104 protein-coding genes, 1 pseudogene and 1 riboswitch (1 of these 106 cut by a window edge) are annotated in these 102,285 nt (G+C 71.6%); of the genes and pseudogenes, 51 read left to right on the top strand and 54 right to left on the bottom strand.

The window, feature by feature from the left end; translation table 11 throughout:
• Positions 1-29 precede the first annotated feature (29 nt).
• Positions 30-974, bottom strand: a complete 945-nt coding sequence (locus O2L01_RS18550) for an aminoglycoside phosphotransferase family protein (RefSeq protein WP_270123498.1) — start codon at positions 972-974, stop codon at positions 30-32.
• Positions 975-1,395: 421 nt separating this feature from the next.
• Here O2L01_RS18550 and urtA point away from each other — a divergent pair, with 421 nt between their 5' ends.
• From urtA to O2L01_RS18495, 11 genes are all read left to right on the top strand, one after another.
• Complete coding sequence (gene urtA, locus O2L01_RS18545; RefSeq protein WP_270123497.1) at positions 1,396-2,667, top strand: urea ABC transporter substrate-binding protein; 1,272 nt, start codon at positions 1,396-1,398, stop codon at positions 2,665-2,667.
• A 28-nt stretch (positions 2,668-2,695) separates the two neighbouring features.
• The gene (gene urtB, locus O2L01_RS18540) at positions 2,696-3,580 is read left to right on the top strand and encodes an urea ABC transporter permease subunit UrtB (RefSeq protein WP_270123496.1); all 885 of its coding nucleotides are present in this window, start codon (positions 2,696-2,698) and stop codon (positions 3,578-3,580) included.
• On the top strand, positions 3,577-4,653 hold the full coding sequence (gene urtC / locus O2L01_RS18535) for an urea ABC transporter permease subunit UrtC (RefSeq protein WP_270123495.1): 1,077 nt from the start codon (positions 3,577-3,579) through the stop codon (positions 4,651-4,653). Before urtB ends, urtC begins: the two co-directional genes overlap by 4 nt.
• On the top strand, positions 4,650-5,438 hold the full coding sequence (urtD, locus tag O2L01_RS18530; RefSeq protein ID WP_270123494.1) for an urea ABC transporter ATP-binding protein UrtD: 789 nt from the start codon (positions 4,650-4,652) through the stop codon (positions 5,436-5,438). Before urtC ends, urtD begins: the two co-directional genes overlap by 4 nt.
• Complete coding sequence (locus O2L01_RS18525; RefSeq protein WP_270123493.1) at positions 5,422-6,129, top strand: ATP-binding cassette domain-containing protein; 708 nt, start codon at positions 5,422-5,424, stop codon at positions 6,127-6,129. Before urtD ends, O2L01_RS18525 begins: the two co-directional genes overlap by 17 nt.
• The gene (locus O2L01_RS18520; protein WP_270123492.1) at positions 6,126-6,866 is read left to right on the top strand and encodes a GntR family transcriptional regulator; all 741 of its coding nucleotides are present in this window, start codon (positions 6,126-6,128) and stop codon (positions 6,864-6,866) included. Before O2L01_RS18525 ends, O2L01_RS18520 begins: the two co-directional genes overlap by 4 nt.
• A 7-nt stretch (positions 6,867-6,873) precedes the next feature.
• Complete coding sequence (uca, locus tag O2L01_RS18515) at positions 6,874-10,449, top strand: urea carboxylase (RefSeq protein ID WP_270123491.1); 3,576 nt, start codon at positions 6,874-6,876, stop codon at positions 10,447-10,449.
• A gap of 17 nt (positions 10,450-10,466) precedes the next feature.
• Positions 10,467-12,164 carry an allophanate hydrolase gene (gene atzF / locus O2L01_RS18510; RefSeq protein WP_270123490.1) on the top strand — a complete coding sequence of 566 codons (1,698 nt, stop codon included), beginning with the start codon at positions 10,467-10,469 and terminating at the stop codon, positions 12,162-12,164.
• Positions 12,165-12,173: 9 nt separating this feature from the next.
• On the top strand, positions 12,174-12,452 hold the full coding sequence (locus tag O2L01_RS18505) for a ribosomal protein L7/L12 (protein ID WP_270123489.1): 279 nt from the start codon (positions 12,174-12,176) through the stop codon (positions 12,450-12,452).
• A 68-nt stretch (positions 12,453-12,520) separates the two neighbouring features.
• On the top strand, positions 12,521-13,273 hold the full coding sequence (locus tag O2L01_RS18500) for a maleylpyruvate isomerase family mycothiol-dependent enzyme (protein WP_270123488.1): 753 nt from the start codon (positions 12,521-12,523) through the stop codon (positions 13,271-13,273).
• 75 nt (positions 13,274-13,348) lie between these two features.
• Positions 13,349-13,792: a hypothetical protein gene (locus O2L01_RS18495; RefSeq protein ID WP_270123487.1), complete on the top strand. Its 444-nt coding sequence runs from the start codon at positions 13,349-13,351 to the stop codon at positions 13,790-13,792.
• A gap of 13 nt (positions 13,793-13,805) precedes the next feature.
• Here O2L01_RS18495 and O2L01_RS18490 read toward each other — a convergent pair whose 3' ends face one another.
• From O2L01_RS18490 to O2L01_RS18475, 4 genes are read right to left on the bottom strand one after another with little or no spacing between them, the layout of a single operon-like run.
• Entirely contained in the window at positions 13,806-14,303 is a 498-nt protein-coding gene (locus tag O2L01_RS18490; RefSeq protein WP_270123486.1) for a methylated-DNA--[protein]-cysteine S-methyltransferase, read from the bottom strand.
• The gene (locus O2L01_RS18485; protein WP_270123485.1) at positions 14,300-15,814 is read right to left on the bottom strand and encodes an AlkA N-terminal domain-containing protein; all 1,515 of its coding nucleotides are present in this window, start codon (positions 15,812-15,814) and stop codon (positions 14,300-14,302) included. Before O2L01_RS18485 ends, O2L01_RS18490 begins: the two co-directional genes overlap by 4 nt.
• Before the next feature lie 50 nt (positions 15,815-15,864).
• Complete coding sequence (locus tag O2L01_RS18480; RefSeq protein ID WP_270123484.1) at positions 15,865-16,839, bottom strand: tyrosine-type recombinase/integrase; 975 nt, start codon at positions 16,837-16,839, stop codon at positions 15,865-15,867.
• Positions 16,840-16,867: 28 nt separating this feature from the next.
• Complete coding sequence (locus O2L01_RS18475) at positions 16,868-17,404, bottom strand: DUF1697 domain-containing protein (protein ID WP_270123482.1); 537 nt, start codon at positions 17,402-17,404, stop codon at positions 16,868-16,870.
• Between the two features lie 75 nt (positions 17,405-17,479).
• On the opposite strand from O2L01_RS18475, the gene O2L01_RS18470 reads away from it, so the two are divergent.
• Positions 17,480-17,899 carry a secondary thiamine-phosphate synthase enzyme YjbQ gene (locus O2L01_RS18470; RefSeq protein ID WP_270123480.1) on the top strand — a complete coding sequence of 140 codons (420 nt, stop codon included), beginning with the start codon at positions 17,480-17,482 and terminating at the stop codon, positions 17,897-17,899.
• Here the strand turns inward: O2L01_RS18470 and O2L01_RS18465 are convergent.
• Positions 17,896-18,861, bottom strand: a complete 966-nt coding sequence (locus O2L01_RS18465) for an aldo/keto reductase (RefSeq protein ID WP_270123479.1) — start codon at positions 18,859-18,861, stop codon at positions 17,896-17,898. The two genes, O2L01_RS18470 and O2L01_RS18465, sit on opposite strands and share 4 nt — an antisense overlap.
• Before the next feature lie 102 nt (positions 18,862-18,963).
• On the opposite strand from O2L01_RS18465, the gene O2L01_RS18460 reads away from it, so the two are divergent.
• The 4 genes from O2L01_RS18460 to O2L01_RS18445 are packed head-to-tail and all read left to right on the top strand — an operon-like array spanning position 18,964 to position 21,570.
• Positions 18,964-19,338, top strand: coding sequence for a MerR family transcriptional regulator (locus tag O2L01_RS18460; protein WP_270123478.1), 375 nt, complete (start codon positions 18,964-18,966; stop codon positions 19,336-19,338).
• Positions 19,339-19,395: 57 nt separating this feature from the next.
• The gene (locus O2L01_RS18455; RefSeq protein ID WP_270123476.1) at positions 19,396-20,148 is read left to right on the top strand and encodes a nucleotidyltransferase domain-containing protein; all 753 of its coding nucleotides are present in this window, start codon (positions 19,396-19,398) and stop codon (positions 20,146-20,148) included.
• An 11-nt stretch (positions 20,149-20,159) separates the two neighbouring features.
• Entirely contained in the window at positions 20,160-20,705 is a 546-nt protein-coding gene (locus O2L01_RS18450) for an AAA family ATPase (protein WP_270123474.1), read from the top strand.
• Positions 20,698-21,570, top strand: coding sequence for an aminoglycoside phosphotransferase family protein (locus O2L01_RS18445; RefSeq protein ID WP_270123473.1), 873 nt, complete (start codon positions 20,698-20,700; stop codon positions 21,568-21,570). Before O2L01_RS18450 ends, O2L01_RS18445 begins: the two co-directional genes overlap by 8 nt.
• A 59-nt stretch (positions 21,571-21,629) precedes the next feature.
• On the opposite strand, the gene O2L01_RS18440 is transcribed toward O2L01_RS18445, so the two are convergent.
• Positions 21,630-22,127, bottom strand: coding sequence for a tetratricopeptide repeat protein (locus O2L01_RS18440; RefSeq protein ID WP_270123472.1), 498 nt, complete (start codon positions 22,125-22,127; stop codon positions 21,630-21,632).
• 35 nt (positions 22,128-22,162) lie between these two features.
• Entirely contained in the window at positions 22,163-22,888 is a 726-nt protein-coding gene (locus O2L01_RS18435; RefSeq protein ID WP_270123471.1) for a hypothetical protein, read from the bottom strand.
• 38 nt (positions 22,889-22,926) lie between these two features.
• Here O2L01_RS18435 and O2L01_RS18430 point away from each other — a divergent pair, with 38 nt between their 5' ends.
• Positions 22,927-23,601 (top strand): maleylpyruvate isomerase N-terminal domain-containing protein, encoded by a 675-nt coding sequence (locus O2L01_RS18430; protein WP_270123470.1) that lies wholly within the window; start codon positions 22,927-22,929, stop codon positions 23,599-23,601.
• On the opposite strand, the gene O2L01_RS18425 is transcribed toward O2L01_RS18430, so the two are convergent.
• Complete coding sequence (locus O2L01_RS18425; protein ID WP_270123469.1) at positions 23,598-24,302, bottom strand: HNH endonuclease family protein; 705 nt, start codon at positions 24,300-24,302, stop codon at positions 23,598-23,600. The two genes, O2L01_RS18430 and O2L01_RS18425, sit on opposite strands and share 4 nt — an antisense overlap.
• Positions 24,303-24,418: 116 nt before the next feature.
• On the opposite strand from O2L01_RS18425, the gene O2L01_RS18420 reads away from it, so the two are divergent.
• From O2L01_RS18420 to O2L01_RS18410, 3 genes are all read left to right on the top strand, one after another.
• Positions 24,419-24,937 carry a P-loop nucleotide/nucleoside kinase family protein gene (locus tag O2L01_RS18420; RefSeq protein WP_270123468.1) on the top strand — a complete coding sequence of 173 codons (519 nt, stop codon included), beginning with the start codon at positions 24,419-24,421 and terminating at the stop codon, positions 24,935-24,937.
• A gap of 81 nt (positions 24,938-25,018) precedes the next feature.
• Positions 25,019-26,158 carry a WD40/YVTN/BNR-like repeat-containing protein gene (locus O2L01_RS18415; protein ID WP_270123467.1) on the top strand — a complete coding sequence of 380 codons (1,140 nt, stop codon included), beginning with the start codon at positions 25,019-25,021 and terminating at the stop codon, positions 26,156-26,158.
• Positions 26,155-26,436, top strand: coding sequence for a MoaD/ThiS family protein (locus O2L01_RS18410; RefSeq protein WP_270123466.1), 282 nt, complete (start codon positions 26,155-26,157; stop codon positions 26,434-26,436). Before O2L01_RS18415 ends, O2L01_RS18410 begins: the two co-directional genes overlap by 4 nt.
• A 60-nt stretch (positions 26,437-26,496) precedes the next feature.
• Here the strand turns inward: O2L01_RS18410 and O2L01_RS18405 are convergent, their stop codons facing one another.
• Positions 26,497-27,048 (bottom strand): FKBP-type peptidyl-prolyl cis-trans isomerase, encoded by a 552-nt coding sequence (locus O2L01_RS18405; protein ID WP_270123465.1) that lies wholly within the window; start codon positions 27,046-27,048, stop codon positions 26,497-26,499.
• A gap of 184 nt (positions 27,049-27,232) precedes the next feature.
• Here O2L01_RS18405 and O2L01_RS18400 point away from each other — a divergent pair, with 184 nt between their 5' ends.
• From O2L01_RS18400 to O2L01_RS18380, 5 genes are all read left to right on the top strand, one after another.
• Positions 27,233-27,829 carry a rhomboid family intramembrane serine protease gene (locus O2L01_RS18400; protein WP_270123464.1) on the top strand — a complete coding sequence of 199 codons (597 nt, stop codon included), beginning with the start codon at positions 27,233-27,235 and terminating at the stop codon, positions 27,827-27,829.
• A complete protein-coding gene (locus tag O2L01_RS18395; RefSeq protein ID WP_270123463.1) occupies positions 27,826-28,050 on the top strand; it encodes a hypothetical protein in 225 nt (74 codons plus the stop codon). The genes O2L01_RS18400 and O2L01_RS18395 overlap by 4 nt, the downstream gene beginning before the upstream one ends.
• 91 nt (positions 28,051-28,141) lie before the next feature.
• Positions 28,142-28,531, top strand: a complete 390-nt coding sequence (locus tag O2L01_RS18390) for a GntR family transcriptional regulator (RefSeq protein ID WP_270123462.1) — start codon at positions 28,142-28,144, stop codon at positions 28,529-28,531.
• Positions 28,528-29,421 carry an ABC transporter ATP-binding protein gene (locus O2L01_RS18385; protein WP_270123461.1) on the top strand — a complete coding sequence of 298 codons (894 nt, stop codon included), beginning with the start codon at positions 28,528-28,530 and terminating at the stop codon, positions 29,419-29,421. Before O2L01_RS18390 ends, O2L01_RS18385 begins: the two co-directional genes overlap by 4 nt.
• Positions 29,418-30,407 carry an ABC transporter permease gene (locus O2L01_RS18380; protein WP_270123459.1) on the top strand — a complete coding sequence of 330 codons (990 nt, stop codon included), beginning with the start codon at positions 29,418-29,420 and terminating at the stop codon, positions 30,405-30,407. Before O2L01_RS18385 ends, O2L01_RS18380 begins: the two co-directional genes overlap by 4 nt.
• Positions 30,408-30,489: 82 nt before the next feature.
• Here the strand turns inward: O2L01_RS18380 and O2L01_RS18375 are convergent, their stop codons facing one another.
• Both O2L01_RS18375 and O2L01_RS18370 read right to left on the bottom strand, forming a co-directional pair.
• Positions 30,490-30,897, bottom strand: coding sequence for a VOC family protein (locus tag O2L01_RS18375; protein ID WP_270123458.1), 408 nt, complete (start codon positions 30,895-30,897; stop codon positions 30,490-30,492).
• Positions 30,898-30,978: 81 nt separating this feature from the next.
• Positions 30,979-31,512 (bottom strand): GNAT family N-acetyltransferase, encoded by a 534-nt coding sequence (locus tag O2L01_RS18370; RefSeq protein ID WP_270123457.1) that lies wholly within the window; start codon positions 31,510-31,512, stop codon positions 30,979-30,981.
• Positions 31,513-31,787: 275 nt separating this feature from the next.
• On the opposite strand from O2L01_RS18370, the gene O2L01_RS18365 reads away from it, so the two are divergent.
• A complete protein-coding gene (locus O2L01_RS18365; RefSeq protein WP_270123456.1) occupies positions 31,788-32,894 on the top strand; it encodes a coiled-coil domain-containing protein in 1,107 nt (368 codons plus the stop codon).
• An 86-nt stretch (positions 32,895-32,980) separates the two neighbouring features.
• Here the strand turns inward: O2L01_RS18365 and O2L01_RS18360 are convergent, their stop codons facing one another.
• Both O2L01_RS18360 and O2L01_RS18355 read right to left on the bottom strand, forming a co-directional pair.
• Positions 32,981-33,565 (bottom strand): DinB family protein, encoded by a 585-nt coding sequence (locus O2L01_RS18360; protein WP_270123455.1) that lies wholly within the window; start codon positions 33,563-33,565, stop codon positions 32,981-32,983.
• Between the two features lie 29 nt (positions 33,566-33,594).
• Entirely contained in the window at positions 33,595-33,894 is a 300-nt protein-coding gene (locus O2L01_RS18355) for a putative quinol monooxygenase (protein WP_270123454.1), read from the bottom strand.
• Positions 33,895-33,972: 78 nt separating this feature from the next.
• On the opposite strand from O2L01_RS18355, the gene O2L01_RS18350 reads away from it, so the two are divergent.
• From O2L01_RS18350 to O2L01_RS18330, 3 genes and pseudogenes are all read left to right on the top strand, one after another.
• Positions 33,973-34,719: an SAM-dependent methyltransferase gene (locus O2L01_RS18350; RefSeq protein ID WP_270123453.1), complete on the top strand. Its 747-nt coding sequence runs from the start codon at positions 33,973-33,975 to the stop codon at positions 34,717-34,719.
• Positions 34,720-34,820: 101 nt separating this feature from the next.
• Positions 34,821-37,796, top strand: a pseudogene (locus O2L01_RS18345) (Tn3 family transposase); the annotation flags it as partial.
• A 317-nt stretch (positions 37,797-38,113) separates the two neighbouring features.
• Positions 38,114-38,266, top strand: coding sequence for a hypothetical protein (locus O2L01_RS18330; protein ID WP_270123451.1), 153 nt, complete (start codon positions 38,114-38,116; stop codon positions 38,264-38,266).
• 78 nt (positions 38,267-38,344) lie between these two features.
• On the opposite strand, the gene O2L01_RS18325 is transcribed toward O2L01_RS18330, so the two are convergent.
• A complete protein-coding gene (locus O2L01_RS18325; protein WP_270123450.1) occupies positions 38,345-38,839 on the bottom strand; it encodes a hypothetical protein in 495 nt (164 codons plus the stop codon).
• Positions 38,840-39,045: 206 nt separating this feature from the next.
• Here O2L01_RS18325 and O2L01_RS18320 point away from each other — a divergent pair, with 206 nt between their 5' ends.
• Both O2L01_RS18320 and O2L01_RS18315 read left to right on the top strand, forming a co-directional pair.
• Positions 39,046-39,723, top strand: a complete 678-nt coding sequence (locus O2L01_RS18320) for a recombinase family protein (RefSeq protein ID WP_270123449.1) — start codon at positions 39,046-39,048, stop codon at positions 39,721-39,723.
• A complete protein-coding gene (locus tag O2L01_RS18315; RefSeq protein WP_270123448.1) occupies positions 39,723-40,364 on the top strand; it encodes an HNH endonuclease in 642 nt (213 codons plus the stop codon). The genes O2L01_RS18320 and O2L01_RS18315 overlap by 1 nt, the downstream gene beginning before the upstream one ends.
• A gap of 237 nt (positions 40,365-40,601) precedes the next feature.
• On the opposite strand, the gene O2L01_RS18310 is transcribed toward O2L01_RS18315, so the two are convergent.
• A complete protein-coding gene (locus O2L01_RS18310) occupies positions 40,602-41,204 on the bottom strand; it encodes a hypothetical protein (RefSeq protein ID WP_270123447.1) in 603 nt (200 codons plus the stop codon).
• Between the two features lie 456 nt (positions 41,205-41,660).
• Between O2L01_RS18310 and O2L01_RS18305 the strand changes: the two genes are divergently transcribed.
• Entirely contained in the window at positions 41,661-42,269 is a 609-nt protein-coding gene (locus O2L01_RS18305; protein ID WP_270123446.1) for a hypothetical protein, read from the top strand.
• A 97-nt stretch (positions 42,270-42,366) separates the two neighbouring features.
• On the opposite strand, the gene O2L01_RS18300 is transcribed toward O2L01_RS18305, so the two are convergent.
• Complete coding sequence (locus tag O2L01_RS18300; protein WP_270123445.1) at positions 42,367-43,203, bottom strand: class I SAM-dependent methyltransferase; 837 nt, start codon at positions 43,201-43,203, stop codon at positions 42,367-42,369.
• Between the two features lie 330 nt (positions 43,204-43,533).
• Between O2L01_RS18300 and O2L01_RS18295 the strand changes: the two genes are divergently transcribed.
• Together O2L01_RS18295 and O2L01_RS18290 are read left to right on the top strand one after the other, a co-directional pair.
• Positions 43,534-43,926, top strand: coding sequence for a recombinase family protein (locus tag O2L01_RS18295; protein ID WP_270123502.1), 393 nt, complete (start codon positions 43,534-43,536; stop codon positions 43,924-43,926).
• Positions 43,926-44,165, top strand: a complete 240-nt coding sequence (locus O2L01_RS18290; RefSeq protein WP_270123444.1) for a hypothetical protein — start codon at positions 43,926-43,928, stop codon at positions 44,163-44,165. Before O2L01_RS18295 ends, O2L01_RS18290 begins: the two co-directional genes overlap by 1 nt.
• A 131-nt stretch (positions 44,166-44,296) precedes the next feature.
• On the opposite strand, the gene O2L01_RS18285 is transcribed toward O2L01_RS18290, so the two are convergent.
• From O2L01_RS18285 to trhA, 3 genes are all read right to left on the bottom strand, one after another.
• Positions 44,297-44,734, bottom strand: a complete 438-nt coding sequence (locus O2L01_RS18285) for a DoxX family protein (protein WP_270123442.1) — start codon at positions 44,732-44,734, stop codon at positions 44,297-44,299.
• Between the two features lie 117 nt (positions 44,735-44,851).
• Entirely contained in the window at positions 44,852-45,238 is a 387-nt protein-coding gene (locus O2L01_RS18280; protein ID WP_270123440.1) for a DnaJ family domain-containing protein, read from the bottom strand.
• A 34-nt stretch (positions 45,239-45,272) separates the two neighbouring features.
• A complete protein-coding gene (trhA, locus tag O2L01_RS18275) occupies positions 45,273-45,926 on the bottom strand; it encodes a PAQR family membrane homeostasis protein TrhA (RefSeq protein WP_270123439.1) in 654 nt (217 codons plus the stop codon).
• Positions 45,927-46,051: 125 nt separating this feature from the next.
• On the opposite strand from trhA, the gene O2L01_RS18270 reads away from it, so the two are divergent.
• Together O2L01_RS18270 and O2L01_RS18265 are read left to right on the top strand one after the other, a co-directional pair.
• Entirely contained in the window at positions 46,052-47,245 is a 1,194-nt protein-coding gene (locus tag O2L01_RS18270) for a cation:proton antiporter (protein WP_270123501.1), read from the top strand.
• Between the two features lie 81 nt (positions 47,246-47,326).
• Positions 47,327-47,842 carry a hypothetical protein gene (locus O2L01_RS18265; protein ID WP_270123438.1) on the top strand — a complete coding sequence of 172 codons (516 nt, stop codon included), beginning with the start codon at positions 47,327-47,329 and terminating at the stop codon, positions 47,840-47,842.
• Here the strand turns inward: O2L01_RS18265 and O2L01_RS18260 are convergent.
• Positions 47,772-48,911: a glycosyltransferase family 4 protein gene (locus tag O2L01_RS18260; protein WP_270123437.1), complete on the bottom strand. Its 1,140-nt coding sequence runs from the start codon at positions 48,909-48,911 to the stop codon at positions 47,772-47,774. The genes O2L01_RS18265 and O2L01_RS18260 overlap by 71 nt on opposite strands.
• 325 nt (positions 48,912-49,236) lie before the next feature.
• Between O2L01_RS18260 and O2L01_RS18255 the strand changes: the two genes are divergently transcribed.
• Entirely contained in the window at positions 49,237-49,932 is a 696-nt protein-coding gene (locus O2L01_RS18255) for a hypothetical protein (RefSeq protein WP_270123436.1), read from the top strand.
• Positions 49,933-49,997: 65 nt separating this feature from the next.
• On the opposite strand, the gene O2L01_RS18250 is transcribed toward O2L01_RS18255, so the two are convergent.
• From O2L01_RS18250 to O2L01_RS18240, 3 genes are all read right to left on the bottom strand, one after another.
• Complete coding sequence (locus O2L01_RS18250; RefSeq protein ID WP_270123434.1) at positions 49,998-50,591, bottom strand: hypothetical protein; 594 nt, start codon at positions 50,589-50,591, stop codon at positions 49,998-50,000.
• An 88-nt stretch (positions 50,592-50,679) separates the two neighbouring features.
• Positions 50,680-51,192, bottom strand: a complete 513-nt coding sequence (locus O2L01_RS18245) for a LuxR family transcriptional regulator (protein WP_270123433.1) — start codon at positions 51,190-51,192, stop codon at positions 50,680-50,682.
• Positions 51,192-53,627 carry a LuxR C-terminal-related transcriptional regulator gene (locus O2L01_RS18240; RefSeq protein ID WP_270123432.1) on the bottom strand — a complete coding sequence of 812 codons (2,436 nt, stop codon included), beginning with the start codon at positions 53,625-53,627 and terminating at the stop codon, positions 51,192-51,194. Before O2L01_RS18240 ends, O2L01_RS18245 begins: the two co-directional genes overlap by 1 nt.
• Positions 53,628-53,807: 180 nt before the next feature.
• Between O2L01_RS18240 and O2L01_RS18235 the strand changes: the two genes are divergently transcribed.
• The 9 genes from O2L01_RS18235 to O2L01_RS18195 all read left to right on the top strand — a co-directional run bounded on the left by O2L01_RS18235 (position 53,808) and on the right by O2L01_RS18195 (position 66,388).
• Positions 53,808-55,298 (top strand): dynamin family protein, encoded by a 1,491-nt coding sequence (locus O2L01_RS18235; RefSeq protein WP_270123431.1) that lies wholly within the window; start codon positions 53,808-53,810, stop codon positions 55,296-55,298.
• Between the two features lie 53 nt (positions 55,299-55,351).
• Entirely contained in the window at positions 55,352-55,915 is a 564-nt protein-coding gene (locus O2L01_RS18230) for a nucleotide exchange factor GrpE (protein ID WP_270123430.1), read from the top strand.
• Positions 55,912-57,831, top strand: a complete 1,920-nt coding sequence (locus tag O2L01_RS18225; protein WP_270123429.1) for a dynamin family protein — start codon at positions 55,912-55,914, stop codon at positions 57,829-57,831. The genes O2L01_RS18230 and O2L01_RS18225 overlap by 4 nt, the downstream gene beginning before the upstream one ends.
• The gene (locus tag O2L01_RS18220; RefSeq protein WP_270123428.1) at positions 57,831-58,334 is read left to right on the top strand and encodes a hypothetical protein; all 504 of its coding nucleotides are present in this window, start codon (positions 57,831-57,833) and stop codon (positions 58,332-58,334) included. The genes O2L01_RS18225 and O2L01_RS18220 overlap by 1 nt, the downstream gene beginning before the upstream one ends.
• 452 nt (positions 58,335-58,786) lie before the next feature.
• A complete protein-coding gene (locus O2L01_RS18215) occupies positions 58,787-60,049 on the top strand; it encodes a J domain-containing protein (protein WP_270123427.1) in 1,263 nt (420 codons plus the stop codon).
• Between the two features lie 98 nt (positions 60,050-60,147).
• A complete protein-coding gene (locus O2L01_RS18210) occupies positions 60,148-61,542 on the top strand; it encodes an IucA/IucC family protein (protein WP_270123426.1) in 1,395 nt (464 codons plus the stop codon).
• Positions 61,539-64,187: an IucA/IucC family protein gene (locus tag O2L01_RS18205; RefSeq protein WP_270123425.1), complete on the top strand. Its 2,649-nt coding sequence runs from the start codon at positions 61,539-61,541 to the stop codon at positions 64,185-64,187. The genes O2L01_RS18210 and O2L01_RS18205 overlap by 4 nt, the downstream gene beginning before the upstream one ends.
• A gap of 112 nt (positions 64,188-64,299) precedes the next feature.
• Positions 64,300-65,505: a hypothetical protein gene (locus O2L01_RS18200; protein WP_270123424.1), complete on the top strand. Its 1,206-nt coding sequence runs from the start codon at positions 64,300-64,302 to the stop codon at positions 65,503-65,505.
• 34 nt (positions 65,506-65,539) lie between these two features.
• Positions 65,540-66,388: a PhzF family phenazine biosynthesis protein gene (locus O2L01_RS18195; protein ID WP_270123423.1), complete on the top strand. Its 849-nt coding sequence runs from the start codon at positions 65,540-65,542 to the stop codon at positions 66,386-66,388.
• On the opposite strand, the gene O2L01_RS18190 is transcribed toward O2L01_RS18195, so the two are convergent.
• On the bottom strand, positions 66,372-66,845 hold the full coding sequence (locus tag O2L01_RS18190; RefSeq protein WP_270123422.1) for a MarR family winged helix-turn-helix transcriptional regulator: 474 nt from the start codon (positions 66,843-66,845) through the stop codon (positions 66,372-66,374). The genes O2L01_RS18195 and O2L01_RS18190 overlap by 17 nt on opposite strands.
• 58 nt (positions 66,846-66,903) lie before the next feature.
• Here O2L01_RS18190 and O2L01_RS18185 point away from each other — a divergent pair, with 58 nt between their 5' ends.
• Entirely contained in the window at positions 66,904-67,281 is a 378-nt protein-coding gene (locus O2L01_RS18185; protein WP_270123421.1) for a cupin domain-containing protein, read from the top strand.
• A gap of 33 nt (positions 67,282-67,314) precedes the next feature.
• Here the strand turns inward: O2L01_RS18185 and uppS are convergent, their stop codons facing one another.
• The 7 genes from uppS to O2L01_RS18150 form a co-directional block, all read right to left on the bottom strand.
• Positions 67,315-68,121 (bottom strand): polyprenyl diphosphate synthase, encoded by an 807-nt coding sequence (gene uppS, locus O2L01_RS18180; protein ID WP_270123420.1) that lies wholly within the window; start codon positions 68,119-68,121, stop codon positions 67,315-67,317.
• A gap of 65 nt (positions 68,122-68,186) precedes the next feature.
• Positions 68,187-68,495 (bottom strand): hypothetical protein, encoded by a 309-nt coding sequence (locus tag O2L01_RS18175; protein ID WP_270123419.1) that lies wholly within the window; start codon positions 68,493-68,495, stop codon positions 68,187-68,189.
• Positions 68,492-68,713, bottom strand: a complete 222-nt coding sequence (locus tag O2L01_RS18170) for a hypothetical protein (protein ID WP_270123418.1) — start codon at positions 68,711-68,713, stop codon at positions 68,492-68,494. Before O2L01_RS18170 ends, O2L01_RS18175 begins: the two co-directional genes overlap by 4 nt.
• 90 nt (positions 68,714-68,803) lie before the next feature.
• Positions 68,804-69,562 (bottom strand): MerR family transcriptional regulator, encoded by a 759-nt coding sequence (locus O2L01_RS18165; RefSeq protein WP_270123417.1) that lies wholly within the window; start codon positions 69,560-69,562, stop codon positions 68,804-68,806.
• Between the two features lie 253 nt (positions 69,563-69,815).
• A complete protein-coding gene (locus O2L01_RS18160) occupies positions 69,816-70,562 on the bottom strand; it encodes a succinate dehydrogenase/fumarate reductase iron-sulfur subunit (RefSeq protein ID WP_270123416.1) in 747 nt (248 codons plus the stop codon).
• Positions 70,559-72,496, bottom strand: a complete 1,938-nt coding sequence (locus tag O2L01_RS18155) for a fumarate reductase/succinate dehydrogenase flavoprotein subunit (RefSeq protein WP_270123415.1) — start codon at positions 72,494-72,496, stop codon at positions 70,559-70,561. Before O2L01_RS18155 ends, O2L01_RS18160 begins: the two co-directional genes overlap by 4 nt.
• Before the next feature lies 1 nt (position 72,497).
• Positions 72,498-73,235, bottom strand: a complete 738-nt coding sequence (locus O2L01_RS18150; protein ID WP_270123414.1) for a succinate dehydrogenase cytochrome b subunit — start codon at positions 73,233-73,235, stop codon at positions 72,498-72,500.
• A 71-nt stretch (positions 73,236-73,306) separates the two neighbouring features.
• Here O2L01_RS18150 and O2L01_RS18145 point away from each other — a divergent pair, with 71 nt between their 5' ends.
• A complete protein-coding gene (locus tag O2L01_RS18145) occupies positions 73,307-74,239 on the top strand; it encodes a LysR family transcriptional regulator (RefSeq protein WP_333490291.1) in 933 nt (310 codons plus the stop codon).
• 1 nt (position 74,240) lies between these two features.
• Here O2L01_RS18145 and O2L01_RS18140 read toward each other — a convergent pair whose 3' ends face one another.
• Complete coding sequence (locus tag O2L01_RS18140) at positions 74,241-74,609, bottom strand: ankyrin repeat domain-containing protein (RefSeq protein WP_270123412.1); 369 nt, start codon at positions 74,607-74,609, stop codon at positions 74,241-74,243.
• Between the two features lie 223 nt (positions 74,610-74,832).
• On the opposite strand from O2L01_RS18140, the gene O2L01_RS18135 reads away from it, so the two are divergent.
• Complete coding sequence (locus O2L01_RS18135; RefSeq protein ID WP_270123411.1) at positions 74,833-75,084, top strand: hypothetical protein; 252 nt, start codon at positions 74,833-74,835, stop codon at positions 75,082-75,084.
• Between the two features lie 2 nt (positions 75,085-75,086).
• On the opposite strand, the gene O2L01_RS18130 is transcribed toward O2L01_RS18135, so the two are convergent.
• From O2L01_RS18130 to O2L01_RS18055, 16 genes are all read right to left on the bottom strand, one after another.
• Entirely contained in the window at positions 75,087-76,232 is a 1,146-nt protein-coding gene (locus O2L01_RS18130; protein ID WP_270123410.1) for a chorismate-binding protein, read from the bottom strand.
• Between the two features lie 59 nt (positions 76,233-76,291).
• A complete protein-coding gene (locus tag O2L01_RS18125) occupies positions 76,292-77,965 on the bottom strand; it encodes a vWA domain-containing protein (protein ID WP_270123409.1) in 1,674 nt (557 codons plus the stop codon).
• Between the two features lie 88 nt (positions 77,966-78,053).
• Positions 78,054-80,876 carry an aminomethyl-transferring glycine dehydrogenase gene (gcvP, locus tag O2L01_RS18120; RefSeq protein ID WP_270123408.1) on the bottom strand — a complete coding sequence of 941 codons (2,823 nt, stop codon included), beginning with the start codon at positions 80,874-80,876 and terminating at the stop codon, positions 78,054-78,056.
• 91 nt (positions 80,877-80,967) lie between these two features.
• Positions 80,968-81,068, bottom strand: a riboswitch (glycine riboswitch).
• A 21-nt stretch (positions 81,069-81,089) separates the two neighbouring features.
• Positions 81,090-81,647: a MerR family transcriptional regulator gene (locus tag O2L01_RS18115; RefSeq protein ID WP_310286583.1), complete on the bottom strand. Its 558-nt coding sequence runs from the start codon at positions 81,645-81,647 to the stop codon at positions 81,090-81,092.
• Between the two features lie 92 nt (positions 81,648-81,739).
• On the bottom strand, positions 81,740-82,210 hold the full coding sequence (locus O2L01_RS18110; RefSeq protein WP_310286585.1) for a bifunctional nuclease family protein: 471 nt from the start codon (positions 82,208-82,210) through the stop codon (positions 81,740-81,742).
• Between the two features lie 132 nt (positions 82,211-82,342).
• Positions 82,343-82,780, bottom strand: coding sequence for an FHA domain-containing protein (locus tag O2L01_RS18105; RefSeq protein ID WP_270123406.1), 438 nt, complete (start codon positions 82,778-82,780; stop codon positions 82,343-82,345).
• Positions 82,781-82,814: 34 nt separating this feature from the next.
• Positions 82,815-83,192 carry a glycine cleavage system protein GcvH gene (gene gcvH / locus O2L01_RS18100; protein ID WP_270123405.1) on the bottom strand — a complete coding sequence of 126 codons (378 nt, stop codon included), beginning with the start codon at positions 83,190-83,192 and terminating at the stop codon, positions 82,815-82,817.
• Between the two features lie 116 nt (positions 83,193-83,308).
• A complete protein-coding gene (locus O2L01_RS18095; RefSeq protein ID WP_270123404.1) occupies positions 83,309-83,917 on the bottom strand; it encodes a CDP-alcohol phosphatidyltransferase family protein in 609 nt (202 codons plus the stop codon).
• A gap of 397 nt (positions 83,918-84,314) precedes the next feature.
• Positions 84,315-84,917, bottom strand: coding sequence for a DUF624 domain-containing protein (locus O2L01_RS18090; RefSeq protein ID WP_270123403.1), 603 nt, complete (start codon positions 84,915-84,917; stop codon positions 84,315-84,317).
• A 10-nt stretch (positions 84,918-84,927) separates the two neighbouring features.
• Positions 84,928-85,851 (bottom strand): carbohydrate ABC transporter permease, encoded by a 924-nt coding sequence (locus O2L01_RS18085; protein ID WP_270123402.1) that lies wholly within the window; start codon positions 85,849-85,851, stop codon positions 84,928-84,930.
• Positions 85,848-86,846, bottom strand: coding sequence for a carbohydrate ABC transporter permease (locus O2L01_RS18080; protein ID WP_374727654.1), 999 nt, complete (start codon positions 86,844-86,846; stop codon positions 85,848-85,850). Before O2L01_RS18080 ends, O2L01_RS18085 begins: the two co-directional genes overlap by 4 nt.
• A gap of 11 nt (positions 86,847-86,857) precedes the next feature.
• The gene (locus O2L01_RS18075; protein ID WP_270123400.1) at positions 86,858-88,153 is read right to left on the bottom strand and encodes an ABC transporter substrate-binding protein; all 1,296 of its coding nucleotides are present in this window, start codon (positions 88,151-88,153) and stop codon (positions 86,858-86,860) included.
• A 79-nt stretch (positions 88,154-88,232) separates the two neighbouring features.
• Positions 88,233-89,678 carry a rhamnulokinase gene (locus O2L01_RS18070; RefSeq protein WP_270123399.1) on the bottom strand — a complete coding sequence of 482 codons (1,446 nt, stop codon included), beginning with the start codon at positions 89,676-89,678 and terminating at the stop codon, positions 88,233-88,235.
• Positions 89,675-91,699, bottom strand: coding sequence for a bifunctional aldolase/short-chain dehydrogenase (locus O2L01_RS18065; protein WP_344468905.1), 2,025 nt, complete (start codon positions 91,697-91,699; stop codon positions 89,675-89,677). The genes O2L01_RS18070 and O2L01_RS18065 overlap by 4 nt, the downstream gene beginning before the upstream one ends.
• 3 nt (positions 91,700-91,702) lie before the next feature.
• Positions 91,703-92,872: an L-rhamnose isomerase gene (rhaI, locus tag O2L01_RS18060; protein ID WP_270123397.1), complete on the bottom strand. Its 1,170-nt coding sequence runs from the start codon at positions 92,870-92,872 to the stop codon at positions 91,703-91,705.
• Entirely contained in the window at positions 92,869-93,237 is a 369-nt protein-coding gene (locus O2L01_RS18055; protein ID WP_374727655.1) for an L-rhamnose mutarotase, read from the bottom strand. The genes rhaI and O2L01_RS18055 overlap by 4 nt, the downstream gene beginning before the upstream one ends.
• 321 nt (positions 93,238-93,558) lie before the next feature.
• On the opposite strand from O2L01_RS18055, the gene O2L01_RS18050 reads away from it, so the two are divergent.
• Both O2L01_RS18050 and arfA read left to right on the top strand, forming a co-directional pair.
• The gene (locus tag O2L01_RS18050; protein ID WP_270123500.1) at positions 93,559-94,566 is read left to right on the top strand and encodes a LacI family DNA-binding transcriptional regulator; all 1,008 of its coding nucleotides are present in this window, start codon (positions 93,559-93,561) and stop codon (positions 94,564-94,566) included.
• A gap of 129 nt (positions 94,567-94,695) precedes the next feature.
• Positions 94,696-96,201, top strand: coding sequence for an arabinosylfuranosidase ArfA (gene arfA / locus O2L01_RS18045; protein ID WP_270123395.1), 1,506 nt, complete (start codon positions 94,696-94,698; stop codon positions 96,199-96,201).
• A gap of 86 nt (positions 96,202-96,287) precedes the next feature.
• On the opposite strand, the gene O2L01_RS18040 is transcribed toward arfA, so the two are convergent.
• The 5 genes from O2L01_RS18040 to O2L01_RS18020 form a co-directional block, all read right to left on the bottom strand.
• Positions 96,288-97,361, bottom strand: a complete 1,074-nt coding sequence (locus O2L01_RS18040) for a 3-deoxy-7-phosphoheptulonate synthase (protein ID WP_270123394.1) — start codon at positions 97,359-97,361, stop codon at positions 96,288-96,290.
• A gap of 256 nt (positions 97,362-97,617) precedes the next feature.
• The gene (locus O2L01_RS18035; protein ID WP_270123393.1) at positions 97,618-98,256 is read right to left on the bottom strand and encodes a maleylpyruvate isomerase N-terminal domain-containing protein; all 639 of its coding nucleotides are present in this window, start codon (positions 98,254-98,256) and stop codon (positions 97,618-97,620) included.
• A gap of 7 nt (positions 98,257-98,263) precedes the next feature.
• A complete protein-coding gene (locus O2L01_RS18030) occupies positions 98,264-99,229 on the bottom strand; it encodes a hypothetical protein (RefSeq protein WP_270123392.1) in 966 nt (321 codons plus the stop codon).
• Positions 99,230-99,289: 60 nt separating this feature from the next.
• Complete coding sequence (locus O2L01_RS18025) at positions 99,290-100,069, bottom strand: exodeoxyribonuclease III (protein WP_270123391.1); 780 nt, start codon at positions 100,067-100,069, stop codon at positions 99,290-99,292.
• A gap of 55 nt (positions 100,070-100,124) precedes the next feature.
• On the bottom strand, positions 100,125-102,285 hold the 3' portion of the coding sequence (locus O2L01_RS18020; RefSeq protein ID WP_270123390.1) for a hypothetical protein. It continues 116 nt past the right edge of the window; the window shows 2,161 of its 2,277 coding nt (coding positions 117-2,277); its start codon lies off the right edge, out of view; the stop codon is at positions 100,125-100,127.

Genomic DNA, 102,285 nt, shown 5'->3' with positions numbered 1-102,285 from the left:
ACTCGCCCGCGTCCACCCGCGCCGAGCCGTCAGCGGCCGCCGATGAGGCGTTCGGCGACGGCGAGCTTGTCGCGGCCCCACTCCTGGCCGAACTCGAGGACCCACAGGCCCGTCGCGACGCGCTCGATGAAGCCCCACTCCCAGATCGCCTGCCAGTCCACGCCGGTCGCATCGGCGAGTAGCGTGCACAGCCGCCGGGTGAAGGCGAGCGGGTCGCGCGAGGCGGCGATCTCGTCGTCCCAGTCCCGGAGGATCACGCCGAGGTCGTAGGCCGGCTCGATGGCCCCGCCGTCAGGGTCGATGAACACGAACCCGGCCTCGGCGCCAGGCCTGGGCTCCTGCACCTGGAGTGCGTTGCCCGCGTGCGGGTCGCCGTGGGCGTTGACGCACCGGTCGGGATCGTGTGCGGCGGAGCGGCGGTCCGCGTAGCGAAGCGCCAGGTCGACCACCTTGGCGGAGCAGGGCTTGCCGTACGCACCCCAATGGTGCTCGATCATCGCGGCCAGGTCGCCCGCCTTGCGCTCGCCGAACCACAGTGTCGCCTCGTCGACCGGGATCGACCAGGCCTGGGCGAGAACGGCACCGAGGACGCCGAACAGCCGCGCGGGTGCGGGCTTGAGGCTGGCGAGTGACGGCCCCAAAGCTTCGAGCAGGATCGCCTGCCGCTCGCGGTCGGCGGCGTGGACCCGGGCGTAGCCGTGGCCTCGCGCCCGTTCGAGCACGTCGATCTGGTTGCGCCGGTGATCGAGCGGAAGATTCAGCTTCAGGACGGCGGGGGTCCCGTCCTCGCGCACCGCACGGGCCACATAGCCCTCATTCGCGTCGGGCAGCGGTTCGCCGACGGTGATCGACCAGCGCGTCTCGAACTCGGCGACGAGGTCCGGGAGTTCGGCGAGCCATCGGCGGCAGGCGTCGCCGCTGTGCTCGGCGCGGCTGCGGAGGGTGGGGGAGGGCTGGACGGTGTGCGTCGGCATTCCTGGATCCTGGCCGGTTCCGGATGGAGGGTCAATCCGTTAAGGGCGGTGGTGGCGGCACTCGCTCGGGAAGACCTGGGACAGGCGGGCTTCGAGGATCGTTTCGGCGGCTTCGTGCAGGGCCGGTCTGCCAGGGCGCGTTCGGGTTCGGTTGCGGACCCGCCCGTTGGATTGATGTTCGTCGATGTTTTCTCACCCGTGCCGCCGCGAGGCGGTGCGGGCTTTTTTACGCGCCCGCAACGGGAGTTCATCCACGCGTGCTTGACGTGAACGGCGGTGAAACATCGCGCCCATAGCTTGTACCCATAGCGGATACGACGCTGTATACGCACCTGTACACCGCCGCTGCCTGCGACGGTACCCCTTGCAGGCCCCGGTCCCCATCGAGCCGGGACTCACCGCGCGAAAGGTCGAACACCGCATGCCACAGCGTTTCACGTTCACTGCCCGAGATCTCACCCGAACCTTCGCCGCCGCCGCGGCCGTCGCCGCGCTCGTCGCGACCTCCGCGTGCGGTTCCCGCGCCGGCGAGGAGACCGCCGCCGCCGAGTCCTGTGTCGACACTTCCGGCGACACGATCAAGGTCGGCGCGCTCAACTCCCTCTCCGGAACCATGGCCATCTCCGAGACCACCGTCCGCGACGCCATCTACCTCGCCGTCGACGAGATCAACGCCGCCGGCGGCGTCCTCGACAAGAAGATCGAGATCGTCGCCGAGGACGGCGCGTCCGAGCCGACCGTGTTCGCCGAGAAGGCCGAGAAGCTCATCCGCGAGGACTGCGTCGCCTCGGTGTTCGGCGGCTGGACCTCGGCCTCCCGCAAGGCGATGCTCCCGGTCTTCGAGGACAACGACTCGCTGCTGTACTACCCGGTCCAGTACGAGGGCCTGGAGGCGAGCGAGAACATCTTCTACACCGGCGCCACCACCAACCAGCAGATCATCCCCGCGCTCGACTACCTCGCCGAGACCGGCGTCAAGTCGCTGTACCTGGTCGGCTCCGACTACGTGTTCCCCCGCACCGCGAACGCGATCATCAACGCCTACGCCGAAGCCCACGGCATCGAGATCCTCGGCGAGGACTACGTGACCCTCGGGTCCACCGAGTTCTCCACCATCGTCAACCAGGTCAAGTCCGCCGGGGCCGACGCGGTGTTCAACACCCTCAACGGCGACTCGAACGTCGCGTTCTTCCGCGAGTACGCCAACGTCGGCCTCACCGCCGAGGAGATGCCGGTCATGAGCGTCTCGATCGCCGAAGAGGAGGTCGGCGGCATCGGCGTGGAGAACATCGAGGGGCAGCTGGCGGCCTGGAACTACTACCAGACCGTCGACTCGCCGGCGAACACCACGTTCGTCGAGGCGTTCAAGGCCGAGTACGGGGCCGACCGCGTCACCTCCGACCCCATGGAAGCCGCCTACAACTCCGTGTACCTGTGGGCCGCAACGGTGGAGAAGGCCGGTTCGTTCGCGGTCGCCGACGTCCAGGCCGCCGCCGACGGCGTCTCCTTCGACAGTCCTGAAGGCACGGTCGTCATCGACGGCGAGAACCACCACGTCACCAAGACCGCGCGTATCGGCGAGATCCATGCCGACGGCCTGCTGTACACCGTGTGGGAGTCCGAGGGCCCGATCGACCCCGACCCGTTCCTCGACGGCTACGACTGGGCCGCCGACCTCCAGGTGAGCAACTAATCATGCGGGCGATCAGGAAGGAGACACCGTGGACCTCCTCGTAGGGCAAGTGTTCACCGGGCTGAGCACCGGTTCGATCCTGCTGCTGGCGGCGCTGGGCCTCTCGCTCACGTTCGGCCAGATGGGCGTGATCAACATGGCGCACGGCGAGTTCATCATGGCCGGCTGCTACACCGCGTACGTGACGCAGCAGCTCGTCGGGGACGCCGGGGCGTCCCTCCTGATCGCCCTCCCCGTCGGGTTCCTCGTCGGCGGGGCGATGGGCCTGATCCTCGAGGCCGTGCTCATCCGCCACCTCTACCACCGGCCGCTCGACACGCTCCTGGTCACCTTCGGCGTCGGCCTGGTCCTGCAGCAGGTCGCGCGGGACGTGTTCGGGGCCCCGGCGGTGAACGTCACCGTCCCCGAGGCCCTGCGCGGCGGCGTCGACCTGCTCGGCACCACCGTCCCGAAGACGCGGCTGTTCATCCTCGCGCTGGCGGTCGTCGCCGTCACCGCGGTGACCCTGGTCCTGCGGTTCACGCCGGCCGGGCGGCGCATCCGCGCCGTCGTCGGGAACCGCGACCTCGCCGAGACGGCCGGGATCTCCTCCCGGGCGGTCGACGCGGGCACGTTCTTCATCGGCTCGGGCCTGGCCGGGGTCGCCGGGGTCGCACTGACCCTCATCGGGTCGACGAGCCCCACCACCGGCCAGTCCTATCTGGTCGACGCGTTCCTCGTCGTCGTCGCCGGGGGCATGGGCCGGATCAAGGGCGCGGTGGTCGCCGCGGTCGCGCTCGGCACGTTCCAGGCGGTGTTCGAGACGTACTCGACCGCGTCGCTGGCGAAAGTCGGCGTGTTCATCGTCATCGTCGTCTTCCTCCAACTGCGCCCCCAGGGCCTGTTCACGCTGCGGACGAGGAGCCTCGCATGACCCGTTTCCTCGCGACGCGCGCCGGCATCTGGACCGGGTTCGCCGCCGCCGCCCTCGTCCTCTTCGGCGCGGCCCCGCTCCTCCTGTCGGGGTTCCGGCTCGGCCTGTTCGCGCAGTTCCTGTGCTACGCGATCGTCGCCGTCGGCATCGGCCTCGCCTGGGGGCGAGGCGGGATGCTCACCCTCGGCCAAGGCGTGTTCTTCGGCATGGGCGCCTACCTCATGGCCATGCACATGAAGATGGCCGACGCCGAATTCCGCAATGGCCCCGGGTCGGTGCCGGACTTCATGGAACTCGCCGGGATCCGCGAACTCCCCGCCTACTGGGCGCCGTTCAGCTCCCCGGCGTTCACCATCGCGGCGATCCTCATCGTCCCGACCGCGTTCGCGGTGCTGCTCGGGTTCGCCGTGTTCAAACGCCGCGTCAAAGGCGCCTACTTCGCGATCCTCTCCCAGGCCCTCGCCGGCGCCTTCGCGATCCTCCTCATCGGACAACAGTCCATGGGCGGGTTCAACGGCCTCTCCCGGTTCCGGTACTTCTTCGGGTACAACCTCGACGACCCGGTCAACCAGCAGATGCTGTACTTCATCGCCGCCGGGGTCCTCCTCGTCGTCGTCGCGGTCGCCCTCCAGCTGCGCCGCTCCCGCTACGGGGAGCTCCTCGTCGCCGTCCGCGACGCCGAAGAGCGCGTCCGGTTCCTCGGCTACGACGCCGCCAACATCAAAGTCGTCGCCTACGCGACCGCCGCGCTGTTCGCCTCGGTCGCCGGAGCGATCTTCGTGCCCGTCGTCGGCATCATCTCCCCGGCCAGCATCGGCATCGTCCCCTCCATCATGTTCATCCTCGGCGTCGCCATCGGCGGCCGCGCCAGTCTCGTCGGACCCGTCGTCGGCGCCCTCGCCGTCGCCGCCGCCCAGACCGCCCTCTCCGAGCAGTTCCCCTCCGCGTGGACCTACGCCCAAGGGCTGCTGTTCATCGTCGTCATCGCCCTGCTCCCCGGCGGCATCGCCTCGATCGCCGCCGCCACCAAGCGGTTCCGCAAGGAACCGGCCACCGCGGAGGCCACAGCATGAGCACGACCGCACTCACCTGCAAGAACATCGAAGTCGACTTCGACGGGTTCAAAGCCGTCAACGGCGTCGACCTCACCCTCGACCGAGGCGAAGTCCACTTCCTCATCGGCCCCAACGGCGCCGGCAAGACCACCCTCGTCGACGCCATCACCGGCCTCGCCCGCTACACCGGCTCCGTCACTAAAGACACTGCTGGAAAAGGCGCGGTCGAGCTGCGCGGCAAGAAGGTCCACCACATCGCCCGCGCCGGCATCGGCCGCACCTTCCAGACCGCCACCGTCTTCGAGAACCTCACCGTCGCCCAGAACCTCGACATCGCCGCCGGCGCCGGACGCTCCCCCTGGACCCTCCTGCGCCGCCGCGCACACCTGCCGGCGAACGTCACCGCCGTCATCGAACAGATCGGCCTCCACGAGCACGCCGACACCCCCGCGGGGATCCTCGCGCACGGCCAGAAGCAATGGCTCGAGATCGGCATGCTCCTCGTCGGCGACGCCGACGTCCTCCTCCTCGACGAACCCATCGCCGGCATGGGCGCCGACGAACGCGAGACCACCGGACGGCTCCTCCACGACATCGCCGCCACCCGCGCCGTCGCCGTCGTCGAGCACGACATGGACTTCATGCGCGCCTTCGCCTCCCGCGTCACCGTCCTCCACGCCGGCACCGTCCTCGCCGCCGGCACCGTCGACGACGTCTCGAACGACCCGCGCGTCCAAGAGGTCTACCTCGGCACCACCCACACCGAGTCCGACATGGAGCCCGCCGATGCTGCGACTGCGTAACCTCACCTGCGGCTACGGCCGCACCCCCGTCGTCCACGACGTCTCCCTCGACATCGGCGCCGACGAAGTCGTCGCCGTCATGGGCCACAACGGCGCCGGCAAGACCACCCTTCTGCGCGCCGTCGTCGGCCTCATCCCCGTCATGTCCGGCACCATCGAACTCGCCCGCCCCGACGGCACCTACGAGACCATCAACCGCCGCCCCGCCAACAGACGCGTCAAAGCCGGCATGGCCTACGTCCCCCAAGGCCAGCAATGTTTCGCGCACTTGACGGCAGGCGAGAACCTCCGCCTCGTCGCCGACGGCCGCAGACACGGCAAGACCCTCATCGACACCCAGCTCGACCGCTTCCCCGCCCTCCGGGGCCTCCTCAACCGGCAGGCCGGACTCCTCTCCGGCGGCCAGCGCCAGCAGCTCGCGATCGCCCGCGCGCTCATCACCGAACCGCGCCTGCTCATCCTCGACGAACCCACTGAGGGCATCCAGCCGAACGTGGTCGCCGAGATCGAGTCGACCATCGTCGACCTCGCCCGTGATGGCGGCCTCTCGGTGCTGCTCGTGGAGCAGCACCTCGGGTTCGCGTTGCAGGCCGCGGCCCGGTTCTCGGTGCTGCGGTCGGGGCGGGTGGCGTCCACGGGGGCGACCGGGGACGGTGCGGTCGAGCGGGTGCGGGAGGCGATGGCGATATGAGCGGCTACACGGCTTTGCCGGACATGGAGGGGCCGCTCGCGGCGCGCGTGTACGTGGCGTTGCGGGCGGATCTGATGGCGGGGCGGTACGAGCCGGGCAAGCGGCTCGGTGAGGAGCGGTTGGCCGGGAACTACGGGGTGTCGCGTACGCCGGTGCGGGAGGCGTTGAGCCGTTTGTCGGCCGACGGTCTCGTGTCGCGGGAGGTCGACGGGTTGTATCCGTATCGGCCGCGGATCGACCAGTTGAACGACTTGTACGAGGTGCGGTTGACGCTTGAGCTGCGGGGGTTGGCGCGGGCGGCTTCGGATCCGGAGGTCCGGCACGACGCGGACCTGCTGGGTCCGGAGTTGGAGCGGTGGTACCGGTTGCGCGAGGCTCCGCCGGGGCCGGACGCGGGGTTCGTCGAGTCGGATGAGCGCTATCACCTGACGCTGCTGGCTGCGTCGGGGAACGTGCAGTTGGCGGAGTCGCTGAAGGTGGTGAACAACCGGATCCGGCCGGCGCGGATGTTCGACTACTTCACCGCGGAGCGGATGGCCGACACGATCGAGGAGCATATCGCGATCGCCGAGGGCGCGCTCGAGGGCCGGTACGAGGAGGCGACGTCGATTCTGACTCGCCACATCGAAACTTCCAGGTCTATTGTGGTCGGTCGCGCTGAGGCGGCCTTGACGTGGGCGCATCTGGCGAACGCCGTCCGCCCCTTAACCGTTCCACCCCATCGTTTTCGAGAGTGAGAGTGTCGTGTTCGACCGCATCCTGATCGCCAACCGGGGCGAGATCTCCCGGCGCATCACCCGCACCGCCCACCGGCTCGGCGTCAGCACGGTCGCCGTCTACTCCGAGGCCGACGCGGCCTCGTTGCATGTGCGCGAGGCGGACGCGGCGGTGTGCGTGGGCCCGGCCGCGCCGGCCGAGTCGTATCTGAATGTGGATGCGATCCTGTCTGCCGCGAAGGACACGGGCGCGCAGGCCGTGCATCCGGGGTACGGGTTCCTGGCTGAGAACGCCGAGTTCGCGCGGCGTGTCGCCGAAGCCGGCTTGGTGTTCATCGGTCCCACCCCGGGGCAGCTCGAGCTGTTCGGCGACAAGGTGACCGCGCGCGAGGCCGCCACCGCCGCGGGGGTGCCGCTCGCGGCGGGCACGGCCGCGCTCCCCACCGTCGAGGCCGCCGTCGCAGCGGCCGCGGCGGTGGGGTTCCCGGTGATCGTGAAGGCCTCGGCCGGTGGCGGCGGCATCGGCATGCGCGTCGCCGAGGATGCCGGCGCGCTCGCCGAGGTGTTCGCGACGGTGCAGCGGCTCGCGGCCGACAACTTCGGGGACGATGCGGTCTACCTCGAGCGGTATGTGCGGCGGGCTCGGCATGTCGAGGTGCAGGTGTTCGGTGACGGGGCCGGGCGTGTCGTCTCCCTTGCCGACCGCGACTGCACCCTGCAGCGCCGTCACCAGAAGGTCATCGAAGAGGCGCCCGCCCCGAACCTTCCTGCGCGCGTGCGGGATGGGATGCATGACGCGGCGCGGGCCCTGGCGGCGTCGGCGCGGTACCGGTCGGCGGGCACTGTCGAGTTCATCTACGACGCCGAGCGTGAAGAGGCGTCGTTCCTGGAGTTCAATACGCGTCTGCAGGTCGAGCACCCGGTGACCGAGCAGATCCTCGGCATCGACCTGGTCGAGTGGATGATCCGCGCCGCCGCCGGGGACACCGGGTTCCTCGACGGCCTGCCCGACACCGGCCCCGAGATCGCCGGCGCGGCGGTGGAGGCGCGCGTCTACGCCGAAGACCCCGCCCGCGACCACCTGCCCTCGGCGGGGCTTCTCACCTGCGTCGACCTCCCCGCGACGGCCAGGGTGGACACGTGGATCGAACGGGGCCTGGACGTCCCGGCGACCTACGATCCGATGCTCGCCAAGATCATCACCACCGGCGCCACCCGCGCCGATGCCTGGACCAAGCTGGCTGCGGCTTTGGGCGAGACCAGGATCGAAGGCGTGCACACCAACCTCGGGCAGCTCCGTGCCGCCGCCGCCGACGAGCGCGTCGCCGCGGTCACGCACGACACCTCCACGGTGGCGACGATCGAGGACGCGTCGCCGCGCATCGACGTGGTCGCCGCCGGGGTCCTCACCACCGTGCAGGACTGGCCCGGCCGCATCGGCCACTGGCAGGTCGGCGTCCCCCCGTCGGGGCCCATGGACGACTACTCGTTCCGGCTGGGCAACCGCGCCCTCGGCAACCCCGAGGGCGCCCCGGGCCTGGAATGCACCATCACCGGCCCCGCCCTGCGCTTCAGCGCACCCGCCACGGTGTGCGTGACGGGCGCGCCCGCGCCCGTCACCCTCGACGGCGACCCCGTGGCGCAGTGGGAGCCGATCCGGGTGCCCGCCGGGGGCGAACTCGCCGTCGGTGCCATCGCCGGCGCCGGCGCCCGCACGTACGTGCTGTTCCAAGGCGGCCTCGACGTCCCGACCTTCCTCGGTTCGGCGTCGACGTTCCCGCCCGGGCGGATCGGCGGCTACACCGGCGACCAGCTGCGCGTCGGCGACCGGCTCCTGCCCGCCGCCACCGGCCATCGCGACGCCGCCTCCGTCCCGGCCGCCGACCGTCCCGCGTTCGGGCACGAGTGGACGCTCGCCGTCACCCCCGGCCCCCAGCCCGCCCCGCACTACTTCACGACCGCGGACATGGAGCGGATCTACGCTGCCGACTGGTCCGTGCAGGTCCACGCCGGACGCTCCGGCGTCCGCCTCGACGGGCCCCGCCCGCAGTGGGCGCGCACCGACGGCGGCGAGGCCGGCCTCCACCCCTCCAACCTCCACGACAACCCGTACTCCGTGGGCACGGTCAACTTCACCGGCGACACCCCGGCGCTTCTGGGCCCGGACGGGCCCAGTCTCGGCGGGTTCGCGTGCCCGTTCACCGTCACCACCTCCGACCGGTGGAAGCTCGGGCAGCTGCGCCCCGGCGACATCGTCCGCTTCCTGCCCGTCGCCGAGACCGAGGCCGACCGGCTCCGCGCGAACCCCGTCGCGCGGCCGGTCCCGCTCGTCAACGCCCAAAAGGACACGGCGACGCTCGCCGCGATCGACCCCGACGGCGACCGGCCCGCCGTCGCCTACCGCCGCGCCGGCGACGACGCGGTCCTCCTCGAATACGGGCCCATGCACCTCGACCTGGGTCTGCGCATGAGGGTCGGCGCCCTCATGGACGCCCTGGCCGCCGCGAATCCGAAGGGCCTCATCGACACCACCCCCGGCGTCCGCTCCCTCCACCTCCACGTCGACCCGGACGTCCTGCCCATCCGCGCCCTCACCGGGCTCCTCGTCGAACTCGAGCAGGACCTGCCCGACATCGACGACATGACCGTCCCCTCCAGGGAAGTGCGGCTCCCGATCTCCTGGAACGACTCGGTCGTCGACGAGGCCATCGCCCGCTACTCGACGAACGTCCGCGACGACGCCCTGTTCAACCCCTCCAACATCGAGTTCATCCGCCGCATCAACGGCCTCGACGCCATCGAGGACGTCGCGGCGATCGCCACCAGTGCCGAATGGCTTGTCCTCGGCCTCGGCGACGTCTACCTCGGCGCCCCCGCCGCCGTCCCCGTCGACCCGAGGCACCGGCTCGTCACCACCAAGTACAACCCCGCCCGCACCTGGACCGCCGAAGGCACCGTCGGCATCGGCGGCTCCTACATGTGCATCTACGGTATGGACTCGCCCGGCGGCTACCAGCTCGTCGGCCGCACCGCCCCCATCTGGGCTGGCCTGCGCGACCTCGCGTCCTTCCACGACGGCCTCCCGTGGCTCCTCAGGTTCTTCGACCGCGTCGTGTTCGAACGCGTCAGCGAAGACGAACTCGCCGAGACCCGCCGCGAACTCGCCGCCGGCCGCACCGAGATCGACATTCGCCCCGGACAGTTCGCCTACGCCGACTATCGGCGCCTCCTCGCCGACAACGCCCACAGCATCGAGGCGTTCCAGAGCCGCCAGGCCGCCGCGTTCGAAGCCGAACGGCAGCGCTGGGCCGACGCCGGCGAATTCGACCGCGACCACACCGAACCGGCCCCCCACACCGGCCACGCCGTTGACCTCGCCCCCGGCGAGACCCTCATCGAAGCGCCCATGGCCGCCAGCGTCTGGCGCGTCAACGTCACCGCAGGCGACCAGGTCACCGCCGGCGACACGGTCGTCGTCCTCGAAGCGATGAAACTCGAGATGCCCGTGACCGCCAGCGCGAGCGGCACGGTCACCCGCGTGCTCGCCCGGCCCGGCGAACAGGCCGCGCCCGGCACACCGCTGCTCGTGATCGCCGCACCATAGGCGACAGTGGACCACCAGTGGACAACCAGACAGGGGACTACGTGAACACCAGCGCGACCCGACGCGTCGAGACCGCCCTCGCCCGCCTCGCCGAAGCCGACCGGCCCGAGGCGTGGATCGCCGTCCGCGACCCGGGCGACGTGCTCGCCGAGGCGGCGCGGGTCGACGCGGCCGTCGCCGCCGGCGGCGACCTGCCGCTCGCGGGGACCGTGTTCGCCGCGAAGGACAACATCGACGTCGCCGGGCTCCCCACCACCGCCGCCGCCCCGTCCTTCGCGTACCGGCCGGTGCGGGACGCGACGGCCGTGGCGCGGCTGCGCGCGGCGGGGGCGATCTGCCTGGGCAAGACCAACCTCGACCAGTTCGCGACCGGCCTGGTCGGTACCCGCAGCCCCTTCGGGGCGGTGCGGGCCGCCGCGGACGCGGCCCTGATCTCCGGCGGGTCCTCGTCGGGGTCGGCCGTGGCCGTCGCGCTCGGGATCGCGGACTTCGCGCTCGGCACGGACACCGCCGGGTCCGGGCGCGTCCCTGCGGCGTTGAACGGGCTCATCGGGATCAAGGCGACGCTCGGGCTCGTCCCGGTCGACGGCGTCGTCCCGGCCTGCGCCTCCTACGACTGCCTCACCGTGTTCGCCCCCGACCTCGCGCTCGCCACGACCGCGATGCGCACCATGACCGGACCCAGCACGCTGGACCCGGCGTCACGGGTGTGGCCCGCGGACGCGCCGCTCGCCGCGCCGCCGGTGCCGCGGGTCGCGGTCCCGCGCGCGGCGGCGCTGGCGCCGCTCGACCCGGACTTCCAGCCCCTGTGGGAGGCCGCGGTCAAGGAGTGCCGTGCGGCGGGTGCCGAGATCGCCCCGATCGATGTCCAGCCGCTGCTGGACGCGGCGCTGCTGCTGTATGAAGGCGCACTCGTGGCCGAACGGTTCGCGGCGTTCGGCGCGCACCTCGACAGCGACGACGCCGACCCGACGGTGGCGGCGATCGTCCGGTCCGCGGCCGCGTTCTCCGGCGCCGACCTCGTCGCGGACCAGCAGCGGCTGCGCGCCGTCCGCCGCGAAGCCGCGACGCTCCTCGAAGGGTTCGACGCGCTCCTGCTGCCGACCGCGCCCCTGCACCCGACCCTCGATGCGGTCGCGGCCGACCCGATCGGCGTCAACGCACGGATGGGCACCTACACGAACTTCGTGAACCTGCTCGACATGGCCGCGGTGGCCGTCCCCGCCGGGACCGCCGGCACGAAGGGGTTCGGCGTCAGCCTCATCGTCCCGGCCTTCCACGATCAGGTCGCCCTCGACCTCGCCGCCCGCCTCCAGCGCACCGACCCGCCCCTCTACGTCACCGAGGGCGCGGATCTGGTCGTGTTCGGCGCGCACCTCACGGGCATGCCCCTCAACCACCAGCTCACCGGTCTCGGCGCCCGCTACACCGGCGACATCCTCACCGCACCCGCCTACCGGATGTACGCGCTCGACACGGTCCCGCCGAAACCCCTCGTCGTCCGCACCGGGACGGGCGGGGCGAGCCTGCCGGGGGAGCGGTGGCGGCTCAGCCCCGCCGCCCTCGGGGCGTTCCTCGCCGCGCTCCCGGCGCCGATGAGCCTCGGCAAGGTCGAACTCGCCGACGGCACCTGGGCCACCGGGTTCACCGCCGCCGAGGCCTCCGGCACCGACATCACCGCGGCCGGCGGCTGGCGGGAGCACCTGCGGCCGTAGGGCTCTAGCATGGGCGGCACCGACATCACCGCCGAGATCCGAGGAGCACCCGTGCGATACGACCCGACCCTGCAGGCCCTCGCCCGGATCGAGCGCAAACTCGACCTGGTCATGCAGCACCTCGACATCCGCGACTACGCCCCGACCGAACCCGACCCGTTCGGGGAGGTCCGCGACCTGATCATGCGCGGCAAGAAGATCCAGGCGATCAAGGTCTACCGCGAGATCACCGGCACCAGCCTCAAAGACGCCAAGGACGCCGTCGAGCGGATGGAAGCCGGGCACTGACCCCGCACCCCCGGGCCCGGCACCGGTGTGCCGGGCCCGGTGTCGTACCCGGGTGCGACGATCGAGGGATGGATTTCACCGCCCTCCGCGCCCACCTGACCGCCGAAGCCGCCCGCCTCCAGGCCGCCGCGGCGGCGGCCGCGCCCGACGCGCCCGTCCCGACCTGCCCCGACTGGACCGCCGCCGACCTCCTCGACCACGTCACCGAGACCTACGACCACAAGATCCAGTCGATGCGGCGGCTCAAAGACCCCGGCGAGGACTTCCGGATCGCGCGGCCCGGGACGCCCGCCGCGCAGTACGCGGCCGCGCTGGCCGACCTCGAGGCCGAGTTCGACGCCCGCGGACCCGAGAGTCTCGCGTTCACCTGGTACGGGCCGGACCAGACCGTCGGGTTCTGGATCCGCCGCATGGCCCACGAGACGGTGATCCACCGCGTCGACGCCGAACTGGCCGCCGGGGGCCCGGCCGGGCCGGTCGACGCGGACCTGGCGCTCGACGGGGTCGACGAGATGGCGCAGGTGATGCTCACCTGGGGGTCGCGGGCCTACCGCGAATGGGTCGCGCCGGTCCTGGCGGGCAACGACGGGCTCGCGGTCGCGCTCGAGACCGGCGGCCGGGCCTGGACGGTCCGGGTCGCCGACGGCGCGGTCACCGCCGAGGACGGGACCGCAGCCGACGCGCAGGCCGTCGTCACCGGCACGGCAGGGGAGGTCCTGCTGTGGCTGTGGCGGCGCGTCCCGGCCGACGCCGTGACGATCGACGGCGACGCCGATCGCGCTGCGGCCCTGTACGACATGATCGGCGCGTTCGCCCAATAACCGCGAACCGCCGCGGCGCCGGGCCCCCGGGGTGGACGTGACGGTCACTCGCGGGATTCGGGTAGGGTCGCGGCCATGAAACCCCCGCCGCAGCCGACGGTCCGCCGCGCGATGATCGCCGCCGTGTGGCTCGTGTGCGTCTTCGGGGGGCTGCTCGCCGCGGTGTGGGGCGTCGCGTGGGCCCTCGAAGGCGGGCCCGAGCCGAGCATCGCCACCGTCGCCCAGGCCACCCACCTGTCCTACCCCGAGAGCACCGAGGTCGCCGAGGCGGACCTGACGCAGATGGACTCGCCGACCCCGGGCGACCGGGCCGAGGTCACCGTCGAGATCCCCTCGGAGGACTTCGACGACTTCCTCGCCGACAACGCCATGGACGCGCCGCTGGTGGCCGGGGTGAGCCCCGGCGGCACCGCCACCGGGACCCTCCCCGCCGGGTGCACCGCCGAGATCTGCTACGCCGCGAACATCGTCGTCGAATCCGAGACGGTCACCGTCGAACTCACCGTCACCCTCATCTGAGCGTCCTTGCGGCTCAGGCGAAGAGCGCCGGTTCGCCGCGTTCGAGCGACAGCAGCCGCTCCTTGCGCCACAAGCCGCCCGCGTAGCCGGTGAGCTTCCCGTTCGCGCCGATCACCCGGTGGCAGGGGACGACGATCGCGATCGGGTTGCGCCCGTTCGCGAGCCCGACCGCGCGCACCGCCTTGCGGTCCCCGATCCGCTCCGCGATGTCCATATAAGACACGGTTTCGCCGTAGGGGATGCGGCACAGCTCGGCCCACACCTTGTGCTGGAACGCGGTGCCCTGCGCGGCCAGCGGCAGGTCGAACTCCTTGAGCTCGCCCGCGAAGTACGCCTCGAGCTGGTCGACCGCGGCCTCCAGGACCGGGGTGGCCTCCTCGGGCCCCCACGCGTCCTTCATCTCCTCCACGCCCATGTGGACGTAGGTGACGCCTTCGTCGACCGCCGAGACGGCCATGAGCCCCAGCGGGGACTCCATCGTCAAGTGCCTGGCACTGCTCACTGCGGTCATGTCGCGGTCTCCCTGTCGTCGGTCGGCAGATGGTTCGTCGGGTGCTCACTGGAGGCCCACAGGTACTGGACGGCGTAGGCCCGCCACGGCCGCCACGCCTGCGAGCGCGCCTCCAAGGCGCGGCCGGCCCCCAGGTCGAGGTGCCGGGCGCCTTTGATGACGCCGAGGTCCTTGACCGGGAACGCGTCCGGGTCGCCCAGGGCCCGCATCGCGATCATCTCGATCGTCCACGGCCCCACCCCCGGCACCTCGGCCAGGGCGGCGCGCGTGCGGCCCCAGTCCGCGCCCGGCCCCACGTCGACCCGGCCCGCCGCGAGGGCGTCCGCCAGCGCGAGCACCGTCGCCTTCCGCTTCCCGGGCATGGGCAGGTGGGCGGGGTCGGCGGCGGCGATCGCCTCGGGCGACGGGAACAGGCGAGTGAGGCCGCCGTCGGGGTCGTCGACGGGTTCACCGTAGCGTTCGGCGAGGCCGGCGGCGATGGTGGCGGCCGAGGCGGTGGCGATCTGCTGGCCGATGACGGCGCGGATCGCGTACTCGGGGCCGTCGGCTTTGCGCGGGACCCGCCGACCGGGGGTCTTCGCGACCAGGGGCGCGAGCACGGGGTCGGCGGCGAGGGCTTCCATGGGGGCCTGTGGGTCGGCGTCGAGGTCGAGGGCGCGGCGGCAGCGGGCGACCGCGGCGGTGACGTCCCGCAAGTCGCTGACGCGCAGGCGGCATTCGATGTACCCGGGGCCGGGCCGGAGGGCGGCGGTGCCGGGGCCGTGGGGCAGGCGCAGGGTGCGGCGGTAGGCGCCGTCGTGCCATTCCTCGACGCCGGGGGCCGCGGCGGCGGCGAGGTGCCCGAACAGGTTCGACGGTTCGAACGGCTCGCGGTAGGCCAGGCGGAGCGTGATCGCGCCCCCGCCGGTCGCGGTGCCGCCTCGGGCTTTGGTGCTCTGGGTCTTGATGCGGAGCTCGGTGGGGGAGCAGGCGAAGACGTCGGCGACGACGCGGTTGAACGCCCGGATGGACGCGAACCCGGCGGCGAACGCGACCTGTCCCATCGGCAGGTCGGTGTTCTCGATCAAGGTGCGGGCGACCTGGGCGCGCTGGGCGCGGGCGAGTGCGGCCGGTCCGGCGCCGACTTCGGCGATGAGGAGGCGTTCGAGCTGCCGCAGGGAGTAGCCGAGGCGCTGGGCGAGGCCGGCGGCGCCGTCGCGGTCGACGACGCCTTCGCCGATGAGGCGCATGGCGCGGGCGCACACGTCGCTGCGCCAGTCCCACGCGGGGGAGCCGGGGGAGGCGTCGGGGCGGCAGCGTTTGCACGCCCGGTACCCGGCTTCCTGGGCGGCCGCGGCGGAGGCGTAGAACCGCTGGTGCTCGCGTTTGGGTTTCACGGCAGGGCAGGAGGGGCGGCAGTAGATGCGGGTGGAGGTGACGGCGAGGAACACCCAGCCGTCGAAGCGGGCGTCGCGACCGGCGACGGCGGCCTGCATCCGCTCCTCGTCGCCGATGATCGCGTGGAAGTCCATGCCCTCAAGACTGCCCGCCGGGTCCGACAACGGCTAGCCAGAATGCGACATCACGCTTCGGGGAGGTGGAGGCGGTCGACGGCCTCGCGGGAGCGGCGGGCCGGGCGCCGGTCGTACCGGGCGGTCGTGGCCGGTGAGGCGTGGCCGACGAGGGACTGGGTGATGGCCAGGTCGACGCCGGCGTCGAGGAGCTCGCCGATGAAGGTGCGGCGGAAGTCGTGGGGGGTGTGGCGGCGCTGGCCGGCTTCGACGAGGCGTTTCATGAGGAGGTCGGCGATGGCCTGGCCGGTCATGCCGGAGAGCTGGCTGCCGGTGCGGCGCAGGCGCCCGGCCTTGTTGATGGGGCAGAACAGGGCCCCGGGGTCGTTGCCGCGCACGGCGGTCCACCGGTCGATGCGGGCCTGGGCGGCCTCGGTGACGTAGACGGCGCGTTCCTTGTTGCCTTTGCCGACGATGCGGATGGAGCGCTCGGCCGGGTCGTAGTCGGCCAGGCGCATGGAGGCGATCTCGGAGCGGCGGCAGCCGGTGGAGTAGAGGGTGGCGAGGACGGCGGCGTCGCGGGCGCCGGCGGGGCCGGGGTCGGCGTCGCACGCGTACAGGGCGGCGCCGAGGGCTTCGGCGTCGACCTGCTGGCCGACGGGGAGCCGCTGGGCTTTGACCGGTTGCAGGTCGCAGGCCCGCTGGTAGTCCTCGGCGGCCATCAGATCGAGCCGCCAGGCTTCTTTGAGGACGCGGCGCAGCGCGGCGAGGTGCTTGTTGACGTAGGCGCCGGACCAGCCGGCGTCGATCATGGCCGCGCGCAGCCGGGAGGTGTGCTCGTAGCGCAGCAGGTGCCAGGGCTGGCCGGCGCCGGTGGTCTCGGGGTCGCCGGAGAGGAGCTGCGCGATGCGGTCGAGGCAGCCGCGCATGGTCCGGCGCGACTCGGCCGACCCGAGCGTGTCCAGGTAGGCCCGGTACGGGTCGGCCCCCGGTCCCGCGACGGCAGGCGTGGCGTTCCAGTCGATCCCGGCGATCTCAGCGGACATGCGTTTCACGATAGTCCAAGCCCCGCAGTCATTCCGGCGTCTGGTCGGCGGCCATGTCCCGCAGTCTGCGGACCGTCCGCAGGTTCCGGGTCGTCGCGTCGAGGGCCCCGAGGGGCTTCCAGAACCCGGTCCGGTCCAGCGTGGAGCGGCCCATCCCCTCGGGGTAGTACACCCACACCTCGCTGCCGTCCACGCGGGCCTCCTCGGGCCGGCCTGCGGGGACGGCCAGGTCGGGGGCGGTTCCGGACAGGAACGTCACGGTCACCTTCGACTCGTCCAGGCCCCGGCCCGCGAACGGGTCCGCCGCGACGACCCGGTCCAGGTCCGTCCCGGAGCGGACCATGACCGGCACGGTGTGCCCGAACGCCTCGGCGACGACGGCCGCGACCCGTTCGCCGACCGCTGTCGCGTCCCGGTCGGCGTCGAGGACGACGTTCCCGGACTGGATGTAGGTGCGCACCCGGTCGAACCCGGCCGCCTCGAGGGCCGCGCGCAGCTCGGCCATCGGGACCTTCCGGTGCCCGCCCACGTTCACGCCCCGCAGGAATGCCACATAGGTCGCCACGAATCTCCTCCCGCCGCAGTGGACACAACGTACCCCGACGGTACGACACCGGTCGGCGTGGCAAGATCGGCGGTTATGAGCTCGGCGTTCCACACCACCACCATCGCCGTCCACACGGGACGACGCGAACACGTCAAGGACCTCACCGGCGACTGCGAGGCGTTCCTGACCGCCGTGGGCGCCCGCGACGGCCTGCTCAACGTGTTCGTCCCGCACGCCACCGCCGGCATCGCCGTCATCGAGACCGGGGCGGGGTCGGACGAGGACCTCCTCGACGCCCTCGCCGACCTCCTCCCGCGCACCGACCGGTGGCGCCACCAGCACGGCTCGACCGGGCACGGGCGCGACCACGTCCTGCCCGCCCTGGTCGCCCCGCACGCCACGCTCCCGGTCGTCGCCGGCCGCATCGCCCTGGGCACCTGGCAGTCGGTGCTGCTGGTCGACACCAACCGCGACAACCCCGACCGGACCGTGCGCCTGAGCTTCCTCGGCTAAGCCGCCGCGGTCAACCGGGCCCACTGATCGGCGTCGAGCTTCACGTCGAACCCGGCCGCGACCTCGTCCAGCTGCGCCACCGACGACACCCCCACCAGGGGGATCACCGGCGCCGCATGCCCGGCCAGCCACGCCAGCACCACCTGGTTGCGCGTCGCGCCCGTCTCACCCGCCACCTCATCGAGGACCTTGAGGCGGGCATCGGTGCCGGGGTGCCGGTAGTGCTCGCCCAGCGGCTTGCCCGGGTTCACGTACGCCCCCGACAGGAGCGAGGAGTACGCCAGCAGCGCCGCCCCCGGCGTCTCGGCCACGAAGTCCAGGTCCGACGGCTCCGCGTGCACATGCCCGCCCTCCGGCAGGACCGTGCCCGGCCGCGGCTTCAGGTACGAGTACCGGTTCTGCATCGCCGTATACGCCGCCGCACCGCTCGCGGCGGCGACCCCGCGGGCCCGCTCGACCCGCCACGCGGTGTGGTTCGACGCCCCGACCATGCGGGCCTTCCCCGCCCGCACCACCGCGTCGAACCCAGCGACCGTGGCCTCCAGCGGCGTCTCCCGGTCGTCGCGGTGCGACCAGAACAAATCCACCCGGTCCGTCCCCAGCCGGCCCAGCGACTCCTCCAGGCCCGCGCCGATCCGCTCGGCCGTCAACGGCTCCGAATGCTCCAAGCCGCCGCCCGGGAACGACGGCCGCCGCCCCACCTTCGTCGCGATCACCAGGTCGTCCCGGTTCCCGCGCGCGGCCAGCCACCGCCCCAGCAGCAGCTCCGACTCGTCCCCGGTGCCCCCGTCGATCCAGAACATGTAGCAGTTGGCGGTGTCGATGAAATTCCCGCCCAACTCGACGAACCGGTCCAGGATCGCGAAACTCGCCGCCTCGTCCTGCACCCCGCCGAGGGCCATGGCCCCCAGGCACAGCCGCGACACTTCGATCCGGTCCGGCCCCAATGCGATCCGCTCCACAGCGGTCTCCTTCCACTCGCGTCGTATGCCCCCGACGCTAGGACTTGGAGTGGACTCCAACGCAAACCCGCAGGCAGTGGACGTGGGGTATCCTCGTTGCTCGTGGCACACAATGCAACCGCGGCGACCTACACGATCGGCGAATGCGCCCGCCGCTCCGGCTTCACCATGGACACCCTCCGCTACTACGAACGCATCGGCCTCATCGACGCCGTCGAACGCACCGCGACCGGCCAGCGCCGCTTCACCGACGCCGACCTCGAATGGCTCGGCACCTTGAAATGCCTGCGCGACACCGGCATGCCCGTCGAGCAGATGGCCCGCTTCGCCGACCTCGTCCGCGACGGGGACGACACCATCCCCGAACGCATCCGCCTCCTCGAAGCGCACCGCGTCGCCGTCGACGACCGCATGGCCGACCTCGCCGCCAAACGCGACTACATCTCCGGCAAGATCGCCTACTACCGGACCGTCTGACGGATCCTCCGAAAAACCCCGTCGACACCCGCCCCGTCCGGTCGCGATACTCGACGCGTGCACCACCACGACCACGCGCTGGCGATCGCCGAGCGCCTCGCCGCCGAACACGCCCCCGCGGCACTCGGCATCGGCCTGTTCGGATCGGTCGCGGCCGGCACCGACCACCCGCACTCCGACATCGACCTCATCCTCGCCGCCGACAGCGACACTGACAACGACACCGGCACGGGCACCGCGGTCGTGCAGTCCGAGGGGCGCATGGCCACCCTCACCCGCAAGACCCCGGATGACCTCGAGGCCGCGTTCACCCGCCCCTGGGAAGCGGTCACCGCCGTCGCCGCCTGGCGCGGCGCGCGCCTCCTCCACGACCCCGACGGCACCATGGCCCGCCTCCAGGCCCGCGCCCACGCCTGGACGTGGGACCAGATCCCCGACGCCGACCATTGGGCCGCAAGCGAACTGGTCGGCCTCGCCGAAGAAGTCCACAAGGTCCACGGCATGCTCGCCACCGGCAGGGACCGCGCGGCCGCCGCGAACCGGGCGATCCTCGCCCTCCAACTCGCCACGCCCCTCGCCGCTGCGCACCGGCTCACCTGCGGCTCCGAGAACGACCTGTGGGACGCCGTCGCCGCCGCCGAGGGCCCCGCCTGGGCCCGCGCGTGGGACACCGCCACCGGTGTCGCCCCCGCCGACCACGCCACCGGCTGCCGGGCCGCCCTCGACCTCTACCGGATCGCCGCCGACCGGCTCGCCGGCCACCTCGACGCCGCCGACCGCGTCATCGTCACCACCGCCCGCGACCTCTAGAAGGAATCCGTTTGCGCCGCTTCATCCTCACCGGAGCCCCCGGCGCCGGCAAGACCACCGTCGCCCGGATCCTCGCCGAGGCCGGGCACACCGTCATCCCCGAAGCCGCCACCGACCTCATCGAAGCCGCCCAAGCCGCCGGCGAGGACGCCCCCTGGGAGCGCCCCGACTTCTGCGAGGCGATCGCCGCGCTGCAACGGGAACGCCAACGCGCCGCGGACGCGCTGCCGGGCCCGGCGCAGTTCTTCGACCGGTCCCCGGTGTGCGCCCTCGCCCTCGCCCGCTTCACCGGCCACCCCGTCGGCCCGGTCCTCACCGCCGCACTCACCCACGCCGCCACCGTCTACCAGCCGCGCGTGTTCCTGTTCGACCTTCTCGGGGCGATCACCCCGACCCCGGTGCGCCGCATCAGCATCGACGACGCCCGCCGCTTCGAACGCGTCCACGTCGACGCCTACACCGAACACGGCTACCGGATCACCCGCATCCCCGCCGACACCCCGCGAGCGCGCGCACAGCGCCTCCTCGACCTCGTCAAGGACACCCCTGTTGACTGACATCACGACCGGACTCGTCCAGGCGCTCATCGCCGACCAGTTCCCGCACTGGGCCCACCTGCCCGTCACCCCCGTGCCGCGCCAAGGCTGGGACAACCGCACCTTCCGCCTCGGCGACACCCTCTCCGTGCGCCTGCCCAGCGGGCCCGGGTACGTCGCCGCCGTCGCGAAAGAAGACCGGGCGCTCCCGGCCCTCGCCCCGCACCTGCCCGTCCCCGTGCCCGAACCGGTCGCCACCGGCCGCCCCACCGACGCCTACCCGCACCCGTGGTCGGTCCGGCGCTGGCTCGACGGCGACACCCTCATCGACGCCGCCGGCGTCGACCGCGACCGCCTCGCGACCGACCTCGGCCGGGTCCTCACCGAACTGCGGCACGCCCCCACAAGCGACGGCCCGGCCGCGGGCCGGCACTCGTTCCACCGCGGCTGCCACCCCAGCGCCTACGCCGACGAAGTCCAGACCGCCCTGCGGATCCTCGGCGACCGCGTCGACGCGAAAGCCTGCGAGACCGCCTGGGCCACTGCGATGACCACCGTCTGGGGGCACGACCCGGTGTGGTTCCACGGCGACATCGCCGCCGGGAACCTCCTCGCCACCGGCGGGCGGCTCTCGGCGCTCATCGACTTCGGCACCTGCGGCGTCGGCGACCCCGCCTGCGACCTCCAGATCGCCTGGACCTACTTCGACCGGGCCGAACGCCGCCGCTTCCGCGACGCCGCCGGCCTCGACGACGGCACCTGGGCCCGCGCCCGCGCCTGGACGATCTGGAAGGCCCTCATCATGATCGCCGGAACCTCCGGCACCGACACCGACGGCGCCCAAGCCGCCAACCTCGAAGCGGCCCTCACCGACCCCCTCGACTAGACCAGGGCATCGATGAGGACCGCCCTGCCGCCATGCGGCACAACACCCCCGGAGCGGTACTAGACCGGGTCGAGCCCGACCAGGCCCCGCGCATAGTTCACCGTCGACCGCTGATAGCGCGGCAGCGTCGGCGCCAACGCGACCAGCGCCACCGACAGGCCCTCACGGTCGCGGCCGAGCTTCGCGAGCGTCAACGCCTCGCACATCGCCAGCGCCCCGTCGTACGCGTCCGAACCGCGCGCCTTCTCCTCGGCGATCATCTCCAAGGCCCGCTCGGGGTGCCCGGTCTCGCGCAGCGACGACGCCATCTGGATCGACACCCTTCGTCGCCGCACCCCCGACAGGCCCGCCGCGACCGCCCGCTCGTAATAGCCCACGGCCGTCTCGGTGAACCCGGTCGAATCGTGCGCGCCGCCGACCTCGAACAGCGCCACCGGATCCTCCGGGTCGCACTCGGCGGCCAGATCCTTCATCGCCTGCACGAACTCCTCGCGGCCCATCGCATCCAGCCGCTCCCACAGCGCGGCGAGCCGCGCCTCCCAAGCCTCAGTAACCATGTCCGGCAACCTACGCCACCGCGAGGGCCCCTCGCCTACCGGTCGGCCAGCCCGTCGGGCAGTGCACCCAGCCCGCCCAGCAGCACCAGCCGCTCATCGGCGTCCAGCGCCTCGTAGACCACGCCGTCGAGCCGGTTCGTCTCGGCCTCGATCGCGTCGCGCTCCGGGCCCGGCCCCAACGCCTGGACCTGCGCCACCGTCAGGCCCGCCGCGCCCCACGCGGCCCGGTGCGCGTCCGCCCGGTAGTGCCGCAGCGCCTCCAGCCGCGAGACCAGCAGCGCCGACGGCGACGCGCCCGCCGGCTCCCACACCGGCGTCAACGCCCGGAACACCGGACCGCCGTGCGCCTGCCCCGCCTCCAGCAGCCGCTCCACGAGCGGCAGCACCGCCTCCACCGCGGCCAGGCCCGGCAGCGACGGCGACGGCCGGAACGACCACAACCGCTCCGCAGCCGCAGCGAACACCCGCTCCGCCTCCAACGCCACCGCCCGCCCGTCCCCGGTCAACCGCCAGCACCCGTCGACACGCTCGACCAGCCCCGGCGCCTCGGCCGCCTCCGGATCGAACGGCCAATACACCATCCGCGCCGCCAGCGCCGACTCCGGCACCGGATGGTCCAGCAACGCGTAGAACACGTCGATCTCCACGCCCGGCGTCAACCCCCGCCGCCCGTACAACTCCCGGACCTGCGGACGCACCGCGTTCCGCAGCGACACATGGACCCGGTCGATCACCGGACGGACGACAGCGGCATACAGCATCGGCACTCCCACGGGCACAAGACAATAGGATGCCGCTCATGATCCCATCCGCGCTCACCGCGCTCGAGTGCGAGTCGCAGCGGCTCGCCGCCGTCCTCAACGCCCTCGATGACGACGCCTGGACCGCCCCGACCCGCTGCGCCCCATGGGACGCCGCCGCGCTGGCCGCTCACGTCACGATGGCCCTCGGGCGCCTCGGCCCGATGCTCGACGCCCCCGAACCCCCGGCCGCCCTCGTCGACGCCGCCGGGTACTACCGGCCCGACGAACGCTTCTCGCCCGAGACCGACGCCCTGCGCCTCGACTCGGCCGCCGAAGCCGCCCGCGACGGGGGACCGGCCGTCGCCGCCCGCTTCGACACCACCTGGCGGTCAGCGGTCGGACGGTGCGCCGCCGAACCGGCGTCCCGGCGCGTCACCACCCGCCACGGCGACCCGATGACCCTCACCGACTTCCTCACCACCCGCGTCGTCGAAGTCGCCGTCCACGGCATCGACCTCGCCGACGCCCTCCACCGGCCCCGCTGGACCACCCGCGAAGCCGCCGCGCACCTCACCGGGCTCCTCCTCGGCCCAGGCCACGACACGACCCTCGAACGGCTCGGCCTCGACCCGGTCGCGTTCATCGCGAAAGCCACCGGCCGCGACCCGTTCACCCCCGCCGAACACACCGAAGCCGAAGCCCGGGGGATCACCTGGCTCGCCCTCGGCTAGCAGCTCGAAGCCGTGTAGTCCAGCAGCGCGGCCTTCTCCGCCTCATCGACGGTGAGATGCCATTCGGTCTTCACCGCGACCCACGCCCAGATGTACGCGCACCACACGCCCTCATCCTCCGGCATCCACTCGGCCGGATCCTGATCCGACTTGGACCGGTTCGACGACGCGGTCACCGCGATGAGATGCCAGTTGTTCTCCTGCCAGTTCGCATACGCCTGACGGTCCTCGGTCGTCCAGTCGACCGCACCCGACCCCCACGCCTCCTTCAACGGCACGAAATGGTCGATGTCGATGTCACCCGAATCCGTGACCGTCTCGCCGTCGTACATCGAGATCCACTCGCCGGTCATCGCCCCGTCGCAGTCGGCCTCCGTCAGGCCGCCCGACCGGTCCTGCTTGACCAGCACGTCATCGCGCGCATCGCACCCGTTCCCGTCATCGTCCTTCCAGTGCGGGAACAACGACCGGTCATACCCGGCATCGCGCTCCTCGGCGACCTCCAGCGCCTCGATGTCCGCGTTCAGCGCCGCCGGGTCGACGGTGACGGTGAACGGCGCGGTGGCGCTGAACTCGTTCGACACCTGCGAACCGGACCCTGTAGGGGCGCCGGCGGTCGGCTCGTCGGCGAGATCGGCGAGGTCGGAGCAGCCGGCGGCGAGCACGAGCGGCAGGACCAGGAGGAGGCGGGAGGCGCGCATGGGAACGTCCTAACGGGACACGAACGGGCAGGTCGGCGCGGCAGTGCGCCCGGGGTGTTCGCAACGTAACACAAACGGGGAGCGCGGAACAGGGCCGCTCCTGCTAGATTCCGCGAATGATCGTCTGGCTCAACGGCAACTTCGGCGCCGGCAAGACCACGACCGCGCGCCTGCTCAAGGACGCCCTCCCCGCGCGGGTCTTCGACTCCGAGCACATCGGATTCCTCCTGCGTCCCATCATCGGCGACGTCCCGTGCCGAGACTTCAAGGAATGGGACCCCCGGCGCGGCCTCACGATCGAGACCGCCCGCCAGGTCCTCGACTACGTCGGCGGCACCCTCGTCATCCCGCAGTCGGTCCTCCAGCGCGAGTACTGGACCGAGCTCGCCGACGGCTTCGCGAAAGCCGGGATCCCCGTGCGCGCCTTCACCCTCCACGCCGAACGCGACACCTTCACCACCCGCGTCGAGCACGACGCCGAGGAGCCCACCGCGAAGCAGTGGCGCCTCGACCACTACGACACCTACCTGGCCGCCCTTGACGAATGGATGCGCGACGCCACCCACGTCGTCGACACCACCCGCCGCACCCCCGACGAAGTCGCCGCCGCGATCGCGGCCGCCGCGACCGGGTGAAACCCCGAACGGCCTGAAAACGTCACACCCTGGCGCGACGATGGGGGCTGACAGCCACACCGCACGGCAAAGGAGCCCGCCATGGCCTACCTCGTCCTCATCGGCACCCGCAAAGGCCTCTTCACCGCCACCAGCGACGACCGCGTCCACTGGTCCGTCGACGGCCCCGCGAAACTCGACGACGACGGGTTCACCGCCGTCGCCGAGATCTTCGCGATCGCCGCCGACCCCGCCACCGGCCGCGTCCTCGTCGGCGCCTCCACGTTCTTCGGCCCCTCCATCTGGCGCTCCGACGACGCCGCCGCCACCTGGTCCGAACCCGAGAACGCCCCCATGGCCTTCCCCCAGGACCTGCCCTACCGGCCCCTCGACTACTCCGACACCGCCGGCATCGACCAGCCCGACGCCGAGCAGACCAACACCGTCAAGAAGATCTGGCAGCTCGCCTTCGGCCCCGGCCGGCGCGTCTGGGCCGGCGTCGAACCCACCAGCCTGTGGACCTCCGACGACGGCGGGCAGACCTTCGAATTCAACCAGGCCCTGTGGGACCACCCCGAGCACACCACGTGGGCCTCCGGCGGCGCCGGGCCCGCCGTGCACACCATCGTCCCCGACCCCGGCGACCCCGCGACCCTCACCATCGCGATGTCCTCCGGCGGGATCTACCAGACCCACGACGACGGCAAGACCTGGAACGGCATCACCAAGGGCATCACCGTCGACTACGGGCCCGACCCCGAACCCGAGTCCGGGCACTGCATCCACAAGGTCACCCGCGACGCCGCCGGGACGCTCTTCGCCCAGTCGCACGGCCCGGCGTACCGCGCGACCCGGCCCGACGGCGGCTGGACCGACATCTCCGCGAACCTGCCCACGAACTTCGGGTTCGCGATGGTCGCCCACCCGACCCAGCCGGGCACCGTGATGGCCTGGCCCGTCGGCGAATCCATGGACCGCACCCCGCCCGGCCACCGCATCAGCGCCTGGCGGACCACCGACGGCGGCGACACCTGGGAGCCCTGGGGCACCGGCCTGCCCGAGGAGCCCTACTTCGGCACCGTCATGCGCGACGGCGCGTGCACCGACTACGCCGCCGACCCCGGCTGGTACTTCGGGACCCGCTGCGGCGACGTGTGGGCCTCGGACGACACCGGACAGTGGCACCTCGTCGCCGCCCACCTGCCCGACGTCCTCTGCGTGCGCGCCATGGAGACCCCGTGAACATCGACGTGAAACTGCCCGCCGCGCTCGCCTCCGAATGCGGCGGGAACCGCCACCTCGACGTCGACGTCCCCGACGGCGCCACGCTCGGCGACGTCCTCGACCTGGTCACCGCCGCCCACCCGCGCCTGGGCCGGCGGCTCCGCGACGAGGCCGGGCGGCTGCGCCGGTACGTGAACATCTACGTCGGCGACGAGGAGAGCCGCCGCCTCCAAGGCCTCGACACGCCCGTCAAAGGCCACGACATCCAGATCCTCCCGTCCATCGCCGGAGGCTGACCGACACGAAGAGAGGGGCGCCGCGCAACCGCGCGACGCCCCTCGAACAGCCTTGGGGGACTAGGACTTGCCGTTGATCGACACCACGTCCACCACGAAGACCAGGGTCTCGTTCGGGCCGATCACGCCGCCCGCGCCCTGCGCGCCGTAACCGAGCTCCGGCGGGATCACGATCAGGCGCCGGTCGCCGACCTGCGCGCCGACCAGGCCGTCGTTCCAGCCCTGGATCACCGGCGCCGAACCCAGCGGCGACACCGAGAACGGCTGCGCGCCACGGTTCCACGACGCGTCGAACTCCTTGCCGTTCGACCAGTTGAACCCCGCGTACTGGACCGCGACCGAGTCACCGGCCTTCGCCTCGGTACCCGAGCCCTCGACCACGTCGAACGTGAACAGCGCCTTCGGCGGCTCCTCACCGCTCGGCACCGAGACGACCGGCTTCGCGTCCGTCTCCGGCGAGACCGACACCTCGACACCGTCACTGATCTGCACCACGTCGGCACTCCCTTCCTCGGCGGCGCCGTCATCCGCGCCGCAACCCGCCAGCAGCCCCACGCTCACACACGCGGCGGCCACCGGCTTCCAAACTCGACTCAGCAGGCTAAAGGCCATCGAGGGAACCTATCATCCGAACCGGCCCCGTCCCGCCATCGCGCCCGACCCGAGCGAGCGGCCGCACAGACGCGCGCACCGACTACCCTTCAACACGACGACCCCGCACGACCGCACCCCTTGAACGACCGCGCCGCTGCAACGACTGCGCCCCTTGAACGACCGCGCCACCTGAAGGAACCCGATGACGCAACCCACCGGCCCCGCGCCCCTCCACCCCCTCCGCCGCGTCCTCACCCTCTGGGGCGCCGTCATCGCCCTCATGTGGCTCCTGCTCATCACCGACTGGATCGTCCCGGCCCACCTCACCGCCTACGGCATCACCCCGCGCAGCCTCGAAGGCCTCACCGGCATCGCCACCGCGCCGTTCCTCCACGCCGGCGCCGCCCACCTCGCCTCCAACACCGTGCCCCTCATCGTCATGGGCACCATCGCCGCCCTCCGCGACTGGCGCGGCATGTGGATCGCCCTCATCGTCGCGACCCTCGCCTCCGGCATCGGCGTCTGGCTGTTCTCACCGGCGCACTCGGTGACCGTCGGCGCCTCCGGCGTCGTCTTCGGGCTCCTCGGCTACCTCCTCGCCCGCGGCATCGTCATGCGCCGCATCGGCGACTTCCTCATCGCCCTCGCCGTCCTCGCCGTGTACGGGACCGCGGTGTGGGGGATCTTCCCGTCCCTGCCGCACATCTCCTGGCAGGGCCACCTGTTCGGGTTCCTCGGCGGCATCGGCGCCGCCTTCATGGCCCGCAACGCCGCCCGCGTCGCGGCGACCGAGCCGTGACCGCACCCTCCGGCTTCAGCTACACCCAGCGCGGGGACGGGACGATCGTCATCGTCCACCGCGGCCGGGCCGCCGCCACCCTCCGCGGCGCCCGCGCCGCCACGTTCCTCGCCGAGATCGCCGCGGGGGAGGAGCAGCACGTGATGGCCCGCTGGACCGGCGCCTACAAGTTCGGCAACGAACGCCACGCCCGCCGCCACCCCCGCAACCAGGGACGATAGACCCCGGCAGGGGAGTGGGACCACCCCGGGATTGACGGACCCACCCCCATGGACCTATAGTGCTAACATCCTAGTGAAATAGAGAAACTTCGTGATCGACTTCCACCTCGAACCGCGCTCCGGCGTGGCCCCGTACATGCAACTCGTCCACCAAGTCCAGCAAGCCCTCCGACTCGGCATGCTCGACGTGGGGGACCAGCTGCCCACGGTCAAACAAGTCGTCGCCAAGATCGCCATCAACCCCAACACCGTCCTCAAGGCCTACCGCGAACTCGAACGCCAAGGACTCGTCGCACCACAACCAGGACGCGGCACCTTCGTCACCGCCACCCTCGCCGACGACACCCTCGACGCCCACGCCGAACTCAAAACCGCACTCCAAGCCTGGATCACCCGCGCCCGCGAAGCCGGACTCGACGACGCCGCCATCCAAGCCCTCTTCGACACCACCATCAGAAAGGCACCACAGGTGACCCCATGAACACCCCAGTCCTCAGCACCGACACACTCACCAAGCGCTACGGCAGGCACACCGCCCTCACCGAAGCCACCCTCGACATCCCCGCCGGCCGCATCGTCGGCCTCGTCGGCCCCAACGGCGCCGGCAAATCCACCCTCCTCGCCCTCGCCGCCGGACTCATCCGACCCACCAGCGGCCACATCCACGTCCTCGGCCGCACCCCCGCCGCCGACGCCCACCAACTCGCCGACGTCGGCTTCGTCGCCCAAGACACCCCCGTCTACGCCACCCTCACCGTCGCCGACCACCTCACCATGGGCAAACGCCTCAACCCCACCTGGGACGACACCTTCGCCCGCACCCGCATCCAACAGATCGGCCTCGACCCGACCAAGAAAGCCGGACGACTCTCCGGCGGCCAGAAAGCCCAACTCGCCCTCACCATCGCCGCCGCCAAACGCCCCAAACTCCTCATCTTCGACGAACCCGTCGCCGCCCTCGACCCCCTCGCCCGCCGCGCCTTCCTCCAGAACCTCATGGAATTCGTCGCCGAACTCGACATCTCCGTCATCCTCTCCTCCCACCTCATCGGCGACGTCGAACGCGTCTGCGACCACCTCATCGTCCTCGCCGAATCCCGCGTCCAAGTAGCAGGCGAGATCGACGACCTCACCGCCAACCACCACCGCCTCATCGGCCCCCGCGGCACCCTCGACACCCTCCCCGACGGCATCGACCTCATCGCCGCCGACCACACCGACCGCCAGACCACCCTCATCGTCCACAACACCACCGGCCACCCCCTCGACCTCCCCGGCGCCGACACCATCGGCCTCGAAGACATGGTCCTCACCTACCTCCACCGCGCCGAAGGCCTCACCGCCCCGACCCTCCAGGAGACCCGCGCATGATCTGGCTGACCTGGCGCCAAATGCGCGCCCAAACCCTCTGGACCGCCGCCCTCATCGCCGCAGCCGCCGCCTACCTCCTCTACCTCGCAACCGACCTCCGCGACACCTACCGACTCACCATCACCGACTGCACCACCGCATGCGACGACGCCAAACACGCCTTCGCCGACACCTTCGGCCCCGGACTCCTCCTCATCGGACTCCTCCTCATCGTCGGACCCGCCCTCATCGGCGCCTTCTGGGGCGCACCCCTCATCACCCGCGAACTCGAAACCGGCACCCACCGCCTCGTCTGGAACCAGTCCGTCACCCGAAAACGCTGGCTCGCAGTGAAACTCGCGCTGGCCGGGGGAGTGAGCGTCCTGTTCACCGGCGGTCTCAGCCTGCTGCTGTCGTGGGCCGCCGAACCGTTCGACGGCCTCGTCAACTCCCGGTTCGAGCCGCTGACGTTCGCCGCGCGGGACCTCGCGCCGTTCGGATACGCGCTGCTGGCGTTCACCCTCGGGCTCGTCGTCGGCGTCCTCGCCCGCAAGACCCTCGTCGCGATGGCCGTGACGCTCCTGGTGTTCGCCGCGTTCCAACTCCTCATGGCGAACGTGGTCCGGCCGCACTTCGCCGAGCCGGTCACCGAGACCATCCAGTGGTCGGACGCGAACACCGTCGGCCAGATCGACTCGTTCGGCATCGGCCCCGAAGGCGCCGGCATCCAGGGGTACACGATCCCGGGGGCGTGGGTGATCTCGGACTACATCACCGTCTACAAAGGCGACGGCACGGAGGTCACCGAGGCGGACATCGAGGCCTGCGACAAGACCGGCGGCACCCCCGACGACTGCATGACCGGGTTCGACGCCTCGTTCGAAGTGGTGTACCAGCCCGCCGACCGGTACTGGGACTTCCAGTTGCTCGAACTCGGCGTCGCCGTCGGCCTCTCGGCCGTCCTCGCCGGGATCGCGTTCTGGCGGATCCCGCGCGGCCTCAACTGACTAGCGAGATTCCCGCAAGTAATGAATGAGCGAGCGGGTGCCGGACCCTGGGTCCGGCACCCGCTTCATCGTCGCGTCGGCGTCACTGGCCGGCGGTGATGTTGACCATCCAGTTGATCCCGAACCGGTCGACCAGCGCGCCGAACTCGTCGCCCCACATCTGCTTCTCGAGGGGCATGGTGATCGTCGCACCCTCGCCCAGGTTCTGCCAGTACGTCCGCAGGCGCTCAGCCTCGTCGCCGGAGATGCTGATCGAAAGATTCTGGCCGGGCTTGTACTCCATGCCGGGCGGCGTGTCGGAGGCCATGATCGTGTACCCCGCCTCAGAGGTGAGTTGTGCGTGCATGACCTTGTCGGACCCCGGCCCCGGCACCCCGGACTCACCGAAGGTCATCACCCTCAGCTCGCCGCCGAGGACGCTCTTGTAGAACTCCATGGCCTCCCGTGCGTCCCCGTTGAACTGGACGTACGGGTTGAGGATCGAACCCATCGCGGGCTCCCTTCGTCGTTGCGATACCGCCATCCTGGCAGCGGCATCGCACGTCAGGGCCCGAACGCGAGAACCCGGGAGCTAGGCGGCGGCCTTCCACTCGTCCACGAGCAGGCCGAGGATCACCTGGTCCAGGCACTCGCCCATGACCCACTCCGCGTCGCGCAGCACACCCTCGCGGGTGAAGCCGTTGCGTTCGGCGGCGCGCAGCATCGGGGTGTTGTCCGCCAGGGTCTCGATCTGCAGCCGACGCAGGCCGTGCACGACGAACCCGTAGTGGCACAGCACCGCGACGACGTCGGTGGCGAATCCCTTGCCGCGCACGGACGGCCGCAATCCCAGGCCGAGGTGGGCGGTGCGGTGGTGCTTGTCGATGCCCCACAGGTTCGCGACACCCGCCAGCGCGCCGTCCTCGAGGTCCACGACCGAGAAGTGGACGACGCCTTCCTTGGTGTCGTCGACGTTGAACGGCGCCTCCTTCGAGCCCGGGGTGTACGGCCGCCACGGGAGGCCGGTCGCACGGGCCGTGGTGAGCGGGTCGGTGAGTTCCTCGAGCAGTACGGGAATGTCGTCCTCATGGCGGGCCCTGAGCCCGATCTTGTCGCCTGTAAGCACTCACGTTTTCTACCAGACCCCGGCGTGCCCGTGCCACACCGATTTCCGGCCATCCGCTCCGGCGTGCCCCGGACCGGCGTTGCGGGCCCGATCGCGTCAATAGGGTCACCGACCCGACGAACGGGGGCTCGGTTCGCGGGAGGTCGTGTCTGGCCCCAGATCATCATTACTTGCGGGAACGGCACTTCTCGTGAGTTATACGGGTGGAGGCGACACGCTTGTTTTTCCGTTATTTAAATATTAAAAACGGAAATTAATAATGGTAGGTTGTGTGCATGACGAAAACAGGTACGAACGAGACCACCGTTCCCGCGACCCGGACGCCCGTGAAGGGCGCGACGCTGTGCAAGCGGTGCGGGACGCCGGTCCCGCAGCAGCCCGGGCGCGGGCGCCCGCGCCTGTACTGCGCGGAGGGCGACTGCGCGTCGCAGGCGAAGCGCCAGCGCGAGCTGCGTCGGGCGACGCCGGGGCTCGAGGGCGCTCTGGCGCGGGCTGAGGAGTTGTACGAGCAGATCGAGCAGTCGATGTCGTCGGCGCTGGCGCCGCTCGCTGAGGCGTTGCGGGCGGAGACGGATCCGGCGGAGGTCGAGGCGCGGCTCGCGGAGGTGCGGTCGGATGCGGCGGCGTCGGTGGCGGCGGCGCGGGCGGAGCGGGACGAGGTCGCCTCGCGGGCTGCGGGGCTGCGTGAGGAGTTGGTGTCGGCGCAGGGCGAGGCCGAGCGGGTCGCGGGTGCCTTGGAGGCGGCCGAGGGCCGGGCGAAGGAGGCGGTCGCGGCGCGGTTGGCGGCGGTGCGGGACGCGGAGGCGGCTCGTGGGGAGACGGCGGCGGCGGTCGCCGAGGCGGTCGCGGCGGTGGCCGGGCGCAAGGAGGCCGAGGCGGCGGCGCGGGCGGCTGAGGAGGCGCGGGCGGTGGCGGTCGCCGAGCGGGAGGCGGCCGTGAGTGCCCGTGAGGAGGCGGAGCAGGTGGCGGTCGCGGCGCGTGGTGAGGCGGAGGCGGCTCGGGCGCGGGCGGATCAGGTCGCTGCGGAGGCGGCTGAGGCGTTGCGGGCCGGTGAGGCGGCGCTGGAGCGGGCCGAGACGCGGGCGCTGGGGTTCATCGCCGAGCGGGACGCGGAGCGGTCGCGGGTGGAGTCGCTGGTCGCGGAGGTGGCGGTGGCGCGGCGTGATGCCGAGGCGGCGGTGTCGCGCGCGGTGGAGCAGGCCGGTGATGTGGATCGGCTGCGTGCTGAGCTGGCGGGTGCGGTAGCGGATCGGCGTGTGCTGGAGTCGCGGGTGGAGTCGGCGGAGGCCGCGGGTGCGGAGAGGAACGCGGCGGTGGAGTCGTGGCGTGAGCGGGCTTTGGCGGCGGAGGCGCGGTTGGCGGAGCGGGAGGGCAAGGAGTAGCCCTACTCCCCCGCGCGTTGCTGCGTGGTTTGTCCGGTTCGATGGTCGGGCCCCGGTGGTGGTCGCCGCCGGGGCCCGTTGCCGTGTTAGAGGCCGGCGGCTTTGCGGGCGTTGCGTTCGACGAGGTCGAAGTATTCGGTGCGGGACTGCTCTTCGACCCAGAGGTTGTCGTTGCCTTGGCGCATGCCGGCGGCGCCGTCGATGCCTTCGCGGGTGATGTCGGCGTGGCCGGCGTGGCGGTGGGTCTCGGCGATCATGTGGGTGATGATCTGGCCGAGGGTGACCTCGGAGCGTTCGGTGGGCCACCAGGGGACGTTGCCTCGGGAGTCGAGGTCGAGTTCGCGGATGGTGGTGTCGGAGAAGTCCCAGACGCGGCGGTAGAGGTCGGTGATGTAGTCGCGGCTCTCGTCGGGGGTGGCCCAGAGGTCGGCCTGGGGGTCTTCGTCGGCGAGGTCGAGCCAGGGCAGGTTTTCGGGGAAGGTGCGGGCGAAGGTGTCGCCGAAGTAGCCGATCTCGGTGCTGGCGAGGTGTTTGACGAGGCCGAGGAGGTTGGTGCCGGTGGGGGTGAGGGGGCGGCGGACGTCGTACTCCCCCAGGCCTTCGAGTTTCCAGAGGACGGCGTCGCGTCCGGATTGGAGGTAGCGGTGGAGGTGGGTCTTGAGGTCGGTCATGGTTGCGAGTGTTCCATCCTGTTGTGGCATCAGAGGCTGATGGGGGTGGACTGGTAGATCTCGATCTCGGTGGGGCGGGCGCGGTAGGCGTCGAGGGCGGCGCTGCCGGCGATGTGGTGCGGGGCGTCGAGGTGGGCGTTGAGGGCGTCGAGGTCGGTCCAGGCTTCGACGCAGACGAAGGCGTCGGGGTCGTCGATGGCGGTCCAGAACTCGTAGCGGAGGCATCCGGCGTCGTTGGCCTTGGTGGAGGCCTGGAGGGCGCGGAGGCCTTCGCGGTAGGCGTCGCGGTGTTCGGGGCGGGCCCAGACATAGGCGTGGACGGTGATCATGGGGGTCACGGTAGCGGTCGGGCCGTGGTGCGGCAATGCGTTTGCGGGACGGCGGCGGTGTTGTTAGCGTGGCGTCCGATGACTTCTTATGACGGGCCGTCTCGGTACGGTTTTCTGGAATGCAACTCCCCCATCGCCGCTTGGCGTCTCGACCGGCAGGTCGAGGAGTGCGCGGCGGCGCAGCCGCGGGTGATCGTGGACATCGGGTGCGGTTGGGGTGAGCTGCTGCAGCGGGTGACGGCGAAGGTGCCCGGCGCGAAGGCGTACGGGATCGATTCGGATCTGGAGCTGCTGGAGCGGGGCCGGGCGGGTGCGGCCGCGCGCGGGATCGCCGACCGGCTCGAGTTCGTGGAGTACCAGGGCGCGGATTGGACCGAACCGGCGGATCTGGTGATCTCGATCGGTGCGGTGCACGCGTTCGGGACGGCTGTGGACGCGCTGCGGGAGCTGTACAAGATCGTCAAGCCCGGTGGGCGGCTGCTCATCGGTGACGGCGTGTGGAACAGGGTGGCGACCGAGACCGAGTTGGCCGCGATGTGGCCGGGGACGAAGCCGTCCGACTGGCTGCTGTTGCCGGAGTTCGTGAACGCGGCGATCGCGACGGGGTTCCGTCCGCTGCGGGTGGAGTCGGTGGAGCAGTCCGAATGGGACGACTTCGAGTCGCAGTTCCTGGCGGACAAGGAGGTCTGGCTGCTGGCCAACCCCGGGCATCCGCGGGCGGCCGAGGTCCGCGAGCAGGCCGACGCGCACCGGGACTGGTGGCTGCGCGGGCACCGGGGGCTGCTCGGGTTCGCGTACCTGACGCTGGGCCGACCGGTCGAGTAGACGTAGGCCTCCTGGTAGTAATCAGGAAAAAACAACGCTAAGGCCCTGTCGCGCAAGGGCACCGAGGAGCGGCTGATCGGCGCTCGGTAGGTTCCCGGCTCGTGAGTACCATCGACGCCTTCACCGAAGCCGAGCTGGAGCAGTTGCGGCGGTTCCCCTCGATCAACCGGGCCGAGCTGATCAAGCACTTCACCCTGACCGCGGCCGACGGGCAGTTCCTGAGCCGGTTCCGCGGCCAGACGAACAAGCTCGGCGCCGCGGTCCAGCTCTGCACTTTGCCCTGGCTCGGGTTCGTGCCCGACGACATCACCACCGCGCCGCGCGAGGCCGTCGCCCGACTCTCCGAAACGCTCGTGATCGGCATCAGCGAGCTGGGCGAGTACGGCGACCGCGCGCAGACGCGGACCGAGCACCTGCGCCAGATCGCCACCTACACCAACTGGCGGACGCTCGATACGAAGGGCTGGAAGGACCTCGACGAGTTCCTGTTCGCTCGCGCGATGGAGCACGACTCCGCAAAGCTGCTTTTCAAGCTCGGCTGCGAGTACCTGGCGTCGGTCAAGACGATCCGGCCGGGCGTGACCAGCCTCCTGCACCGGGTCGCGACCGCGCGCGAGGCGGCCGAGGCCGAGACCTGGACCCGCGTCGCGGATCTGGTGACGCCGCAGCGTGCCGCCGAGCTGGACTCGCTGCTCGAGGTCGACGAGGAGCTGAAATCGACGCGCCTGTTCTGGCTGTCGAACCCGCCGACGCAGGCCTCGGTCCAGGGCGTGAAGACCGAGCTGGACAAGCTCGCGTTCCTGCGTGGCCTGGACGCGCACGAGCTCGATCTGTCGGTCCTCCCTGCCGAGCGGCGCCGGTTCCTGGCGCTGCGGGGCCGCAAGCCCACCGGCCAGCAGCTCCAGCGGCGCGAAGCCGAGCGGCGGTACCCGATCATGCTCACGGTGCTCTCGCAGTTCGCCATCGACGTCCTCGACGAGGTTGTGAGCCTGTTCGACCAGGCCGTCTCCGGCCGCGAGTCGTTCGCGCGCACCAAGATGAACGAGGCCTTGGCGGAGCGGGCGAAGGCCGGTGAGGGCCGCCAGGCCCTGCTCGATGAGCTCCTTGCCGTCCTGCTCGACACCGACATCGCCGACGACGAGGTCGGCGTCTACATCCGCGGCGAGATCGGCATGGAGCGGCTGCGCGAGGCCCACGCCGCGCGCCAGGCCCGCCTTCCACGCGACCACGGACACCTGTCGATGATGGACGCCTCCCTCTCCTACGTCCGCCAGTTCGCGCCGAAGGTTCTTGCCGCGGTCGGCTTCGCCGCCGGCGTCGACGCGGTCGAGCCGCTGGTGAAGGCCACGGCGATCCTCGCCGAGCTGTACGCCACCGGTGCCCGCAAAGTCCCCGCCGACGCCCCGGCCGACTTCGTGCCGGTCAAGTGGCGCGGCTACCTCGACGCGGCCGCGAAGGCCGGGGACCAGACTGGGTACCGCCGCTACTGGGAGCTGTGCGTGCTCCTGGCGCTGCGCGACGCCCTCCGCTCCGGCGACGTGTTCGTGCCCGGCTCCCGGCGGTACGCCGACCCCGCGTCGTTCCTGCTCACGACCGAGGCGTGGGAGCCGCTGCGCACCGGGTTCTGCCTGACCACCGGGAAGAGTCCGCGCCCCGGCCGAGGCGATCGCGGCGGCCGAGGACGAGCTCCACACCGCCCTGGCCGACCTCGAACGGCTCCTGGGCGCCGGCGGCGACCCCGGGCAGGTGCGCCTGGACGACAACGGCGGGCTCGTGATCCCGCGTCTGGAGGCCGAGTTCGTGCCCGAGGAGGTCGACGACCTCCGATCGCAGATCGAAGCGCTCCTTCCGCGGATCTCCCTGGCCGCCCTGCTAGTCGAGATCGACGCCAAGACCCACTTCCTCGACGCCCTCACCCACGCCGGCGGGAAAGTCGCCCGCTCACCCGAGCTCAAGCGCAACCTCATCTACGTGCTGCTCGCCGAGGCGACCAATATGGGCCTGGAGACGATGGCCGACTCTTGCGGCGTCTCCTATGACACGCTCGCGTCGACGCTCGCGGAGGCGAACACGCAGGTCGTGAACTTCCATCACCGGCTCCCGATGGCGCTGGCCTTCGGCGACGGCACGCTCTCCTCTTCGGACGGGCAGCGGTTCCCGGTGCGCGGCAAGTCCCTCTCGGCGAAGCACTCGGCCCGCTACTTCGGGCGCGGCACCGGGTTCTCGACCTACACGCGCGTCTCCGACCAGCACTCGACGTTCTCCACCAAGATCATCGTCGCCCCCGGCGCCGAGGCCCACTACGTCCTCGACGACCTCGTCGGGAACATGACCGACCTGCCGATCGCCGAGTACGCGACGACACCCACGGCGCGACCCTCGCCAACTTCGCTCTGTTCGACCTCGTCGGCCTCCAGCTCTCGCCCCGGATGCGGGACCTGGGAAAGATCACACTCGCGCGCACCGGGTCGAAGACTGCGTTCGAGACCCAGTACCCGCTCGCCGGGCCGCTGCTGACCAAGCGGCTCAACACCGACCTCGTCGCGGGGTCCTGGGACGACCTGCTCCGCGTGTCGGCCTCGGTCAAGTACGGGCACGCCTCCGCGGCCCTGGTCGTCGGCAAGCTCTGCTCGAGTCGCCGCAACCAGAACACCACCACCGCTGCGATCAAGGAATGGGGCCTGCTGCGCCGCACCATCTACGCCGCCCGCTACCTCGCCGACGACACCTACCAGCGGCGCATCGCCCGACAGCTCAACAAGGGCGAGAATGTCCACGCCCTGCGGCGCAACGTCTTCTACGCCTTCGACGGGACCGTGCGCCGCGCCCACCTGGAGCAGCAGACCGAGCAGGCCTGGTGCCTCACCCTCATCACCAACGCGATCGTCACCTGGACCACCGAGTACTTCGGACTCGCCGTTGCCCGCTTGCGCCACCGCGGCGCCTTCGTCGACGACGAGCTCCTTGCCCACATTTGGCCGACCCGCCACGCCAACATCAACTTCTTCGGCGCCATCACCATCGACGTCGACGCCGAGATCGCTGAGCTCAACAACTACAACGGCCACCGGCCCCTCCACGGCGACGTTCCAGCCGATTCGACACCCCAAGCGTTACGCCAAGCAACCAAAGAGGTACTGAAACCGCAGTGCCGCAAGCAGGAACGCGGTTGCCGAGTAGCCACAGCCACACTGGACAGCGCCGGTTGGACAACGGGGCGATCGAGGCGTACATTTGCCCTCAGCGGCCATGCCGCACATGACGAGATGACGAGAGGACGAGACCCTGTGGGTCCGTCCTCTCGTCGTTTCTCTATGTCATGCGATCCGTCCGGGCGGGTACCAATCGATCCGGGCGGATCTTCATTCCAGTCACTCCAACTAGGGAGGAACCAATGAAGCGTATCCGCTTCACACGAGACCGTCACCAGCTTGTGGCCCATTTCGTGCAGAAAGCGAAGCGGTTCGGCACCGCCACGGTGTTCATAGCCGGCATCGTCAAGGTCGTCGAGGCGGCTGCGGTCGTGTGGGATCGCCTGGTCGGGTAACGATGTGCCGCGGCGCTCCGGTCGTCTCACCGGGGACGCCGCGGTCTTACGGAAGTCCCGTTGGCTCGCTGTCAACCGCTACAGGCGTAGGGACCCTCTCGGGGGTTCATCATCGCGCGGATCCACCTCGACCGCCTGACTATCGAGCACCATCTGAAGCGCCTCAACGGTAAGCGGGTCGCAGGGGCCTCTAAAACGCTTCACCTTGCCGTTGGGGCGGAACGTGATGTCCAGGCGAACACTCCTCCCCTCGCCCGCGGGGGTCCCTCGCAGCACCTTGATGGCATCCCACAAGGCACTCGCGATGACGCCAAGCCCGATGTCCTTCAAGACCACCACAGTGGGAAGAACGATCTCAAAGATGTCCCGGCCTCCCCGAACTTCGGTTTCGGGAGGCACCAGCTCGACTCTGAGACCTTGGGCCTTCATTGCAGCTTCTACGGCATCGACGCTGTCAGGGAGGCTAGACGACCGCCGTGACACGACGCCGGCAGCCCGCATCGGGCCGACGGTGACACGCACGTCGAAGTCAGCAGCGCTACTGGAATCATCGATGTCGTCACCTTCGTTCATACGTTGAGCTTCGCACCAGCGATGCCTTCCCGCAGAGCTATGCGCTCGGCAAGCCTCCGTCAGAAAACGATCGATTGCTGAGGGATCGGCTCCGGCGTGGTCGCGCGCCCGATTCCGGCCCGATTCGGCCTCAACAACTCCGAGCGTCAGAACGCCTTCAGAAACCCGGTTCGACCCTTTCTGAGGCCGACCCGTAGCCTGGGGAGGTGACCGACCTCGCCCCGAGGCCCGCCGACCCCGGCGAACTGCTCCTGCCCGTCCCGGTCTCGGGCATCCTCATCGGCTACGCGCGCGTGTCCACCCGGGACCAGAACCTCGACTCCCAGATCGAGGCGCTGCGCCGCCACGGGTGCCGCCGGATCTTCAGCGACAAGCTCTCGGGCAAGAACGCCGACCGGCCCGGCCTGGCCGACACCTTCGACTTCGCCGAGCCCGGGGACACCGTGGTCGTCACCCGGCTCGACCGGTTCGGCCGGTCCCTCCAGGACCTCGTCACCCTCGTCGAAGATCTCAAGCAGCAGCATGTCGGCTTCACCTCCATCAAGGAGGGCATCGACACCACCACGCCGGGCGGGCGGCTCGTGTTCCACATCTTCGCCGCCCTCGCGCAGTTCGTTCGCGAGCTCATCATCGAAGGCACCCGCGAAGGCCTCGCCACCGCGCGCGCCGCCGGCCGCAAGGGCGGGCGCCCCACCGTGGTCGACCCCAAGCTCCTCGCAGCCGCCCGCGACCTCCTGCCCAACCCCGACCGGTCCGTCGAGTCGATCGCCGAACTGCTCCAGGTCAGCGTCGGCAACCTCTACAACCACATCCCCGACCTCAAGGAGCTCCGCGCCGCCGGACGGCAGGCCATCGAAGCCGCAGCGAGTGAAAGCGCCACGTGATGGAGGAAGAGGTCACCAGCCCTGATACCGACCGCCCCACCAATAGCGCGGCCCGGCCCTCACCGAATGAGGTGCGCGCCTTCACGGAGGCCTGGCAGTCTCGCCCTGGGTTCGAAGCCCCCGCAGAGGAAGTCGGCGTCGAACTACCAGCCCCGGTCTACACCTCCTGGGAGGACTACCTCGCCCGCACGACCGAGCGCGAACGTCTCCAGTGGTGCCGCGTCAAGGCGAAGACGGCGAGCCGTGAGCGCCTCATGTCCGGCCGACCGGAGCGGAGAGTGACCCCGCTGGAGGTGTGGCAGGTCGCCGAGGGCGCGCAGGGGCGCTGCGTCTACTGCGGGTCGCTCGCGTTGGAGCGGCGCCCTACTGGTCATGACGGGCGGCCGATGCCGTGGGCGATGGTCGGTCGGCGCATCGGATCGCTCGATCACCGGGTGGGAATCCTCGACGGCGGCACGAACGACTTGGAGAACCTCGCCTGGGCGTGTTTGTGGTGCAACGTCTGGGAGACCGAGCGGCGGCCAGGAGCGACCGACCACGGCGGGCTCCAACGCTCCGACCAGCAGTCGCGCTTAGCGTTGTTTTTCCTGATTACTACACTGGCAGGCCTCGAAGCCGCACCAGCCGAAGGGGTTTCGTGATGGAAGATGAGTTCACCAGCCCTGACGCCTACCGTGCGGTCGGCGCTGAAGTGCAGCTCCCGCCGAAGGTCGTGCGTACCTTCGCGAGGCAGACGCAGTCTCGCGCCGAGTACGAGGCCGAGACCATTGCCCTCGAGATCGTCGGCCTCTTCCGCAACCACGGCATCCACGTCACCGACGAGCTCTGCGTCGCGGCTGGCGACCTCGCCTTCGCCGCAGCGCTTACCCAGCTGAACGTCAACGCTCTGAGTCCCGGAGGTTCTGACTTACCCAGCCCACCGCGTCGGTGGGGACTTCGATCCCACGTCCACCAAACAACTCCAGAAGACGTTCCCTGCGGCCGTCATCGATGAAGTCTCTGGAGTTCCTGGTGACGAACAGGTGGCCGTCGTTCTTGATATGGCTCCAGTACATCTCGACGTCGATGATCTTGTTCCTCCACGCTTGCGTCGCAGGGGACGTCTCGTCGAAATCGGCGGGCGGGTCGTACGACTCACCTGGGAACATCTCCGCGAACATGGACCTGATCTCTGCATCAAAGTCGTCATCTACCAGCACCATGTGGCGAAGGAAGGCCATGTCCAACCGTGCGGGCGCGTGTAGAAGCTCCAGGTGCCCGAGTCCGGCTTTCGTGCGACGGTCCTGGAAGCGCTGCAAGTTCTGTAGATAGGTCCGGTCGGGCTGCAACTCAGCGGCCGTGCCGGCCGACAGCCTGATTCGCACCTGTTCCTGATCGTGGAGGCTCAGCAGGTGCTGGAGCGCGACCTTGTCGGCCGCCCTCCTCGGGTCGTCACTCTCGATCGTGATTAGGCAGTTGGTGTCCCATGTCAGATTCAGCATCCACCCATGATCAACCCTCGAGAGGCGGCTTCGGTGCTGAAGCCTCGCACTGCCAAGCGACCTCTTCCTCACCCAAGCCGAACGTCACCGCTCTGACCAGCAACCGCGCTTAGCGTAGTTTTTTGCCGATTACTACCGGCGGGCCAATGGAGGCTCAACACCGGTTGTATGCGCTATCGGCATCTTTCTTGCCAAAAATACGAATACGCGGATCCGGTCCCCCCGTAATTTTGCTGCGGGACACTGACCCAATGGAGCGGCCGCGGCAGGTCGTAGTGGCGCTTCGTAGGGCTTGCAGTCCGTAATGAGCCCTCGACGATGCTCGAAGTGTCACTGTCAATGCGGTCGACCAGTCGTCGAGATCAGCAGTTCGTCCCTAGTTCGCAGCCGTCACATTACGCAGAGGTCCGATTGCTTGACGTCTGCGAAGGGGCCTGACTGGAGAGGAAGACAACGATGACAAGCCGGTTCCGTTCCTTCGCGTCTTCGACGAGGGGCAAGAAGATACTCATTATCTCGGGCGCGGCCCTGGTCCTCCTGATCGGGATTATCGCGGTGACGATCGCGATACGGCCCGAGCGGAAGACCTGCGAAGAGTGGATGGCTCATGCGTTCAGCGAGCCAGGTTTTGAGAGCAACATCGGCCCTGCCTGCCTGTGGGGAGGCACCGATCCTGACAAGGCATATTCGCTTGAGGAGCTGGAGGACATCTCGCGAGAGATGGAAGAATCCGGTGAAGGCGGGGATCTCGGCGACCTGTTGCCCGAGGACGAGTCCACAGAGACGGAATCGCCATTGCCTTCGGGCTACAAGATGTGCGAAGACTGGCTCATAGCACCTGAGGACGAGATCTGCGACTACTACGAGGACCTCATGAATGAACCCGTCACCGAGGAAGAGCTACAGGTGTTCGTTGACTATCACGAAGAGTACACGCGCTGCGTCGACCTGCTTGGCAACGCGGATGCGGAGGATTACGACACGCCTGAATTCCTTGAATGCGAAGTCATCGCGTACGAAACGCCGGAGCCCTCGCTTGAGGAGCTAAGGAACCAGGAAGACTAGTCGTTCCGGCCGCAGCTCCTTGTTATGAGCGCTGACGATTACTTCCGGCAGGCCGAGGTAGCGCTGTCAGGTCGAGCTCGGTGGTTCTGACCCCAGTTCAAGCTTCAGCGGGCGCGGACAACAGGTAGATGCGGTCGCTGAGTTTGCCGATGAGGCGGTAGACGTGCCAGAGACAGTCGCCGAGCGCGATGTCGTAGTTGTCCTGGCCGAAGCTGCGGATGTAGCGGTCCGGTTCGTGCAGTAGCCGGGCCGCGTGCAGCAGGTTCCGCGCTCCTTTGCCTGTGTGCTCCTGGCCGTACTGGCCCCATTCGGTGCCGAGAACGATGCGCTGGTCGATCCGCAAGCCCACCCGGCGCATCGCGGCCTCCGCGCGCTCAGGGTCCATGTTCGCGGGCACGCAGCCCATCGTGGGCAACAGCCAGGACGCCTCGTTCGGCTCCATCCGATCGGTGCAGAACATCTGGTAGATCAGCACCTGACCGCCCGGGACGAGCACGCGGCGAAACTCAGCAAAGGCCGCTGCGAGATCCTCGACGTGGACGAGCACATCGCGGCACCAGATCAGATCCACCGCCGCGGCGAGAGATGGGAGGTCTTCGGCGGTCCCCAACTCGAATGTCACGGCGCTCTGGAATGCGGGATTGTCGTTTGCGTGGTGGGCGAGGTCCTGTACGGCGAGCTCGACGTGACGTTTCACGGGATCGACGCCCCGAACTTGCCATCCGAAACGCCTTGCCAGTTCCAGAGTGTGCCGTCCTTCGCCGCACCCGACATCAAGGACGGATGCGCCGGGGACAAGCGCAAGCTCCGCCGCGACGTCATAGAGCAGATCGGGGCCGCGAGGATCGAGACTTTGATCCAGGACGTCCTTGAATTCCTCCTCGATCTCCGCGAAGGCCTCGTAGCTGCGCGAGAGAAACGCCTCGTCCGCCATAGTCGCTCCTGTCCATCGATCTGGCCTTGGCGTGATCGGTCGATGACACCGTCTGTGGCCCATGAGGAAGCTATTCGAGGACGGCGTTGGCGCGCAAATGCTTTGTCACACGTAACAGCTGAGCTTGCTGAATCTGGGTGGTCTGGCGCGGCGGCGCAGGCGGATCGCAGTGGGGTCGACTCAGTCCCTGGAAGGAGGGCACGATCTGGGTGAAGGATCCTGCACCGGCACTCCAAACGCCGCCACCTCGGGACGACAGCCATCAAAACCTCCAGTATGGATGGTTGCCTGTTTCAGGTGTATTTCTGTTTGCCCCCGCTCTAGGACCTCATCGCGCTTGTCGCCGAGTTGAAGCGGCAAGGCGTCGGCTTCACCTCCATGAAGGAGGGCATCGACACCTCCACGCCCGGTGGGCGTCTGGTCCTCCACGTCTTCGCGGCCCTGGCCGAGTTTGTCCGCGAGCTCATCGTCGAGAACAACCGCGAAGGGCTGGACGCCACCAAGGCGCAAGGCCGCACGGGAGGCCGGCCCACGGTGGTCGACGCCAAGCTCCTTGCCGCGGCCCGGGACCTGCTGCCCAACCCCGAGCGGTCCGTCGAATCCATCGCCGACCTCCTCGGCGTCAGCGTCGGCACCCTCTACAACCACATCCCCGACCTCAAGGAGCTCCGCGCCGCCGGGCGCCAGACCCTCGAAGCCGCGCCAGCCGAAGGGGCTGTGTGATGGAGGACGAGGAGTTCGCCAGCCCCGACGCCTACCGCGCCACCGGCGTCGAGGTCCGCCTCCCGCCTGATGCGGTGCGCACCTTCACGAGGTACGGTCTCTCCCGCGTCGAGTACGAGGCCGAGCCCGTCGCCCTCGAGATCATCGGCCTGTTCCGCAACCACGGCGTGCCCATCACCGAGGAGCTACACGCCGCCGCCTGCGACCTCGCCCTCGCCGCCGTCCTCACCCGGGCCTAACGTCAACGCTCTGACCAGCGACCGCGCTTAGCGTTGTTTTTTTCCTGATTACTACCGGCAGGCCACGTACGGCGAAGGCCCCGAACCGGACCGGTTCGGGGCCTTCGGTGTGCCCGCTCCCCCGCGCCGCCTCAGAGGGCGGCGAGGACGGCGAGGCCGATGAAGAGGACCTGCTCGGCGGTGCGGATGCCGAGCGGGGTGGCGGGCTTCCCGGCGAGGGGGACGCCGCGGCGGGCGGCGGAGACGTTCGCGGGGAACATCGCGAGCAGGAGCAGCGCGAGGCCGATCGCGGCGGCCGGGGCGGTGGCGGGGATGAGGAGGCCCACGGCGCCGGCGATCTCGAGGACGCCGGTGACGGCGACGAGTGCGGCGGGCTGCGGGAGCTGCTCGGGGATCATGCGGATCATGTCGTCGCGGAACTTGGGGACGAAGTGGACCGCGCCGGTGACCAGGAACATCGCGGCGAAGCCGATGCGCAGGGAGGTCTGCCAGTCGAGGGCGTCGACGCCGATGACGCCGGTGAGGCGGGCGAGGAGGGTGACGGCGGCGAGGGTGATGATGGGGACCATGGGGCGGGCCTTTCTCGGGAGCGCGCCACTTCTTGACGACGCACTGCTTGACAGTGTCAAGTTCATGATGCAGCACGAATCTTGACACTGTCAAGTGAGCAGGGTGTGGGCTCGGCCTCAGGCGCGGCGTTCGCGCCAGGCGCGCACTTCGGCGTCGACGTCGCGCAGGCCGAACCGCAGCGGCGGGCCGTCGATCGGGCCGATGAGGGCTTTCCTGATGCGTACGTTCAACTCGTCGAGGGCGGCACGCACGGCCGCCTCGTCCTTGAGCGCGTCGAGCGTCGCGGGGAGCTGTTCGACCTCCCTGGCGAGCTTGAGCCCCGGCGGGAGGGCGTCGAGGCCGATGTTCTCGCGGGTCGACTGCTGGTGGAGCCACCAGTCCTCGTGCAGGGGCTTCCCGATGCCCGGAAGCGGCTTGCCGGCCCCGGGGAGGTTCTTGAACTCGCCGCGGGCCTCGGCCTCCTGGATCTGGCGGTCGACGCCGCGTGCCTGCCTGTCGCTCATCCCGGCCTCCTCGCTAGGGGCCCAATGATACCGGTCAGGCCGAGGCGTGCAGGACCAGCGCGACCGCCGTGAACTGCGCGATGTACGCCGCGACGGTGAAGGCGTGGAAGACCTCGTGGAACCCGAACCACTGCACGGACGGGTTGGGGCGCTTGAGGGCGTAGATGACGCCGCCGACCGTGTAGAGCACTCCCCCGCCGATGATGAGCACCGTCGCGGCCGTCCCGGCCCCGGCCAGGAGCTGCGGCATGACGAACACCGCCGCCCAGCCGAGCGCGATGTACAGCACCGTGTACAGCCAGCGCGGGGCGGAGAGCCAGAGGGTGCGGAAGGCGACGCCGGCGAGGGCGCCGGTCCAGATGGCGACCAGGAGTGCGGTGCGGGCGGTGCCGTGGAGGGCGAGTGCGGCGATGGGTGTGTAGGTGCCGGCGATGATCAGGTAGATGTTCGCGTGGTCGAGGCGTTTGAGGCGGGTGGTGGCGCGTTCGGTGAGCGTGGTGCGGTGGTAGAGGGCGGAGATGCCGAAGAGGGCGGCGGAGGTGGCGATGTAGACGGCGGTGGCGAGGCGGCCGGTGAGGGTGGGGGCGGTGGCGATGAGGACGAGTCCGGCGATGATCGCGGTGGGGAAGGCGGCGAGGTGGAGCCAGCCGCGGAGTCGGGGTTTGGGTTCGGTGATCGCCAGTGCCATGTCTCGACGGTAGCCCTGTGGGTTACTTGCCGGTAGTGTCGCTGCTCCCCCGATCGGGGGTGGGGTTAAGCCCCGATTGTGGGTGTCGGGGCTGGTGGGGCCGTTAGGCTGCGGCCGTGGACGTGATGCACGGGGCGGTGCCGATCGAGTTGTTGGTGCTGGCGATGGCGACGGTGGCGGCGCCGTTGCTGGTGGACCGGTTGGAGCGGTGGGTGCGGTTGCCGAGTGTGGTCGTGGAGATCGTGCTGGGGATCGTGATCGGGCCGCAGGTGCTGGGTCTGGTGCAGGAGCATCTGCTGTTCGAGACGGTGTCGCAGTTGGGGTTGGCGATGCTGTTCTTCCTGGCGGGGTATGAGATCGATTTTCGGGCGGTGCGGGGGCGGCCGATCATGTTGGCGTCGTTGGGGTGGGTGTTGTCGTTCGCGCTGGCGGCGGGCGGGTTGGCGGTGGCGGGTGCGGGTGCGGCGGTGCTGATTCTGGCGATCGGGTTGTGTTCGACGGCGTTGGGGACGACGTTGCCGATCGCGCGGGATTCGGGGTTGCTGGCGGGGCCGGTGGGGCCGTTTCTGATGGCGGTGGGGGCGGTGGGTGAGTTCGCGCCGATCGCGTTGCTGGCGTTGTTCTATTCGGAGGGTGAGCATTCGGGGCGGACGACGGTGGCGATCGCGTTGGCGGGGTTGGCGGTCGCGGCGGCGGCGTTCGGGTCGTTGAAGCGGTCGGAGCGGGTGTCGCGGTTGTTGTCGGCGACGTTGGGGACGAGTGCGCAGTTGGCGGTGCGGTTGTCGGTGCTGGTGCTGTTGGCGGCGGTGTTGCTGGCGGCGGAGATCGGGGTGGACATCGTGTTGGGGGCGTTCGCGGCGGGGGTGTGCATGCATGTGCTGCTGTCGGCGTTGGACGAGCGGGAGGAGGCGCTGGTGCAGTCGAAGCTGGACGGGATCGGGTTCGGTGCGGTGGTGCCGGTGTTCTTCGTCTACACGGGTGTGACGTTCGATCTGGACTCGTTGGCGGGGTCGCCGGCGGCGTTGGCGTTGATCCCTGTGTTCTTGGGGGCGTTCGCGGTCGTGCGCGGGGTGACGACGTACGCGTTGTTCGCGCGGGTGCTGCCGCGGGCGCAGCGGGGGGTGTTGGCGGCGTTCGCGGCGACGGAGTTGCCGATCGTGGTGGTGGCGGCGACGACCGCGGCGGAGCGGGGTCTGGTGGACGAGTCGGTCGCGGCGGCGATGATCGGGGCGGCGATGCTGTCGGTGCTGGTGTTCCCGCTGGTGGGGTTGCGGTGGGCGCGGATGGACACGAAGGCGGTGACGGCGGAGGCGATCTAGCGGGGGTCAGCGTATGGGCGTAGGTGCGAATACGTTCGTGCGCGGATGCGGGTTCGCGCCCGGGGCGGCGATGGTGGTGGCATGTTCAAGCTTCGCCGCCCGGCGTACCGGGCTTTCGTGATCGTCCATGTGGTCTCGTCGGTCGCCTGGCTGGGGTTGAGCCTGTGCCTGCTGGTGTTGGGGGTGTGGGCGACGGGGACGGGTGATCCGGCTGAGCAGTATGCGGCGGGGACGGCGATGTCGGTCCTCGCGGGGGTGCTGGCGCTGCCGTTCGGGGCGGCGGCGCTGGTGTCGGGGGTGGTGCTCATGTTGGGTACGAAGTGGACGATCGCGTACACGTGGGTGCTGGTGAAGCTGGTGGCGACGGCGGTCACGTTCGCGCTGACGGTGTTCGCGCTGCGGCCGGGGTTGGCGGCGACGGCGGCGTCGCTCGATCCGGGGCATCTGCAGGTGCTGGACGACCAGATCCTGGCGGCGCCGATCGTGTCGTCGTCGGTGTATCTGGGGGCGGTGGTGCTGTCGTACGTCAAGCCGTGGGGACGGCGAGGCGCGCGCGTGCGGGCCCGAGTGCCAGTGCCCGCTCGTAGTGGCCGATGAGGGCGTCGCCTTCGGCTTCCCAGGTGCGGGTCTGGACTTTGCGGCGGCCGCGTTCGCCCCATTGGCGCAGGAGGTCGCGGCGGCCGGCGAGGGAGCGGACCGTGGCGGCCAGCGCGGCGGTGTCGCCGGGTGGGAAGTGGGTGCCGTCGACGCCGGGGTCGACGAGTTCGGCGGCGCCGCCCGCGTCGACGGCGACGACGGGGACGGCGGAGGCGTGGGCTTCTTGGATGGTCTGCCCGAACGTCTCGAAGGGTCCGGTGTGGACGAAGAGGTCGAGAGAGGCGTAGAGGCGGGAGAGGTCGGTGCCGTGGAGGGCGCCGAGGAAGGTGGCGTGCGGGAGGAGGCGTTCGAGGGCGCGGCGGCGGGGGCCGTCGCCGGCGATGACGAGGCGGATGCCGGGGGTGGCGGCGAGGTCGGTGAGCCAGTGGAGTTGTTTCTCGCGGGCGAGGCGGCCGACGTAGCCGACGAGGAGTTCGCGTTCGGGGGTGAGGGCGTCGTGGAGGTCGGGGTCGCGGTAGCGGGGGTGGAAGCGGTCGGTGTCGACGCCGTGCGGGAGGACGGCGAGGCCGCCGATGCCTTGGGCGGCGAGGGCTTTGGCGGTGCATTCGGAGAGGGCGAGGTTGACGCGGGCGCGGGAGTGGATGGAGCGCAGTCGGTGCCAGACGAGTTGTTCGAAGGCGGTGAGGTGGTAGGCGCGGGTGTAGGCGGGGAGGTCGGTCTGCCAGACGGCGACGGTGGGGACGCCGCGGCGTTCGGCCCAGGCGGCGGCGCGGGCGGTGTAGCCGAAGGGGCTGGCGAGGTGGACGACGTCGGGGCGGTGGGTGTCGAGGGCGTCGTCGAGGGCGCGGGTGGCGAGTCCAGCGCGGAAGTGCTTGTAGGTGGGGATTTGGATGGAGGGGACGTGGACGACGGGCCAGTCGAAGGCGGGGCGTGGGCCGGGTCCGGGTGCGGGGGCGATGACGACGGGTTCGATGCCGCGGGAGGCGAGGTGGGCCGCGGCTCGGGCGACCGAGCGGGCGACGCCGTTGACCTGGGGCGGGAAGGACTCGGTGACGAGGGCGACTCTCATGGTCGGAGCGTAAGTGGCCTGGTGGGCGGGTGGGGGAACCGGACATGGCCCGGGTCTGAACCGCAGCCGATATTCCGGGCGGGGCGGGTGGGCGGGTCGGGGCGCGGGGGTTCCTGTCGGTGCGGGTCCGGGGTGCGGGGTTCGCCGGTGGTGTTGGGGCGGTTGCGGTTCGGGGGGCGGGGCGGGCGTGGGCGACTTCCGTGCGGGGTGGTGTCGTACCCGCAGGATAGGTATTGGAGGATGCAGCAACCGGCCGGTCCGCAGCCGGTCCGCGGGTGCCGTTCGCCGGAACGGTGCCTGCCGCAACCTTGTGAAGGAGCCCCCGATGTCACTGTCGAGTGCCGACATCGCTCATCTCGAAGCGGTGCTGGCGCAAGGAAAGAAGCCGAAGGTGGTGTTCACCGACGCCGCCGGGCAGGTCGCCGGGCGCACCGGGAAGGTCGTCGCCCTCGACCCGGGCGGGGTGGACGACTTCGTCCATGTCGCATTCGGGTCCGACGAGCTGTCGTTCTCCGCCGCCGAACTGCGCCTGCCCGCGCCCGGTGAGGGCGCGCGCCGCGCGCCGCGCCAGCGGTCGAACGAGCCGGCCGCGCCCGCGGGCCCGGGTCTGCTCCCGGACGAGCCCGCGCCGAAACCGAAACCAGTTGTGAGTGAGAGGAAACCCGTGACCGCACCCGAGGCATCGCAGCCCGCCGCCGTCGCCGAGCCCGCCGCGGCTCCGAAGAAGAAGGTCGCCCGGCCGCGCGCCGCGACCGCGAAGCACCCGGAGCTGTCGATCACGTTGACCTATGAGGACGGCGAGTGGTCGGTCGCGGCGTCGCGCGGCGCCCGCGCGGTCGTCAAGGGCGCCAAGGTCGCGCACTCGAACGCGCTGGCGATGTGCCAGGCGTCGGGTTCCGACGAGGTGGCCGAGATCGTGGACGAGGTGGTCGAGAAGATCCGGTCCGAGGCCGCCGAGGAGGCGTCGCGGCTGCGCCGTCAGCTCGAGGAGGCCGAGGCGCGTCTCGCCGAGCTGAAGTAGCGCGGAGGGAAGCCGACGGGCCCGGTGCGGTTGTCGCACCGGGCCCGGCTGTGTCTACTGGGGTGTCAGGCGGCGGGCAGCATGCCGAGTGCGGCCAGGATCGCGGGTGCGGCGAGGAGGACCGTCCCGAGGACGGCGGGGGCGGCCAGCGCGCCGAGGAGGGCGAGGCGGCGGTTGAGGTGGTGGCGGCGGGACCATGCGGCGGCGAGGATGCCGAAGCCGGTGGCGGCCAGGAGGAACCCGAGGACGTAGGCGGTGCCGGCGGCGTCGATGCGGTCGGTGTCGGTGGCGGCCATGGTGATCGCTTGAGTGAGGGAGCCGAGGGCGTAGACGCCGAGGGTGGCGAACGCGCCCCAGAGGGCGAGGGCGACGGCCGGGACCGCGCGCGGCCGCGGGCGGGGGTGGATCGACAGGAGCGCGGTGGCGGCGCCGGCGAGTTTCAGGGCGACGACGAGCCAGTTCATGACGGTGAACCCGTCGGCGTAGGCGGCGTAGTCGGTGCCGTCGAGGAAGTCCCCGGTGGATTCGAAGGCGATGTTGACGGCGGCGAAGGCGAGGCAGGCCAGGGCGGTGGCGGCGCCGAGGAGGGTGACGGCGCGGCCGGGCCGGGCGGTGGCCGGGGGTGGAGTGTGGACGGTGTCGGTGCGGGAGGCGGTCATGGGTCGATCCAACCGCCGACGGGGGGTGGGGCGCCTCCCGCCGGCGGGTGAGCGGGCGGGCGCGGGGTCCCCCGCGGGTGGGAGGGGGTCAGTCGCGGGCGTGCTTGATGTAGATCATGACCGCTTCGCGGGTGGTCTTGACGCCCAGGGATTGCCGTGCGGAGGCGATGCGGCGGTTGGCGGTGCGCAGGGACACGAACTCGGCTTCGGCGGCGGCGGCGATCGTGGAGCCGGCGGCGAGGCGGCCGAGGAGGGCCCGCTGCTCGGCGTCGAGGTCGAGGCCGTCGGCGGCTTCGGCTTTGCCGGGGGTGAGGCCGAGGGGGCCGACGCGGCGCAGGTCGGCCGCGAGGCTCAGGGCGAGGGAGCCGGTGGCGACCGCGACGATCCCGGCGCCGCGGGCGGCCGCCAGGACCGCTTGGGAGGCGGTGTGGTCGTCGCTGACGGCCCCGTGGCACACCAGGTGCCGGTCGGCGAGGTCCCAGGCGGGTTCGAGGAGCGCGAAGCCGCGGTGCGCGGCCCAGCCGGCGGCCGCGCAGCGGCGCACGATCGCGTCCGCGTCGCCGGACGCGCCGACGACGTGCAGCGGCACCTGTTCGGCCATCAGGACTCACCGCTTTCGGCGGCCGTGAGGAGCACGGCGGCCTCGGTGCGGGTCTTCGCGCCGAGTTTGCGCATCCCCGAGCGGATGTGGGTCTCCACGGTCTCGGCGGTGATGCCGAGGATCTCGGCGATCCGCCGCGACGGGTGCCCGGCGGCGACGTGGCGGAGCACTTCGCTCTCGCGGTCGGTCAGTCCCCCGCCGCCGCGCGCCGAGCGGCGGTCGCGGCGCACGTCGTGCTTGCGCAGGCCCCGGCGGGCGCGCCCGGCCAGGACGATGAGGCCGTGCTCGTCGGCGATCCGCTCGGCCGCTTCGAGGGCCGCGACGGCGGCCTTCGCGTCGCCGGCGTGGGCGGCCAGCGCGAGGAGGCAGCGGACCTGCTCGCGGGCGGCGAGGCCGTCCCAGGCGGTCGCGGCCTGCGCGAACGGGCCGGGGGCGGCTTTGTCCCAGGCGGCGAGGGTGGAGGCGACGGGGACGGGCCAGGGGGTCGGTTCGGCGGCGACCGGTTCGGTGCCGGTGTCGTAGGCGATCCAGCGGCCGGTGATGTGGGAGAGGCCGCCGACGAGGCCCGGTTGCGCTTCGGGCGCTTCGGGTCCGGGTTGGCCGTCGAGCCAGGCGGTCTCGTGTTCGAGCCAGGCGACGAGGCCTTCGAGGGCGGCGGGGGCGTCCTTGAGGCGGGCGAGGCGGGCGCGGGCGGCCCCGAGGGCGCCGGTGTCGGCTTCGGCGAGCGCGATCGAGGCGTCGATGAGGGTGTCGGCGACGGCCGGGAGCGCGTGGTCGGCGAGGGACTGGGCGGCGGCGATGACGTTGTCCAGGCCCGTGCCGGAGAGGACCAGGCACCACGCGGCGGCGGCGAGGAAGCGGGTCTGCCAAGAGTAGGCGCCAGCGGCGCCGGCCCGGTCGGCGGCCTCGTGGGCGACGGCTTCGGCTTCGACGAGGCGGGCGGCGTCGGCGAGGGCGATGACGCGGGTCCACGCGCACCAGAACGCGGTGGTGCTGTCGCCGGCGTCGCGGGCGAGCGCTTCGGCGAACGCGAGGGCGTCGGGGTCGTCGCCGGCGAGCGCGGCGGCCAGGCCCGGGTGGGCGAGGTCGGGGTGGGCGTCGCGCAGGACGGCCGCGAGCGCGGCCTTCTCGGCGGGCGGTGCGGCGAGGAGCCGCAGCTGGTCGGTCTCGGGGCCTTCGGGTGCGGCTTCGAGGGCGGCGCGGGCCTGCCCGGCCTCGCCGAGGGCCAGGAGGGCCCAAGCGCGGGCGAGCGCGGTCTCGCCGCCGGTGTCGGGGGCGCGGTCGAGGACGGCGAGGGCCGCATTGGTGCGGCCGGACGCGAGCGCGGCGCGGGCGGCGGCCACGGCGTGGGCCGGGTCGAGCTCGGCGGCGAGGAGGAGCGCTTCCGCGCGGGCCTGGGGGCCGCCGGCGTCGGCGGCCTCGAGGGCGGTGGCGAGGGCCCGGTCGGCGAGGCCGGCGGCGTGGGCGTGGCGGGCCGATTCGACGCCGGTGGTCGCGTCGGCGAGGCGCTCGTGCATGGACAGGCGCGCGTCGCGGTCGAGGATGCCCGCGGCGACCTCGGCCATCCACGGGCTGGCGGCGCGCAGGTGGGCGCCGTCGGGGACGGCGAGGCCGGCGTCCTGGAGGACGGCGGCGCCGTCCCCGAGGAGGCTCGGGTGCGCGGGCCGGCCGAGGAGCCCGAGGGCGGCCAGGGCGGTGCGGCCGGCGCGCGGCAGGTCGGCGATCGCGGCCGCGGCCGCCGCGGCGGGGTCGCCGGGGGTCTCCAGGTCGAGGTCGTCGCCGGGGGCGTCGAGGTGCGCGGCGCGTTTGGCGAGCGCGGTGAGCGCGAGCGGGTTGCCGCCGGCGCGGACGGCGAGCGCGGCGGCGCGGGCCGGGGGCAGCGCCGGGGCGGCCTCGGCGACGAGCCGGGCCGCTTCGGCGTCGGTCAGGTCGGGCACCGGGATCACGGTGGCGTTGGCCAGGAGGCGTTCGAGGGCGGCTTCGCCGAGCCGGTTGGGGGTGCGCAGGGCCGCGGCGACCGGGAGGCGTTCGGCGAGGACGGGGAGGACGGCGAGCGTGGCGGCGTCGCACCACTGGAGGTCGTCGATGACGAGCAGGCCCCCGCGGGTGCGGGAGTAGACCGCTTCGGCCAGCAGCGGCAGGTCGTCGGCGGGCATGCGGGCGCGGGTGGCCCGTTCGAGGGCGAGCGCGGGGGCGCCAGAGAGCATGGCGAGGCCGCCGCCGGCGTGCACGGGGCGTTTGGACGCCTGCGCGAGCCGGTCGAGCAGGCGGGTGCGGCCGCAGCCGGGCGGGCCGGTGACGACCACTAGGCCGGGGCCGGCCAGCGCCGCGGCCATGGCGTGGAGCGCGTCCTCGCGGTCGCCGTGGCCGTGGTCGGCGGGCACGGTGTCGACGCGCGGTCGGGCCAGACCGGGGGTGGGCGGCGGGGCGGCCAAAGTGGGGGCTCCTAACGCTGTGGCACGAATGGGGGAGGCAGCCGGGCGGCTGCGGTTTGTATCGTCGTCTTGTCGACGGATCGCCGACGCCTCTCATGATATTGCGGAACCTTCGATGCCGCAGACCGGCGTCGGCGGCCAGGTGCCGAGAGAACGTTGAGAGGGCGGGGACGCGGGAGCATGGTGGCAGGGCAACTCACCACGAGTGTCGCGGGCATGTGCGAAGAGCTGGCCGGCAAGGTCAGCGGCGCGTCTCGCCCCGTGGTCGAGGAGGTGGCCTCCAGGCTCGGCCAGCCCCTTCGCGTCGCGGTCGCAGGGCGGTTGAAGGCCGGGAAGTCCACGCTGGTCAACGCGTTGATCGGGCGACGGGTCGCGCCGACGGCCGCGGGCGAGTGCACGCGGGTGGTGACCCAGTTCCGGTACGGCCCGGCCGACCGGGTCGACGTGGTCGCCCGCAACGGCACCAAGCACGCCGTCCCGTTGGACGCCAACGGGATGATCCCCACCACCCTGCCGATCCCGGCCGACGAGGCCGCGATGATCGACGTGCAGCTGTCCTCGGACCGGTTGCGGGACTTGACGGTGGTGGACACGCCGGGTCTGCAGTCGGTGAACACCGACATCTCGGACGCGGCGCGGGAGATGCTGTTCGCCGCGCCGATCGCCGACGACGTCGACGACGACTCGCGGGCGGCGGTCGAATCCGCCGAGGCGATCATCTACGTGTTCACGCAGCAGGTCCGCGCCGACGACGTGGAGGCGCTCAACGCGTTCGCGAAGGCCTCGCAGCAGTTGTCGTCCTCGCCGATGAACGCTTTGGGCCTGTACAACAAGGCGGACAAGCTCGCGCCGGGACCGGGCCAGGACCCGTGGCCGGTGGCCGGGCCCATCGCCGGGGACCAGGCGGCCGTGCTGCGCCGCTCGGTGTGCGACGTCGTCCCGGTCGTGGGCCTGCTGGCCGAGACGGCCGAGGCGGGCCTGCTGACGGCCGCCGACTGCGAGGCGCTGCGGACCCTCGCCGGCTTGGACGAGGACAAGCGGGCGCTCATGCTCGCCTCCGCCGGGCTGTTCCTCAACACCGAAGGGCCCGTGGACAAGCACCAGCGGCAGCGGCTGCTGGAGCGCCTGGACCTGTACGGCATCCACTTCGCGATCGCGCATCTGGGCGCGAACCCGCACCTGGCGACCGGCGAGCTCGTGCGGCTGCTGTTCGCCGCCTCCGGGTTCCCGCGCCTGCGCACCACGCTGCACCAGATCTTCGGTGTCCGCGCGGACGTCATCAAGGCCGGGTGGGCGCTGAGCCGGCTCGACGCCGCCGCCGCGTCCGGGCCCGCCGCCGACCGCGACCTGCTGCGCGGCGCGGTCGAATCGATCGTCGCCCGCCCCGAATACCACCGGCTGCCGCTCCTGGAGGCCGCCGCGCAAGTCACCACCGGGCAGGTCGCCCTGCCCGAAGCCATGGAGGCCGAGGTCGCCCGCCTCGCGTTGACCGACGACGCCGGCGTCGTCCTCGGCCTGCCCGGCGAGTCCCGCCCGCAACTGCGCCGCGCCGCCATCGAAGCGGCCGCGCGCTGGCGGGCGTTCGCCAACGGCGGCGCCACACCGGCCCAAGCAAGGGTGGCGAACGTGGTGCATCGTGGTTTCCATCTACTCGCCCAGCGGCTCGGATGAGCCCCGCAACCCGGCCCCGAAACGGGACGCCTGCACGACCGAAGGAGAGCATTGTGACGAATCGACTCGGCGGACCGCTGGTGGGAGCCCTCGCGGGCCTCGCCGCCGCCGCCCTTGGCGCGGTGTTCCTCACCGGCGGGTTCGATCCGATGACCTTGGCCGTCGCGGCCGGGTCCGTCATCGTCACCGCCGTCGTCGCCGTCCTCACCGCACGGTCCATCGCGCCGGCCCCGGCCGCGCCGCCGGCGGTGCCGCTCACGCCCGCCCCCTCCGGGGCGATCCCGGTGCAGCAGCTGCAGGCCCCGGCCCAGGCCGCGCAGGCCGTCTCCGACCGCAGCGCCCTCGTCGAGGCGTGCATCTGGATGCGCGACCGCGCCACCTCCCCCGCGCTCGCCCAGCACCTCGACGGCGCGTTCGCGCGCGTCGGCGTCGCCCAGGTCGACGCGACCGGGCAGCGGTTCGACCCGGCCGTGCACGAAGCCGGCGGCACGGTCGCGGCCGGCTCCCCCGCCGAGGACGGCATCATCGCCCGGACCGAGCAGATCGGGTACACCGACCGCGGCCGGCTCCTGCGCCACCCCATCGTCACCGTCTACCGCGGGCAGGTGCGGGCATGACCGACACCGCGACCCCGCCCCCGGCCGCGAAGCCGGCCCCGGCCAAGAAGGCCGCCGCCCCCGCCAAGCCGAACCCGGCCCAGCAGATCCACAAGCTGTGCGCCCGCGCCGCCAAAGCCGGCAACGCCTCCTTGCGGACCGTGGACGCCAAGGCCGCCGCCGAAGTCGACGAGGTCGCGCGCTGGCAGCCGGACAAGCCCGTCGCCGTCGTCGTCGGCGAGACCAAGCGCGGCAAGTCGTCGCTGGTGAACGCCCTCCTCGGCATGCCCGGCCTGTCTCCTGTGGACGCCCAGGTGGCGACGACCGCGTACCTCGAGTTCGCGTGGGCCGAGCAGGCCTCGGTGCGCGCCTGGCAGCCCGGCGCCGCCGACCCGATGCTCCTCGGCGTGGGCGACCTGCGCAACTGGGCCACCCGGCTCGGGACGATGCCCCCGGGCATGGTCCCGCCCCGCCGGATGCTCGTCGGGCACCCGTCGGCGCTGCTGAAGCACATGTCCGTGGTCGACACGCCCGGCACGGGCGGGCTCGACCCCGACCACGCGCAGATCGCGCTCGAAGCGGTCGCCCGCGCCACCTGCCTGATCATGGTCACCGACGCGTCCAGCCCGATGGCCAAGACCGAACTGGACTTCCTGACCGAGGCCTCCAAGCGCGTCAACTTCGTCGTGTTCGCCCTGACGAAGACCGACACGTACCCCGGCTGGCGCACGGTCATGGAGGAGAACCGGTCGCTCATCGAGGCGCACGCGCCCCGCTTCCGCAACGCCCCGCACTACCCGGTGTCGGCGATGCTCGCCGAGCACGCCCTCAACTCGCAGGGCCCCACCCGCCAGGCCCTCGCGAAGGAGTCGGGCATCGGGAAGATGCAGCGGGCCCTCGTCAAAGTCGCCACCGCAGGCAAGGCGCTCGTGGCGGCGAACGTGGTGCGGGCGGTGCGCACCGAGTTCCAGCGGCTCGCGGTGACCGCCGCCGCGGACATGAAGGCCTACGACCCCGACCCTGAGGCGGCCAACCGCCTCAAGGAGGAGAAGAAGCAGGCGCTCGCCCTGCGCCGCACCGAGACGAAGAAGGCGAACCTCGCCCTCCGCGTCGAGACCCAGCGCGCCAAGATCGAAGTCCAGGGCCGCCTGCGCACCCACCTGCAGGAACTCGAGGAGGCTCTCCTCGACGAGGTCGAGAAGGCCAACAAGGCCGCGCTCGAATCGCTCCCGAACCGGGTCGACATCGCGTTGCAGGGCATCGCCGCGCGCCTCTCGGGCGAACTGCACCAGCGGTTCGTGCTGCTGGCCGAGCGCGTGCTCCGGCAGGTGTTCAACGACGACGAGCTGCAGCAGGTCACCAGTTCGATCTCGGCGGGACTGCGCACGGCGGCCTCGGGGCGGACCCGCCGCGACGCCGCCAACGACGGGGCGCTCCTCGTGGCGTCCTCCGCGGGCGTCGCGATGATGGCCGGACGGGTCGTCACCATGGGCGCCGGCGCGATCGGCCTCACCGCCGTCGCCGGCAGCGCCGCGGCGATCGCCCTGTCCGCCTCCGGGGTCGGCGTCGGCCTCGCCGCCGCCGCGTTCCTGCTGTACCGCCGCAAGATCCAAGGCGACCGGCAGGCCGCGAAGCAGTGGATCCAGCGGATCATCGCCGAAGCGCGCGCGAACCTCAACGAGGAGATCAGCTTCCGGTTCACCGAGGTCGAGTTCGTGTTCAACTCCACGCTGGACGACGCCCTCGAGCGGCGCGCCGCCGAGTTCGACGCGCGGATCTCCGCGGCGGAGAGCGCCCAGAAGGCCGACCAGGCCGCCCGGGCGAAGAAGCAGGCGGCGCTCAAGCAGCGCCGCGACTCCATGGCCGCCAAGGTCAAACAGCTCGACGAGGTGCTGGCCAAGGCCCGCACGCTCGTCCCCGGCGAGGAGGACGCGTGATGGATGAGTTCGACCCCTTCGAGCCCGAAGGCAACGCGGACTTCGACGCCGGCGACCTCGACGACGACGCGGACGCCCCCGGATTGGACGAGTTCGACGACGCCGAGGTTCCCGGCGAGGACGACCTCGACGCCTTCGCGTTCGACGCCGCCGACACCGAGTTCGACGACGATGACGCGGACCTCGACGAGGACTTCACCGCCGAATACGACGACGAGGCCGGCGACGACGACCCGGCCGCGGGCGACGAGACGGCGTACGCCGCGACCTACGAGGACATGCTCGTCGACGAGGCCGACAACCCGCCGAGCTTCCCGCCCGAACTGGACCTGGACGTCCCCGAACCGGTCGACGGCTACCCGTGGGTCGACATGGACGTGCTCGGCTCGGCCGAGGCCGAGCCGTGGGTCAACGCCGGCAGCTCCGTCGAGGCCTCCGAGTACGCGATCGCCGACGTCGACGACCCGGCCGCGTCCGCGCTCGCCCGCTTCTGGCAGGGCTGACCCCGCCGCCGCGCCCGGCACGCGCACCGCCGACACCCCGCGGGGGGCACCGGATCGCGTCCCCGCCCCGGGCCGCGGCGCGTCGACAATGGCGACCGGACGAGTCCCACTGTCCGATGTCGCCACCGGAGAAGCGCCCTGCGAATGGCGCCTGAAAAGGCGCGACGCACACGCCTGGTGCGCGTTCACGATGCGCGCCACCGAAAGTGCGATGAATCCCCACACCAGCGGGGCCAGGAGCAGCGTTCCCCGCCGCGCCGATCGACTCCACAATGGCCTCCATCGCGCCGGGTGGACCGTCGAATGCGACGCATCCGCATGAAAATGTCGGACCTGGCGACACCCAAAGCGGCATTGCGGCGGTAGATTGACTCCATTACCGTCGAGACCGACGCCCGACCCCCCTCTCCGGGCACCGGCCCGTCCCCGCACGACCGACCGGGAGCCGCGTGGTGAACGAACCAGACCACTACCGCGTCCTCGGGGTGAGCCCGCAGGCGCCGAAGGCCGACATCCAAGCGGCCTACCGCCGCCGGCTGCGCGAGACCCACCCCGACCGCGGCGGCGACGAAGACGAGTTCCACCTCGTCCAAGGCGCCTGGGAGACCCTCTCCCACCCAGGGCTGCGCCGCGAATACGACCTGCTGCGCTTCGGACGCCGCGCCGCCCGCCGCTACGGCAAGGCCGCCGCGAAACCGTCCCACCGGAAAGTCCGCGGCTGGAACGTCGCCCCCGCACCGCAGCCGGCCGCGGCCGGGTTCCCCGCCGAAGGCGCCCTCGTCGCCGTCCCCTGGCACGCCCGCCTGCGCCTCACCAGGCCCGTCCACCGGCCCTCCACCTGGGCCGCAGCCGCATTCACGGCGGCGGTCGCCGCCGTGTGGGCCTTCTGCGGGCTCGGCTACCTCGGGCAGGCCGTCGCCGCCGACGGCTGGCTGTTCCTCGCCCTCGCCATCCCCGTCACGATCGCCATCGCCGTCATCGTCCTCGTCCAGACCAGCCGGGGCCTGCGCCGCCGGCCCGACACCGCACCCAACCCGCCCACCGGGCGGCTCGTCATCGCGTTCCTGTTCGCCGTCGCCGTCATCTGGCTCGCCGGGCTCTCCACCCCGTGGGGCTGGGCCCTGGGCCTCTATGTGCTCACCGGCACGGCCCTGGCGTGGACGGTGAAGCGCCTGCGGTACACGCTCGCGCTGCGCCGCTCCGTCGGCGGGGCACTGCGCCAGTTCAACGCGTTCGGGCCCGCCGGCACCCGCCCGAAGGCCGACCGGTCCACCGGGAAGCTCCTGCGGGAAGTCCTCACCAACCTGCCCGCCGCGCGGCTCTTCGTCGCCCTGCCCGTGGACCTGGAGACGCGGGTGCCGCACGCGATCGTCTGCGGCGACCGCATCGCGCTGCTGTGCGCGCCGGTCGGCCGCGACAACACCGACGTCGACTCCGTGAACCTCCCCGACGCCGTCAAGGCCCTCGACGCGGCCCTGCCCGACGCCAACGTGCAGGGCTGGGTGCTGTGGCCGACCCTCCCCGAGACCGCCCGCGCCGGCGAGACCGCCGCCGTCCACGACGTCGCCGTCGGCCAGGCCGCCACCGACATCGGCCTCTGGCTCGCCGCCGGCGGCATGGTCTACGACCTGCCCGTGCTCCAGGCGCTGCGGATGCGCCTCGCCGCCGTCCCGGCCCCGCGCACCGGGGACCGGACCCCGGCCGTCCGCACCTGATCTACTACGCCGAAAGCCACTGCGCCGCAGGGTAACCGCACGCTCCGTGAGCAATCGCACCCTCCACACCGGCGCTCCGCGCCAGTACAGTGCAGGCTGTGAACGCCACCGACCGATCCGCCGCCGCCCCGGGCACCGAGGCCGCCCGCCGCGCCGACGCGATCGTCGCCGACCGCCTCAAAGCCGCGGCCGCCCGCGAGCCGCTGCCCGGCCGCGCCGCAGGCCGGACCGCGGTCGAACTCGCCGCCTCGCTCGCCGCCGGATCACCGCACGCCGAACGGTTCCAGGCCGAGGTCGCGGCGGCCGTGCGCGGCACCGCGCTGGCGCTGGAAGCGGCCCGGCCCCACCCCACGGACCTGTGGGCGGGCGCCGCCGCGTTCCACGCCGACCCGAGCGTGTGGTTCGAGCAGGCGGTCCTGCTGGGGCACCCGACGCATCCGCTCGCGCGCAGCCGCGGTGAACTCACCGATGACGAGATCCGCGCGTACGCGCCCGAGCACGGGGCCCGGTTCGACCTGGGGCTCTATGCGGTCAAGGGGCTCGACGAGCCGCCGGTGTGGCTGAGCGTGTGCGGGCGGTCGGAGCAGTTGCCGGTCCACCCTTGGCAGGCCGCGCGCCACGGCCTGGCGAACCCGGTGCGGACGGCCGCCGATGCGGCGCCCCTGATGAGCCTGCGCACGGTCTCGGTGGGCGACTTCCACTTCAAGACCGCCGTCGACCTGCAGTTGACCTCGGCGGTCCGGCACGTCTCGCCCGCAGCAGTGCGCAATGGGCCGATCCTGTCGCGTCGCCTGGCCGGACCGGCCGCCGCACACGGGATCACACTGCTCGACGAGCGCGCGGCGATCGCCCGCGACCCGGACGGGGCGCCGCTGCCGCATCTGGCGGCCGTGATGCGGCGGGCCCCGCACCTGGTCGGGCATCCGCGCGCGATCCCGCTCGCGGCCCTGGCCGAGCCGTGCCCCTCCGACGGGCGCCCGATCGCCGTGGCCCTCACCGGCGACGACCCCGAAACGTGGTGGGCGGCGTTCGTCGCGGTCGCCCTCGCGCCTCTGCGGCTGTTCGCCACGACCGGCGTGGCCCTGGAGGCGCACGGCCAGAACACCCTCGCGTCGTTCACCGGGGACCGCCCGACCAGCCTGGTCTACCGGGACTTCGGCGGCGTCCGGGTCCCGCCCGAGGACTGGCCGGACCTCCTCGGCGGCCTCCCCGAACCCGATCCCGAAGCGCGGCTGACGAAACTGCTCGCCGCCCTGTTCCCCACCACGCTGACCGCGATCGTCGACGCGTTCGCCGCCTGGTCGGACACCGACCCCGGCAAATGGTGGGCCGAAGTCGCCCACGGCGTGCGCGACCTGGACCTGGAGCCGTGGATCGCGCGGGCGGTGCTGCGCGAGCCGTGGCCCATCAAGGCCACCACCGCGATGCGCCTGGCCGAGCGGCCCACCGAGGACCTCTGGGTCCGCGTCGCGAACCCGCTGGCGGCGGCGTGAACCTCGCCTCGCAGATCAAGGCCGCCGCCTGGCGCGAGAACCTCGCCGGATACCGCGACCGCCCCAGACCCGAACGCGCCGTGGAGCGGGCGTTCAACCAGCTCGACGTCGACGGGCCCGACGAGGACCCGGTCAAGACCCTCGAAGCGATCATCGCCGGGCCCGTGCCCGAGCACCTGGCCGCCGAGCTGCAGTCCGCCCGCGAAGGCCTCGCGCACGCGCGGACGCGCGCCGAACGGCGCAGCCGCCACCTCGCCGCGCTGGCGGGCCGGGCCGGGGCCGGGACCCTCGCCGAACTCGTCGCCGCGTGCGGCCGCGACGTCCATACCACGGCGCGGCTGCTCGAGACCCTGGCCACCGAAGGGCACCAACTGCATCCGTGCGCGCGGACCCGCCTCGGCTGGGACCGCCGCGACCGGGAGCGGTACGACCTGGAGGCGACCCGGCCGATCCGGATCCGGCTCGTCGCCGACCGCGCCGGCGTCCTCGAACGCTCCGGCGACGACTTCCGCAACCACCCGATGCTGCGCGGCCTGGACCTGCCCGACCCGGTGCTCCCGGTCCACCCGTGGCAGCTCGAGCACCGGATCCTCCCCGGGCACCGGGACCTGTTCGCGTCCGGGCGGCTGCGCGTCATGGACGAGACGGTCCCGGCCTGGCCCACCGCCGCCATCCGCACCCTCGCCGGGCACGACGCGCCCGGGTTCTTCAAGCTGGCGTTGGGCATCCACATCACCTCCACGCGGCGCGACATCTCCCCCGCGACCGCGCTGCTGGGCCCGCGCCTGTCCGCGCTGCTCCTCGCCGTCAACCGCATCGGCCACAACGGGCTCGAATCCGAGCACCGCATCCTCGCCGACACCGCCGGGGCCTGGCTGCCCGGCTCGCGCGACCTCACCGCGCTCGCCCGCTCCCCGCTCACCGGCATCGAACCGCGCGACCTCGTCTACGTCCCCGCCACCGCCCTCACCGCGACCTCACCGGTGACCGGGATGAGCCTCGCCGCCGAATACGCGCGGTGGTCCGGCGACCCGGACGCGTGGATCCGCGCCTACGCGCGCCTGTTCGCCCACCCGGTGCTCACCAAGGCCGAAGCCGGCATCGGCCTCGAGGCGCACCTGCAGAACAGCATCGTCGCGATGCGCGGACCCCACCCGGTCTTCCCCGTCTCCCGCGACCTCGGCGGCGCCCGCATCCACCTGCCGACCCTCCCGTGGGACCTCGAACTGCCCCAAGGCAGCCCGGTCGACGCCGCGAGCATGGACCAGGTGCGCGCGAAGGTCGCGTACACGCTGTTCCAGAACCACTTCGCGGCCCTCGTCGCCGTCCTCGAACGCGACCTCGGCCTCGACGGGGCCGCGTTCTGGGCCGACCTCGCCGACGAGCTCCGCGACCGCCTCTCGACGGCCGAAAGGGACGCCTACCTCGCCCCGCGCCAACCGACCAAAGCCCTCCTGACCATGCGCCTGCACCCGGGCGAGGAGATCGAGACCCCCGTGGACAACCCCCTCGCCACCAGCCGCATCCATGAGCACCCCACGCTCGACCGGCACGTCCGGGCCCTGCGCTCCCCCGCCAGCGCGTGGATCTACGACCCGGCCGGGACCACCGCGCACCTCGCGTCGGTGCGGGAGGCGCTGGGGCACACGGTGCTGTACGCGATGAAGGCCTGCGCGAACCCGGCGGTGCTGGCCGCCGCGGTGCTGGCCGCGGACGGCGTCGAGTGCGCCTCCGGCGGGGAGCTGGCCGCCGCCCGGGCCGCCGGGGCCGCGCGGCTGGCGTTCTCGGGTCCGGCGAAGACCCCGGCGGATCTGGCCGCGGCGGCGGCGTGCGAGGTGCCGTTGTGGATGCACGCCGAGAGCGTGCGCGAGCTCGACGGGCTCGCGGCGGCCGGGTTCACCGGGCCGGTCGCGCTGCGGGTCAACCGGGGGCGGGCGCTGCCGGGGACGCACCAGATGACGGGGGTGCCGACGCCGTTCGGCATCGACGAGGCGGAGGTGCCGGCGGCGGTCGACCGTGCGCTGGGTCTGGGGCTGGACCTGGTGGGGTTCCATCTGCACGCGGTGTCGAACTGCCTTGAGGCCGAGGCGTACGCGTGGCATGTGCGCGACGCCGTGGCGTGGTCGCGGTCGGCGGCGCGGGGTTTCGCGCTGCGGTACGTGAACGTCGGCGGCGGGCTCGGCGCGGATCCGCGCGGGTCGCGGATCGATCTGGCCGCGCTGGCCGAGGGCCTGCGGGGCGTCGAGACGGGCGGGGCGGAGCTGGTGTTCGAGCCGGGCCGGTACGTGGCGGCGCCGGCGGGCTGGTACGTGGCGGAGGTCGTGGATCTCAAGACCGTTCGGGGCCAGGCGTTCGCGGTGGTGCGGGGCGGGACGCACCATTTCCGGCTGCCGGCCGCGTGGGGGTATTCGCATCCGTTCACGGTGGTGCCCGGGCCGCGCCCGGGCCCGGTGTGGTCCGATGTGGAGGTGCGGGTGTGCGGTGAGCTGTGCACCCCGAGGGACGTCCTCAACGGCGGCCAGCGCGTGGCGTCGCTCGCCGTCGGGGACCGCCTGGTGTTCGCGAATGCCGGGGCGTACGGGTGGGAGATCTCGCACGACCGGTTCCTGGGGCATCCGGGGCCCGAGCAGGTCGTCATCGGCTGATCGGCGGATCCGCGCGCGAGTGCGGTGCGTCTACGATGAAGGGCCCGAAGCCGACGCGCCGCCTGCCTGGGCGGCGTGCTCGATCGCCTCGATCCCTCGTTGAGGAGTCCGCATGCCCAATCGGCGCCATGCCCGACGGACGCACCGCGATGCCGCGAAGCTGGCCGCTGCGGGCAACCATCAAGGCGCCCTTGCCGTCTATGCGCACGCCGAGGCGGAGTTCCGCGGCTGCCTGGCCGTGCACCCGGAGGACCGGGGGACGCGCAGCGACTTCGCGGAGCTCCTGGCCGATCGGGCGGCCTCGCACACGGCCGTGGGCGAGATCGGCGAAGCGTATGCGGCGCAGCGTGAGCGGGTGGCGATCACGGCCGGGCTGCAGGCCGGTCCGGTGGAGCACGCCGCGGCGCGATTGGACTTGTCCGAGGCGGCCGCGGGTGCGGGGCGGCTCATGACGGCCGCGACCGAGGCCGATGCGGCGCTGGGGCTGCTGGACGACGTGGACGCGGCGGATCCGGGGAGCCCGGGGTTCACGACGTTGGCGGACGCGATCGCGCGGGCCGCCCGGGTCTATGCCCGTGCCGCCGATCCGGATCTGGCGGTCGGTGCGGCCGATCAGGCCGCGCGGATGCTCATCGCCGCGCGCCATGCCGCGACGGGCGGGTTCGGCGCGGAGAGCATCGGGTTGGACGCGACGGCCGGGCTGCTGCGCGACAGCCTGCGTCTGGCCGCGGCCCTGCACGCGGCGGCCGGCCGGGCCGCGCACGCGCAGATCGCGGCCGACCTCCTCGCCCGGCACTTCCCCGGTACCGCGCCGCCGACGGCGCCGATTCCGTTGACGCTGCGCGCGGCGTTGGAGACGGCGATGCGCATGGGCGCGTTCCTCGACCCGCGCCTGATCGAGCGGCTGTGCCCGGACCCGGCCGGGCACGAGGCCCCGGCGACGATCAGCGCCCGCTGCGATCCCGGGCTCGCCGCTGTCGCGCTCCATGCCGCCGAACCGGCCGTGGACGTGCTCGCCTCGACGCATCCGAACCTCGCGTGGCGCATCGCGACCGAGGTGCACTACCTGCTCGCCGCCGCCGACCGCCTCGGCGAGCGCAACCTGCGGCTGAACTTCCGCGACCACGGGCCCGCGTGGCTGGCGATGCTCATGGCGCTCACCGCGACCGGCAAGCAGGGCCCGATCCTGGCCGACCTCGCGACGGCGCTCGCGGAGCTGTGCGACCGGCTGCGCAAGCGGCACGCGGCGGGCGACCACGAGCCGCTCGTCATCGCCGCCCACCGCTTCGTCGCGGCCTACGGGGACCGGCGGCCGTGACGGCGGTGGCGCGGGACGCGGCGGGCGGTCGGCGATGACGGGCCCGGTGGCGGTCGTCCGCGCCTGCACGCGCGCGGGCGAAGGCGGCAGTCCGACGGCCGTGCTCGCCGAGGGACCGTTCACCGACGCCGAACGGCGCGCACTCCCCGGCCGATACGGCGCTTCGCACGCGGTCTTCGTCGACACCCGCGAGACCGGGACGCTCGGGCTGCGGTTCTTCACGGCCGCAGGGGAACTGCCCGCGTGCGGCCACGGGACGATCGCCGCGCTCGCGTGGGCCGCCGACCGTACGGGCCCGGGTGCGTTCCGGCTCGCGGCGGGCGGGCGCCGCTTCGACGGCACGGTCGAGGCCAGCACTGCCGAGGCCGGCGCTGCCGGGGGCAGCGCCGAGGCGCACGCGACCGGCTACCGGGCGGCCTTCGACGTTGCCTTCGATGCCGGGCCGGTCGCCATGCGCGATCCCGGCCCGGACGAGACCGGTCCGGTCCTGGCCGCGCTGGGCGCCGACCGGGCCGCGCGCGTCGCGGGCACCGGCCGCGAACGCCTGCTCGTGCCGGTGGCGGACGTTGCCGCGCTGGCGGGTCTGGGGCCGGACTTCGGGGCGCTGCGGGCGGCGTGCGATGCGGCGGGGTACTTGGGCTGCTTCGTGTACGCGCCGGCGGCGGGGCGGTTCGCGGCGCGGATGTTCGCGCCGTCGATCGGGGTGGACGAGGATGTGGCGAACGCGAACTCGGTGGCGTGCCTCGCGGCGCACCTGGGGGTCGCGGTCGAGGTCGTGATGGGTGCGGCGCTGGGTCGTCCGGCGGTGGTCGGGGCCGAGCCGCGGGCGGGCGGGGTGTGGCTGAGCGGCGGAGCGGTCGTATGCGTCAGCGTTCGCCGTTGAACCAGCCGGGGACGTCGAGGCGGAACAGTTCGCCGGGGGCGAGGGCGCGCAGGTCGGCTTGGAGCGCGGCGAGGCGTTCGGGGCCGACGGTCTCGGCCCATTGGGCCTGGATCCGGTCGAAGCTGCGGGCGGAGACGGTGAGCATGTCGATGCCTTTGGCGGTGAGGCGCACGATCTTGCGGCGCGCGTCGCCGGGGTCGGTGGCGCGTTCGACGTAGCCCTGCTTCTCGAGGCCGGCGATGGTCTTCCCGGCGGCCTGTTTGCTGACGCCGAGGCGGACGCCGAGTTCGACGGCGGTGGTGCCGCGGGCGCCGATGGCTTGGAAGACGAAGCCGTGCATGGGTTTCACGTCCGGGTGGCCGGCCTCGGCGAGGTCGGCGTGGGCGGCGTCGATGATGGTGCGGAATGCGGCGAAGAGCTGCAGCGGGAGTTCGTATCCGGGGGTCGCCTCAGCCATGTTCGACAACCTGGTTTACTATATGGGTAACCACGTTGTCCATCTTAGGAGACTCCTCTTGCGTATCGTCCGCAGCACCGAATCCCGCCGTTCCGAGACCCCCGCCGGCGTCATGACCACCTTCGCCTCCCCCGACCTCGGCGGCGCGGCCGCGCCGATCTGGAAGGTCGAGGCCGTCGCCGGGACCGCCGGTCCCCTGCACTACATCGACGCCGAGCAGGTCTGGGCGATCCTCGACGGCGCGGTCGCCGTGACCGTCGAGGGCGAGTCCGCCGAGCTGGGCGCGGGCGACACGATCGTGATCGCCGCCGACGCGGCCCGCCAGTTCACCCCCGGCCCGGACGGCTTCACCGCGATCTGCACCGGCCCGGCCGGCATGCGCGCCTACATGCCCGGCAAGGAGGACGCGAAAATCATCCCCCCGTGGACCGCATAGGCACGGCGGCGGCCGGTCGTCCGGCCGCTCGGTTCAAGCGGCGCGTGCGGATTCCCGCCGCGCCGCTTCGGCTTGGCGGGTGAGGCGGCGCTCGGTGTAGTCGCGCAGGGCGCGCAGGAAGTCGATGTGGCGGAAGCCGGGCCAGTAGACGTCGCAGAACGAGAGTTCGGCGCCCGCGGACTGCCACAGCAGGAAGCTCGAGAGGCGCCGTTCGCCGCTGGTGCGGATGATGAGATCGGCCGCGGGCAGGTCCGGCGTGTACCGGTGGGCGCCGATGTCGGCGGCCGTCAGTCGTTCGGCGAGGTCGTCGATCGTGGCGCCTTGGGCCGCTTCGGTCTCCAGGAGGGACCGGACGGCGTCGACGATCTCGGCCTGGCCGTCGTAGCCGATCGCGACGGTGAGGTGCCCGCCGGTGCGGTCCGCGGTCGCGTCGCGCGCGGTCTCGAGGGCGTGCGCGGTCGAGTCGGGCAGGTCGTCGAGGCGCCCGGCGAGGTGCAGGCGCCACGGGTTGCCCGGGTGCATGAGGCGTTCGGCGACGATCGTCTCGATCATCGACATCAGGTGGGCGACTTCGCCGCCGGCGCGTTTGGTGAGGTTGTCGGTGGAGGCGACGTAGACGGTGACGTGGGCGATGCCGATGCCCGCGCACCATGCGAGGAGGTCGTCGAGGTGTTCGGCGCCGTAGCGGTGGCCGATGCCGGGGTCGTCGAAGCCCTGCTGCCGGGCCCAGCGGCGGTTGCCGTCCATGGCGACGGCGACGTGCGCCGGGAGCAGGTCGGCGTTGAGCTTGCGGCGCAAGCGCTTCGCGTACCAGCGGTAGAGGATTCGGGGTGCGCGCATGCGCCTCAGCCTATCGGGCGCCGCCGCGGGTGCGGCCCGATCGGGCCGCCCCTCGCCAGAGGGGCCTAGAAGCCGAAGTGACCCTCGAGCGCGAAACGCGCGGCGAAGAGCGGCGCGGTCTCGACTTCGCCGACGTGCTCGGTGAGCAGACCGGCGATCAAGGTGAAGTGGAGCGTCCATGCGATGTATCCGGGCGACGGCAGCAGGCTGTGGAGTCGCGCGGCTTGGGGCAGGTTCCCGACCATGTCGGTCAGATTGAACGGACAGACGGTCACTCGACCGATGTCGCGGTTGCTGTCCTCCGCGGAGAGCACCACGAGAAGACCGGCGGGGCGGTCGAACCAGCGATAGACCTGCCCGGGAGAGTGACTCACTTCCGGCCTTCCTGGGCGTCATCGACGCTGGACATGCCCAAGGCCGTCCAGTCGTCGACTTCCTTCTGCGGCATCGCGGCGACGACGGCGTTGCCTGCGTCGCGCAGTTCCTTGAGGTAGCGCGCCTTCACGGCCTGCTCGATGTAGGCGCTGGCGTTCCCGGACTCCGCCGCGATCTGCCAGATCTCATCGTTGACATTGATGTTGTGCCGAGTCATACACACGATCCTAGCGCATGGTCCGTGTCTACGATTCGCTGCCCGATACCGCGCCGAGCGGGGGCCCGATCGGCGCGGTCACTCGTCGGGTCAGAGGTTCGCATCGGCGTAGGCGTCCATGGCCGCTCGCATGTAGGCGGCGAAGCCGTCGGCGACCTGGTCGTAGGTGTCCTTGAAGCGCGGGTCGTCGGTGTAGAGGGCGCCGAGGCCGCGGTAGGCCTCGGCATTGGGGCCGTCGCCCCAGTGCACGGCGATGAGCCGGTAGTGGTCGGCCGTGACCGCTTGCGCCGCAGGGCCGTCGGCGGGTGCGCCCGCTTCGCGGAGGGCGTTGAGGCGGGTGTTGATGTCGTTGAAGGCCTCGGGGATCGCGCGGCGCTCCTCGGGGGTGAGGTCCTGGAGGGTGCTCCAGGCGCGTTCGACGACGGCCTGGCCCCAGCGCCGGCGGGCTTCGTCGCGGTACTGGGCCTCGGTGGCGGGGTCGAGTCCGCCGAACCAGGTTTCGGGTGCCATGGGTTGGCCTCCTTCGAGTTGTCGGATGGTCGCGGCGACGGTGGCCGCGAGGCGGTCGAGTCGGGAGCGTTCGGTGTCGAGCTCGGCGGCGTGGCGTTTGAGGGCGTCGACGGGTTCGAGGTCGCCTTCGAGGATCTCGGCGATGACGTCGAGGCGCAGGCCGAGGCGTTTGAGCAGGAGGATCTGCTGCAGCCGCAGCAGTTCGGGCCTGCCGTAGCGGCGCAGGCCGCCGTGGCCGTGGGAGGCGGGCTCGAGCAGGCCGATGGCGTCGTAGTGGCGCAGGGTGCGCGCCGAGACGCCGGCCAGGCGGGCGACCTCGGCGGTCGTCCAGACGTCCATCGTTGGCGCTCCTTCGTTCGTGGTGCGGTTACGACGGTATTGGCTGACGCTGCGTCAACCGCAAGCTCGCAGAAGAGAGACGCGGGTCACGGCCGCCTGCCGCGACCTGGCCGCGTCCGGGTCGTTGTTCTCAAGGGGCGGCATTACCCATTCACGTGGGGCGTATTTTCCCCCTGGGGTCTCCCCGCTCACGCGGGGCAGGAGAAACGAGAAGCCCCCCGGCGAACGCCGGGGGGCTTCTTTCGCGTCTGCGTCAGGCGGCGCGGATGGCGGCCTTGCGGAAGTCGCGGTTGAGCTTGCCGATCACGTCGAGCCCGATCTCCTTGGGGCACGCGGCGGCGCATTCGCCGGTGTTGGTGCACCCGCCGAAGCCGGCGTCGTCGTGGGCGGCGACCATGCCCAGCACGCGCGTGTGCCGCTCGGGCTGGCCCTGCGGCATGAGGCCGAGGTGGGCGACCTTGGCGCCCATGAAGAGCATCCCGGAGCCGTTGGGGCAGGCGGCGACGCAGGCGCCGCAGCCGATGCACGCGGCGGCGCTGAAGGCGGCGTCGGCGTCCTGCTTCGGGATCGGGACGGCGTGGGCGTCCGGGGCGGTCCCGGTCGGCGCGGAGATGTACCCGCCGGCCTGGATGATCCGGTCGAACGCGGAGCGGTCGACGACGAGGTCCTTGATGACCGGGAACGCCCCGGCCCGCCAGGGCTCGATGTCGATCTTGTCGCCGTCCTTGAACTTGCGCATGTGCAGCTGGCAGGTCGTGGTGGCGGCCTGCGGGCCGTGCGGCTGGCCGTCGATCACGAGCGAGCAGGCGCCGCAGATGCCCTCACGGCAGTCGTGGTCGAACGCGACCGGGTCCTCGCCCTCGCCGATGAGACGCTCGTTGAGCACGTCGAGCATCTCCAGGAACGAGGCGTCCTCGGAGACCTCGTCGATCTCGTAGGACACCATCTTGCCCTCGGCTTGGGCGTCGGGCTGGCGCCAGATTCGCAGAGACAGCTTCACTTGTAGCTCCGTTGGGTGGGCTTGACGTATTCGAACTCGAGGGCTTCCTTGTGGAGGACGGGCGCGTCCTCCCCGTACTCCCAGGCGGCGACGTACGAGAAGTTCGCGTCGTCGCGCTTGGCCTCGCCGTCCTCGGTCTGGGACTCGGCGCGGAAGTGCCCGCCGCACGACTCGCTGCGGTGGAGGGCGTCGATGCACATGAGCTCGCCGAGCTCGAGGAAGTCGGCGACCCGGCCGGCCTTCTCGAGCTCCTGGTTGAGCTGCTCGTTCTTGCCGGTGACCTTGACGCGGCGCCAGAACTCGTCCTTGAGGCTGCGGATGAGCCCGATGGCCTTGGTCAGGCCCTCCTCGGTGCGCTCCATGCCGCAGTACTCCCACATGATCTTGCCGAGTTCGCGGTGGAAGGAGTCGACGGTGCGGTCCCCGTCGTTGCCCAGGAAGAACGCGATGCGGTCGTCCACGGCCCGGCGGGCGGCGACGACGGCCTCGTGGTCCTCGGGGACGGCCTCGAACGGCCCGTCGGCGAGGTAGTCCGAGATCGTGTTCGGCAGCACGAAGTAGCCGTCGGAGAGGCCCTGCATGAGCGCCGACGCTCCGAGGCGGTTGGCGCCGTGGTCGGAGAAGTTCGCCTCGCCGGTCACGAACAGGCCCGGGATGTTGGAGGACAGGTCGTAGTCGACCCAGAGGCCGCCCATCGTGTAGTGCACGGCCGGGTAGATGCGCATCGGGCGCTCGTACGGGTTCTCGCCGGTGATCCGCTCGTACATGTCGAACAGGTTGCCGTACTTGGCCTCGACGGCCTTGCGGCCGAGGCGCTCGATGGCGGCGGCGAAGTCGAGGTAGACGCCGAGCCCGCCGGGGCCGACCCCGTGGCCCTCGTCGCACACGACCTTCGCGGCGCGGGAGGCGATGTCGCGGGGCACGAGGTTGCCGAAGGCCGGGTAGCGGCGCTCCAGGTAGTAGTCGCGCTCGTCCTCGGGGATGTCCGCCGGGTGGCGGTCGTCGCCCTTCTTCTTGGGCACCCACACGCGCCCGTCGTTGCGCAGCGACTCGGACATGAGCGTGAGCTTCGACTGGTGCTCGCCGGACTGCGGGATGCAGGTCGGGTGGATCTGCGTGTAGCAGGGGTTGGCGAAGTACGCGCCCTTGCGGTGCGCGCGCCAGCCGGCGGTGACGTTGCAGCCCATGGCGTTCGTCGACAGGAAGTAGACGTTGCCGTACCCGCCGGTGGCGAGGACGACGGCGTCCGCGAGCTCGGTCGAGATCTCGCCGGTGACGAGGTCGCGCACGACGATGCCGCGGGCCTTGCCGTCCACGATGACCAGTTCGAGCATCTCGTGGCGGGTGTGCAGGTCCACGGTGCCGGCCGCGACCTGGCGCTGCAGGGCCTGGTAGGCGCCCAGCAGGAGCTGCTGGCCGGTCTGGCCGCGCGCGTAGAACGTGCGCGAGACCTGCGCGCCGCCGAAGGAGCGGTTGTCGAGCAGGCCGCCGTACTCGCGGGCGAACGGGACGCCCTGGGCGACGCACTGGTCGATGATCTCGGTGGAGACCTCGGCGAGGCGGTGCACGTTCGACTCGCGGGAGCGGAAGTCGCCGCCCTTGACGGTGTCGTAGAACAGGCGGTGGACGCTGTCGCCGTCGTTGCGGTAGTTCTTCGCGGCGTTGATGCCGCCCTGCGCGGCGATCGAGTGCGCGCGCCGCGACGAGTCCTGGAAGCAGTAGTTCGCGACCCGGTAGCCGAGCTCGCCGAGCGTCGCGGCCGCGGAGGCGCCGGCGAGGCCGGTCCCGACGACGATGACGCGCAGCTTGCGGCGGTTGGCCGGGTTGACCAGGCGCCCGGAGAAGCGGCGCTTCTCCCAGCGCTCGGCGATGGGCCCGGCGGGGGCCTTGGCGTCCGCGACGGGCTCGCCGTCGCGGTAGAAGTCAGTGCTCATATCAGCTCACCAGTCCGAACGTGACCGAGATGGGGACGATGGCGAACCCCAAGACGACGATGAGGGCGACGGCCAGGCCGATCGCCTGGGTGCGCTTGCGCCACTTCGTGTCCGGGCCCGAGATGGTCTGCACGGCCGACCAGATGCCGTGGCGCAGGTGGAAGTAGAGGGCGAAGAGGGCCAGCAGGTAGAAGACGGTGACCGGCCAGCGCTCGGGGCTGAACGTGGCGACGACGGCCCCGTAGGCGTCCGGGACGTCCTTGACGGGGTTGACCGTGCGGAACGTCAGGTCCAGCAGGTGCCAGATGATGAAGAGGAAGACGACGGCGGCGCCCCAGCGCATGGTGGCGACGGCGTGTCGCGATTCGCCCTTGGCGGGCTTCTTGGACGCGTAGCGCACCGGGCGGGCGGCCAGGGCGCGGCGGGTGAGGACGACGGCCGACCAGATGTGGACGGCGGCGGCGGCGATGAGGCCGATGCGCAGGACCCACAGGAGGCTCTCGTGCGGCAGCAGGGGCTCGCCGAAGGTGCGCAGGCCGTGGGCGTAGGCGTTCATCTCTTCGCGGCCTTCGAAGACGTGCAGGTTCCCGGCCATGTGGACGATGAGGAACAGCACGAGGAGGACGCCGGAGACGGCCATGGCGATCTTGAGGCCGATGTTGGAACGCCACGGTCCCTGGGGCGCTCGGGCGCGTTTGTCCGGCCTTGCGGCGGGGCGGTTTTGCAATTCCGTAGACACGTGCAGAGGCTAGACGCGATGGGCGTCACGGGTCCAATTCATGGCGTGGGCGTCTTCGATGCCGTTAGGTTATGAAGATGCGCCCGCAGCAACTCCAGGCCTTCCTGGCTGTCGCACAAACCCGGCATTTCACCCATGCGGCCGAAGAACTCGGTGTGACACAACCGTCATTGAGCAAGCAGATCCAGGCGCTCGAAACCGAGCTCGGCGCGCCGCTGTTCACGCGCGCCCGCGGCCGCATCGAATTGACCGACGCCGGGCAGACGCTCCTCCCCCACGCGCGGCGGATCACCGCGGCGGTGACGGCGGCCCGGTCGGACATCGACGACGTGCTCGCCGTCCGCGCCGGGCACCTCCGGCTCGGGGCGACCCCGTCGCTGTGCTCGTGGCTCATCGCGCCGCTCCTGACCCGGTACCTGGAGGCGCACCCGGGGGTGACGGTGACGCTGACCGAGGACGGCTCGGGGCCGCTGACGGAGCGGCTGACGGCCGGGGACCTGGACTTGGCGTTCACGGTGGGCGACATGGCCGAGGTCGCCGGACTCAGCGTGCAGCCGCTGCTGTCCGAGGCGCTCGTGGTGGCGTCGGCCGCGCATCTGCCGCCGTTGACCCGGCAGGGGTTCATCGGGCTGCCGCAGCTGCGGGAGCAGGCGTTCGTGCTGCCGGCGCACGGGTACGACTTGCGGGATCTGACGATCGCGACGTGCGAGTCGGCGGGGTTCACGCCGCGCACGGGGGTCGACGGCGGCGCCACCGACGCCGTTGCATCCCTTGTGGAGGCGGGGTTGGGGATCGCGCTGCTGCCGGCGATGATCGCGGCCGGGCGCCCGGGCCTGCGGGCGACGCCGATCGCGCCGCCGGGGGCGAGCCGCACGATCACGCTGGCGGCGCGGCGCGAGGCGCCGTTGACGAAGGCGGCGGGGGCGTTCGCGGCGTCGCTGGAGGCGCACCTGACGGACCTGCACGCCTGGGGGCGTCTGCCGCAGGGCATGCAGGCCCTCTGACCTATTTGAAGGTGTCGCGGTCGAACATGGCGGCGATCTGGCGGGCCGAGGGGGTGCCGGCGTCGGGGTCGGCGCCGGCGTCGAGGAGGACGGTGACGACGTCCTTGTAGTCCTTGAAGACCGCTCCGGCGAGCGGGGACTGGTCGCGGTCGTTGCGCTTGTCGATGTCGGCGCCGGCTTTGAGAAGCGCCTGGGCGGTGTCGGCGTGGCCGTGGTAGGCGGCCAGCATCAGCAGGGAGTCGCCGGAGCCGTTGACCAGGTCGACGGGGAGTCCGGTCGCGACGAAGCGGAGGAGCCGCTCGGTCTCGCCGGCGCGGGCCAGGTCGAAGGCGGCTTCGGCTATGTCGTTGAAATCCTCGTGGTCGCTCACGTCCACCAGCTTGACACACCCGGACGGGCGAGGTCCGGGTTCGCGGCCGGGGCTCCGCAATGGACCGCTCCCAGTGGAGTTCACCCTCGCAGGTGTCGGATCGGGTATTGACACGGCTGCGCAGGGGTGGGAAAGATTGATGCGGGCCCGCGCGGGCGCTTCGCTGACACGAGTCCGCCGCGGATCCTTCTAACGGTGGGACACAAACGGTGAGGACTCGGGCATGAGCGAGCCGAAAATCCTAGGGCAGTTCCAATTGGAACATCGCACGATCCAAGTGAGCGGCGACGAGGGCAATGCCGGGACGGTGTGGCTGCGTCGCGTCCACCCCGATCCGCCGATGGCGCTCGGCTGCGTGGTCGAGCTCGACTCCTCGACGCCGCGGCTGCGCCTGTACCGGGCCGAGTGGCCCGATGAGCTGCGGGAGCGGGCGAAGGAGCAGACGCTCGAGATCTGGCGGTCCGCCCGGCACTGAGTTCAGGCCCGGGAGGCGTCGAGGGCGGCGGCGACGCCGGCGGCCTTCGCTTCGGCTTCGGCCACTTCGGCTTCGGGGTCGGAGCGCCAGGTGATGCCGCCGCCAGACCAGATGTGGGCGTGCTCGGCGTCGAGGGCGACGGTGCGGATGGTGACGCCCAGGCGGGTCTCGTGCCCGGTGAGGTAGCCGAAGGCGCCCATGGCGGGGCCGCGGCCGACGGGTTCGAGGCCGCCGACGAGGTCGAGGACGGCGAGTTTCGGTGCGCCGGTGACCGATCCGGGCGGGCACATGGCGCGCAGCAGATCGGCGAAGCCGGTGCCGGGGGCGAGGTCGGCGGTGACCGTGGACTCGGCCTGCCACAGGTCGGCCCAGCGGCCGATGTGGAAGAGGTCTTTGACGGCGACGGTGCCGGGGGCGGCGACTTGGGCGAGGTCGTTGCGTTCGAGGTCGACGATCATGACGTGCTCGGCGCGTTCCTTGACGGAGGCGAGCAGTTCGGCCTTGCCGTCCTCGGTGGCTGGCGCGGTGCCTTTGATCGGATAGGTCGCGGCCGTGGCGGTGTCGGCGGTGAGGAAGCATTCGGGGGAACCGGAGGCGACGAGCCAGCCGTCGCCGGCGAGGACGCCGCCCCAGGTCGCGCCGGTCACGGCGGCGGCGGCGTGCGCGAGGGCGGCCGGGTCGCCCGACCAGGGGGCGCGGCGGTGGCCCACGACGTTCGCGACGTACACGTCGCCGCGGCCGATCGCGTCCTGCACGGCCGTCACCGCGGCCGCGTGCCCGCCGCCGGTCCAGGACGCCTCCCAGGGGCCGACAGTGAAGGGCCCCAAGGGTTCGGGGGCGTGCTCGGGGCCGTGGGCGTAGGCGACGAGGGCGAGGTCGGGGACGGCCGGGACGGGGCTGGGCGCGCCGGTCGCGCCGCCGACCATGGCCGCTCCGGCGGCGGCCGAGATGAGCACCGCGACCCCGCACACGGTCCCGTCCGCGCCGTCGTGCTCGGTGAGGTGGCGGGCGCGGAACGCGGCGGCCAGCGCGGCCGGGTCGCCGTCGTCGCCGAGGCGCCATTCGAGCCGGTCGACTTCGACCAGCCGGGACCGGCACGCCGCCGGGACGCCCGGCGGGGCGGGGCGGACGGCGCGGAAGTCGGTCATGGTCCAAGTGTCGCCCAAGCGGGGCCCGGCGGCCCGAGCCGTGTGGCTCACCTCACCGGTCAGCCGCCGATGGCGTCGAGGACGTCCCCTTCGCTCGGCGCCTGGACGTAGGAGCCGCCGGTCGCGGCGGCGAGGGTCGTCAGGTTCTCGGGGTCGGTCTCGCCGAAGCCGACGGTGTAGACCACGGTCGAGCCGCCCTGCTCGGTGAGGGCCGCGGCGGTGTCGGCGGCGCTGCCTTCGCTGACCTCGTCGCGGCTGCTGTTGGTGAGCACCACGATGACGCTGAGCGCGCCGTCGGTGGCGTGCCCGTTCATGTAGTCGCGGGCGGCGACGAGCGTGTCGTAGAGGGGCGAGCCGCCGTCGTAGGAGTCCTCGGAGACGTCGTACAGGTCGGTCTCGAGGGTCTCGCGGTGGTCGTCGGAGAGTTCGGCGAGGTCGGCGACCTCCCGGTAGGGGGCGTCGTCCCCCGCGCCGACCCCGTACTCCCACAGTCCGGCCCGCGAGTTCGACTCCATGGCCTGGACGGTCGCGATCGCGGTCTGGACGGCGGCGTCCCCGGCGGTGAGGTCGTCGCCGTTGTAGGAGACGGTCTCGGCGCCGGTGGAGGAGGAGCGGTCGACGAGGAACAGGACGTGCAGTTCTTCGCGCCCGACCCGCCAGGCGTTGACGGCTTCGCCGACGGCTTCGGTGGTGGTCTGGGCGAGGGCGGCGGCGGGGTCGTCGACCGGGCCGAGTTCGGGGTCTTCGAACGCGCCGGATTCGACCTCGCCGCGCAGGAACGACCCGAACTGCTCGGCGATCCCCGCATCGGATTTCGAGACCCAGCCGCCGCCGAGGACCAGGTAGGTGGCGACGGCGCTGACGTTCGTCCCGGCGGGGCTGACGGCGACGAGCGGGTCGGCGGGGTCGTTCTCGGCGTTGAAGTCGTCGACCTGGTAGTCCAGGGCGGTCATCACGCGGGTCGGGTCGGGGGTCTCGGCGTAGGCGGCGAGGAGTTCGTCGGCGTCCGCGGCCAGCGCGCCGGTGCCGGTCGCGGTCTTCCACGCGGCCATGGCCTCGGCGGAGAGCCCGCCGGCGCCGTCGCCGGCGGCGTTGAGCATGGCGACGAGCCCTTCGGTGGACCGGCGGGGGTTCGCGGCCGCGATGGTGATGTCGCCCGCCTGCGCGGCGGCCACCACGTCGGCCCAGGTCGGGGGTTCGCCGCCGGTCCAGCCGAGTTCGGCGGCCTTCGAGTCGGGGACGGCGAGCACCGAGGAGGCCTCGCCGAGCACGAGCGGGTCGGCGGCGGCGACGATCCCCGCGGTGGCCTCGGAGGAGCCCAGGTACGAGGCCCACGCCTGGGAGTCGGGGACCCAGGCGATCGGGCGCGGCCCGAGGGTCTTCTCCTCCCAGTTGGTGCTCATGCCGGCCTGGGCGTCGCGGGCGGAGACTTCGCGGATCTCGGCGCCGATGCACTGCCCGGTGGAGGCCTCGGGCTGGGTCGCCTCCCATTCCTGGGCGGCGTCCTCGAGGGTCCCGAACAGGCTCGGCGCGACCGCGACGGTCACGCGGTAGATCGGGCCGGAGCAGCCCGACCGCATGAGCGCCACGAATCCCCACGTCAGCCCGGAGGCGACCAGCACGCACACGAGGGTGATCACGATCCAGGGGGCCACGACCATGCGGCTGCCGCCCTTTTTCCGCCGCCGCCCGAGCCGGTGCGACTTCACCTTGTGCGTGGTACCGAAAACCATCAGCTTCACTCCTGGGGGATCGTCGGCGCCCAGTGTAAAGCCCCAGCCTCAGGCCCCGCCCACTGTGGTGAGCGGGGCCCGCGTTCGGCTACTCCCCGAAGGCCTCGATCGGCGGGCACGTGCACGCCAGGTTGCGGTCCCCCCACGCATTGTCGATGCGGCCGACCGGCGGCCAGTACTTGGCGGCCGCGACGCCGGCGGGCCAGGCCGCCTCGGTCCGCGTGTACGCCCGGTCCCACCGGTCGGCGGTGGCGACGGCGGCGGTGTGCGGGGCCGCGCGCAGCGCCGAGGCCTCCACGGCGACGGCGCCGGACGCGACCGCGTCGATCTCGGCGCGGATGGCGATCATCGCCTCGCAGAACCGGTCGAGCTCGGCCAGGTCCTCCGACTCGGTCGGCTCGACCATGAGCGTCCCGGCGACCGGGAACGACATGGTCGGCGCGTGGAACCCGTAGTCGATGAGCCGCTTCGCGACGTCCTCGACGGTGACGCCGGAGGTCTTGGTGAGCTCGCGCAGGTCGAGGATGCACTCGTGCGCGACGAGGCCGTGCGCGCCCGCGTACAGCACCGGGTAGTGGTCGCGCAGGCGCGCGGCCGTGTAGTTGGCCGCGAGCACGGCGGAGGCGGTGGCGGCGGTGACGCCTTCGGCGCCCATCATCCGCAGGTACATCCATGGGATCTGCAGGATCCCGGCCGAGCCCCACCGGGCCTGGGACACGGGCCCGACCGGCCCCGCCTCGTCGCTCATGGGGTCGGAGGGCAGGAACGGCACGAGGTGCTCGGCCACGGCGACCGGGCCGACGCCGGGGCCGCCGCCGCCGTGCGGGATGCAGAACGTCTTGTGCAGGTTCAGGTGCGAGACGTCGGCGCCGAACCGGCCGGGCTTGGCCCAGCCCAGGAGCGCGTTGAGGTTCGCGCCGTCGACGTACACCTGCCCGCCGGCGTCGTGGACCTTCGCGCACACCTCGACGATCGTCGCCTCGTACACGCCGTGCGTGGACGGGTAGGTGACCATGATGGCGGCGAGGCGGTCGGCGTGCCTGGCGATCTTCGCGTCGAGGTCGGCGAGGTCGACGTTGCCGTCGTCGTCGCAGGCGACGACGACGACGCGCATGCCGGCGAGGACGGCGGAGGCGGCATTGGTGCCGTGGGCGCTGGCGGGGATGAGGCAGAGGTCGCGGTCGGTCTCGCCGCGGGCGTGCTGCCAGGCGCGGATGGCGAGGAGGCCGGCGAGTTCGCCTTGGGAGCCGGCGTTGGGTTGGACGGAGACGGCGGCGTAGCCGCAGACTTCGGCGAGCCAGGTCTCGAGCTGGTCGATGAGGGTCTGCCAGCCGCGGGTCTGGTCGGCGGGGGCGAGGGGGTGGACGTCGGCGAACTCGGGCCAGGTGACCGGTTCCATCTCGGCGGCGGCGTTGAGTTTCATGGTGCAGGAGCCGAGGGGGATCATGCCGCGGTCGAGGCCGTAGTCCTTGTCGGCGAGGCGTTTGAGGTAGCGCATCATCGCGGTCTCGGAGTGGTGGGCGGTGAAGACCGGGTGGGTGAGGTAGGGGGTCTCGCGGCGGAGGTCGACGGGGATGCGGATGGGGGCGGCGTCGGCGAGGGGGGCGTCGAAGGCGTCGCAGACGGCGCGGAGGTCGGCGTCGGTGGTGGTCTCGTCGCAGGCGATGGTGACGGTGTCGGCGTCGACGCGGTGGAGGTTGACGCCGGCGGCGGCGGCGCGGGCGGTGACGGTGTCGGCGCGGCCGGGGACGTGCGCGGTGACGGTGTCGAAGAACGCGCCGCCGGCGAGGGTGGTGCCGGCGTGTTCGAGGGAGGCGGCGAGGCGGGCGGCGGCGCGGGCGGCGTGCTCGGCGATGCCGCGCAGGCCCTCGGGGCCGTGCCAGACGGCGTAGGAGGCGGCCATGACGGCCGGGAGGACTTGGGCGGTGCAGATGTTGCTGGTGGCCTTCTCGCGGCGGATGTGCTGTTCGCGCGCTTGGAGGGCGAGGCGGAGTGCGGGGGCGTCGGCGGCGTCGCGGGAGACGCCGACGAGGCGGCCGGGCAGTTGCCGTTGGAGGCTGTCGCGGACGGCCATGTAGCCGGCGTGGGGGCCGCCGAAGCCCATGGGCATGCCGAAGCGCTGGGTGGAGCCGACGGCGATGTCGGCGCCGACGTCGCCGGGGGCGGTGAGCAGGGTGAGGGCGAGGAGGTCGGCGGCGACGGCGACGAGCGCGCCGGCGGCGTGGGCGGCTTCGACGGTGGGGGTCCAGTCGTGGATCGTGCCGTCGGCGCCGGGGTACTGGAGGAGGACGCCGAAGGCGCCGTCGGGGATCGCGGCGGGGTCGGTGAGGTCGGCGACGGCGAGGTCGATGCCGACCGGTTCGGCGCGGGTCTTGAGGACGGCGAGGGTCTGCGGGAGGACGCGGCGGTCGACGGCGAAGACGTTCCCTGCACTGCGTTTGGCGGCGCGGCGGGCGAGGAGCATGGCTTCGGCGGCGGCGGTGGCCTCGTCGAGGAGGCTGGCGCCGGCGACGGGCAGGCCGGTGAGGTCGGCGCACATGGTCTGGAAGTTGAGGAGGGCTTCGAGGCGGCCTTGGGAGATCTCGGCCTGGTACGGGGTGTACGCGGTGTACCAGGAGGGGTTTTCGAGGACGTTGCGGCGGATGACGGCGGGGGTGTGGGTGCCGTAGTAGCCGAGGCCGATCATGGAGCGGGCGGGGGTGTTCTGGGCGGCGAGGGCGGCGAGTTCGGCCTGCGCCTCGGTCTCGGTGATCGCGGCGGGCAGGTTGAGGCCGTCGTGGGAGCGGATGAGCGCGGGCATGCACGCGTCCATGAGCGCGTCGAGGCTGGGTTGGCCGACGGCTTTGAGCATGGCGTCCTGATCGGCGGTGCTGGTGCCGATGTGGCGGGCGGCGAAAGAACGGTCGGTCACGGTACCTCCGGTGACATGGGACGACGTCGCCATGAAGACGACACTGGCATCCCCTCGTCTGTCACCGGCCTGGGACCGGCTTCAGAGCGGCCTGACCTGGGCGGTCCTGGTACCTGAGAGTTTGAAGCGAGGGACTTGCCCCTTCGGTGCCGTGTAGCGCGTGTGGCCCACGGTCTCTCCCGCCCGGTTTTGCGGCTCTGGGGCCATGGTAGGTCAGGAGGCGGTGCGTCGGCGACCGGGCACGGCCCCGGTGTGGTGTCCCTGGGTCTGCTCGGGCGGGTGCAGCCGGGTCGGGGTCTTGACGGGGGCTTCGCCGGGGAGGGTGGCGAGGCGGCCCATGACCTCGGTGACGGTGGTGCGCACGGCGATGCCGAAGACGCCTTGGCCGCCGCGGAGGAGGTCGATGACCTCGCCGGCGGAGCGGCATTCGTAGACGGTGGAGCCGTCGGACATGAGGGTGATCTCGGCGAGGTCCTTCACGCCGCGCGAGCGCAGGGCCTCGACGGCCTTGCGGATGTTCTGGAGGGAGACGCCGGCGTCGAGGAGGCGCTTGATGACTTTGAGGACGATGATGTCGCGGAAGGAGTAGAGCCGGTTGGAGCCGGATCCGGAGGCGCGGCGGATGGACGGCTCGACGAGTCCGGTGCGGGCCCAGTAGTCGAGTTGGCGGTAGGAGATGCCGACGACGCGGCAGGCGGCGGTGCCGCGCCAGCCGCGGATCTGGCTGGGGGGGACGGCCGGTCGGCCTGCGGGTTCACTGTGGGCGTCCATGGCTTCCTCCCCTGGTCGGTTGAAGCCGAGCGTAACCGCCGGACCCTCCACCATGGGCTGAACGAGAGAAAAGCTCGGGCAGGTCGCGGGGGTTACTGGCTCTCGCCGAAGTCCTCGGGGGTGACCTCTTCGAGGAATTCGCGGAACTTCTCCACTTCGTCCTCCTGGGTGTCGGGGAGGACGACGCCGGCTTCGTCGAGGACGGCGTCGGCGCACCAGATCGGGGCCTCGGCGCGCAGGGCGAGGGCGATCGCGTCGGAGGAGCGGGAGGAGACGCGGGTGCGGCCGTCGAGCACGAGTTCGGCGAAGTAGACGGTGTCGCGCAGTTCGGTGATCTCGACGGCGGTGAGGGTGACGTCGAGCGCGTCGAGCACGTCGCGCATGAGGTCGTGGGTGAGCGGACGGGAGAGCTGCACGTCCTGCTGCTGGTAGGCGATGGCGGCGGCCTCGACGGTGCCGATCCAGATGGGCAGGTACCGGTGGCCCTCGGCCTCTTTGAGCAGGACCACGGGCTGGTTGCTCGGGAGTTCCACGCGGACCCCGACTACGGTCATCATCCGCACCGGTACGCCTCCAACGGGTGCCGTTCCTGGAACGGACCCGCACCGGGGTGGCCCCGGGCGGGTCCTCGAGACTGTCAGCCTACTCGCGGTCGACGCCCTGTGGGGCGGTCGCCGGGGGTCGAGCGGGCGCGGTCAGGCCGCGGTCAGTTTGGGGCCGCTGACGAACACGAGGCGGAACTTGCCGATCTGGACCTCGTCGCCGTTGCCGAGGCCCGCGGTCTCCACGCGTTCGCGGTTGACATAGGTGCCGTTGAGGCTGCCGACGTCGCGGACGGTGAATCCGGCAGCGTCGCGGTGGAATTCGGCGTGGCGCCGCGAGACGGTCACGTCGTCGAGGAAGATATCGGAATCGGGGTGCCGCCCGGAGGTGGTCACCTCCTGGTTGAGCAGGAAGCGAGCGCCCGCGTTCGGTCCGCGACGGACGAGCAGCAGAGCGGTTCCCGCGGGAAGCGAGCTCGCCAGGTTCGCGGCGTTCGTCTCCGCGTCGACCTCGCCGCTCTCCTGGAGAGCGGACAGGTTCATCGTGGCCGTCACATCCGGCGGAGGGAACTCGTCATTCGAACGCGTCATGGATTGCCACCTTCTACAAGTCTGGACCCTCTGGTCACTCCGTAAGCTTCGCATACGCACCGGCGTCGAGCAAAGCAGTGAGCGAGCCGGCATCCTCGACCTCGATGTCGAACATCCAGCCCGCCGCATAGGGGTCGCTGTTCACCAATTCCGGGGATTCCGACAATTCGTCATTGCACGAAAGAATCTTACCGGTCAACGGAGCGTACACGTCGGAGACGCTCTTGGTCGACTCGACTTCGCCGACCACGTCACCGGCCCGAACCTCGGTGCCTGCCTCCGGGAGCTGGACGTATACGACGTCGCCGAGCGCGTTCTGGGCGAAGTCGGTGATGCCGATCCGCACGACGCTGCCGCCCTGCGACTCGACCCACTCGTGCTCCGCCGTGTAACGCAGTTGCTCCGGAATCACCTGGCGCTCCAATCTAGGAAACCCCGCCGTGCGGCGGGTCGGACGATCATGACCGTATCGCCCGGGCCGGGACGCCCTGCGGCGGGGCCGCGGCTCGTGATCATGAGCGCGCGAACCTAAGCGGCCACGCTCGGTTCCGGGCGGCCCGCGCGCAGCAGGCCCGCGGCCTGGCGCAGATAGACGATCGCGGCCAGCCAGTACAGGCCCAGGCCCCACCACGCCAGCGCCCAGCCCAGGGGCGCGGCCCACGCTTCGGCGCCGGGCACGAGGCCGGCGACGACGAGCACCGGGAAGGACATGAACACCATCGCCGTCGCGCACTTGCCCAGGAAGTGCACCTGGGGCGGCGCGAACCCGTGCCAGCGCAGGACCACGACGATCGACACCAGCAGCGCCTCGCGGGCGAGCACGGCCACCGTGAACGGCCACGGCAGCAGTCCCAGGAACGTGAGCATGAGCAGCGAGGAGAGGATGTAGAGCCGGTCGACGAACGGGTCGAGGAGCCGCCCGAGCTTGGAGACCTGCCCGAGGCGGCGGGCGAGCTGCCCGTCGACCCAGTCGGTGCCGCCGCCGACGGCGAGGATGATCGCGGCCTGCCAGTAGTACTGGGTGGCCAGCAGGAGATAGCAGACCAGCGGGATGCCGAGGAGGCGCACGGCGGTGACGAGGTTGGGCCACGTCCACACGCCCCAACCGGGGAGCGGCGCTGCTGCTGGTTTGCTCAAGGCGGTCCTCTCGGCGGGGTCCGTGGCCGGTCGACCGCGTACCCCAGGGTCGGTCTCCTCTCGCCCGACGGTGCCTCGCCTGACCGTGCGCCGGGCGGTGCGCTGTCGTTCACGAGCCCGATGCTGGAAGGCTCTGCGGATCCGGTTCGGTGGGTGTATCTGGATTCTAACCGGAGCCTCCGACACCTGTACCCCGGAATTTACGGCCCACCCCTCCCGGCACTACACGCGTTGTACGCCGATCGATCGAGTTGGGGACCGGATAACACCATCCAATGGAGACGCACCGGGTGCGGCAGCCGTCGCGAAAACGTGACAGGAAACAACCCCGAGCCGGCCCTCGCGGACCGGCTCAGGGTTGAGCAGCACTGTCGAGCGGCACTCCGGATGATGAATATCAGGCGCCGCGGCGCTCCTCGGCCTCACGCGCCGCACGCCGCCGCCGCACCGCCACCGCCGCACCGACCAGGCACCCGCTCATCGGCACGACCAGCAGCCACAACGCCCACGCGCACGCCGCCAGCACCGCGACACCGCCGAGGAGGATCCCCGTCCCCGACACGTCGTCCCGCGTCTCATGCAGAGCCCCGGTGAACAGCGACCGCCACCGCTCCCCCGGCGCCCACGCCGCGCCCGCCCGCAGCAGCACCGTCACCGCCAGACCCGCCACGAGGAACGTCGCCAGGGCGAAACCCGGACGCCCCGGCACCCCCTTCTGCGCGAGCACCACCAGGTTCAGCACCAGCAGCAGCCCCGCGCCGGCCACGGCCAGGCCCGCCCGCCACGACTCCCGCCACGCCGTCCGGAAATCCGCCCAGAAACCGCCCCAGCCGGTCGCCTCGCCGTCCACATGCGCCGCCACATGCCGCGCGGCCGCCGCCAGCGCCGCCGGCAGCGTCACCACCGGCACCGCCGCGAGCACCAGCCACACCCCGGTCAGCAGGCATTCGGCCAGGAGCGCGAACCCCTCGCCGAACGCCTGCCTCCTGCGGGTCGTCACCGCGGCCACGCTAGCCCTTCACACCCGACGTCGCGATGCCCTTGATGAGGAACTTCTGGAACACCAGGAAGAACAGCACCACCGGCAGCAGCGACAGCAGCGTCATCGCCATCATCCCGCCGTAGTTCGAGACCGCCTCGGTGTTGTTGTACGACTGCAGCAGCCGCGGCATCGGGAACTTCTCGATCTCGTGCAGGTAGATCAGCGGCCCCATGAAGTCGTTCCACGACCAGATGAACGTGAAGATCGACGACGTCACGATCGCCGGCCGCAGCAGCGGCAGCATGATCGAGAAGAAGATCCGGAAGTGCCCGGCCCCGTCGATCGTCGCCGCCTGGTCCAGCTCGCGCGGGATGCCGCGCAGGAACTGCACGTACATGAACACGAAGAACGCGTCCAGGCCCAGGAACTTCCCGATGACGAGCGGGAAGATCGTGTTGACCACGTCCATCTCCGAGAAGATCAGGTACTGCGGGATGAGCATGACCTGACCGGGCAGCAGCAGCGTCGCGATCACGACGGCGAACATGGCCTTGCGACCCGGGAACTCCAACCGCCCCAGCGCATACGCCGTGATCGAGCAGGACGCGACGATCCCGACCACCGACAGCGCGGCGATCACGAACGAGTTCCAGAAGAACCGCCACAGCGGCACCCCCGCCATGCCGTCGAAGGCGCTGGCGAAGTGCTCCCAGGTGATGGAGGTGGGGATCGGGGAGATGGAGGTGAGGATCTCGGCGTTGGGTTTGACCGAGGCGGTGAGGACCCAGAACGCCGGGTAGAGGACGACCACGAGGACGGCCAGGAGGGCGAGGTGCCAGATCACGGATTTGAGCCGCGAACCCGCGGTGCGCCGCTTGCGGGCGATCACGCGCGGCACCTTCGGCGACGCTTGCGAGCCGTCGATCGGCTCGGCGGCGGTGGTGGCGGTCATCGGTTGTCCTCCCCCGCGTAGTAGACGAGGTTCTTGGCGGCGCGGAACATGACCAGGGTGACCACGCCGACGGCGAGCACGAGGACCCACGCCCACGCGGAGGCGTAGCCCATGCGCAGGTCCACGAACGCGAGCGCGTAGATCCGCACGGTGTAGAACAGGGTCGACCAGGCCGGGCCGCCGGCGGTGCCGCCGATGATGAACGCGGGCCCGAACAGCTGGAACGCGTGCACGGTCTCCATGAGCACGTTGAAGAAGATGACCGGGGAGAGCATCGGGATCGTGATGTGCACGAACCGGTGCCATCTCCCGGCGCCGTCCACTTCGGCCGCTTCGTGGAGTTCGCCGGGGACCTGGAGGAGCCCGGCCATGAAGATGACCATCGGCGCGCCGAACGTCCACACGCTCAACAGGACGAGCATGAGGATCGAGACGGACGGGTTGCCGATGAACCCGCCGCCCTCCCACCCGAACCAGGACATGAACTGGTCCTGGGGGCCGCCGCCGGCGAAGAGGGCCTTCCAGACGATCGCGATGCCGACGCTCATGGCGATGAGCGAGGGCATGTAGAACGCGGCCCGGTAGAAGCCGATGCCGCGCCGCGACTGCGTCAGCAGCATCGCGACCGCGAGGGAGGCGACGAGCTTGAGCGGCACGGCGAGCAGCACGTACATGAGGGTGACCTTGACGGCCCGCGCGAACATGGGGTCGTCGAGCATCGCCGTGTAGTTCTCCACGCCGATGAACTCGCCGCCCAGGAGCAGGTGGTAGTCGGTGAACGAGAGGTACAGCGACCACAGCATGGGTCCGACGGTGAAGACGAGGGACCCGATGATCCAGGGGGTCATGAAGGTGTAGCCGACGAGCCGCTCGCCGCGGCGGGAGATCGGGGTGCGGCGCTTGGCCGCCCCCCGGCTCCCGCCCGCGGGCGGCGCTTCGGCCCCTGTCGCCGCGGGTGGCGCGGTCGTGGAGGGAGAAGCTGACACGGTGACGATTCCTTAAGTGGTTACTGCTCGTTGGCCAGGAGGGTCGCGGCCTCGGTGAAGAACAGCTCGGCGGCGTCGGCGGGGGTCATCTCGCCGTACTGGACCTGCTGGTACAGCTCGCCGAACTTGACTTCGACGGCGCCGGTCGCGGCCGGCGGGGCCGGGGGCGGCGTGGTCAGGTACTGCGAGACCGACGCCTCGTAGTCGAGCACGGCCTGCGCGTACGGGTCGAGCTCGACGTTCTCCAGGCCGGCGTTGGTGGCCGGGATGCCGCGGTTGGTGCCGAGGATCTTGACGGCCTCGGGGTCGCCGAGGAGGAAGTCGATGAGCTTCGCCGAGGCCTCGGCCTGCTCGGTCGCGGCCGAGATGACCAGCTGCATGGACGGCTTGAGGTACAGGCCGAGGTTGGCCGGGTCCAGCGACGGCGGCGCGGCGAGCGCGAGGGTGCCGCCGTTCTCCTCGACGACCGGGGCCGAGCCGGGCATGAAGTTGTCCCAGCCGATCTCGGAGGCGAGGAGGTCCTGGACGAGGCCGCCTTCGGTCCATTCGATGGTGGTCTCGACCGGGGGGACGTCGCCGGCGGCGTACAGGTCCGCCGTGGTCTGCCACCATTCGGCGAGTTTCGCCTGGTCGAACGCGAGTTCCTTGCCGTCCTCGGTGTAGAACGAGCCGCCCTGCTGACGCAGCCACAGCTCCATGAAGTGGTACTGGCCGGCCCAGTCGCCGCCGCCCCACTTGCCGCCGCCGAGACCGGCGGTGACCGTGGCGATGTCGGCCTTGTACTGGTCCCAGCTGTAGCCGGGGGCGGGCGGGGTGACGCCGTGCGCCTCGAACCAGTCGGCGCGGTAGATCAGGCCGAGGGTGTTGCCCGCGGCCGGGACCGCGATGAGCTTGCCGTCCAGCTTCGCGGTCTCCAGGAAGCCTTCACGGAAGTCGTCGGTCTTGACGACGCCTTCGAGGGGCAGCAGCAGCCCGGTGGACCCGAACTGGCGCAGCCGCGAGTAGTCCATCTGGAACACGTCGGGCAGGTCCTGCGAGGCCATGCGGCCGGTCATGCCCTCCCAGTACGCCGGGAAGTCGGCGAAGTTGGTCTTGACCTTGATGCCGGTGTTCTTCTGCTCGAACAGGGCGATGGCCTCTTTGGTGATCTCGGCGCGGGTCGCGTCGCCCCACCATTCGAAGCTGATCTCGATCGGGTCGTCGGCGGTGCCGGCCGGGCCGTCGTCGCCGCAGGCGGCGGCAGCGGCGAGGACCGCGGCCGCCGAAGCGCCGGTGAGGAGTGAACGGCGTCGGAGGCCGTGAGGGTTGCGCATCATCGTTGATTGCTCCTTCTAATAAGAGGGGTCCCGCCCGAGGGGCGGGCCTTCGGGATCTATGGAGTTCGCTTGCGCCGCATCAGGCGACGCGGGCGGGCTGGAGCCGCGCCGCCGCACGCCCCCACGGGGCCTGCGGCCCTCGGGGTTCGTACCGGCGCGGGCGGGCGGAGGCGCGGGCGACCGCGCGCCGGGCCTCGGGCCCGGGCGGGATCAGGCCGAGCGCCTGAGCCTGGACGAGGGCGTTGCCCAAGGCGGTCGCCTCGTCGGGCCCGGCCAGGACGGCCCGGCCGGTGGCGTCGGCCGTCAACTGGCACAGCAGGCCGTTGTTCGCGCCGCCGCCGACGACGTGGATCGCCTCGACCCCGTCCCCGGTCAGGGCCTCGAGCCCTTCGACCGCACTCCGGTGGGCGAGCGCGAGCGAGTCGAGCACGCACGCCGCCACCTCCGCCGGCGTGCCGGGCACAGGCTGGCCGGTCTGGGCGCAGTACGAGCGGATCCGCTCGGGCATGTCGCCGGGGTCGGCGAACCGGGCGTCGTCGGGGTCGACGACCGACCGCAGCCGCTCGACCCGCGCCGCCTCCGCGAGGAGCCCGGCCAGGTCGATGTCGTGGCCTTGGAGCCGCCAGGTCGCGATCGACTCGTTGAGCAGCCACAGGCCGGCGACGTTGCGCAGGAACCGGATCGACCCGTCCGCGCCGCGCTCGTTCGTGAACCCCGCATCCAACGCCGCAGGCGTGGTGATCGGGGTGTCGCGTTCGACGCCCACGAGCGACCAGGTGCCGCACGAGATGTACGCGGCATGCTCGGTCCCGTAGGGGACGGCCGCGACGGCGGCGGCCGTATCATGGCTCGCGGTCGCGATCACCTGCGTCGAGGCGGCCAGGCCGGTCGCCGCGGCGACCTCCGGCAGCACCGGGCCGAGCACCGTCCCGGTCGGCGTGACCGGCCCGAGCAGGCCCAGGTCGAGCCCGATCCGCTCCGCCAACGCCCCGGACCAGTCCCCGGTCGCGAGGTCGACCAGCCCCGTCGTGGAGGCGTTGGTCGCCTCCCACGCCGGGACGCCCGAGAGCCAGTACCCGATGAGGTCCGGGATGAGGAGCGCCCGGCGGGCGCTCGTCGTCTCGGCGGCGAACTGGAACAGCGTGTTGAACGGCTGCGGCTGGATCCCCGTGGCCGCGAACAGCTCTGCGGCACCCACGCGCTCGAGGATCTCGGTCTTCGCGGCGGCGTTGCGGGCGTCGCGGTAGCAGACCGGGTTGGCGACCAGGTGCCCGTCGTCGCCGACGAGGCCGTAGTCGACCGCCCACGAGTCCACGCCCACCGAGACCGGTCCGTCGAGCGCCCGCAGGCCCTCGAGGATCCCGGCCCACAGGCCGAGCACGTCCCAGTACAGTCGCCCGCGCACGGTCACCGCGCGGTTGGGGAACCGGGCGGTCTCGGTCAGCTCGATCCGGCCCTCGCGCAGGTGCGCGGCCATGACGCGCCCCGAGGACGCGCCGAGGTCGACGGCGGCCAGGAGCGTCACCGCAGGAACCCCTGCGGATTCCCCGAGTCCACGGGAAGGTGCACACCGGTGGTCAGGCCGAGGTCGGGGCCGACGAGCGCGTACACCGCGTCGGCGACCGAGGACGGCAGCACCTCCTTCTTCAGGAGCGTGCGCCCGGCGTAGTACTTCCCGAGCTCCGACTCCTCGACGCCGTAGACGGCGGCGCGGTTGGCGCCCCACCCGGACGCGAAGATCCCCGAACCGCGGACCACGCCGTCGGGATTGACGCCGTTGACGCGGATGCCGTGCTCGCCCAGCTCTGCCGCGAGGAGCCGCACCTGGTGCGCCTGGTCGGCTTTGGTCGCGGAGTACGCGATGTTGTTGGGGCCGGCGAACACCGAGTTCTTCGAGGCGATGTAGACGATGTCCCCGCCCATGCCCTGGGCGATCATGAGGCGCGCGGCTTCGCGCGAGACGAGGAACGCGCCCTTCGCCATCACATCGTGCTGGAGGTCCCAGTCGGCGGCGGTCGTCTCGAGCAGCGGCTTCGACAGCGACAACCCGGCATTGTTGACGATCAGGTCGACACCGCCGAACGCCAAGGCCGCCTTGCCGATCGCGGCCGCCACGGCCGCTTCGTCGGTCACATCGCAGACCACACCGACCGCGGAGTCGGCGTTCCCGATCTCCCCCGCGGCCGCCTCAGCCTTCGCGAGGTCGAGCTCGGCGATCACCACGCACGCGCCCTCGGCGGCGAGCCGCACCGCGGTGGCCTTCCCGATGCCGCCGGCCGCCCCGGTCACCAGAGCGACCCGCCCCGCCAAGGGCTTCGGCTTCGGCAGCCGCTTGAGCTTCGCCTCCTCCAGATCCCAGTACTCGATCCGGAACTTCTCCGACTCCGGGATCGGTGCATAGGTCGAGATCGCCTCGGCCCCGCGCATCACGTTGATCGCGTTGACATAGAACTCGCCCGCGACCCGCGCGGTCTTCTTGTCCGGCCCGAAGGAGAACATGCCCACGCCCGGCACGAGCACGATCGCCGGGTCCGCACCGCGCATCGCCGGCGAGCCCTCGGCCGCGAAACGCTCGTAGTACGCCCGGTACTCCTCGCGGTAGGCGCCGTGCAGCTCTTTCAGCCGCTCCACAGTCTCCTCAACGGACGCGGTCGGCGCGAGGTCGAGCACGAGCGGCCGGACCTTGGTGCGCAGGAAGTGGTCCGGGCACGACGTGCCCAGAGCCGCGAGCTCCGCCAACCGCTCCGAAGCGAGGAAATCGAGAACCACCGCGTCATCGGTGAAATGCCCGACCTGACGCCGGTCAGTCGACACCAGCCCCCGGATCACCGGTGCCAGCACCGCCGCGCGCTCGGCACGCGCCGCGGCGCCCAAAGGCTCGGCGACACGGGCGCCGAACGGGTCGGCCTTCCCGCGCTCGGCGATGAACGCCTCGCAGCCGCGGATGATCTCCAGCGAGTTCGCCTCGCACGCCTCAGAAGTGTCACCCCACGCGGTGATGCCGTGCCCGCCCAGGATGCACCCGATCGCCTGCGGATTCGCCGCCTTGATCGCCGCGATGTCCAGACCGAGCTGGAACCCCGGACGACGCCAGTCGACCCACACCACACGGTCGCCGAAGCACTCCTTCGTCAACGCCGGACCGTCCGCAGCGGTCGCGAACGCGATCCCCGAATCCGGGTGCAAGTGGTCGACGTGCGCCGCATCCACCAGGCCGTGCATCGCCGTGTCGATACTCGGCGCGGCCCCACCGCGACCGTGCAGGCAGTAGTCGAACCGCGCGACCATCGCATCCTCGGCATCCACACCCGGATACGCGTCCACCATGGCCCGCATGCGATCCAGCCGCAGCACCGCCAGCCCCGACTCCGTCAACGTACCGAGGTCGCCGCCGGAGCCCTTGACCCACAACAGCTCCACGTCCCCGCCCGTGACCGGATCGGTCCCCACACCCTTCGCGGAGGTGTTCCCGCCCGCGAAGTTCGTGTTCCGCTTGTCCGCCCCGAGCCGATTCGACCGGGCGATGAGATCCCGCACCGCACCCATCGACTAAGCCCCCCAACCGGCGGCCCGGCCGCCCTGGCGGTCGGCCTTGATCTTCTCCGCATACCCCGAAGCCGCATACGCCGCCATCGGATCCGCATCGAGCCCCTGCTCCTCACGGAGCTCGGCCAGCAGCGGCCGCACATCCGTGTTGTACGCGTCCATCAGCACCGCATTGGCACCCAGCACATCCCCGGCCGCCTGCGCGACCGCGAGCGCGTCAGTATCGACCAGCAGCGCCTTCGCCGTCGCCTCCTGCACGTTCATCACCGACCGGATCTGCCCCGGAATCTTCGGCTCGATGTTGTGGCATTGGTCCAACATGTACGCGATCCCCGAATCCGCACCCACCACGCCCCGCAGCGCCAGCTCATGCATGATCCGGAACAACTGGAACGGATCCGCCGAACCGACCATCAGATCGTCGTCGGCGTAGAACCGCGAATTGAAGTCGAACCCGCCGAGCTTTCCCTCGCGCAGCAGCATCGCCACGATGAACTCGATGTTCGTCCCCGGCGCGTGATGCCCCGTGTCGATCACGACCTGCGCCTTCGGCCCGAGCTTGAGACAGTGCGCGTACGCCGTCCCCCAGTCCGGCACGTCCATCGTGTAGAACGACGGCTCGAACAGCTTGTACTCCAATAGGAGGCGCTGGCCGTCGCCGAGGCGGGCGTAGACCTGGGCGAGGACGTCGGCGAGGCGGTCCTGGCGGTCGGCGATGGAGTCCTGGCCGGGGTAGTTGGTGCCGTCGGCGAACCAGAGTTTGAGGTCGGTGGAGCCGGTGGCGTCCATGATGTCGACGCATTCGAGGAGGTGCGCGGTGGCCTTGCGGCGGACGGCGGGGTCGGGGTGGCAGACCGAGCCGAGCATGTAGTCGTCGTCTTGGAACGTGTTGGAGTTGATGGTGCCGATGCGGATGCCGAGGTCGGCGGCGTGGGCGGCGAGGGCCTGGTAGTCGTCCACCTTGTCCCAGGGGATGTGGAGGGCGACGGAGCCGGCGGCGCCGGTGTACTGGTTGACCTGGGCGGCGTCGGCGAGTTTCTCGAAGGGGTCGCGGGGGACGCCCTGCTGGGCGAAGACCTTGAAGCGGGTGCCGGAGTTGCCGAAGGCCCAGGAGGGCAGTTCGATGGTCTGTGCCGCGAGGACCTGCTTCGCGTGCGCTGTGCGGTCGCTCATCGGCCGGCTCCTTCTGCTTGCGCCAGTTGGGTCTCGAGGTTGAACACTTCGGGGAGGACGTTGAAGGAGTCGTCGGCGTTGGCGCCGCCGGTGCCTTCGAAGAACGGGGCCATCTCGGCCTGCCAGCGGGCGTTGACCTCGCGTTCGGCCATGGCGGCGCGGGCGGCGTCGAAGTCGTCGGTCTCCAGGTAGCCCACGAGGAGTCCGTCGTCGCCGAGGAAGAGGGAGTAGTTGCTCCATCCGGTCTCGGCGAGGGCGGCGAGCATGTCGGGCCAGACGGCGGCGTGGCGTTCGCGGTATTCGTCGAGCCGGTCGGGCCTGACGCGGAGCGTGAAGCACACGCGCGCCTTGGAAGGCGCTTGCAAGCCGTTGGTCGGGGCTGCCAAGGGGTTCCTCCTCGGAGTGCTCGCGGTTCGGTCCCGCGCGGAATTTGAATCGATTCATGAAGGGATTTCGATAAGTTAAAACCCTCGGGCCTCAGGTTGTCAAGGCGCGACCGCGAAGAAATTCGAACACGGTTCGGTATATGCTCCTCAAGCTCCGGGTTCGCCGTTGAACCGTTTCAACAGCGTTGCGAACAGCGCCGCAGACGCGAACCGGGACGCCGCCCGGCAGCGACGGCCGTCGATCCATCGATGCGCACCCCTGCACTACCCTGGGCTCCCGATAGGATTCGTGAGGTGACGATGACCACTACCAGCATGAAGGACGTCGCGCGCGCCGCCGGCGTCTCAGTCGGGACGGTCTCCAACGTGCTCAACCGGCCCGAGGCCGTCGCCGAGGAGACCCGCTCGCGAGTCCAGGCCGCGATCACCGAACTCGGCTACGTGCGCAACGACTCCGCGCGCCAGCTGCGGGCCGGGCGCTCGCGCACCGTCGCCGTGGTCGTGCTGGACGTGGCCAACCCGTTCTTCACCGACGTCGTGCGCGGCGCCGAGCCCCTCATCGAGTCCGCCGGCGGCGTCGTCACCGTCTGCGACTCCGGCGAGGACGTCCGCCGCGAGCGCCGCCACCTCGAGATCCTCGAGGAGCAGCGGGTCCTGGGCCTGCTCATCACGCCCGTCGACGACACCTCCGCGTCCTGGATCGAGCGGCTCTCGGGCCACGACATCCCACTGGTCCTCGTCGACCGCGGCGCCGGGCGCCACCCGCACTGCTCCGTGGCCGTCGACGACGTGCACGGCGGCCGCCTCGCCGCGCGGCACCTCGCCGACCGCGGCCACGCCCGCATCGCGTTCGTCGGCGGGCCGGCCTCGATCCCGCAGGTCGCCGACCGCCTCGCCGGCTGCCGCGAGGTCTGCGAGGAGCGCGGCGTCGCCCTCGAGGTCTTCACCACCGCGGGGCTCAACTTCGCGGCCGGGCGCGAGGCGGTCGAGCAGATGCTCGGCCTCGCCGAGCGGCCCACGGCCATGTTCTGCGCCAACGACCTCGTCGCGCTGGGTGCGTTGCAGGCGTTGACGATGCACGGCGTGAAAGTCCCGCAGGAGTGCGCGATCATCGGCTACGACGACATCGACTTCGCGGCCGCCGCGGCGGTGCCGCTGTCCTCGATCCGGCAGCCGCGCGCGCAGCTCGGCCGCACCGCGGCGCAGCTGCTGTTCGACGAGATCGGCGAGGGCGAGGGGCACACCCACCGCAACGTGGTCTTCCAGCCGGAACTGGTCGCGCGGGCCTCGACCGCCGAAGCGCTGTGACCGGCCCGCACCCGCTCCTGTAACGGTAAAGTTCGGGTCTGGTAGCGTCTGCGCCACCGGCCCGGTGACGCGTCGTGACGTTCCTGGGTCGCCGGTGTCAACACAGCGAACCCTTCCCAGGAGGCGATTATGGCCGAGCACCACTCCGCGCGCATCGAGTTCGATCCGCGCTTCACCGTCGCCGACGTGCCCGAGCGGCTGTTCGGGTCCTTCGTCGAGCACCTGGGCCGGTGCGTCTACACCGGCATCTACGAGCCCGGCCACGCCACCGCGAACGCCGACGGCCTGCGCCAGGACGTACTGGATCTGATCGCCGAGCTGGGCCCGACGATGGTCCGCTACCCCGGCGGCAACTTCGTCTCCGGCTACCGCTGGGAGGACGGCACCGGCCCCAAGGAGGACCGGCCGCGCCGCCTCGACCTCGCGTGGGGCACCACCGAGACCAACCAGTTCGGCCTCGGCGAGTTCATGAAGTTCTGCCGCGCCACCGGCGTCGAGCCGAACATGGCCGTCAACCTCGGCACCCGCGGCCTGCAGGAGGCCCTCGACCTCCTCGAGTACGCCAACCACCCCGGCGGCACCTACTGGTCGGACCTGCGCCGCTCCCACGGCGACGAGGAGCCCTACGGCATCAAGCTGTGGTGCCTGGGCAACGAGATGGACGGCCCCTGGCAGATCGGTCAGAAGACCGCCCACGAATACGGCCGCACCGCCGACCAGGTCGCCCGCTCCATGCGCTACATCGACCCCGAACTCGACCTGGTCGCCTGCGGGTCCTCGTCCCGCGGTATGCCGGAGTTCGGCGCCTGGGAGGCCGAGGTGCTCACCCAGTCGTACGAGTCGGTCGACTACATCTCCGCCCACGCCTACTACCAGCCGCGCGACGGCGACTTCAAGTCGTTCATGGCCTCGGCGCAGGACATGGAGCTGTTCATCGACGGCGTCACCGCCACCGCGGACGCCGTGGGCGCGAAGCTCAAGAGCGACAAGAAGATCAACATCTCCTTCGACGAGTGGAACGTCTGGTACCAGGACGCGCCGACCGGCGAGCGCGAAGAGCCGTGGGCCGTCGCCCCCCGCCAGCTCGAGAACGTGTACTCGACCATGGACGCGGTGGTGTTCGGGTCCCTGATGATCACGCTCCTGCGCCGCTGCGACCGCGTCACCGCCGCGTGCCTCGCGCAGCTCGTGAACGTGATCGCGCCGATCATGACCGAGCCGGACGGCCCCGCGTGGCGCCAGACGACGTTCTTCCCGTTCGCGGAGGCCTCGAAGTACGGCCGCGGCAAGGTGCTGCGCGTCAACGCCGACTCCCCCGCGTTCGAGACCGAGAAGTACGGCACGGTCGACGCCCTCCACTCCGTGGCCGTGGCCAACGAGGACGGCACCTTCACGGTGTTCGCCGTCAACCGCGACCTCGAGTCGCCGCTGACCCTCGAGATCGACCTCGGCTCGCTCGGCGGCCTGTCGGACCTGACCTGCTCGACGCTCACCGACGAGGACCCGGACGCGAAGAACACCCTCGCCGAGCCGACCCGCGTGGCCCCGGTCGCCAACGGCGACATCACCGTCAAGGACGGCGTGGCCTATGTGGAGCTGCCCGCGATGAGCTGGAACACCATCCGCATCGCCTAGCTCGTGGAAAGCGGCTCGTGGAAAACGCAGCCGTGCAAGGAGAAAGGGGCCTGCAGCGTCACGCTGCGGGCCCCTTTCCGGTGTGTCTAGGCGCGGGACCGGCGGACGGCGTCGGCGAGCTCGCCGAGGAGCGCCGCGGTCTCGTCCCAGCCGACGCAGGCGTCGGTCACGGACTTGCCGTAGGCGAGGGTGTCGAGCGGGCCGGGCTCCTGGCGGCCGGGCTCGATGAAGCTCTCGATCATCAAACCGGCGATGCCCTGCTCCCCCGCGCCGATGCGCGCGGCGACCTCGCGCACGACCTCGGCCTGGCGGACGTGGTCCTTCCCGGAGTTGGCGTGGCTCGCGTCGACGACGAGCCGCTGCGGCATGCCGTGCTTCGCGAGCAGGCCGACCGCGTCGCGCACGTCCTCGGGCCCGTAGTTGGGGCCGCCGCGCCCGCCCCGCAGGATGATGTGGCAGTCGGGGTTGCCGCTGGTGGAGACGATCGACGCGCGGCCGTCCTCGTCGACGCCGAAGAACACGTGGTCACCGGCGGCGGCCCGGCAGCCGTCGATCGCGGAGGTCAGGTCGCCGTCGGTGGTGTTCTTGAACCCGACGGGCATCGACAGGCCCGACGCGAGCTGGCGGTGCACCTGCGACTCGGTGGTGCGGGCGCCGATCGCGCCCCACGAGACGGCGTCGGCGATGTGCTGCGGGCTCGTCGGCTCGAGGAACTCGCAGCCGACCGGCAGGCCCGTGTCGAGCACGTCGAGCAGGACGCGGCGGGCCAGGCGCAGACCCAGCTCCACGTCGTGGGTGCCGTCGAGGTGCGGGTCGTTGATGAGGCCCTTCCAACCGACCGTGGTGCGGGGCTTCTCGAAGTACACGCGCATGACGACCATGAGGGCGTCCCCGAGCGGGGCCGCGGCGGCGGCGAGACGCTGCGCGTAGTCCTTCGCGGCGGCCGCGTCGTGCACCGAGCAGGGGCCGACGACGACGAGGAGGCGGTCGTCGGTGCCGTCGAGGACGTGCTTGACCTCGCGGCGGGTGCGCTCGACCAGGGCGGAACGCTCTGGGCCGAGCGGCAGCTCCGCGCGGAGGACGGCCGGGGCCACGAGCGGCTGGAAGGAGGTGACGCGCAGGTCGTTGGTCTGCGGCGAACGATCGGCGGGCGTGCTCATCGGGTGCGGTTCCCATCTCTGGTTGCGAGGCGGGTCCTGTCCACTCGTGGTCTCCCCCGGTGCCGGCCCGCCTGACGACGAAAGGCAGCGACTGGTGTCGCTGCCTTGTTGGCTCCGGGTGTGTTCTGCGGTCAGCGCGTGCGCCGCCGGGCTCCACCCGGAGCCGGCGTAAAGCGCCAATAACCACGAACTGCCGTAGACATGGGGCGAACCGTACCACAGGCTCCCGGGCCGCGGCCACGACCCGGGACCGGTCTCACAGGCCGCTGATCGACGCGGGGGCGCGCTCGGAGCGGGCGAGGGCACGCACCAGATTCGCCTGGCCATGGCGTTTGACGGCGAGCCGCGCGAGCATCCACGCGGCCGTGTCGAACGCGTCCTGGTCGAACACGGGCGTGTCGACGCCCGCCGAGCAGGCGAGGTCATCGCCGTGGACGACGATCTCCATCAGACGCGTGCACAGGAAGTCGTCGAGGGTCATCGCGTACGGCCAGCGCGTGTTCCCGGAGGTCTCCGTGCCGTCCATGGCCGCGAGCGCGGTCTCGAGGGCCGAGAGCGCGGCGGCGGCTTCGGCGAGGACGGTCGCGGGTCCGGCTTCGGCGGCGCGCTCGCCGCCTTCGCGGATGCCGGTGTTGTAGTCGTTGTCGACGTCGGCGGCGAGCCAGGCGGCGCGGTCGTAGTGCTCGAACAGGCCCACGGTCTCCTTGCCGGCGTGGTCGGCGGCGAGGCCGGCGGTGACGGAGGTGATCTGCTGCAGCAGGTGCGCGGCGAGGCCGCCGACGGTGAAGCCGGTGAGCGCGGAGGGCCCGGTCCAGGCCTTGGCGACGGCGTCGTCCTCGGCGAGGGCGAGGGCCGTGCGGGCGGCGGTGAGGTACTGGTCGCGGATGCTCGTCATTCGGTTCCTAGCGCATGGAGACGTGGACGTGGTTGGTGTGGTCGGAGGCGGGGTCGCCGTTCCCGCCGGAGTAGGAGCGCCATCCCGAAGAGGGCGACCAGAACTCGTTGTACCAGATCACGTACTCGACGCCGAGGGCGTCGGCGTTGTTGACGTACCAGGAGGCGAGCTGGTCGCCGTAGGTCTTGTCGTCGCCGGTGGCGTCCTCGTTCTGGAACCCGGACTCGTCGGCGGCCCAGTCGCAGGCCCGGCCCAGGGGGTGCTCGCCGGAGCCGCCGGAGCGGTAGCAGGAGACGTAGTGGTCGAAGCCGGCCTCGATGGTCTCGTAGTACATGTTGAGGGTGCGCGGGGTGAGGCAGCCGTCGGTGGTCGGGTCGTCCTCGGTGCAGCCGCCGCCGTCGCCGTCGTAGCCCTCGGCGGCGGGGGCGCCGCCGTCCGAGCCGGGCCCGGACGACTGCTCGGCGCGGAGCTCTTCGAGCTGCTCTTCGAGTTCGTCGGCGGCCTTCTCGGCTTCTTCGAGGGCGTCTTCGGCGGCCTGGACCTCGTCGGCGTGCGCGGAGCGCTGCGCTTCGAGCTCGTCGAGGAGGGCGCCGGCGTCGTTCATGAGGCGGGCGCGCTCGCCGCCGAGGAACCCGGTGTAGGTCATGGCGTCGACGAGGGCGCTGCCGTCCTCGGAGGAGAGGATCGCGTTGGTGGTCTGGAGTTCGCCCTCGGTGTGGAGGTAGACCGCGTACTCGTTGAGTTCGGCGGTGAGTTCGCCGAAGAGCGCCTCGGTCTGGGTGATCTGCGTTTCGAGTTCGGCGGCGCGAGCGTTGGCGGCGTCGACGGCGTCCTCGGCGTCGGCGACCTTGTCGATGGCCTCGGCGAGGTCGGATTCGAGGGTCTCCTCGTCGGGTTCGGCCGAGGCCGGCACCGGGAAGAACGCCACGAGGGCGGCGAGGAGCACTACGGGGATGATCTGCTTGCTGCGCACGGGTGGAGGTCTACTTCCGGAGGGTCGGGCCGCCCGCCCTGGCTGGGCGGCGGCCGGTGGTTACAGGTCGAGGTCGACCACGAGGGGGGCGTGGTCGGAGGCGCCTTTGCCTTTGCGTTCGTTGCGGTCGACGTAGGCGTCGGTGACCGCCGCGGCGAACGCGGGGTTGGCCAGCGCCAGGTCGATGCGGAGCCCGCGGTTCTTGGGGAAGTCGAGGTTGCGGTAGTCCCAGAACGTGAACGGCTGCGGGTGTTTGAGGGCGCGGGGGTAGACGTCGGCGAGTCCGGCGGCCTTGACGGCGTCGAGGGCGTCGCGCTCGTCCTTGGTGACGTGGGTGGTGCCGGGCCATTCGTCGACGTCCCAGACGTCGTCGTCGGTCGGGCAGATGTTGTAGTCGCCGAGGGCGGCGAACGGGAGGTCGCCGGCGGCGTTGGCGCGCACGTCGTCGGCGAGGGCCTTGAGGAACGCGAGCTTGTACGGGAAGTGCGGGTCGGCGACGTCGCGGCCGTTGGGGATGTACAGGGACTGGACGCGCACGGGCCCGCAGGTGGCGGTGATCGCCCGCGGTTCGGTCTCGTCGCCGAACGCGGGCTGGTCGACCAGGCCGCGGCGGATGTCCGCGATGCCGACGCGGGAGAGGATCGCGACGCCGTTCCAGCGGCCGAGGCCCCACGCGGCGGTCTCGTATCCGGCGGCGGCGAGCGCGTCGATCGGGACGTCGGCGTCGGCGCATTTGAGCTCTTGGAGGCAGACCACGTCCGGCTCGGCGGTCTCGAGCCAGCCGAGGAGCCGGTCGAGGCGGGCTTTGAGCGAGTTGATGTTCCACGTGGCCACGCGCATGAGCCACACCCTACCCGCCGCCGGGTCCGCGTTCGGCGGACCCGGGGTGCGCGGGTCAGTTCTTGCTGGTGGGGGCGGCCGCGACAGGGTCCGGTGTGGCCGGTTCGGCACGCTCGGTGCGGGGCCCGACGGCGACGGCGAGGAGCCCGAAGCCGAGCGCGGTGGTGAACCCGGTGACGGCGATCCCGGAGTCGTTGACGACCGCACCGAGGACGGCGACGGCGCTCAATCCGACCGCGGCAGCCGCCACTTCGTTCGAGCGGATCGGCGCGCGTTTGCGCCAGATGACGATCGCGCCGATGAGCGCCGCGAGCGAGACCCACGTGAGCGGCCGCCCGATCGTGCCGATCGCCGCGTCGGCTTTGCGGATGAGGATGTTCGCGGCGGTCCCGTCGAGGACGGAGCCGACGAACCGACCCAGGTGCGTCTGGTCCTCCTGCGGGCGCAGGTAGTCGAGGAACCCGCCGATCGCGAACACCGCGAACGCGATCCCGCCGGCCAGCGCGAGCGCCCCGAGGGAGAGCTTGCGGCCCCACAGTTTGAGGCAGCACAGGATCCCGGCGGCCACGAGGGTGAGCGTCCCGCCCATGTCCCGCCCGAGGTTGGGGGCGCCGACGATGACGACGGCGCACACGCCGATCAGGACGGGACCCCAGACGCGGGCGCGGCCCTTCCACGGCAGGAACGCCACGAGGAGGATGACCGCGGCCGCGAACACGCTGAACGCGTAGTTGCCGAGCCCGGTGAACCGGGCCCCCGCCTGGGCCGTGTACCCCATCGGGGTGTGCAGCGGCCATGTCGCGCCCGAGACCTGGTCGACGGCGATGAGCAGCGCCGCGGCGCCCGCGATCACCAGCACCGGCCGCGCCCCGTGCCGCGTCCACGGCAGCGACGCCGCCACGGTCAGCACGGCCATGCCCGCGGCGATGATCCCCCAGAACGCCAGTTGCGGGTGCTCGGCCCGCCACCAGTGCGGGATCCCGGCCGCGACCCCGGCCACGGGCATCGCCGCGACCGCCAGGCAGACCGTCCGCGCCAGGCCCCGGTACCGGTCCGAGCCGCACAGCAGCCACACCGCGGCCGCCACCGCGATCACCCCGATCGCGGACAGGACCGAGTAGAAGACGAAGCTCACCGAGATGACCGCCTGCGACGCCGCCGTCTCGTCGATACCGCGGGCCACCGCCGAAGCGCTCGTGTGGTCCGCGTCCGGCAGCACCTGGATCGGCGCCCCCGCCACCGTCGCCGGCACCTCCGCGCCGACCGCGCCCAGCGCCGTCGCCGTCAGGTCCACCAACTGCACGTACCCGTCGCGGCCCGTCGTCGCCGACGTCAACTCGCCCGGCTCCACACCCGCACCCGAGTACAGGACCGGGTGCAGCGCCGACGGCGCCGACGCATCCGACACGCCCGCGACCAGCAGCCGCCAGTCGTCCGGCAGCGCCGCCTCGACCTCGCCCACGGCCGCATCCGCCACGGCGGCCGCACGCTTCCGCACCGCGTCCGGCTCGGGCTCGATCTCGCCCGCGTCGACGTCGGCGGAAGGCTCGTCGGTGCCCACACCGATGTCGTCCTCACCGAGCTGGTCGTAATCCGTGCTCGTGTCCGGCGCCGCATCGGCCGTGTCGCCCACGATCACACCCGGGTCGACGACCACCACGTCGCACGCCGCCATCGCTTCACCGAGGGACGCCAACTCCGGCGCCCAGAACGAGATACGGCCCTCGGTGTCGGCCGCGGCCAGCGCCGCGCCGTCGCCGATCCCGGCCACGCACGCGCCCGGATCCGGCTCGACCACCGGCTCGCCGGCCGCCTCGGCCTCGATCGCCGCGGTCCTCTCGGCGGCGGCCATCGCCGCCACCGCGTCCGCCAGCGAACCCAGCCGGGCCCCGTAGTTGAACGACTCGTTCGCCTCCACGAGGGCGTCCCAGCCGTCCACCGACCAGCCGCCACCGTCCTCCACCGGCGCCTGCAACTGCGACTGCGCCGCGCACTGCGCGTCCCGCGGCGCCGCCCCGCCCGCACGCTCACCCGCGCCCAGGCTCAACCAGCCCGCCTCAGGACACGTCCACGACCCGATCGTGCGCACACTCATCGACGCCGACGCACCCGAACCCGCCATCCCCCACAGGTTCGGCGTCACCGCCTCATCGATATCGGTCCACGCCAAACCCGGCACCCCGACGACGATGATCCCCGCGACCTCGTCCTCCTCG

This window comes from Glycomyces lechevalierae (assembly GCF_027622945.1).
Classification (GTDB): Bacteria; Actinomycetota; Actinomycetes; order Mycobacteriales; family Micromonosporaceae; genus Glycomyces; species Glycomyces rutgersensis.
This window is presented reverse-complemented; position numbering and strand designations above follow the sequence as displayed.

What these genes read in the sequence shown, in the direction of transcription:
- O2L01_RS18550 (WP_270123498.1), bottom strand. Translation starts at nt 974, where the DNA reads ATGCCGACGCACACCGTCCAGCCCTCCCCCACCCTCCGCAGCCGCGCC.
- urtC (WP_270123495.1), top strand. Translation starts at nt 3,577, where the DNA reads ATGACCCGTTTCCTCGCGACGCGCGCCGGCATCTGGACCGGGTTCGCC.
- O2L01_RS18430 (WP_270123470.1), top strand. Translation starts at nt 22,927, where the DNA reads ATGATCCCATCCGCGCTCACCGCGCTCGAGTGCGAGTCGCAGCGGCTC.
- O2L01_RS18435 (WP_270123471.1), bottom strand. Translation starts at nt 22,888, where the DNA reads ATGCTGTATGCCGCTGTCGTCCGTCCGGTGATCGACCGGGTCCATGTG.
- O2L01_RS18440 (WP_270123472.1), bottom strand. Translation starts at nt 22,127, where the DNA reads ATGGTTACTGAGGCTTGGGAGGCGCGGCTCGCCGCGCTGTGGGAGCGG.
- O2L01_RS18415 (WP_270123467.1), top strand. Translation starts at nt 25,019, where the DNA reads ATGGCCTACCTCGTCCTCATCGGCACCCGCAAAGGCCTCTTCACCGCC.
- O2L01_RS18365 (WP_270123456.1), top strand. Translation starts at nt 31,788, where the DNA reads ATGACGAAAACAGGTACGAACGAGACCACCGTTCCCGCGACCCGGACG.
- O2L01_RS18525 (WP_270123493.1), top strand. Translation starts at nt 5,422, where the DNA reads ATGCTGCGACTGCGTAACCTCACCTGCGGCTACGGCCGCACCCCCGTC.
- O2L01_RS18380 (WP_270123459.1), top strand. Translation starts at nt 29,418, where the DNA reads ATGATCTGGCTGACCTGGCGCCAAATGCGCGCCCAAACCCTCTGGACC.
- O2L01_RS18190 (WP_270123422.1), bottom strand. Translation starts at nt 66,845, where the DNA reads ATGGCTGAGGCGACCCCCGGATACGAACTCCCGCTGCAGCTCTTCGCC.
- O2L01_RS18420 (WP_270123468.1), top strand. Translation starts at nt 24,419, where the DNA reads ATGATCGTCTGGCTCAACGGCAACTTCGGCGCCGGCAAGACCACGACC.
- O2L01_RS18220 (WP_270123428.1), top strand. Translation starts at nt 57,831, where the DNA reads ATGGATGAGTTCGACCCCTTCGAGCCCGAAGGCAACGCGGACTTCGAC.
- O2L01_RS18125 (WP_270123409.1), bottom strand. Translation starts at nt 77,965, where the DNA reads ATGGTTTTCGGTACCACGCACAAGGTGAAGTCGCACCGGCTCGGGCGG.
- O2L01_RS18265 (WP_270123438.1), top strand. Translation starts at nt 47,327, where the DNA reads ATGTTCAAGCTTCGCCGCCCGGCGTACCGGGCTTTCGTGATCGTCCAT.
- O2L01_RS18050 (WP_270123500.1), top strand. Translation starts at nt 93,559, where the DNA reads ATGACCACTACCAGCATGAAGGACGTCGCGCGCGCCGCCGGCGTCTCA.
- O2L01_RS18325 (WP_270123450.1), bottom strand. Translation starts at nt 38,839, where the DNA reads ATGAACGAAGGTGACGACATCGATGATTCCAGTAGCGCTGCTGACTTC.
- O2L01_RS18310 (WP_270123447.1), bottom strand. Translation starts at nt 41,204, where the DNA reads ATGCTGAATCTGACATGGGACACCAACTGCCTAATCACGATCGAGAGT.
- O2L01_RS18495 (WP_270123487.1), top strand. Translation starts at nt 13,349, where the DNA reads ATGAAACCCCCGCCGCAGCCGACGGTCCGCCGCGCGATGATCGCCGCC.
- O2L01_RS18330 (WP_270123451.1), top strand. Translation starts at nt 38,114, where the DNA reads ATGAAGCGTATCCGCTTCACACGAGACCGTCACCAGCTTGTGGCCCAT.
- O2L01_RS18375 (WP_270123458.1), bottom strand. Translation starts at nt 30,897, where the DNA reads ATGGGTTCGATCCTCAACCCGTACGTCCAGTTCAACGGGGACGCACGG.
- O2L01_RS18520 (WP_270123492.1), top strand. Translation starts at nt 6,126, where the DNA reads ATGAGCGGCTACACGGCTTTGCCGGACATGGAGGGGCCGCTCGCGGCG.
- O2L01_RS18470 (WP_270123480.1), top strand. Translation starts at nt 17,480, where the DNA reads ATGAGCTCGGCGTTCCACACCACCACCATCGCCGTCCACACGGGACGA.
- O2L01_RS18135 (WP_270123411.1), top strand. Translation starts at nt 74,833, where the DNA reads ATGAGCGAGCCGAAAATCCTAGGGCAGTTCCAATTGGAACATCGCACG.
- trhA (WP_270123439.1), bottom strand. Translation starts at nt 45,926, where the DNA reads ATGGCACTGGCGATCACCGAACCCAAACCCCGACTCCGCGGCTGGCTC.
- O2L01_RS18260 (WP_270123437.1), bottom strand. Translation starts at nt 48,911, where the DNA reads ATGAGAGTCGCCCTCGTCACCGAGTCCTTCCCGCCCCAGGTCAACGGC.
- O2L01_RS18405 (WP_270123465.1), bottom strand. Translation starts at nt 27,048, where the DNA reads ATGGCCTTTAGCCTGCTGAGTCGAGTTTGGAAGCCGGTGGCCGCCGCG.
- urtD (WP_270123494.1), top strand. Translation starts at nt 4,650, where the DNA reads ATGAGCACGACCGCACTCACCTGCAAGAACATCGAAGTCGACTTCGAC.
- O2L01_RS18115 (WP_310286583.1), bottom strand. Translation starts at nt 81,647, where the DNA reads ATGGACGCCCACAGTGAACCCGCAGGCCGACCGGCCGTCCCCCCCAGC.
- arfA (WP_270123395.1), top strand. Translation starts at nt 94,696, where the DNA reads ATGGCCGAGCACCACTCCGCGCGCATCGAGTTCGATCCGCGCTTCACC.
- O2L01_RS18350 (WP_270123453.1), top strand. Translation starts at nt 33,973, where the DNA reads ATGACTTCTTATGACGGGCCGTCTCGGTACGGTTTTCTGGAATGCAAC.
- O2L01_RS18245 (WP_270123433.1), bottom strand. Translation starts at nt 51,192, where the DNA reads ATGGCCGAACAGGTGCCGCTGCACGTCGTCGGCGCGTCCGGCGACGCG.
- O2L01_RS18425 (WP_270123469.1), bottom strand. Translation starts at nt 24,302, where the DNA reads ATGCGCGCCTCCCGCCTCCTCCTGGTCCTGCCGCTCGTGCTCGCCGCC.
- O2L01_RS18025 (WP_270123391.1), bottom strand. Translation starts at nt 100,069, where the DNA reads ATGCGCGTGGCCACGTGGAACATCAACTCGCTCAAAGCCCGCCTCGAC.
- urtA (WP_270123497.1), top strand. Translation starts at nt 1,396, where the DNA reads ATGCCACAGCGTTTCACGTTCACTGCCCGAGATCTCACCCGAACCTTC.
- O2L01_RS18225 (WP_270123429.1), top strand. Translation starts at nt 55,912, where the DNA reads ATGACCGACACCGCGACCCCGCCCCCGGCCGCGAAGCCGGCCCCGGCC.
- O2L01_RS18285 (WP_270123442.1), bottom strand. Translation starts at nt 44,734, where the DNA reads ATGGTCCCCATCATCACCCTCGCCGCCGTCACCCTCCTCGCCCGCCTC.
- O2L01_RS18085 (WP_270123402.1), bottom strand. Translation starts at nt 85,851, where the DNA reads ATGACCGCCACCACCGCCGCCGAGCCGATCGACGGCTCGCAAGCGTCG.
- O2L01_RS18270 (WP_270123501.1), top strand. Translation starts at nt 46,052, where the DNA reads ATGCACGGGGCGGTGCCGATCGAGTTGTTGGTGCTGGCGATGGCGACG.
- O2L01_RS18105 (WP_270123406.1), bottom strand. Translation starts at nt 82,780, where the DNA reads ATGACGCGTTCGAATGACGAGTTCCCTCCGCCGGATGTGACGGCCACG.
- O2L01_RS18315 (WP_270123448.1), top strand. Translation starts at nt 39,723, where the DNA reads ATGGAGGAAGAGGTCACCAGCCCTGATACCGACCGCCCCACCAATAGC.
- O2L01_RS18480 (WP_270123484.1), bottom strand. Translation starts at nt 16,839, where the DNA reads ATGTCCGCTGAGATCGCCGGGATCGACTGGAACGCCACGCCTGCCGTC.
- O2L01_RS18035 (WP_270123393.1), bottom strand. Translation starts at nt 98,256, where the DNA reads ATGACGAGCATCCGCGACCAGTACCTCACCGCCGCCCGCACGGCCCTC.
- O2L01_RS18235 (WP_270123431.1), top strand. Translation starts at nt 53,808, where the DNA reads ATGGTGGCAGGGCAACTCACCACGAGTGTCGCGGGCATGTGCGAAGAG.
- O2L01_RS18165 (WP_270123417.1), bottom strand. Translation starts at nt 69,562, where the DNA reads ATGGACGTCTGGACGACCGCCGAGGTCGCCCGCCTGGCCGGCGTCTCG.
- O2L01_RS18200 (WP_270123424.1), top strand. Translation starts at nt 64,300, where the DNA reads ATGCCCAATCGGCGCCATGCCCGACGGACGCACCGCGATGCCGCGAAG.
- O2L01_RS18155 (WP_270123415.1), bottom strand. Translation starts at nt 72,496, where the DNA reads ATGAGCACTGACTTCTACCGCGACGGCGAGCCCGTCGCGGACGCCAAG.
- O2L01_RS18355 (WP_270123454.1), bottom strand. Translation starts at nt 33,894, where the DNA reads ATGATCACCGTCCACGCCTATGTCTGGGCCCGCCCCGAACACCGCGAC.
- O2L01_RS18255 (WP_270123436.1), top strand. Translation starts at nt 49,237, where the DNA reads ATGTCACTGTCGAGTGCCGACATCGCTCATCTCGAAGCGGTGCTGGCG.
- O2L01_RS18385 (WP_270123461.1), top strand. Translation starts at nt 28,528, where the DNA reads ATGAACACCCCAGTCCTCAGCACCGACACACTCACCAAGCGCTACGGC.
- O2L01_RS18400 (WP_270123464.1), top strand. Translation starts at nt 27,233, where the DNA reads ATGACGCAACCCACCGGCCCCGCGCCCCTCCACCCCCTCCGCCGCGTC.
- O2L01_RS18170 (WP_270123418.1), bottom strand. Translation starts at nt 68,713, where the DNA reads ATGACTCGGCACAACATCAATGTCAACGATGAGATCTGGCAGATCGCG.
- O2L01_RS18490 (WP_270123486.1), bottom strand. Translation starts at nt 14,303, where the DNA reads ATGACCGCAGTGAGCAGTGCCAGGCACTTGACGATGGAGTCCCCGCTG.
- O2L01_RS18305 (WP_270123446.1), top strand. Translation starts at nt 41,661, where the DNA reads ATGACAAGCCGGTTCCGTTCCTTCGCGTCTTCGACGAGGGGCAAGAAG.
- O2L01_RS18040 (WP_270123394.1), bottom strand. Translation starts at nt 97,361, where the DNA reads ATGAGCACGCCCGCCGATCGTTCGCCGCAGACCAACGACCTGCGCGTC.
- O2L01_RS18300 (WP_270123445.1), bottom strand. Translation starts at nt 43,203, where the DNA reads ATGGCGGACGAGGCGTTTCTCTCGCGCAGCTACGAGGCCTTCGCGGAG.
- O2L01_RS18195 (WP_270123423.1), top strand. Translation starts at nt 65,540, where the DNA reads ATGACGGGCCCGGTGGCGGTCGTCCGCGCCTGCACGCGCGCGGGCGAA.
- O2L01_RS18145 (WP_333490291.1), top strand. Translation starts at nt 73,307, where the DNA reads ATGAAGATGCGCCCGCAGCAACTCCAGGCCTTCCTGGCTGTCGCACAA.
- O2L01_RS18075 (WP_270123400.1), bottom strand. Translation starts at nt 88,153, where the DNA reads ATGATGCGCAACCCTCACGGCCTCCGACGCCGTTCACTCCTCACCGGC.
- O2L01_RS18500 (WP_270123488.1), top strand. Translation starts at nt 12,521, where the DNA reads ATGGATTTCACCGCCCTCCGCGCCCACCTGACCGCCGAAGCCGCCCGC.
- O2L01_RS18485 (WP_270123485.1), bottom strand. Translation starts at nt 15,814, where the DNA reads ATGGACTTCCACGCGATCATCGGCGACGAGGAGCGGATGCAGGCCGCC.
- O2L01_RS18360 (WP_270123455.1), bottom strand. Translation starts at nt 33,565, where the DNA reads ATGACCGACCTCAAGACCCACCTCCACCGCTACCTCCAATCCGGACGC.
- O2L01_RS18250 (WP_270123434.1), bottom strand. Translation starts at nt 50,591, where the DNA reads ATGACCGCCTCCCGCACCGACACCGTCCACACTCCACCCCCGGCCACC.
- uppS (WP_270123420.1), bottom strand. Translation starts at nt 68,121, where the DNA reads ATGCGCGCACCCCGAATCCTCTACCGCTGGTACGCGAAGCGCTTGCGC.
- O2L01_RS18065 (WP_344468905.1), bottom strand. Translation starts at nt 91,699, where the DNA reads ATGGGTGCGGTGCGGGATCTCATCGCCCGGTCGAATCGGCTCGGGGCG.
- O2L01_RS18505 (WP_270123489.1), top strand. Translation starts at nt 12,174, where the DNA reads ATGGGCGGCACCGACATCACCGCCGAGATCCGAGGAGCACCCGTGCGA.
- O2L01_RS18130 (WP_270123410.1), bottom strand. Translation starts at nt 76,232, where the DNA reads ATGACCGACTTCCGCGCCGTCCGCCCCGCCCCGCCGGGCGTCCCGGCG.
- rhaI (WP_270123397.1), bottom strand. Translation starts at nt 92,872, where the DNA reads ATGAGCGACCGCACAGCGCACGCGAAGCAGGTCCTCGCGGCACAGACC.
- O2L01_RS18280 (WP_270123440.1), bottom strand. Translation starts at nt 45,238, where the DNA reads ATGAGCGACAGGCAGGCACGCGGCGTCGACCGCCAGATCCAGGAGGCC.
- O2L01_RS18290 (WP_270123444.1), top strand. Translation starts at nt 43,926, where the DNA reads ATGGAGGACGAGGAGTTCGCCAGCCCCGACGCCTACCGCGCCACCGGC.